87 protein-coding genes, 1 tRNA gene, 2 pseudogenes and 1 riboswitch (1 of these 91 running past the window's edge) are annotated in these 115,343 nt (G+C 57.5%); of the genes and pseudogenes, 36 read left to right on the top strand and 54 right to left on the bottom strand.

All coding sequences use genetic code 11. The features are described 5' to 3' along the window. Positions 1 to 203: 203 nt before the first annotated feature. The 3 genes from hprK to ACFQZG_RS11620 form a co-directional block, all read right to left on the bottom strand. Entirely contained in the window at positions 204 to 1,133 is a 930-nt protein-coding gene (hprK, locus tag ACFQZG_RS11610; RefSeq protein ID WP_378152581.1) for an HPr(Ser) kinase/phosphatase, read from the bottom strand. Between the two features lie 73 nt (positions 1,134 to 1,206). Next, positions 1,207 to 2,013 carry a hypothetical protein gene (locus ACFQZG_RS11615; protein ID WP_378152583.1) on the bottom strand — a complete coding sequence of 269 codons (807 nt, stop codon included), beginning with the start codon at positions 2,011 to 2,013 and terminating at the stop codon, positions 1,207 to 1,209. 27 nt (positions 2,014 to 2,040) lie between these two features. Next, positions 2,041 to 2,616, bottom strand: coding sequence for a ribonuclease H-like YkuK family protein (locus ACFQZG_RS11620; protein ID WP_378152584.1), 576 nt, complete (start codon positions 2,614 to 2,616; stop codon positions 2,041 to 2,043). 190 nt (positions 2,617 to 2,806) lie between these two features. On the opposite strand from ACFQZG_RS11620, the gene ACFQZG_RS11625 reads away from it, so the two are divergent. The 3 genes from ACFQZG_RS11625 (at position 2,807) to ACFQZG_RS11635 (ending at position 6,990) form a co-directional block, all read left to right on the top strand. Then, the gene (locus ACFQZG_RS11625; protein ID WP_378152586.1) at positions 2,807 to 5,371 is read left to right on the top strand and encodes a beta-propeller domain-containing protein; all 2,565 of its coding nucleotides are present in this window, start codon (positions 2,807 to 2,809) and stop codon (positions 5,369 to 5,371) included. Positions 5,372 to 5,488: 117 nt separating this feature from the next. Beyond that, positions 5,489 to 6,151 (top strand): futalosine hydrolase, encoded by a 663-nt coding sequence (locus ACFQZG_RS11630; protein ID WP_378152587.1) that lies wholly within the window; start codon positions 5,489 to 5,491, stop codon positions 6,149 to 6,151. After that, positions 6,148 to 6,990: a 1,4-dihydroxy-6-naphtoate synthase gene (locus tag ACFQZG_RS11635; protein WP_378152589.1), complete on the top strand. Its 843-nt coding sequence runs from the start codon at positions 6,148 to 6,150 to the stop codon at positions 6,988 to 6,990. Before ACFQZG_RS11630 ends, ACFQZG_RS11635 begins: the two co-directional genes overlap by 4 nt. Before the next feature lie 100 nt (positions 6,991 to 7,090). Here ACFQZG_RS11635 and ACFQZG_RS11640 read toward each other — a convergent pair whose 3' ends face one another. After that, entirely contained in the window at positions 7,091 to 7,810 is a 720-nt protein-coding gene (locus tag ACFQZG_RS11640; protein WP_378152591.1) for a hypothetical protein, read from the bottom strand. Positions 7,811 to 8,593: 783 nt separating this feature from the next. Here ACFQZG_RS11640 and ACFQZG_RS11645 point away from each other — a divergent pair. Beyond that, entirely contained in the window at positions 8,594 to 11,476 is a 2,883-nt protein-coding gene (locus ACFQZG_RS11645) for a 2-oxoglutarate dehydrogenase E1 component (protein WP_378152592.1), read from the top strand. A gap of 6 nt (positions 11,477 to 11,482) precedes the next feature. Beyond that, entirely contained in the window at positions 11,483 to 12,739 is a 1,257-nt protein-coding gene (gene odhB, locus ACFQZG_RS11650; protein WP_378152594.1) for a 2-oxoglutarate dehydrogenase complex dihydrolipoyllysine-residue succinyltransferase, read from the top strand. A gap of 57 nt (positions 12,740 to 12,796) precedes the next feature. Here odhB and ACFQZG_RS11655 read toward each other — a convergent pair whose 3' ends face one another. Then, entirely contained in the window at positions 12,797 to 13,681 is an 885-nt protein-coding gene (locus ACFQZG_RS11655; RefSeq protein ID WP_378152595.1) for an aminoglycoside phosphotransferase family protein, read from the bottom strand. Positions 13,682 to 13,686: 5 nt separating this feature from the next. Beyond that, positions 13,687 to 13,866, bottom strand: coding sequence for a hypothetical protein (locus ACFQZG_RS11660; protein ID WP_378152596.1), 180 nt, complete (start codon positions 13,864 to 13,866; stop codon positions 13,687 to 13,689). Between the two features lie 159 nt (positions 13,867 to 14,025). Between ACFQZG_RS11660 and ACFQZG_RS11665 the strand changes: the two genes are divergently transcribed. The 4 genes from ACFQZG_RS11665 to hisC all read left to right on the top strand — a co-directional run bounded on the left by ACFQZG_RS11665 (position 14,026) and on the right by hisC (position 18,778). Further along, positions 14,026 to 14,403, top strand: coding sequence for a hypothetical protein (locus ACFQZG_RS11665; RefSeq protein ID WP_378152598.1), 378 nt, complete (start codon positions 14,026 to 14,028; stop codon positions 14,401 to 14,403). Then, positions 14,400 to 15,941 carry a sensor histidine kinase gene (locus tag ACFQZG_RS11670; protein WP_378152600.1) on the top strand — a complete coding sequence of 514 codons (1,542 nt, stop codon included), beginning with the start codon at positions 14,400 to 14,402 and terminating at the stop codon, positions 15,939 to 15,941. Before ACFQZG_RS11665 ends, ACFQZG_RS11670 begins: the two co-directional genes overlap by 4 nt. A gap of 3 nt (positions 15,942 to 15,944) precedes the next feature. After that, the gene (locus tag ACFQZG_RS11675; RefSeq protein ID WP_378152602.1) at positions 15,945 to 17,495 is read left to right on the top strand and encodes a DUF3369 domain-containing protein; all 1,551 of its coding nucleotides are present in this window, start codon (positions 15,945 to 15,947) and stop codon (positions 17,493 to 17,495) included. 161 nt (positions 17,496 to 17,656) lie between these two features. Continuing rightward, entirely contained in the window at positions 17,657 to 18,778 is a 1,122-nt protein-coding gene (hisC, locus tag ACFQZG_RS11680) for a histidinol-phosphate transaminase (RefSeq protein ID WP_378152604.1), read from the top strand. A gap of 49 nt (positions 18,779 to 18,827) precedes the next feature. On the opposite strand, the gene ACFQZG_RS11685 is transcribed toward hisC, so the two are convergent. The 5 genes from ACFQZG_RS11685 to ACFQZG_RS11705 all read right to left on the bottom strand — a co-directional run bounded on the left by ACFQZG_RS11685 (position 18,828) and on the right by ACFQZG_RS11705 (position 25,623). Further along, a complete protein-coding gene (locus tag ACFQZG_RS11685; RefSeq protein WP_378152606.1) occupies positions 18,828 to 19,748 on the bottom strand; it encodes a hypothetical protein in 921 nt (306 codons plus the stop codon). A gap of 22 nt (positions 19,749 to 19,770) precedes the next feature. Beyond that, a complete protein-coding gene (htpG, locus tag ACFQZG_RS11690) occupies positions 19,771 to 21,645 on the bottom strand; it encodes a molecular chaperone HtpG (RefSeq protein WP_378152607.1) in 1,875 nt (624 codons plus the stop codon). Between the two features lie 165 nt (positions 21,646 to 21,810). Beyond that, positions 21,811 to 22,914, bottom strand: a complete 1,104-nt coding sequence (locus tag ACFQZG_RS11695; RefSeq protein WP_378152609.1) for a GerAB/ArcD/ProY family transporter — start codon at positions 22,912 to 22,914, stop codon at positions 21,811 to 21,813. Continuing rightward, positions 22,911 to 24,104, bottom strand: coding sequence for a Ger(x)C family spore germination protein (locus tag ACFQZG_RS11700; protein WP_378152611.1), 1,194 nt, complete (start codon positions 24,102 to 24,104; stop codon positions 22,911 to 22,913). The genes ACFQZG_RS11695 and ACFQZG_RS11700 overlap by 4 nt, the downstream gene beginning before the upstream one ends. Continuing rightward, positions 24,097 to 25,623: a spore germination protein gene (locus ACFQZG_RS11705; protein ID WP_378152613.1), complete on the bottom strand. Its 1,527-nt coding sequence runs from the start codon at positions 25,621 to 25,623 to the stop codon at positions 24,097 to 24,099. Before ACFQZG_RS11705 ends, ACFQZG_RS11700 begins: the two co-directional genes overlap by 8 nt. Positions 25,624 to 25,723: 100 nt before the next feature. Between ACFQZG_RS11705 and ACFQZG_RS11710 the strand changes: the two genes are divergently transcribed. Continuing rightward, positions 25,724 to 25,897, top strand: a complete 174-nt coding sequence (locus ACFQZG_RS11710; protein WP_378152615.1) for a hypothetical protein — start codon at positions 25,724 to 25,726, stop codon at positions 25,895 to 25,897. Positions 25,898 to 26,026: 129 nt separating this feature from the next. On the opposite strand, the gene ACFQZG_RS11715 is transcribed toward ACFQZG_RS11710, so the two are convergent. Next, a tRNA-Lys gene (locus ACFQZG_RS11715) sits at positions 26,027 to 26,101 on the bottom strand. A 71-nt stretch (positions 26,102 to 26,172) separates the two neighbouring features. After that, a complete protein-coding gene (locus ACFQZG_RS11720) occupies positions 26,173 to 26,772 on the bottom strand; it encodes a DUF2087 domain-containing protein (RefSeq protein WP_378152617.1) in 600 nt (199 codons plus the stop codon). 234 nt (positions 26,773 to 27,006) lie between these two features. Between ACFQZG_RS11720 and ACFQZG_RS11725 the strand changes: the two genes are divergently transcribed. Then, a complete protein-coding gene (locus tag ACFQZG_RS11725) occupies positions 27,007 to 27,705 on the top strand; it encodes a class I SAM-dependent methyltransferase (protein ID WP_378152619.1) in 699 nt (232 codons plus the stop codon). Between the two features lie 28 nt (positions 27,706 to 27,733). Next, positions 27,734 to 28,573 carry a glycosyltransferase family 2 protein gene (locus tag ACFQZG_RS11730; protein WP_378152621.1) on the top strand — a complete coding sequence of 280 codons (840 nt, stop codon included), beginning with the start codon at positions 27,734 to 27,736 and terminating at the stop codon, positions 28,571 to 28,573. Positions 28,574 to 28,624: 51 nt separating this feature from the next. Here the strand turns inward: ACFQZG_RS11730 and ACFQZG_RS11735 are convergent, their stop codons facing one another. The 5 genes from ACFQZG_RS11735 to ACFQZG_RS11755 all read right to left on the bottom strand — a co-directional run bounded on the left by ACFQZG_RS11735 (position 28,625) and on the right by ACFQZG_RS11755 (position 32,245). Next, complete coding sequence (locus ACFQZG_RS11735; protein ID WP_378152623.1) at positions 28,625 to 29,716, bottom strand: vWA domain-containing protein; 1,092 nt, start codon at positions 29,714 to 29,716, stop codon at positions 28,625 to 28,627. Between the two features lie 2 nt (positions 29,717 to 29,718). Then, positions 29,719 to 30,720 carry an AAA family ATPase gene (locus ACFQZG_RS11740; RefSeq protein WP_378152625.1) on the bottom strand — a complete coding sequence of 334 codons (1,002 nt, stop codon included), beginning with the start codon at positions 30,718 to 30,720 and terminating at the stop codon, positions 29,719 to 29,721. Between the two features lie 137 nt (positions 30,721 to 30,857). Then, complete coding sequence (locus tag ACFQZG_RS11745) at positions 30,858 to 31,424, bottom strand: dihydrofolate reductase family protein (RefSeq protein ID WP_378152627.1); 567 nt, start codon at positions 31,422 to 31,424, stop codon at positions 30,858 to 30,860. A 90-nt stretch (positions 31,425 to 31,514) separates the two neighbouring features. Continuing rightward, positions 31,515 to 31,901: an iron chaperone gene (locus ACFQZG_RS11750; RefSeq protein WP_378152629.1), complete on the bottom strand. Its 387-nt coding sequence runs from the start codon at positions 31,899 to 31,901 to the stop codon at positions 31,515 to 31,517. A gap of 26 nt (positions 31,902 to 31,927) precedes the next feature. After that, entirely contained in the window at positions 31,928 to 32,245 is a 318-nt protein-coding gene (locus tag ACFQZG_RS11755) for a winged helix-turn-helix transcriptional regulator (RefSeq protein WP_378152631.1), read from the bottom strand. Positions 32,246 to 32,429: 184 nt separating this feature from the next. Between ACFQZG_RS11755 and ACFQZG_RS11760 the strand changes: the two genes are divergently transcribed. Beyond that, the gene (locus ACFQZG_RS11760; protein WP_378152633.1) at positions 32,430 to 33,641 is read left to right on the top strand and encodes an MFS transporter; all 1,212 of its coding nucleotides are present in this window, start codon (positions 32,430 to 32,432) and stop codon (positions 33,639 to 33,641) included. A 26-nt stretch (positions 33,642 to 33,667) separates the two neighbouring features. After that, positions 33,668 to 34,510, top strand: a complete 843-nt coding sequence (locus ACFQZG_RS11765) for an aldo/keto reductase (RefSeq protein WP_378152635.1) — start codon at positions 33,668 to 33,670, stop codon at positions 34,508 to 34,510. Positions 34,511 to 34,582: 72 nt separating this feature from the next. Here ACFQZG_RS11765 and ACFQZG_RS11770 read toward each other — a convergent pair whose 3' ends face one another. The 7 genes from ACFQZG_RS11770 to ACFQZG_RS11800 form a co-directional block, all read right to left on the bottom strand. Then, complete coding sequence (locus tag ACFQZG_RS11770) at positions 34,583 to 35,404, bottom strand: AAC(3) family N-acetyltransferase (protein ID WP_378152637.1); 822 nt, start codon at positions 35,402 to 35,404, stop codon at positions 34,583 to 34,585. Further along, positions 35,401 to 37,026: a glycosyl hydrolase family 18 protein gene (locus tag ACFQZG_RS11775; RefSeq protein ID WP_378152639.1), complete on the bottom strand. Its 1,626-nt coding sequence runs from the start codon at positions 37,024 to 37,026 to the stop codon at positions 35,401 to 35,403. Before ACFQZG_RS11775 ends, ACFQZG_RS11770 begins: the two co-directional genes overlap by 4 nt. Before the next feature lie 98 nt (positions 37,027 to 37,124). Beyond that, complete coding sequence (locus ACFQZG_RS11780; RefSeq protein WP_378152641.1) at positions 37,125 to 37,871, bottom strand: SDR family NAD(P)-dependent oxidoreductase; 747 nt, start codon at positions 37,869 to 37,871, stop codon at positions 37,125 to 37,127. A 123-nt stretch (positions 37,872 to 37,994) separates the two neighbouring features. Then, positions 37,995 to 38,282: a hypothetical protein gene (locus ACFQZG_RS11785; RefSeq protein WP_378153332.1), complete on the bottom strand. Its 288-nt coding sequence runs from the start codon at positions 38,280 to 38,282 to the stop codon at positions 37,995 to 37,997. A 53-nt stretch (positions 38,283 to 38,335) separates the two neighbouring features. Next, a complete protein-coding gene (locus ACFQZG_RS11790) occupies positions 38,336 to 38,779 on the bottom strand; it encodes a HEAT repeat domain-containing protein (RefSeq protein ID WP_378152642.1) in 444 nt (147 codons plus the stop codon). Positions 38,780 to 39,020: 241 nt separating this feature from the next. Continuing rightward, positions 39,021 to 42,650 (bottom strand): glycosyl hydrolase family 18 protein, encoded by a 3,630-nt coding sequence (locus tag ACFQZG_RS11795; protein ID WP_378152644.1) that lies wholly within the window; start codon positions 42,648 to 42,650, stop codon positions 39,021 to 39,023. A 300-nt stretch (positions 42,651 to 42,950) separates the two neighbouring features. Beyond that, positions 42,951 to 43,376 carry an SRPBCC family protein gene (locus ACFQZG_RS11800; protein ID WP_378152646.1) on the bottom strand — a complete coding sequence of 142 codons (426 nt, stop codon included), beginning with the start codon at positions 43,374 to 43,376 and terminating at the stop codon, positions 42,951 to 42,953. A 246-nt stretch (positions 43,377 to 43,622) separates the two neighbouring features. Here ACFQZG_RS11800 and ACFQZG_RS11805 point away from each other — a divergent pair, with 246 nt between their 5' ends. From ACFQZG_RS11805 to ACFQZG_RS11815, 3 genes are read left to right on the top strand one after another with little or no spacing between them, the layout of a single operon-like run. Then, on the top strand, positions 43,623 to 44,729 hold the full coding sequence (locus ACFQZG_RS11805; RefSeq protein ID WP_378152648.1) for a glycosyltransferase family 2 protein: 1,107 nt from the start codon (positions 43,623 to 43,625) through the stop codon (positions 44,727 to 44,729). Then, positions 44,726 to 45,331, top strand: a complete 606-nt coding sequence (locus tag ACFQZG_RS11810; RefSeq protein ID WP_378152650.1) for a glycerol-3-phosphate acyltransferase — start codon at positions 44,726 to 44,728, stop codon at positions 45,329 to 45,331. Before ACFQZG_RS11805 ends, ACFQZG_RS11810 begins: the two co-directional genes overlap by 4 nt. Positions 45,332 to 45,391: 60 nt before the next feature. Next, a complete protein-coding gene (locus ACFQZG_RS11815; protein ID WP_378152652.1) occupies positions 45,392 to 46,159 on the top strand; it encodes a YheC/YheD family protein in 768 nt (255 codons plus the stop codon). A gap of 228 nt (positions 46,160 to 46,387) precedes the next feature. Here ACFQZG_RS11815 and ACFQZG_RS11820 read toward each other — a convergent pair. Continuing rightward, positions 46,388 to 48,289 (bottom strand): annotated as a pseudogene (locus tag ACFQZG_RS11820) (collagen-like protein); the annotation flags it as partial. 568 nt (positions 48,290 to 48,857) lie between these two features. Between ACFQZG_RS11820 and ACFQZG_RS11825 the strand changes: the two are divergent. After that, entirely contained in the window at positions 48,858 to 50,633 is a 1,776-nt protein-coding gene (locus tag ACFQZG_RS11825) for an ABC transporter ATP-binding protein (protein ID WP_378152656.1), read from the top strand. Then, the gene (locus tag ACFQZG_RS11830; protein ID WP_378152658.1) at positions 50,620 to 52,395 is read left to right on the top strand and encodes an ABC transporter ATP-binding protein; all 1,776 of its coding nucleotides are present in this window, start codon (positions 50,620 to 50,622) and stop codon (positions 52,393 to 52,395) included. The genes ACFQZG_RS11825 and ACFQZG_RS11830 overlap by 14 nt, the downstream gene beginning before the upstream one ends. A gap of 322 nt (positions 52,396 to 52,717) precedes the next feature. On the opposite strand, the gene ACFQZG_RS11835 is transcribed toward ACFQZG_RS11830, so the two are convergent. Beyond that, positions 52,718 to 53,545, bottom strand: a complete 828-nt coding sequence (locus ACFQZG_RS11835) for a helix-turn-helix domain-containing protein (protein WP_378152660.1) — start codon at positions 53,543 to 53,545, stop codon at positions 52,718 to 52,720. 181 nt (positions 53,546 to 53,726) lie between these two features. Here ACFQZG_RS11835 and ACFQZG_RS11840 point away from each other — a divergent pair, with 181 nt between their 5' ends. Continuing rightward, positions 53,727 to 54,824 carry an FG-GAP repeat domain-containing protein gene (locus tag ACFQZG_RS11840; protein ID WP_378152662.1) on the top strand — a complete coding sequence of 366 codons (1,098 nt, stop codon included), beginning with the start codon at positions 53,727 to 53,729 and terminating at the stop codon, positions 54,822 to 54,824. Further along, positions 54,817 to 55,875 carry a Gfo/Idh/MocA family protein gene (locus tag ACFQZG_RS11845; protein WP_378152664.1) on the top strand — a complete coding sequence of 353 codons (1,059 nt, stop codon included), beginning with the start codon at positions 54,817 to 54,819 and terminating at the stop codon, positions 55,873 to 55,875. Before ACFQZG_RS11840 ends, ACFQZG_RS11845 begins: the two co-directional genes overlap by 8 nt. A 63-nt stretch (positions 55,876 to 55,938) precedes the next feature. On the opposite strand, the gene ACFQZG_RS11850 is transcribed toward ACFQZG_RS11845, so the two are convergent. Both ACFQZG_RS11850 and ACFQZG_RS11855 read right to left on the bottom strand, forming a co-directional pair. Further along, on the bottom strand, positions 55,939 to 56,946 hold the full coding sequence (locus ACFQZG_RS11850) for a phytanoyl-CoA dioxygenase family protein (protein WP_378152666.1): 1,008 nt from the start codon (positions 56,944 to 56,946) through the stop codon (positions 55,939 to 55,941). A gap of 100 nt (positions 56,947 to 57,046) precedes the next feature. Then, entirely contained in the window at positions 57,047 to 57,937 is an 891-nt protein-coding gene (locus ACFQZG_RS11855; RefSeq protein WP_378152668.1) for an AraC family transcriptional regulator, read from the bottom strand. 88 nt (positions 57,938 to 58,025) lie between these two features. On the opposite strand from ACFQZG_RS11855, the gene ACFQZG_RS11860 reads away from it, so the two are divergent. Beyond that, positions 58,026 to 58,589, top strand: coding sequence for a YdeI/OmpD-associated family protein (locus ACFQZG_RS11860; RefSeq protein ID WP_378152670.1), 564 nt, complete (start codon positions 58,026 to 58,028; stop codon positions 58,587 to 58,589). On the opposite strand, the gene ACFQZG_RS11865 is transcribed toward ACFQZG_RS11860, so the two are convergent. After that, on the bottom strand, positions 58,584 to 60,098 hold the full coding sequence (locus tag ACFQZG_RS11865; RefSeq protein WP_378152671.1) for a stalk domain-containing protein: 1,515 nt from the start codon (positions 60,096 to 60,098) through the stop codon (positions 58,584 to 58,586). The two genes, ACFQZG_RS11860 and ACFQZG_RS11865, sit on opposite strands and share 6 nt — an antisense overlap. 119 nt (positions 60,099 to 60,217) lie before the next feature. After that, entirely contained in the window at positions 60,218 to 60,925 is a 708-nt protein-coding gene (locus ACFQZG_RS11870; protein WP_378152673.1) for a DNA alkylation repair protein, read from the bottom strand. Positions 60,926 to 61,037: 112 nt separating this feature from the next. Here ACFQZG_RS11870 and ACFQZG_RS11875 point away from each other — a divergent pair, with 112 nt between their 5' ends. Beyond that, positions 61,038 to 62,267: an aminopeptidase gene (locus ACFQZG_RS11875; protein ID WP_378152675.1), complete on the top strand. Its 1,230-nt coding sequence runs from the start codon at positions 61,038 to 61,040 to the stop codon at positions 62,265 to 62,267. Positions 62,268 to 62,562: 295 nt separating this feature from the next. On the opposite strand, the gene ACFQZG_RS11880 is transcribed toward ACFQZG_RS11875, so the two are convergent. Next, positions 62,563 to 64,218 carry a putative bifunctional diguanylate cyclase/phosphodiesterase gene (locus tag ACFQZG_RS11880; protein WP_378152677.1) on the bottom strand — a complete coding sequence of 552 codons (1,656 nt, stop codon included), beginning with the start codon at positions 64,216 to 64,218 and terminating at the stop codon, positions 62,563 to 62,565. Between the two features lie 283 nt (positions 64,219 to 64,501). Between ACFQZG_RS11880 and ACFQZG_RS11885 the strand changes: the two genes are divergently transcribed. Together ACFQZG_RS11885 and ACFQZG_RS11890 are read left to right on the top strand one after the other, a co-directional pair. Beyond that, positions 64,502 to 65,554, top strand: a complete 1,053-nt coding sequence (locus ACFQZG_RS11885; protein WP_378152679.1) for a hypothetical protein — start codon at positions 64,502 to 64,504, stop codon at positions 65,552 to 65,554. 30 nt (positions 65,555 to 65,584) lie between these two features. Beyond that, positions 65,585 to 65,905, top strand: coding sequence for a Spo0E family sporulation regulatory protein-aspartic acid phosphatase (locus ACFQZG_RS11890; protein WP_378152681.1), 321 nt, complete (start codon positions 65,585 to 65,587; stop codon positions 65,903 to 65,905). Between the two features lie 166 nt (positions 65,906 to 66,071). Here ACFQZG_RS11890 and ACFQZG_RS11895 read toward each other — a convergent pair whose 3' ends face one another. The 6 genes from ACFQZG_RS11895 to ACFQZG_RS11920 form a co-directional block, all read right to left on the bottom strand. Beyond that, positions 66,072 to 67,112: an HD-GYP domain-containing protein gene (locus ACFQZG_RS11895; RefSeq protein WP_378152683.1), complete on the bottom strand. Its 1,041-nt coding sequence runs from the start codon at positions 67,110 to 67,112 to the stop codon at positions 66,072 to 66,074. Further along, on the bottom strand, positions 67,109 to 67,492 hold the full coding sequence (locus tag ACFQZG_RS11900; protein WP_378152684.1) for a response regulator: 384 nt from the start codon (positions 67,490 to 67,492) through the stop codon (positions 67,109 to 67,111). Before ACFQZG_RS11900 ends, ACFQZG_RS11895 begins: the two co-directional genes overlap by 4 nt. Then, positions 67,489 to 69,855 carry a hybrid sensor histidine kinase/response regulator gene (locus tag ACFQZG_RS11905; RefSeq protein ID WP_378152686.1) on the bottom strand — a complete coding sequence of 789 codons (2,367 nt, stop codon included), beginning with the start codon at positions 69,853 to 69,855 and terminating at the stop codon, positions 67,489 to 67,491. Before ACFQZG_RS11905 ends, ACFQZG_RS11900 begins: the two co-directional genes overlap by 4 nt. 159 nt (positions 69,856 to 70,014) lie before the next feature. Then, on the bottom strand, positions 70,015 to 71,094 hold the full coding sequence (locus ACFQZG_RS11910; RefSeq protein ID WP_378152687.1) for an AI-2E family transporter: 1,080 nt from the start codon (positions 71,092 to 71,094) through the stop codon (positions 70,015 to 70,017). A gap of 152 nt (positions 71,095 to 71,246) precedes the next feature. Further along, positions 71,247 to 72,107 carry a formylglycine-generating enzyme family protein gene (locus ACFQZG_RS11915; RefSeq protein WP_378152689.1) on the bottom strand — a complete coding sequence of 287 codons (861 nt, stop codon included), beginning with the start codon at positions 72,105 to 72,107 and terminating at the stop codon, positions 71,247 to 71,249. A 135-nt stretch (positions 72,108 to 72,242) separates the two neighbouring features. Further along, positions 72,243 to 72,878 carry a glycoside hydrolase family 11 protein gene (locus ACFQZG_RS11920; RefSeq protein ID WP_378152691.1) on the bottom strand — a complete coding sequence of 212 codons (636 nt, stop codon included), beginning with the start codon at positions 72,876 to 72,878 and terminating at the stop codon, positions 72,243 to 72,245. A gap of 388 nt (positions 72,879 to 73,266) precedes the next feature. Here ACFQZG_RS11920 and ACFQZG_RS11925 point away from each other — a divergent pair, with 388 nt between their 5' ends. Continuing rightward, entirely contained in the window at positions 73,267 to 73,590 is a 324-nt protein-coding gene (locus tag ACFQZG_RS11925; RefSeq protein WP_378152692.1) for a hypothetical protein, read from the top strand. A 70-nt stretch (positions 73,591 to 73,660) separates the two neighbouring features. Here ACFQZG_RS11925 and ACFQZG_RS11930 read toward each other — a convergent pair whose 3' ends face one another. Next, a complete protein-coding gene (locus tag ACFQZG_RS11930) occupies positions 73,661 to 74,395 on the bottom strand; it encodes a C40 family peptidase (protein WP_378152694.1) in 735 nt (244 codons plus the stop codon). A 154-nt stretch (positions 74,396 to 74,549) separates the two neighbouring features. Continuing rightward, entirely contained in the window at positions 74,550 to 75,113 is a 564-nt protein-coding gene (locus tag ACFQZG_RS11935) for a cysteine hydrolase family protein (RefSeq protein ID WP_378152696.1), read from the bottom strand. A 148-nt stretch (positions 75,114 to 75,261) separates the two neighbouring features. Next, a riboswitch (guanidine-I (ykkC/yxkD leader) is annotated at positions 75,262 to 75,361 on the top strand. Positions 75,362 to 75,425: 64 nt separating this feature from the next. On the opposite strand from ACFQZG_RS11935, the gene ACFQZG_RS11940 reads away from it, so the two are divergent. From ACFQZG_RS11940 to ACFQZG_RS11950, 3 genes are all read left to right on the top strand, one after another. Continuing rightward, complete coding sequence (locus ACFQZG_RS11940) at positions 75,426 to 76,412, top strand: ABC transporter substrate-binding protein (RefSeq protein WP_378152698.1); 987 nt, start codon at positions 75,426 to 75,428, stop codon at positions 76,410 to 76,412. 19 nt (positions 76,413 to 76,431) lie between these two features. Further along, positions 76,432 to 77,268 (top strand): MBL fold metallo-hydrolase, encoded by an 837-nt coding sequence (locus ACFQZG_RS11945; RefSeq protein WP_378152700.1) that lies wholly within the window; start codon positions 76,432 to 76,434, stop codon positions 77,266 to 77,268. Positions 77,269 to 77,392: 124 nt separating this feature from the next. Next, entirely contained in the window at positions 77,393 to 77,509 is a 117-nt protein-coding gene (locus ACFQZG_RS11950; protein WP_378152702.1) for an LPXTG cell wall anchor domain-containing protein, read from the top strand. Here the strand turns inward: ACFQZG_RS11950 and ACFQZG_RS11955 are convergent. Next, positions 77,506 to 79,368, bottom strand: coding sequence for a heparinase II/III family protein (locus ACFQZG_RS11955; RefSeq protein WP_378152704.1), 1,863 nt, complete (start codon positions 79,366 to 79,368; stop codon positions 77,506 to 77,508). The genes ACFQZG_RS11950 and ACFQZG_RS11955 overlap by 4 nt on opposite strands. A 187-nt stretch (positions 79,369 to 79,555) precedes the next feature. Here ACFQZG_RS11955 and ACFQZG_RS11960 point away from each other — a divergent pair, with 187 nt between their 5' ends. Then, positions 79,556 to 80,425 carry an AraC family transcriptional regulator gene (locus tag ACFQZG_RS11960; protein ID WP_378152706.1) on the top strand — a complete coding sequence of 290 codons (870 nt, stop codon included), beginning with the start codon at positions 79,556 to 79,558 and terminating at the stop codon, positions 80,423 to 80,425. Here the strand turns inward: ACFQZG_RS11960 and ACFQZG_RS11965 are convergent. From ACFQZG_RS11965 to ACFQZG_RS11975, 3 genes are all read right to left on the bottom strand, one after another. Beyond that, complete coding sequence (locus ACFQZG_RS11965; RefSeq protein ID WP_378152708.1) at positions 80,401 to 81,204, bottom strand: sugar phosphate isomerase/epimerase family protein; 804 nt, start codon at positions 81,202 to 81,204, stop codon at positions 80,401 to 80,403. The two genes, ACFQZG_RS11960 and ACFQZG_RS11965, sit on opposite strands and share 25 nt — an antisense overlap. 1 nt (position 81,205) lies before the next feature. Further along, positions 81,206 to 82,285 carry a Gfo/Idh/MocA family protein gene (locus ACFQZG_RS11970; protein ID WP_378152710.1) on the bottom strand — a complete coding sequence of 360 codons (1,080 nt, stop codon included), beginning with the start codon at positions 82,283 to 82,285 and terminating at the stop codon, positions 81,206 to 81,208. A 263-nt stretch (positions 82,286 to 82,548) separates the two neighbouring features. After that, the gene (locus ACFQZG_RS11975; RefSeq protein WP_378152712.1) at positions 82,549 to 83,508 is read right to left on the bottom strand and encodes a hypothetical protein; all 960 of its coding nucleotides are present in this window, start codon (positions 83,506 to 83,508) and stop codon (positions 82,549 to 82,551) included. A gap of 675 nt (positions 83,509 to 84,183) precedes the next feature. Between ACFQZG_RS11975 and ACFQZG_RS11980 the strand changes: the two genes are divergently transcribed. Continuing rightward, a complete protein-coding gene (locus tag ACFQZG_RS11980) occupies positions 84,184 to 84,267 on the top strand; it encodes an IS3 family transposase (RefSeq protein WP_378153334.1) in 84 nt (27 codons plus the stop codon). 60 nt (positions 84,268 to 84,327) lie between these two features. On the opposite strand, the gene ACFQZG_RS11985 is transcribed toward ACFQZG_RS11980, so the two are convergent. From ACFQZG_RS11985 to ACFQZG_RS11995, 3 genes are all read right to left on the bottom strand, one after another. Next, the gene (locus ACFQZG_RS11985) at positions 84,328 to 89,169 is read right to left on the bottom strand and encodes a cadherin domain-containing protein (protein WP_378152714.1); all 4,842 of its coding nucleotides are present in this window, start codon (positions 89,167 to 89,169) and stop codon (positions 84,328 to 84,330) included. Between the two features lie 423 nt (positions 89,170 to 89,592). After that, on the bottom strand, positions 89,593 to 95,046 hold the full coding sequence (locus ACFQZG_RS11990) for an S-layer homology domain-containing protein (RefSeq protein WP_378152716.1): 5,454 nt from the start codon (positions 95,044 to 95,046) through the stop codon (positions 89,593 to 89,595). 175 nt (positions 95,047 to 95,221) lie between these two features. Further along, positions 95,222 to 97,222 (bottom strand): sensor histidine kinase, encoded by a 2,001-nt coding sequence (locus ACFQZG_RS11995; RefSeq protein ID WP_378152718.1) that lies wholly within the window; start codon positions 97,220 to 97,222, stop codon positions 95,222 to 95,224. An 86-nt stretch (positions 97,223 to 97,308) separates the two neighbouring features. Between ACFQZG_RS11995 and ACFQZG_RS12000 the strand changes: the two genes are divergently transcribed. From ACFQZG_RS12000 to ACFQZG_RS12015, 4 genes are all read left to right on the top strand, one after another. After that, positions 97,309 to 98,007 carry a response regulator transcription factor gene (locus tag ACFQZG_RS12000; RefSeq protein WP_378152720.1) on the top strand — a complete coding sequence of 233 codons (699 nt, stop codon included), beginning with the start codon at positions 97,309 to 97,311 and terminating at the stop codon, positions 98,005 to 98,007. Between the two features lie 211 nt (positions 98,008 to 98,218). Beyond that, positions 98,219 to 99,904 carry a chitobiase/beta-hexosaminidase C-terminal domain-containing protein gene (locus ACFQZG_RS12005; protein ID WP_378152722.1) on the top strand — a complete coding sequence of 562 codons (1,686 nt, stop codon included), beginning with the start codon at positions 98,219 to 98,221 and terminating at the stop codon, positions 99,902 to 99,904. Positions 99,905 to 100,041: 137 nt separating this feature from the next. Continuing rightward, entirely contained in the window at positions 100,042 to 102,180 is a 2,139-nt protein-coding gene (locus ACFQZG_RS12010; protein WP_378152724.1) for a sensor histidine kinase, read from the top strand. A gap of 4 nt (positions 102,181 to 102,184) precedes the next feature. Beyond that, entirely contained in the window at positions 102,185 to 102,889 is a 705-nt protein-coding gene (locus ACFQZG_RS12015) for a response regulator transcription factor (protein ID WP_378152726.1), read from the top strand. Between the two features lie 123 nt (positions 102,890 to 103,012). Here ACFQZG_RS12015 and ACFQZG_RS12020 read toward each other — a convergent pair whose 3' ends face one another. From ACFQZG_RS12020 to ACFQZG_RS12050, 7 genes and pseudogenes are all read right to left on the bottom strand, one after another. Next, positions 103,013 to 106,822 (bottom strand): S-layer homology domain-containing protein, encoded by a 3,810-nt coding sequence (locus tag ACFQZG_RS12020; protein ID WP_378152728.1) that lies wholly within the window; start codon positions 106,820 to 106,822, stop codon positions 103,013 to 103,015. 250 nt (positions 106,823 to 107,072) lie between these two features. Continuing rightward, positions 107,073 to 108,215, bottom strand: a complete 1,143-nt coding sequence (locus ACFQZG_RS12025; protein ID WP_378152730.1) for a glycoside hydrolase family 172 protein — start codon at positions 108,213 to 108,215, stop codon at positions 107,073 to 107,075. Positions 108,216 to 108,285: 70 nt separating this feature from the next. Beyond that, entirely contained in the window at positions 108,286 to 110,313 is a 2,028-nt protein-coding gene (locus ACFQZG_RS12030) for a beta-galactosidase (RefSeq protein WP_378152732.1), read from the bottom strand. A 549-nt stretch (positions 110,314 to 110,862) separates the two neighbouring features. Further along, on the bottom strand, positions 110,863 to 112,239 hold the full coding sequence (locus ACFQZG_RS12035) for a DUF4236 domain-containing protein (RefSeq protein ID WP_378152734.1): 1,377 nt from the start codon (positions 112,237 to 112,239) through the stop codon (positions 110,863 to 110,865). Positions 112,240 to 112,497: 258 nt separating this feature from the next. Further along, positions 112,498 to 112,833: a MazG-like family protein gene (locus ACFQZG_RS12040; protein WP_378152736.1), complete on the bottom strand. Its 336-nt coding sequence runs from the start codon at positions 112,831 to 112,833 to the stop codon at positions 112,498 to 112,500. 32 nt (positions 112,834 to 112,865) lie between these two features. After that, a complete protein-coding gene (mutT, locus tag ACFQZG_RS12045; RefSeq protein ID WP_378152738.1) occupies positions 112,866 to 113,252 on the bottom strand; it encodes an 8-oxo-dGTP diphosphatase MutT in 387 nt (128 codons plus the stop codon). Positions 113,253 to 113,264: 12 nt separating this feature from the next. Beyond that, a pseudogene (locus ACFQZG_RS12050) lies at positions 113,265 to 114,728 on the bottom strand (DUF3427 domain-containing protein); the annotation flags it as partial. A gap of 153 nt (positions 114,729 to 114,881) precedes the next feature. Here ACFQZG_RS12050 and dndB point away from each other — a divergent pair. Then, a protein-coding gene (dndB, locus tag ACFQZG_RS12055) for a DNA sulfur modification protein DndB (protein WP_378152740.1) crosses the window boundary here: on the top strand, positions 114,882 to 115,343 show its 5' portion. Its footprint extends 630 nt past the window's final position; only the first 462 of its 1,092 coding nucleotides appear in the window; the start codon lies at positions 114,882 to 114,884; the stop codon falls past the right edge of the window.

Here is a 115,343-nt window from a genome sequence, read left to right on the forward strand (position 1 = left end):
TCTGGGGTTGAAACATGGTCTTCATCCTTCCGACGTAATGCTTTCATTATATCAAGAAAAAGGTACAGTCCCTCAAAATAAAGAGAGTCTGTACCTTTTCATTCACTTGGACTTTTTCAGTGGCCTCAGCATCGCTTCGACTCTTTTTTCTCTATTTTCAACTCTCCATATCGCGTAGGGACGAGGTACCAGCCGTCATTCCGTCAACCGCCGCTGCCCATCTCGTCTTCCAGCCGCTTCATGAATTCTTCCGCCGCGCTGTACCCTTGCTGCTTCAAGTACCAGTTGTTCGCCGCCGCTTCGATCATGCCGGCGACGTCCCGCCCCGGCTGCAGCTGAATCTCGATATACGGAATTTTGACGCCCATATATTCCGAGAATTTCTGTTCCAGCTCCAGGTCGTTGTTCAAAGCGTTGTCCTGCCAATGCGTCAGCTCGATATCGAGCACGATCCGCGACTCGTCTTGGAACGCCTTGCGCCCGTATAGCCGGACGACGTTCACCAATCCGATGCTGCGCAGCGCCAAGAACTCCCGCGTCGTTTCGTTATGCGAACCGAGCAGCGTCTGAGGGCTCAGCTTCCGAAGCACGACGATGTCGTCCGCGACGAGACGGTGGCCCCGCCGGATGAGCGTATGCGCGGTTTCGCTCTTGCCGATGCCGGACTTGCCCCGCAGCAGTACGCCGATGCCCGACACGTTGACGCAGACGCCGTGGATGGCGATCTCCGGGGCGAGCGCCTTCATCAGGAACGAGTCCAGCTTCCCGATGAATTCCGTCGTCGTATCCTTCGTCCGAAGCAGCGGAATGCCTTCCTGCTCGCAATAGATCGTTAAGTATTTAAGCCCTTCCTGGTTCGACGTCACGATGAAGCAAGGCGGGTGATACTTCACGACGTTGCCGATATGCAGATTACGCTCGTCCTCGGTCAGCTTATGCAAATAGTTGATTTCCTTGCGTCCCAGCACCTGAACCCGTTCCATCGGGAAGAAGTCGAAATACCCGACGAATTCGAGCCCCGGCCGATGCGCCTTCGCCTTCGTAATCTCGCGATCGAGCCGCTCCCCGCCGGACAGCACCTCCAGCTTGAACTTCTGCTGCAGGCTTCGTACCGTGATCGATTTGTCCTTCATCTATAATCCCCCGCGTTCGTAAGCTGTTGGAATAGGTTTAATAGTTCCACGCCGAGCCGCCGTTCTCCTGCCGTCAGTCCACTCCGATCATCTGGAGCACGGGACGCCCGTCGCCCGCCAGCTTCGCTTCGCGCGATAGCAGTTGCGAGGAACCGTCCCCGTCCAGGAAAATACCGTCGATGAGCCGCCTCGGTTCCGCGTTGCCGTATTCGCGAATCGCGTCTCTGAATTGTTCGGCCGTGCACCGGGTGTCCGTAACGATCAAGTAGACTTCGCCGTCGTCGTAAGCCATCCCGCTGCGCAGCCGGTACTCGTCCGGCACGGGAATCGCTTCAAGCTCGGCCTGCTCGCGCCATCCGGCGTCGTCCCGCAAGCTTAAGCTGATTCCTCCCTGCGCCCAATAACGGGAGTCGTCCGATAGGACAAGCTCGCTCGCGTCGCTAACGACCTGCACCGACAGATTGCCGGAGGTTCGGTCGTAGACGAGCGTGCCCCGAGCGTATTTGGCGTTGAACCAGCCCGAGCCGCGAGCTCCCGGCTGGCCGCCGACCGGCACGCCGTCTTCCACCGCCACGCTGAGAAGCTGCTTCTCCCAGAAGAAACCGCCGTTCACGCCGACGACGCCGGACGCGGTCACGTTGTTGTCGATTTTGTTCAATCGGATATGGTCCGGCAACGTTCTTAAAATATGCAGCGAAACGCCTTCGTTCGATACGAAGCTATCGTAATCGTAATTCGTGCTCGTCGGCTCGGGCCGCGCCGTATCCGGAATCGATAGACGGGATAAGAGCGCGATGGCGATCGCGACGATCGCGCAGGCGATATACAGGATTCGGAACCGATTCAGATGTCGCAGGATGCGAATGGCCGTCGTATGCAAATCGATACCCCTTGCTTCATGTAATGTTCAGGAAATGGTCGAGATCGGTTTCTTCGTATACCGGTTCGCATAGGAGGACGCGGCATAAGCGAACGGCTTCACCCGAGGCGCGTATCGGCCCGTTTCGACGACCCGGTCGGCCATCTCTTGCACGTACGGAGAAGTCTTGTTCACGTGCGTCACCGTGCCGGCGTCGATATCGATATACGCTTGCAGCGTCGGGCACCGCTTCGCGCCGGCGACCGGCTGCCGCAGCAATTCGCGCAGCGCTTCAGGATCGAACCGGGCGGCGACGCGCTGCGATAATACCGTCTCTAGCATCAGCTTTTCGCGAATCGTTGTCAATTCCCTCGGGACGGCGAACTGCCGGTAACATGCCCATACTCCCTTGCCGATCCGATGGACGACGACTCCCGTCGCGAACTTCGTATGGCCGCGGTGCACTTGGCTGTCCGTGCCGACGATGAAGTCGTAATCGTCCGCGGGAGCGTCCGATACGAACCGCGCGACCCGCTCGAGCACGTCGTCCAGTCCGAGTCCGCGCTCGGATTGGTTCTGGAACGGTACCCGGTCGAACGCGGACAAGCCGTGAAGCATTGTCATGCGAATCACCTCCTCGCTAAGCGGATCAGGCACGTATGGTTCTATTGTATGACGGAGGGTGCTCGGCACATTTTTTAAATCTTCTTCTGCAACCAAATCCAACCAATTCGCGTCTATGGATGTAAGGTACGCGGCTTCTTCGGAACCGCGTAAACAGACGACTACTTTTATTTCCTAGGGGGAAATAACGATGGGTAACAAAATCTTTCTTACGGCGCTCTTGGCCAGCGTCATGCTGGCTACGACGTCCGTAGCCGCGCCCGCGAAGCCGCCTTCGACGGCGGCTCCGGCCAGCGGCAGCATAATGGTGAACGGCGCCGCGTTGAAACTGAACAAATCGGCCTACGTCGTCAAGAACATGACGATGGTGCCTCTGCGACAGATCGCCGAGGCGCTCGGCGCCGCCGTCGATTGGGGAACGGACGCGCAAGGCCGAACCTTCGCCAAGCTGACGCGGGGCGCACGCTCCGCGACGATCACGGCGGGAGTCGCGTCCATTGTCGCGGACGGCCGCGCGGTCAAGCTCGGCGTCGCGCCGGAACTCCGTTCGGGCACGATCATGGTTCCGCTGCGGGCGATCTCCGAAGCGCTCGGCACGATCGTCGCTTGGGACGGCGTCGGCAAAGTCATCCGCATCGACGATCCGAAGCAGCTCCCCGTCATCGGCACGCAGAAGAAGCTCGACGAGCTGTTGAAGCAGATGCAGCAGCAGACCGGGGTCATGTACACGCTGGAAGGCGGCACCGTCGTATCCAAGGATTCCAGCGACGGCGCGTCCGCGCCGCAAGCCGCTCCCGCCGCCGAGTCGGCCGCGGAATCCTCGGCGGGTTCCGGCGGCGCGGACCACTCGGAGACGAACGTGCAGGTACAAGGCGTCGACGAGGCGGACTGGGCCAAGACGGACGGCAAGTTCGTCTATCAGATCAGCGGGAGCCGGATCTTCATCTCGGATATATCGGAGCCTTCTTCGCCGAAACTAGCGGCTACGCTGGAATACAAGGCCGAAGACAACTTCTCTCCGCTCGAAATGTACGTGGACGAAGGCCGGTTGGTCGTCATCGGCCAGCGCAATTCATGGGTGCCGACGATGATCGTCGATCCGCCGCCGATCGAGGCGACAACGCCGAGCTCCGGCGCGGGAGCGAGCGGCAGCTCGAGCGCTTCGGGCGCGGCAAGCTCGCCCGAAGCGCCCGCTCCCGACGAGAAGATGAGCATCATGCCCGTCGTCCCGGTCGTTCCGGCGATCAGCACCGTGCAGACGAAAGTGTATGCGATCGACGATAACGGCCAGCCGACGCTCACCCGTACGACCGAGCTCGAAGGCAACTACGTGTCGTCCCGGAAGATCGACGGCGCGCTCTACGTTATCTCGAACAAGTACAATTACTACAACTATTATCCGATGATGGAGAAGCGCGCTGAATCGGACGGCAACGCCGCAGCGTCGGATTCGCCGGCGAACGCGTTCGAACCCGCTTTTTCCGACTCGGCCACGTCCAAGGAATTGAAGAGACTGTCGCTCAGCGACGTTCGGTACTTCCCGAACGCGATCGAGAACAGCACGATGCTGATCGGCGCGCTCGACCTCGACCGGCCGGAGCAAGCGTTCCAGGTGTCCGCTTATCTCGGCTCGGGACAGACGATCTACGCCTCTTCCAAGCATCTGTACGTCGCGATCGCGCGGACGGTGCCTGACGGCGCCGACAAGTACAAGAACGAGACGCACGTCTATAAATTCCGCCTCGATCAAGGCAACGTCGTGTACGTCGGCGAAGGCAGCGTGCCGGGCAACGTCCTGAACCAGTTCTCAATGGATGAGCACAACGGCTACTTCCGCATCGCGACGACGAACGGGAACATGTGGGACTCCGGCGCGAACCGTTCGACCAACGACCTGTACGTGCTCGACGAGCAACTGAAGACGATCGGCACGCTCGCGAACCTCGCGCCGGGCGAGCGTATCTACTCGGTACGATTCATGGGGAACAGGGCGTACATGGTCACGTTCCGCAACGTCGATCCGCTGTTCGTCATCGATCTTCTCAGCCCGACGAAGCCGGCCGTGCTCGGCCAGCTCAAGATTCCAGGTTACAGCGATTACTTGCATCCTTACGACGACAACCATCTCATCGGCTTCGGCAAGGAGACGGTCGAGTTGCCGTCGAAGGGCATGGGCCAAGACGCGACGATGGCGTTCTACCAAGGCATAAAGATCGCGATGTTCGACGTCACCGACGTCGCGAATCCGAAGGAATTGTTCAAGGAAGTCATCGGCGACCGCGGCACCGGCTCCGAGCTACTCTACAACCATAAGGCGCTCCTCTTCGACAAGTCGAAAGGCTTGATGGCGTTCCCGGTCGAGCTTATGGAGGTCAAGAACAAGGAACCGATCGAGCAAGGCGGCTTCCCTGCTTACGGCCAATTCGTCTACCAAGGCGCATACGTATACGGCGTCGATCTGGACGACGGCTTCACGCTGCGGGGACGGATTACCCACCTGTCGCAGGACGATCTCGCGAAGAGCGGCCAGTACGGCTTCGATTACGGCAAGTCGGTGCGGCGCATCCTGTACGCCAACGATACGCTGTACACGTTGTCGGAGCGCATGCTCAAGGCGAACGCTCTCGGCAGCTTAAGCGATCAAGGCTCGATCTCGTATCCGGCGCCTCCGGAAGGCCAATATTACCCGTACGGAGGACCGGCGATCAACGTCATGCCGATGCCCGCCGTCAGCGGTCCGGCGGTAGCCGAATAATAGCAAGGGTCGATGGATGACTTTATCCGTCGGCCCTTTCCATTTGTACTCTCCTATTGCAAGGGACTATAATGAAGTAAGTCTTAGGGACGGCAATCGAAGGAGAAGGTATAATCGATGACAAATAAAATATTGGTCATGACGGCCGTCGCGGCGGAACGGGATGCCGTGCTGCGCGGACTGTCGGGCGGCCATGCGCGCTTCGACGTGAAGCTGGCCGGCGTCGGACCGGTCTCGGCGGCCGTCAACGCGACGGCTGCATTAATAGAAGGAAGCGGAGAATACGGACTTGTGATCAGCGCCGGCATCGCGGGCGGCTTCCAAGGCCGGGCGGACATCGGCGACGTCGTCGTCTCGACCGCGATGATCGCCGCGGACCTCGGCGTAGAGACGCCGGACGGATTCAGCAGCGTGGACGAGCTCGGCTTCGGCACTTCGCGCGTCGAAGCGGACTCGGCTATCGTCGATCGGATCGTCGCCGCGATCGCCGCCGGCGACGGCTTGCGCGTCGTCCGCGGCTCGGTCGTCACCGTCAGCACGGCGACGGGCACGGCGGCAACCGAGGCGCGGAACGCGGCTCGCGTTCCCGGCGTCGCGGCCGAAGGAATGGAAGGCTACGGCGTCGCGGCCGCCGCGGAAGCGCGCGGCGTGCCGGTCATCGAACTTCGCGCGATCTCCAATCGCGTAGGGCCTCGCGACCGCGACGCCTGGCGCATCGGGGATGCGCTCGCGTCGCTTGAGCTCGCATTCGCACGACTATCGGAGGGATTGCCATCATGAGAATCGCGTACTCGCCTTGCCCGAACGACACGTTCGTTTTCCATGCCTGGGCGCATGGATTCATTCCGGGAGCTCCGGAACTGGACGTTACTTATGCCGATATCGATATTACGAACAACTTGGCGATTAAGGGCGAAGGCCCCGAAGTGATGAAAATCTCGTACGCCGCGCTGCCTTGGGTATTGGACAACTACGAGCTGCTGCCGTGCGGCGGCGCGCTAGGCAGAGGCTGCGGTCCGCTCGTTCTGACGTCGGGAGCCGCCGCGGATCCGAAGGATCCCGCGCAGTTGTCCGGAGCGACCGTCGCCGTGCCGAGCGAACGCTCCACCGCCTATATGCTGTTCCGGTTGTGGGCAGCGAAGAACGTGCCGGGAGGCGTCGGCAACATCGTCGTCATGCCGTTCCACGAGATCATGCCCGCCGTGCGGGACGGCCGCGTGGACGCCGGGCTCGTCATCCACGAAGCCCGTTTCACCTACGGCTCGTACGGCTTGTCGATGCTCGAGGACATGGGCAGTTGGTGGGAATCCGATACCGGCCTGCCGATCCCGCTCGGCGCAATCATCGCGCGGCGAGGCTTGGATACGAAGGCGATCGCCGGCTGGATTCGCGCGTCGGTCGACTATGCGTGGACGCATCCCGAGGCTTCCCGCGATTATGTAAGGGAGCACGCGCAGGAGATGGATCCCGCGGTCGCGAAGCAGCACATCGAGCTGTACGTGAATTCGTTCACCGCGGATCTCGGCGACGCCGGCTATGCGGCGATCGAGACGCTGCTGCGCCGGGCGATGGAATCGGGCGTCGTGCCGACGTTCGATCTCGCGAAGCTGCGCGCATAAGCGAATACGAATACGCGAATACAAGTATCGAGAACGAAGACACCTTCCCATATCGCCGCCGAGACGGCGATATGGGAAGGTGTTGTCGTTAAGGGAGCGGCTAGCCGATCGCGTTCACTAAGAGTCCCTTCAGCGGCAGGAGCAGATACGTTTGCTTCGTCGCTCTATATGCCGTGCATGACTGCAGCTCGTTCGTCTGCGTATGGAGCAGTCGAATCGATGGCTCGTCGAGCAATCGCTCGCCAGCTTTGCCGATCTGGGTGGCGAACCCGGCCAGCGTGACGAACGAGATGTTGATCGGCTCGTCGTGAGCTTGCAGACAATCGCGAAGGAGGCTTTCATTTACCGCGAGGCTGCCGTCCTCCGCGGGCCGGATCCCAAGCCAATCGTAGATCGAGACGTCCATCAAGCGATCGAACGTCTGGCGAAGCTTCGGAAGCAGCGCCTCTCCCGCCGCCTCGAACCTCAGTTGGAGATCGTTATAGGCGTCGACGAGCAATCGGGTATTCGCGACGATGTCGGCCGACATCTCGGAGACGATCGACGACAGTTGCGATGCCGTCGCCCCGAACGGGCGGGACGCGAAGCGGATGTCCGCGAGCAGTCGTCCGGCTTCCCCAACCGCGGTGCGGGCTGCCGTTAGCAAGCTTTCGATGCGCTTAGCCGCGAACGCGGCCTCTCGGTCTTGCGGAAGCTTCGGAACCGGCAGCCGGTTCGGCTTCGCCGGCAGTTGCCTTCTCGGACGCTGAATGTACTCGCGCTGCGCGACCGTCCACGGTACAGGCAATATGGCATTCGCGTACATCGTCGATGGGACCATCGTAACGCCACCCTCCGGGTTAATGTTACGATAAGTATACACCATGGTTACACTTTGTATCAATGTAAATGTTACATTTTGTTGCATATTTGCTACAGTCAAAGTTTTTAACAAACCTTTATTGCGGCGCGGTTAAGCATGTTCGAGCAATAGCGTTATGACATAGCGTTATTTGGGTGCGGACGCGAAAGTTCGAGCAATAGCGTTATGACATAGCGTTATTTGGGTGCGGCGCGCTCGAAAAATACTCCAACGGTACGAGACACCGCTACAGCAACTCATCCACCGAATCCCGCGCTCCAACGGTACGAGACACCGCTACAGCAACTCATCCGCCGAATCCCGCGCTCCAACGGCACGAGACACAGCTACAGCAACTCATTCGCCGATTCCCACGCTCTAACGGCACGAGACACCGCTACAGCAACTCATCCGCCGAATCCCGCGCTCCAACGGCACGAGACACCGCTAGAGCGTAGCCTTTTTCCCCGCGCCCCTACAGTAACCCGCCCATTTTTCTCAACCTATCGCAACTCGCCCCTCATGAGGGCAATCGCCTGAAAGATGAGCAACCCCGAGATAGAGAATCGGATTTTGAAGCATAATGTAGAAAGTCATTTCCATCGGCTCGGCCATTTCGGCGATTAATCTACATATTAGATCGTTATCATGTTTAATCATCATTTTTATATCTGACTCGAAAGCGTTAAAATAGATGCTGAACAATGCATCGAACAAGATGCGTCACTAGGTAATCCAACATGAACATAGAGGGATGCGCTGATGTCAGAATTGAAAGCAAGCCCGCAAGGACAATGGCAGCAATTTTACGGTCCCAACCTGGGATACATCCAGGAGCAGTACGAACTGTACGCGCAAGATCCGAACGCGGTGAGCCAAGCTTACCGCGACTTGTTCGCGACTTGGGGCGCTCCGCCGCGCTCGGAAGCGCTGGCCGAAGCGGCCGAAGCCCGGCTGACGTCCGGAGCGGGCGCCGCGCCGCTCGATACGGTCACTTTGAAGAAAGCGATCGCCGCGGGGCAACTCGCCTATAACATCCGCGCGTTCGGCCATCTGGCCGCCGACATCGATCCGCTCGAACTGAACTTCAAAGCGAGCGCGAGAATGATCGAGCCGGCGACGTACAACCTGTCCGAAGCGGATCTCGCGAACCTTCCGCCCGAGTGCGTCTGGGAAGACGCGCCGTACGCGCTCAAGAACAGCCTGGAAGCCTACAAGAAGCTGCTCGAGGTGTACACCGGTCCGATCGCGTTCGAATTCGGCCACGTGCACAACGAGGAAGAGATCAAGTGGCTGAACAAGCAAGCCGAATCCGTCATTCCGTCCGGCAAGCTGCTCGCGTCCGAACGCGAAGCGCTGCTGCGCAAGCTGCTGGAAGCGGAGCAATTCGAAGATTTCCTGCAACGCACGTTCGTCGGCCAGAAGCGCTTCTCGGTCGAAGGCAACGAGGCGCTTATTCCGTTGCTCGACGAGATCGTGCACGAACTCATTAACGACGGCGCGCGCAACATCGCAATGGGCATGGCGCACCGCGGACGCTTGAACGTGCTCGCGCACGTATTAGGCAAGCCTTACGGCAATATTTTCTCCGAATTCCATCATTCGCCGAACAAGAACCTGATCCCGTCCGAGGGCTCGATCGGCATCAACTACGGCTGGACCGGCGACGTCAAGTACCATCTCGGCGCGAACCGCTCCATCCAATCCGGCGAGACGGCGGAAACCCGCTTGACGATGGCGAACAACCCGAGCCACTTGGAATACGTCAATCCGGTCGTGGCCGGCTTCGCCCGCGCGGCGCAAGACGATCGCTCGAACCCGGGTTACCCGCAGCAGAACTTCGATTCCGCGGCGTCCATCATCATGCACGGCGACGCCGCGTTCTCCGGGGAAGGCATCGTCGCCGAGACGCTGAACTTCAACAACCTTCGCGGGTATTCGAACGGCGGCACGGTGCACATCATCGTCAACAACCGGATCGGCTTCACGACTGAGAGCTTCGACTCCCGTTCCACGCACTACTCGAGCGACGTCGCCAAAGGCTACGAGATTCCGATCGTTCACGTGAACGCCGACGAACCGGAAGCGGTTATCGCGGTCGCCCGCATGGCGAGCGAATACCGGACCCTGTTCAAGAAAGACTTCCTCATCGACTTGATCGGCTATCGCCGTTACGGCCATAACGAGACGGACGATCCGGAAACGACGCAGCCGTTGATCTATAAGAAGGTCAAAGCCCACAAGCCGGTCGCGCGCCTGTACGCCGACAAGCTCGTCAACGAAGGCACGCTGACGGCCGAAGCCGCGGAAGCGATCAAGCAAGACGTGCTTCGCAAGCTGAAGGCCGCGTACGACCAAGTGAAAGCGCAAGAGCACAAGGATCCGGTTCACCAATCGATGCCGCAAGCGAACGCGCTCGCCGCGAAGCCGGTTACCGCCGTGGCCGCCGACAAGCTTCAAGGCATCAACAAAGGCTTGCTCAGCTTCCCGAGCAGCTTCAACGTCTATCCGAAGCTGCAGCGCATTCTGGAGCGCCGCCTCGACGCGCTCAACGACGGCGAGAAGGTAGACTGGGGCCATGCGGAGACGCTCGCGTTCGCTTCTATTCTCGCGGACGGCACGCCGATCCGCCTGAGCGGCCAAGACGTGGAACGCGCGACGTTCGCGCATCGGAACCTCGTCCTGCACGATCCTTCGACCGGCGACACGTTCTGCCCGCTGCACGAGCTGCCGGAAGCGAAAGCATCGTTCGCGATCCATAACAGCCCGTTGTCCGAGGCAGGAGTGCTCGGCTTCGAATACGGCTACAACGTATACTCGCCGGAGACGCTCACGATCTGGGAAGCGCAATACGGCGACTTCGTCAACGTGGCGCAGGTGCTGATCGACCAATTCATCTCCGCTGGACGCTCGAAGTGGCAGCAGCGTTCCGGCTTGGTCATGCTCCTCCCGCACGGCTACGAAGGCCAAGGACCGGAGCATTCCAGCGCGCGCATGGAACGGTTCCTGCAACTCTGCGGCGAAGAGAACTGGACGGTCGCTTACTTGTCGAGCGCGGCGCAATACTTCCACTTGCTCCGCCACCAAGCGGCCATCACGAACACCGAAGCGGCGCGTCCGCTCATCCTGATGGCGCCGAAGAGCTTGATCCGCAATCCGCACGTCGCATCGCCGGCCTCCGCCCTCAGCGACGGCTCGTTCCAGCCGGTGCTGGAGCAGCCGGGACTCGGCCAGCAAGCGAAGCGCGTCGAGCGCCTCGTGCTGTGCACGGGCAAAGTCGCGATCGACCTTGCGGACGAGATCTCCAAGACGCCGGACGCGAACCGCGACTGGCTGCATATCGCGCGCGTCGAACGGCTGTATCCGTTCCCGAAAGAAGAAATTCAAGCGATCGTCGATCGCTATCCCGAACTGAACGAGATCGTATGGGTTCAGGAAGAACCGAAGAACATGGGCGCATGGAGTTACATGGAGCCGCGCATCCGCGAAGTCGCTCCTTCCGAAGCGGCCGTCAGCTACATCGGACGTCCGGAGCGCTCCAGCCCCGCGAGCGGCTTCCAGCAAGTGCACGTCCTCGAGCAGCAGTACATCGTTACGCAGACGCTGCAGAACAAAAAGAAATCGGCTGTTAAATCCGGGAGGTAACTTCGAATGTATGACATTATCGTACCAGCGATGGGCGAATCCATTACGGAAGGCACGATTTCCAAGTGGATCGTCAAAGTAGGAGACGCCGTTAAACAAGGCGACTTGCTGCTCGAGCTGGAAACCGACAAAGTAAACTTGGAAATCAGCGCCGAGCACGACGGCGTCGTTACGGCTATTCTCGCGAACGAAGGCGACACGGTGAAAATCGGCGAAGCCGTCGGCACGCTCGGAGCGGCAGGCGCCGCTCCGGCTCCTGCTGCAGCGCCAGCGCCAGCGGCGGCACCTGCTGCTCCGGCTCCTATCGCGGCTGCAGCGGCGCCAGCAGCTCCCGCACCCGCACCTGCACCTGCGGCGGCATCGGCCGCAACGGCTGCCGGCACGCTCGCTTCCCCTGCCGCGCGCAAGCTGGCGCGCGAGCAAGGCATCGACCTGAACGCCGTGCTCGGCCGCGTCTCTTCCGCCGACGTGAAATCCGCGGGCAGCGCCCCTGCCGCGGCTCCCGCTCCGGCGGCAGCTCCTAGCCCGGCATCGGACAAGACCCCCGTCGCGAACTTCGCGAAGCCGGAAGAGCGCAAGAAGATGTCCCGCCGCCGCATCACGATCGCGAAGCGCCTCGTCGAAGCGCAGCAAACCGCGGCCATGCTGACGACGTTCAACGAAGTCGACATGACGAAGATCATGGAAATCCGCAAGCGCCGCAAAGACTCGTTCAAAGAGAAGCACGACGTCGGCCTCGGGTTCATGTCCTTCTTCACGAAAGCGGTCGTCGGCGCGCTGAAAGCTTTCCCGCACTTGAACGCGGAAATCAGCGGCGATGACATTATCGTCAAGAAGTACTACGACATCGGCATCGCGGTATCCGCGAAAGAAGGCTTGGTCGTACCGGTCGTTCGCGAAGCGGACCGCCTGAGCTTCGCCGAAATCGAGCGTTCCATCGTGAATCTCGCCGGCAAAGCGCGCACCAACACGCTCGAGCTGTCCGAGCTGCAAGGCGGCACGTTCACGATCACGAACGGCGGCACCTTCGGTTCCCTGCTCTCGACGCCGATTCTGAACGCGCCGCAAGTCGGCATTCTCGGCATGCATAAGATCCAGCTCCGTCCGGTCGCGATCGACGCGGAACGCATGGAGAACCGTCCGATGATGTACATCGCCCTCTCCTACGACCATCGAATCGTCGACGGCGCGGAAGCGGTACAGTTCCTCGTCAAGATCAAGGACATGCTCGAAGATCCGGAGACGCTCCTGATCGAAGGCTAATCCCTTTCGTACGCTTCTGCTTCGCACAACACAAAAAACCTGTTCCCTCGCCGCGCATCAAGCGCGGACGGGAAACAGGTTTTTGTTCGTTAATAACGGATTATTCGAGATCATGGCGGCGATTCTCTTCTTCGTCTTCGCGTCGACAGGCAACGCGCCCTGCCGATGGAGCAGCAGCCATCTCGCGAACGCGATCGCTTCGAACGCGCGAAGCTCGGCCTCCGGGTACGCGATCAGCGCCGAATAAGCCTGGAGCAGCCCGTCCGCATGCCGGTCCGAGACGTACAGCCTCGTGATGACGACCATCCACATGAGATCGTACCTCGGATCGCCTAGCTGACCGTTCGTCCAATCGATGGCCGTATAGCGCCCGTCCGCCTCGACCAGGTTGCCGAGATGCAGATCGCCGTGTATGACCGCGTCTTGCCGAATGCCGACTTCGCCGATCCACTCGAGCAGCGCCTGCCGAAGATCCTGCTGCTCCGCGATGCCGGGATAGAAGTACGAGACGAAATCATGCTTGTCGACGCGCAAGTCCCCCGCGGGATCGTACGGAAACCGATGCACGTCCGCCATTAAGCCCGCTATACTCGCGTGAGCGCGCTTATCGAGCTTCGTCAGGGGCGCTCCGTCGTCCGACGTGAGCAACGCGCCGTTGCCGTCTTCCGTCAGGCCGAAGCCCAGCGGCTTGGATACGGGAATTCCATGCTCGGATAGCGCGAGCAGCAGCCGGTATTGATACGCGATATCGGGCTTCGAATGCTTGTCCCATACCTTGAGCACGTAGCTTCCGCCGTCTAGCATGACCTTATGGACTGTAGCTTCCAATCCGGCCTGCATCGCGTCCACGGTAACCGATTCCGCTCGGCTCAGCAAGTCGTCCAACCAATCTTGCTTGATCGTCCAGCTCGTCCGCGCCAGCAGCTTCCCCGCGTCCGCCATCCGCGCTACACGCCCGTTCTTTTCTTCTGATTGTTCGGCTTCTTCTTGATCTGGCTCGACATCGCCTTCACGTCCGTCGAGTAGTGGCCCTGCGGATTGCCCGCTTGGCGCTGTGCCTGCTTCTTCTTCTCGAGCATGGCCTTCATCGCGTCGCCGAGACTGACTTTCTTCGGTTGTTCATCCATCGCATTCGTTCACCTTTCGTCGCTGATTGCCCCTAGTATACCATAGCGGAACTTTCCTTTTCATGCCGGCTTCGGAACCGGAAAATGGAAGGAATTCCGACGCTCCGCATCGAATTGCTATATATCGATCTTTTTCAACATAGTTAGCGAGGTGTCGACATGAAAAAAGGGGTTATCGCGATCATTTGCTGTCTTCTGCTGGCGGCATGCGGGAATAACGCGTCGAGTTCGGATAAGAATCACGGAAAAGGCTATAAGCCGAGCCTGGACGTGTCGCTGAAGATCGAAGGGAACAGCGCGACGGTTACCGTCGAGACCGACATGACCGTCTCCCCCGAGCATTACGGGATGGCCCGGGAGTCGGGCGAAGGTCATATTCACATGTACCTCGACGACCAAGACAAGATCGGCGTGAAGGAAAGGGTATACGCGTTTCCCGATCTCGAGGCAGGCCCTCATAAGCTGAAGGTCAGCTTGCACAACAACGACCATACGCCGTACGACGTTACCCAGACGGTGGAATTCGAGATCAAATGACGACGGACACGCGCCAACGCTCCATGCCCCGCCGTCTTAGCCTGCAACTCCGGCTGCTCTTGCTTGTTTCCGTCGTGACCGTCGCCCTGATGTCGATTATCGTCTGGTTCGACACTTACACCTTGCGCAAATCCGTCGAGGAGACGTACGTGAGCCAGCTCGACGGCATGACGACCGCCATTAACGGACGGTACGAGGAATCGCACTCCATCGAGGACGTGCAGCAAATTTTCGATTACATCCAGTATAAGAATCCGAACGTGCTCCAGCTGACGCTGTTCGGCGAAACCGAAGTGCAAGCTTCCACCGACCGCGAGCGGATCGGCGCGCCGTCCCCTCAAGGCCTGCTGGCCTTGCTCGAGGGCGATCGCACGCTCGTCGATCATCTGAGCGACGAATCCGACGGCATCCCGAAAGACCGGCTGACCGCCCCCCTCAAGGAAGACGGAACGACGATCGGCGCCATCGAGCTCCTTATCGATACGTCGGACAGCAAAGAGCTCATCCGGACCCGCGTGCAAATCATTATCGTCGTCGGCCTTGCCATAACCGTTCTGCTTCTCGTCGCGCTGTCGTATATCATTCGCAGGCTGCTCTTGCGCCCGCTCCTCACGATACGCGCCGCGGCCGTGTCCGTGAAGCAAGGACTGCCCTACCAAGAAATCGCGCTCGATTCGAGCCAAGAAGTTACCGAGGTGGCTTCCGCCTTCAACGAGATGGTAGCCGACCTCGAAGGGCGGTATAGCGAACTTAAGCATGCGATGGACATCGTGAAGCAGACGCAGAAGCAGTTGGTCGAGTCCGAGAAGATGGTCGCGCTCGGCAATCTCGTCGCCGGCGTGTCCCACGAGATCAATACGCCGATCGGCATCGGCGTCACCGCCGTGACCTACATGGACGAGAAATCGAAGGAATTCCAAGCGTTATACGCCTCCGGAGCGATGAAGCGTTCCGATCTCGAGGAGTATATCCGCCTCATACAAGAAACGACCGGCATGATTCAATCGAATCTCGTCCGCGCCTCGGAGCTCATCCGCAGCTTCAAGCAAGTCGCGGTCGACCGCAGCGCCCAGACGAAACGGCGGTTCCGGCTGAAGCCGTACGTCGAAGAGGTGCTCGTCAGCCTGCAACCGAATTTGAAGAAGACCAAGATCCGGGTGACGGTGACAGGTTCGGAAGCGATCGAGCTGCATACCGATCCCGGCGCGATCTCGCAGCTGCTCACGAACCTGATCATGAACTCGTTGATCCATGCGTTCCAAGCGGACGAGGAAGGCCGCATCGATATCGAACTATCGGAGCGCAACGGCAACGTCAAGCTCCGCTATGCCGACGACGGCAAAGGAATGCCTCCCGAAGTCGTCGCGCAGATTTTCAACCCGTTCTTCACGACGAATCGCGGAGGCGGGGGAACGGGACTCGGCATGCACATCGTATATAATCTCGTCCAATCGCTCGGCGGCACGATCGCGTGCGAGAGCAGCCCGGGGCACGGCACGAGCTTCACGATTCAGATGCCGCTTAAGGAAGGGGAGTAAACCATGATCAGCAACCATGAAGACGATCTGCTCGTGTTCGCGGACGAAGTACAGGACACGGCGCGGACCGAACCCGTCCGGCAAGACCGATGGAAGGTCGTCATCGTTGACGACGAGCAGGAAGTTCACCATTTGACGAAGCTGGTGCTCGGCGATTTCGCCTTCGATGGCAAACCGCTCGAATTCATTAGCGCCTATAACGAGACGACCGCGCTATCGCTCATCGAGAAGCATGAGGACGCGGCCGTTATTCTGCTCGACGTCGTCATGGACGCCGACGATACCGGACTGAGAATCGTCAAGCATATCCGGGAGAACCTGAAGCGGACGTCCGTCAGAATCATTCTCCGTACGGGTCAGCCGGGTCAAGCACCCGAGCGGCTCGTCATTACGAATTACGACATCAACGATTACAAGGAGAAGACCGAGCTTACTTCGCAGAAGCTGTTCACGACGATGATGGCTGCGCTTCGCTCTTACCGCGACATCATGATCATCGAGAACAACAAGATCGGCCTGGAGAAAATCATCGGCGCGTCGTCCGACCTGTTCGAGGTAAAGTCGATGCGCAAGTTCGCTTCCGGCGTTCTGACGCAGCTCACGTCGATTCTCAACTTGAACAAGAACGCCTTGCACTGCAACAGCTTCGCGGCCGCCAAAGGACAAGAGGAGATCTACATCCTGGCGTCCTCCGGCGATTATTCGTTCCAAGGCAACGAGCGCATCGAGGACGTCGTCCCCCCGCACGTCTACCGGGTTATCGAGCAGACGTTCCGGAACAAGACGAGCGAGTTCAGCGACCGATACTTCGCCTGCTACTTCCGAAGCAAGACCGACAAGGAGAACGTCATCTACTTCGAAGGCGCCAGCGAGCTGAACGAATGGAACCGCTACTTGATCGAGATCTATTGCTCCAACGTCTCGGTCGCGTTCGAGAGCCTCTACTTGAACGAAGAGGTCGAGCATACGCAGAAGGAAATCATTTTCACGCTCGGCGAGATCGCGGAGACGCGCTCCAAGGAGACGGGACAGCACGTTAAGCGCGTCGCCGAGTATTCCAAGCTGCTCGCGCTCAAGTATGGCATCTCCGAAGACGAAGCGGAGATCGTCAGGCTCGCCTCTTCGATGCACGACGTCGGCAAAGTCGCCGTTCCGGACGCGATTCTGAACAAACCCGGCAAGCTGACGGCGGAAGAGTTCGACATCATCAAGAACCATACGAACCACGGCTACGCGATGCTGAACCATTCGAAGCGCGACATTATCCAGACCGCCGCGATCATCGCCTATCAGCACCACGAGAAGTTCGACGGAACCGGCTATCCGAACGGGCTGGCGGGCAAGGACATTCACATCTACGGCAGAATCGCCGCCATCGCCGATGTATTCGACGCGCTTGGCAGCGACAGGGTATACAAGAAGGCTTGGCCTCTCGAGCAGATTCTCGACTATTTCAAGGAAGAGAGCGGACGGCACTTCGATCCGACGCTCGTGGACATCTTCTTCGAGAACCTGGAGGGGATGCTGGAGATTCGGGAACAGTACGCGGACTAGCCAACCTTATGCGAGCATTGAACAGCATACGTAATCGTGAACAAGCCGGCGATCACCTTCGCCGGTTCTTTTTTTTGTAATTATTACTTTACTACATTAACGCGTTATTGTATTATTACATTAATGTATAGAAATAATTCTAAAAGAGAAGGTGAATCTAAGTGTCCTCAACGAAGTCTGACGTTCGAACACGGAATATACTGAAACGCATGAAGCCTTATTCGCCGGGCAAACCGATATGGGAGGTACGGCGCGAGCATGGAATCGATCGCGTCGTCAAGCTTGCCTCCAATGAGAACCCGCTCGGTCCTTCGCCGAAAGCAGTGGAAGCGATACAGGGCTTGCTGGTCGATCTTCATCGGTACCCTGACGCGCAGGCTGTGGATTTACGCGCAACGATAGCCGGGAGATACGGGCTTGCATCCGAGCAGATCATCGTCACCAACGGCGGAGATGAATTGATTACGCTCGTATCCGAGGCTTTCATCGAAGCGGGGGACGAGATCATCGTACCGGGTCCTTCGTTCAGCGAATATGAATTCGGGGGCCAATTGATGGGGGCCGTCATTCGGACGGTCGCTTTGACGGAAGACTACCGATACGATATTCCCGCCATACTCGAAGCCGTAAATGAACGCACCAAGGTCCTCTATCTATGCTCTCCCAATAACCCTACCGGAACGATCCTGCCCAAATCGGCGCTAACGGAGTTGCTGAATCGCTTACCTTCGTACGTGCTTGTTATGCTCGATTCCGCCTACAGTCACTTCGTAACCGAAGACGATTATTCGGACGGCATCGAGTTCGTGAAAGCAGGTTATCCCGTCATCGTTCTTCAAACTTTCTCCAAGGTTTATGGATTAGCGGGGATCCGGGTAGGCTTCGGGGTCGCTTCGCCTTCGATTATTAGATCGGTACTTCAAGTCAAGGAACCGTTCAACGTGAATGCTCTTGCTCAAGCAGCGGCTGCGGCGGCGATTGCAGACGACGATCATGTCCGAGAATCCAGCCGGCTGGTGAAGGAAGAACGTCTGCGGATGTATCGCGGATTCGAGGAGCTCGGCTTGAATTATACGTCGAGCATGAGTAATTTCATTCTCGTTAAGCTTGGCGAGAACGCGGAGCAGCATTACGTCGAGCTGATGCGGAAAGGGGTTATCGTGCGATACGGAGGCGCTTGGGGGTTGCCGCAGCATGTACGGATCTCCATCGGCACGCCGGAGGAGAATAATGTACTCCTTCGAGCGCTCCGACTGATCCTGGCTTTACCCGGAATGGAATAAAAGAAGGTCCCCGCGGATGCGGGAACCTTCAATCTTATACGCGATCGCATTACCCTCGGAAAAACTCGTAAGCCCTGTTCCAACGAAGCGTCTCGCCCGGCTGCGCGTCGATATCGATGAACATCTCCGGGCTCGCCACGTGCGTCTGTCCCCAGACGGCCAGCCGCAACAGCGGACGATCGAGCGTCTCCGTCATGCCCGCCCCGCTCGGCTTGTGCACGAGCGTCCAGGACGGACGGTCGGCGCCGATCGGCTCGAACTCGCGCGCCAGGGCGTAGAACGACTCGCCCGCTTCCGGCGTTCTGAGCCAACGAAGCTTGTTGCCTTCCTGCGCCACGATCGGACGTTCCTCCGGCTTCGTGTAGTCGAACGCGGACGCGATCGGCAGCGTAAGCTCGTAATCCGGGCCGATGTCCGCGCCGTTAATCCGGACGAAGTTGTGGTTGTATTCGCTCGTCCGGATCGGCTTGTCGCCGACGTTGCGCAACTCGTACGCGACGTTCAGCCGGTTGCCGTCCACGCTGACCTTCTTCACGATGTCCGCCGCATAGCCGTTGCACGGCTTCGCCGCCGTGCGGAACCGGACGGAGCGACCGTCCGCGGACATCTCGTACGTCGTCTCGAACGGCTCCAGCTCGAACGCGCGGAAGAAATCGTAACGACCGTCGTCCGGTCTCGTCAACAGCCCGACGCCGAGCTTCGGGAACCGCTCGCCTACGCCGCACTCGGCATACCCGATCGGTTCGCCGTTGCCGTATTCGTTGCACAGGCCGCCGCCTCCCGTGCCTTCGCCCGGGACGAGCGATTCGTCCACGCAGAACGTCGACTCCCCGTCGAGCGTCACTTGCTGGATCCAACCGGTCCAATCGAACCGCGTCCTCCGGTAATTCGCGCCGGGAACCGCGATCTCTACCGCAAGCCTATCCGTCTTGAGCGCGATGAACGCTCCGTTCGTCTCCGCCTGGCTCATGTCCGCAGGACTCCTCTCGGTTTTACACCATCACTTTGCAAATATCGTTCGTGAACGCGACCGGATCCTCGATCGGCAACCCTTCGATCAATAGCGCTTGATGATAGAGCAGCGTCGTGTATAGGTCGAGCTTCGTCTTATCGCCCGCGAACGCGTCCTCGAGCGACTTGAACACCGGATGGTTGACGTTGATCTCGAGCACCTTGTCGGCTTTGATGTCGCCGCCGTTCGGCATCGCCTTCAGAACCTTCTCCATCTCGATCGTCAGCTCGCCTTCGGTGGAGAAGCAGACCGGATGGGACTTCAGACGCTTCGAAGCGCGCACGTTCTTGACTTTGCCCGCGAGCAGCGACTGCATCGCTTCGAACAAGTCTTTATGCTGCGCCGCATCCTCTTCCGTCTCTTTCTCGTCCGCTTCGATGCCGAGATCGCCGCTGGAGACGGACTTGAACTCCTTATCCTTGTACTTGCCGATCATCTTGATCGCGAACTCGTCGATGTCGTCGGTGAAGTACAGAATTTCGTAGCCTTTGTCCGCGACCATCTCCGTCTGAGGCAGCTTCTCGATCCGTTCGACCGATTCGCCGGACGCGTAGTAGATGAACTTCTGGTCTTCCGGCATTCTCGCGATATACTCGTCGAGCGATACTTGCTTCTTCTCCTTGGAGGAGACGAACAGGAGCAGGTCCTGCAGCACGTCCTTGTGCGCGCCGTAGTCGTTGTACACGCCGAACTTCAGCTGGCGGCCGAACGCCTTGTAGAACTCCTCGTACTTGTCGCGCTCGTCCTTGAGCAAGCTCTGCAGCTGGCTCTTGATCTTGCTCTGGATGTTCTTCGCGATCAGCTTCAGCTGGCGGTCGTGCTGCAGCATCTCGCGGGAGATGTTCAGCGACAGGTCCTCGGAATCGACGAGTCCCTTCACGAAGCTGAAGTAGTCCGGCAGCAGGTCGCCGCACTTGTTCATGATAAGCACGCCGCTGGAGTAGAGCTCGAGTCCCTTCTCGAACTCCTTCGTGTAGTAGTCGAAAGGCGTGGAGCCCGGGATGTACAGAATCGCGTTGTAACGGACCGCGCCGTCGACGCTGATGTGAATATGCTTGATCGGCTTGTCGAAGCCGTAATGCTTCTCGTTGTAGAAGCTGTCGTAATCTTCCGTCGTCAGCTCGCTCTTGTTCTTCTTCCAGATCGGCACGAGGCTGTTGACCGTCTGCTCTTCCGTGTAATCCTCGTACTCGTTCTCCTCGCCTTCCTTCTTGCGGCTGCGGGAGACGTCCATCTTGATCGGGTAGCGGATGAAGTCGGAATACTTCTTGATGATCGCGCGCAAACGGTATTCTTCCAGGAATTCGTCGTAGCTGTCGTCCTCGGTGTTCTCCTTGATCTTCAGGATCACTTCGGTACCGACCTCTGCCTTGTCGCAAGGCTCGATCGTATAACCTTCCGCGCCTTCCGACTCCCACTTAAACGCCTGATCGCTATCCAGCGCGCGGCTGATCACCGTCACTTGATCGGCGACCATGAACGCGGAGTAGAAGCCGACGCCGAATTGGCCGATGATGTCGTGGCCGTCTTTGGATTCGTTCTCCTTCTTGAACGCGAGCGAGCCGCTCTTGGCGATGACGCCGAGATTGTTCTCGAGCTCCTCGCGGGACATCCCGATGCCGGTATCGCGAATGACGAGCGTGCGGGCGGCTTTATCGGCGGTTACTTTAACGTAGTAGTTGTCCTTCTCGAACGCGATCTTATCGTCGGTCAGCGCCCGATAGTAAATCTTGTCGATGGCGTCGCTCGCGTTGGAGATCAGTTCCCGGAGGAAAATCTCGCGCTGCGTGTAGATCGAGTTGATCATCATTTCCAGCAGCCGCTTCGACTCGGCTTTGAATTGTTGCTTGGACATTGCGATTACCCCTTTGCGACGTGAGTTAGCACTCTTCACTCTCGAGTGCCAATACTTATTTTTGTATCATTATCGCCATCCTCTGTCAATACGAACGAACGACATTAACCCCGAAGCGTCCGCTTCGGGGCTTATGCGCAGCGATCGTCCGGCGCTCGTTCGCCTCTATCTCGCCCGCTTCAGCCGCTTCCCGAACAGAAGCTGCAAGACGAGGAGCACTACCGGCAGCCCGAACGCGATCGACACGCCGATCTTCGGCCATGCGTTCTCGAGATAATCCAACGCGAAGAAGTGATCCTTGATGACCCAATAGCTGAACACGCCGATGATCAGCGCCGCAGGCAGTATCGTCCACCGGTCGTTCTTCAAGCCGAACAGCGCCGACGCGCAGCGGGACGTTCCGTATATGCAGAACATGATTTCGAACAGGATCGGAACGGAATACAGCGCGATCATGATCATTTCGTAGCGCTGCAGGAACATGCCGATATGGGCGTTGCGCGCCAGCTTCATGCAGGAGACGGTGTATTGCGCGGTCACTTCGGCCGACAATACGGCTCCTTGCAGGAACGACCAGATGAGGATGATCAACCCGCTCGCCGCGACGCCCAGCATCCCGAGCTTGCCTCCTCGCCGCTTGACGTCCTTGAGATGAGGCATGACGAGCGCTGCCATCATGATCGCCAGCGCGCAATCCGCGTCGTATTGCAGGCTTGCTCCGGCCACCTTCGAAAATCCGGATTCCAGGATCGGCAGCAGGTTACGGATGTCGAACTCCTGCGTCGAGCCGACGATGATCAACACGTTAAGCATGAAGATGAACAGCAACCCCAGCAGCGCCAACCGGGCCATGACCTCCAGCCCGTAGTAGCAGCCCAGCGCACCGACGATCAGCGCGGAGACGAGGAATAGCGTGAGGGGCGCCTCAGGCAGGAAGTAATCCCGCAAATGGTACACGAAGGTAAGCATGATCGGCCCCGACGCCGCGAGGAAGAAGCCGAACATGGTGACGGCCACGATCTTGCCGAACCACTTCCCGAGCAGCTTCTCGCCCATTCCGATGAAATCGAGGTTCGGCTTCCGACGGATGACGAGGTAAGTGACGTACATCATGACGATGCCCTGCAGCGTGCCGAGCAGCGTGGCGAGCCACATATCCTGGCCGACGATGCGCGCGAGCGTCCCTTGCGTGACGCCGATCGACTTGACGAAAGCTAGATTCACGATCATCGCGACGAACATTCCGTTGCCGATTATAGTCTTGTTCATTGGATTCTTCCCACCGCCTTCACTACGGCGCTCTTGATCTTGGCTTCGACCGTGACGGTCACTTCCGCTTCGGAGAACGCCGCGTTCCAATCTTGGCCGAGCGTCCGCCACTCGGCCGGGAACCGATTGCGGAACACGTCTCCGAGCTTCAGGAAGTCGGTATGATACCGTTGCTGCGCTTTGCCGACGACGCCGACGATCTTCTCCTTCAACTTCTCCTCCAGCGCCCGCTCGACATCCTCGCGTATGTTCGCCAGGTTCGTCCCGCAGGCGGACTCCACGATGTCCGCTTGCGTCTTCAGACCGACGGCGAACGCCGGACGTTGATTCGCGTAGGAGGCCTTCACCTTCAGTTTCGCGTCGCGAAATTCCAGCGAGATGTTCTTGCCTACGTTCGGGCACGACAAGACTTCGATGCCGCTCTCCAGCCTTTCGGTGAAGAACAACAGCCCCCGCGCCTCCATTGGAGTTAGCCACCCCACCATAATATCGCCCTTGAACGCGGCGGCTCCCGCTAGTTCGACCTGCATGAGCGAGCCATGCTCCTCCGGCTTCTTGTTCGAGATGCCTCTGGGCTTAAGCTGCAATCTGGCGATCGCCGGATCGAACGATCGGCTCAAGACCGCCTCCTCCAAGTTCCTCATGTTGCTTCCCGTCGCTTGTCCGACGACCGAGTTATCCCGGAACAGGCTGTCGATCCCCTCTCCCGGCACGACTTCGAGTCCCGTAATGGTCGAGATGAGCTCCGCCGGGACGTCCGAAGTAACCGCAACCCACGTGTCCATGCGCAATTCGTGATTCCGGGTGAAAAAATCGACCATGTCGCCGATCCCGTTCTTGGCGTAATCCTCGTGCATGACGATCAGGAAATTGTGAGCCCAGTACACTCTTCGGGAGACGAACCGTCCGAGATTGCGAATGGCGGCGAAGATGGATTCGCCTTCCGCCTCCGCGGAATAGATCGGCTGGCCGGTGCCGCCCGACGGCGCCCCGGTCTGCCCGCGCGCGTCCGACGGGCGAATGATCTGGACCGATACTTTGACGGTGTTCGGCTTCTCCCCCATTTGCAGGCCGACGGCCGTCACGATCGCGAGCTCGTTGATCTGCCGTTGTCCGATGCAGGAGACGCACATCGTCAGCAACGCGAACGAGACGAACAGCCGCAGAACCGCGCTCACCCGGCTACTCATGTCGCCCCTCCTTCGGAGGGCGCGGTTTCTGGTCGTCGCCCATGCGCGCCTGATCCTGCGCGAAGCTCGGCCGCTCGTCCTGCATCCACATCGGCAGCCTCAGCATCAGATCCCCCTGTTCGGAATGGACGTAAGGGCTTACCGGAGCGAGGTACGGCTCTCCGAACGAGCGGATGGAGAGCGCGTGGAGCAGAAGCGCGAAGAACGTCGTCGCGAAGCCCAACAAGCCGAACAGGCCGGAAGCGATCAGGATCGGGAACCGGCACAGGCGGATCGCCAGCGAAGACGTGTAGCTTGGAATCGCGAACGAAGCGATACCCGTGATCGCCACGACGATAACCATGAACGTCGACACGAGTCCCGCCTGCACGGCCGCTTGGCCGATGATGAGCGAACCGACGATGCTGACCGCTTGGCCGATCGGCTTGGGCATGCGCAAGCCCGCTTCGCGCATCAGCTCGAAGGCCAGCTCCATGAGCAACGCCTCGAGCAGCACGGGAAACGGCACGACCTCCCTGCCTGATGCGATCGTCAGCGCCAGCGACGTCGGGATCATCTCGTGGTGGAACGACACGAGCATGACGTAGATCGACGGCAGCAGCAGACTGATCATGAAGGCGATGTACCGGATGAACCGGAAGAAGCTTCCGACCCAATAGCGTTCGTAATAGTCGTCCGGCGCTTGGATGAATTGCCAGAACGACGTCGGCACGACGAGAACGACCGGCGTGTTGTCGACGAAGATGGCCACCCGTCCTTCCAGCAGCGCGGAGGCGACCTTGTCCGGACGCTCCGTGCTCTGAATCGTATTGAACGGGGACAACGGCGCGTCTTCGATCAGCTCCTCGATGTTGCCGCTCTCCAAGATCGCGTCGATCTTGATCCGGCCCAGTCGCTGTTTCACTTCGTCGACGAGGCCTTCCTTCACGAGATCCTTCACGTAGGCGATATTAATGTCCGTCTTCGTCCTCGCGCCGATGATCATGGAATCGATTCGCAGCATCGGATCCTTGACTCGTCTGCGAATATGCGTCGTATTCGTTCGAATGCTCTCGGTGAAGCCGTCTCTCGGACCGCGCACGTTGTTCTCCGTGGACGGCTCCTCGATGCCCCGGTCCTTCCAGCCCCTCGTGCTGACGAGAATCGCTTCTTCGACTCCGTCGATCGCGACCAGGGTGTCTCCGCTCACGATTCCCGCTATGCCGTCGCCGACCTTGTCGATGACCTTAGCGGAAGCATTGAAGAGCAGCCGCGTTCGAATCGCATCGGCGTCCTTCAACGTCGCCGGATCCAGACGCAGCTCGCCGCCGGCGACGACCAGCGCCCTGAGAATCGATTCGACGACCGTCGCGTCCGCCATCCCGTCGAGGAAGAAGCATTCGCCGGGATGCTCCGGATGACCGCACAGCGCGAAATCCCTCTTCTGCACGTCGACGCTATTCCCGAGAATGCCTTCGACGGCGGCGGTCTTGTCGGACAATGCCGGCTTGAACGGCTCCTTCAGCTTGTCTATGTTCATGGGCATCGTCAGCTCCTTATTCGTCGGCGGAATAGCCATTCGGCGATTGATCTACACTAGCAACGTCAGATTACCTATCCGAATGCAAGGAGCGCTTGCCATGGATGTCTATCACGCTTGGATCTACGTGCACATGCTGAATACCGAATGGTTCATGTGGACGCTCGTCTTATCTGCGCTCGGCACGAACGTCGCCGCGCCTTTCCTCCTCTGGTACTACCTCAACAAACGGAATAAGAAGAACAAGAAGCCCCCGGCTCAAGGCCAGCACTGAGCAGCCTCGATAATGGCACGGAATGGCATCCCGTAGTTTCCCTCTGATTCCCATCCGTTATTCCGCTGGGAACGACAAAAAAGGCGTTCGCAAGGGAAATCCCTTCGAACGCCTAAGCGCGCTTCATTATGGTGGGCCCGGTGGGGGTCGAACCCACAACCTACCGGTTAAGAGCCGGTTGCTCTGCCATTGAGCTACAGACCCGTCCAATGCCATTATAGTAACATATCCGATGACGAAAGACCAGCGCGTAATCAAGGCGAATTCGTGAACGGCTACGACAGCTTCTCCCACTTCGTCCACAATTCCCTCGGATTCAATTCGTAGACTTCATTGTCTCTGAACATATACTGGTGCATGATGAATTCTCTTCGCAACGTCGCGTAATCGTCGTGATAGCCTTTGATGAACGCGTTGATCTCCGGCTCGGCGTATTTCCGCCCCTTCTCCAGCTTGGAGACGAGATGCTCGAGAACGATCAACTTCTTCTTCAATTGGGCGGGAACGCTCTTCAGCTTACCCGCGGACGTGAAGAAATTTTTCAATACGGCTTCCCGCAATCTCTCGTGCTTGTCTTCCATCGGTTGCTCTCCTCCCTCGGCCGAGCGGTAGACGAGATCGACGACCGCGTTGGCGTTGTTCCGAATGAAGTAATGATTCAGGGAGAAGTAGATCGTGTTCTTGTCCCGGCGCTCGTTCACGAGGCTCGCTCCCCGCAGCTTGGCCGCGTGGTGGGTCACCGTCGCGGGCGTCACCCCCAGCTTGTCGGCCAGCGCTTGTCCGTTCAGCTCTCCGGCGGCAAGCAGGATGAGCATGCGGATTCTGGTCGGATCGGCGAGCGCCTTATGGTAATTGACGACTTTATCGAGCTGCATCTCATTCCTTCCTTCCTTCGCGCATCAATTTAACGAACATCTAATTAGTTATTTGTTAAAATAGATGATAATCGATCGTCCTCGGAATGTCAATCGGAGAGCCCGACGGGACAATCGGGTTATTTTTGTACGCGAGAAATAGACGAATGCGCCGTTGGATTTCCCCATGCTTGGCATACGATATACAATCCGATTTCCGATCCGGGATCGAGTTACGTAGACGAGGAGAATCGTATGCACCGTTTTTGGGACAAAGTCATTAGGCCGATCTTAATCGCCGCGCAGCCTCGGACGATCGTCGAGATCGGTTCGCTCAGCGGACTGAACACGTTCAAGCTGCTAGACTACTGCAAGCTGTGCGACGCCGAATGCACGGTCATCGATCCGGGACCCCAGTACAATATCGAGTTGCTCGAAGCCTATTACGAACGCCACGTGCGCGTGCTGCGGCAATTCAGCCTCGACGCGCTTCCGACCCTTCGGCAGTACGATCTGATTCTGATCGACGGCGACCATAACTGGTACACGGTCTATTACGAGCTGAAGGAAGTCGAGCGGATGGCCGAGAGTACCGGCCGGTTCCCGACCGTGCTGTTCCACGATACGGGATGGCCGTACGGGCGCAGGGATATGTACTACTTCCCCGAATCGATTCCCGAGAGCTATCGCCAGCCTTACGAACGCAAAGGCATGGAGCCGGGCAAGTCCGAGCTGCTCGAGACGGGCGGCTTCAACAGCATCGCGCTGAACGCCGTTCACGAGCACGGGGAGCGCAACGGCGTGCTGACGGCCATAGAGGACTTCGCGAAGCAATGTTCGTTCGAACTGGACTACTTCGAGCTGAAGTCGAACAACGGTCTTGGCGTTCTCATCCCTCGGGATTCCGAGCTGCATCGCACGCTGCCCTACATTCTAGCTTCGTCGGGATTGTAAAATAGAGGATTAAGGAGAAATCATGCGCATGACCTTCACTTCCATCGTCATCGCGACGTACAACGGAATCGAATGGACGCGGCGCTGCGTGGACAGCGTCATCCGCCATACGAGCGAGCCTTACGAATTCGTCTTCGTAGACAACGGCTCCTCCGACGGCACGCAGCAATACTTGGAGGAGATCCCCGGCGCGACCGTCATTCGGAACGAATCGAACCGAGGGTTCGCCGCGGCGTGCAATCAGGGGATGACGGCAGCTTCGGGCACCCATATCGTCCTGCTGAACAACGATACGATCGTGACGCCCGCCTGGTTGAAGACTCTCCTGGCCTGCATGGACCGCGATCCGTCGATCGGCATCGTCGGACCGGTCTCGAACAACGTCGCTCCGATCCAACGCGTCCATGCGCCCGTTACTCCGGCAACGCTGGACCCGTTCGCCGAGCAATGGCGCATGATTCACGCGAACGCCGGGTTCTACGCGCACCGCCTGATCGGTTACTGCATGCTGTTCCGCCGCGAGCTGCTGGACGCGATCGGCGGCATGGACGAACGCTTCTTCCCGGGCAATTACGAAGACGACGACTTCAGCATCCGCGCCAGAATAAGCGGCAAGCGGTTATGGGTGGCCAGAGACGCGTTCATCTATCATGAAGGAAGCGGCACTTTCAAGGCGAACGGGCTCGAGTCCCGCATACAATCGGTTCGCAACGCGGAGAAGTTCAGAGCCAAGTGGAGCATCGCGGCTTCTCCTTTCGAGATCGATCAGCTAGGCTACAACCCGTCCGACGTCGTCTCGCGGGAACCGTTCTTCATGCCGGATCGCCACTATATTCCGCTGGCTAACGAGAAGAAAGCGTCCGATTAACGGACGCTTTCTTCTCGTTCTTGCATGAATCGGCAGCGCCCCGGCCTTACGCTACAGATAGCGGGCGATGACCCGTACAAGCTGGGCTGGCAGCGTCTCCAAGTCCGTAATGTCCAGAAACCGCTCCTTGCCGTAGATGCCGCCGATCACTTCCTTGTCTTGACCGATCGCGGCCGCCAGGAACGCCACGCCCTTCCGCTCGTAATCCGCGATCGTCCGTCGCATATCCTCTATCGCAGTCGGCCCCGCATAATCGTCCATCGCCTTGGGCTGGCCGTCCCCGATGCTGATGAGTAGCTTCTTCGCCTGCGGCGCGCGCGCTAGCCGGTCCGCGATGACCCGCAGCGCCATGCCGTCGCGATTGTTGCTGCGCGCGCCGATGTTCATAAGCCGGTACTTATCGCTCGGATCCGCGCGGTCGAAGTCGGCGTAGGCGTACATCGACATCCGCTCGAGCTTGGAGACGTCCGCCGTATCCCCGTAGATCAGTACCGGAACGTCGCACAGCCGGCATAGTTCGTATACCGCGATCGCCGCTCGCCGCGCCGCTTCCAATCTGCCGTAGGCCGCCATAGACGCCGATTCGTCGATTCGCAAGCCGACGGCGAGCGCCGGGGCATCGTTCGGAGGCGGCTTCTTGGCGAACACCCGATAGTCTCTTCGAGCGACGGCGTCCGCTTGGAACTTGCCTCCGTAGGAACGATTGCGCGACCATTCGGCCGATGCTTCGCGGGCGAGCAGCGGCAGCGTCTTCCGCGCCGTTTCACGCACGAGCGGCAACAGCTCACGGCCGAGCTTCTCGTATTCGTCCGCTTGCGCTTCGTCGAACGCCGGGCGGTGCACGATCAGCTTCACCTTCCGGTGAATGGAGTCGGCCACCGCCTCCCTCGCCTCATCGTTAAGCCGCTTGCGGAACTCCCGCTCCCTTCGCCGTTCCTCTTCCGGCATCGGTTCCGGATTCCCGCCGTGATAGCTTGGGGAGCCGTCTTCGCCGGTATGCTCGCTCCTCGTCTCGTCGGTATCGGGTTCGTCGGAGCGAACCGAACGACCGTCCTCGCTGTCGGCGGATTTCTTGAGCGGAATTCCGTCTCCCTCTTCTTCGCGGCCGTAGTCGTACGCCGAATCGTCGATCCGACCCCACATTTTTATCTCGACCGCGCCGTCATGGCTTTTTTTTTTACGTTCTCGTCGATAGTGCCCAACGTTTCGAGAAGGCCATGCCGCGCCAACGCCTCTTCCAGCAGCTTGATCTCCTCTTCGTCGGTCGTGATCTTGTAGATAACCTTGTGATAGAGAGACTGCTTGGCGGGTGCGCCGCAAGCGACCGCGTCCACCCAATAGAAGTAGGAGCGCATGCCGGCCACGCCCTTGATCGCGTTCGCTCTTGCTGCCCGATCGAGCGCGATAATGATATCCGCCATCGGGTTCAGCGCGTCGATATCGCCGTATCCGGTCTTCGCGATCGCCCGCTCGACCATCGCTTGCTTCGTCGGCAAGTCCATCTTCTCCGTATGCTGCACGCGATCGCGCAACGATTCGTTCAGCGGCCTGACGCCAGCATACCCTCGGTTCGTCGTAATGACCGCGATGAAGTCGGGATGTCTGCGCACGATTTCCGTCGGCAGGTTGATGCTGCCGTCCGGCTCGAGCGCGGAGTTGAGCGCCATGAGCACGGCCGCGTCCCGAATGACGGTCGGTTCTTGGATCTCGAGCAAATACCCGTTGCGGTAAGCGTTCACGATCTCCGACGGGTAATAGCGATATTCGACCGCTTCTTCCTCGTCTCCGTCCTTGTCGCCCTGCTCGGTCTTGATAACCGGCAGGATCGCGCCCAGAACGTCCGACTTATCCATATCGGCGAAGCAGGTAATCTTCGTATAGGGCAAGCCAAATTCCGTGGACAGCGCCTTGGCGAGCTGCGTTTTGCCGGAGCCTGCGTCTCCCTCTAGCAGGACGTTGGCAATCTTCATCTCCCCGCGCTCCCAATTGCGCTTCACTTCCTGGCAGATCCGGAGCTCTTCTTCGCTCTCCCGATGAGACTCGGGCTTCTTCCATACGAGCGCTTGCTCTTCCTCGGTCAGCCGTCTGTTCGGCGATAGAAGATATCGATGCGGCGCAGGGTCGCGTTGTCGTCCGTATTGTTCCATGTCCATCCTCTCGCTTGTTCGATATTTACTAAATTACTAATTTAGTAATTAACTAATATCATGATCGGATGCCCCATGTCAATCGGCAAAATAAAACGACGCGGCCGATGGCCGCGTCGTGCATGATTAACTTTCGACTATTTCGCCAACTCGTATCGGGTCGCGATAACGCCCGACTTGAACGTTCGGCTGGACAGCAAGTTGAGCTTGATGGGCTCGCCGCCGTCGAATGCCGATTTTCCGCTGCCTAGGTAGACCGGACAAATCGTCAGCAAGAATTCGTCGATCAGACCGAGCTCAAGCAACGTCTTCGAGACTCCCGGACTGCCGAAAATAACGAGATTATTGCCCGGCTGCTCCTTAAGCGCCTTGATTTCCTCCGCGATATTGTCCTTGATCAGCACCGTATTGTTCCATTCCGCCTTGTCCATCGTGCCGGAAATGACGATCTTCTTCACGTCCTGCACCCATCTCGCATGCTTCATCGCGTGACTCGGCGCATTCGGATCATCCAGCACCGTGGGCCAGTAACTCTCCATCATCCGATACGTCGTGCGTCCGTATACGGGAGAGCCGACCTCGGCCACGACCTCCTCGGCGTATTGCTGCAATTCCTCGTTGTACGGAATCCAACCCAATCCTCCGTTAGAATCCGACGCATACCCGTCCAGCGACACATGCATGAACAACACGAGTTTTCTCATATCCAGTTCTCCCCCGATTCGAAAGTATTGAAGTGGAACTTAACTTCTTCACCATAAATCATTACGTTACGTAAGGTTCAAGGGGGAAATTTAGCCGCCGGATTTCCGTTCCGCGGACTCCTTGTTCTGCGCCGCCCGGAACGCGACGATTCTCCTCAGCATGTCGTACGGAATCGGCTTGCCGTAAGGAAATTGCAGCGTGCCCCTGCCGCTTCGGTACGGCGCGACTTCGGCAACCAGTTCGTCGCTCAGTCCGGAGGACGCCGGGTAGAACCCGATATGCTTCTTGAACGCGGCGAAATACACCAAGCTGCCGTGCAGCGCGAAGCCGGGCATGTCGTAAGCGATCCTCTCCGTCGCCTCGGGCGCCGCCTCGCGGATCAATCGTCTGATCGATTGCAAGATGTCCTGAACTTCCGGCGTGAATCGGGAGATGTAGTCGTCTATCGAGGAATACGGGATTGTACCGGATGGCATCGATCTTCTCCGCCTCTCTTATAGGATCAAGCTTCGCCCTGCTGCTCCACGTGCTTCTCGCCCCAAGCGCACATCGCGTCCAGAATCGGCTTGAACGACCAGCCGTATTCGGTGAGCGAGTAGACGACCTTCGGCGGCACCTGCTCGTAGATCGTCCGCTTGACCATGCCGTCTTGCTCCAGCTCCCGCAGCTGCTGCGTCAGCATCTTCTGCGTAATGTCGGGAATCAGCTTCTTCAGCTCGCTCGTTCGCTTGTCGCCCTTGTCCAGATGGCACAAGATGACGACCTTCCACTTGCCTCCGATGACGTCCAGCGTCGCTTCTACCGGAATGTTATAAGCCATCGCTCTTGCCTCCTTCATAGGCACTTGGAAGTACCTATCGTACTGAAAAGTATCTATATTACCCGAATGTATCTATATCACTTCGGAGTGCGTACTTACGCATCCGATCCGTTCGACTTATACTAGCATTCATGCAGCGTCGCACGCAACAAGATACGCACCCATGAAGGAGGATACGATTGCGATGAATACCGCATCGATACAACATAAGGTCCGGGCGCCGGACAGGCGCGGAACGGGTACGCTGGCTTTGCTGGCGCTTGCCGTCAGCGCGTTCGGCATCGGCACGACGGAATTCGTGCCCGTCGGATTGCTCCGGGAAATCTCGAACGATATGCATATCGGCATCACGGTGGCAGGCTTGCTTATCTCCGGATACGCGATCGGCGTTGCCATAGGGGCTCCGCTGTTGACCGCTCTCACGAACCGCGTGCCGCGCAGAACGTTGCTCATCGGCCTCATGGTCGTGTTCATCGTCGGCAACGCCGCGGCGGCGATATCGTCTTCGTTCGGCATGCTGCTGGTCGCCCGTTTCATTACGGCGTTCTCGCACGGCGTCTTCTTCTCCATCGGTTCCACGATCGCCGTCCAGCTCGTGCCGAAGGAGAAGCAAGCCAGCGCGATCGCGCTCATGTTCACGGGGCTGACCGTCGCGACCGTTACCGGCGTGCCGCTCGGCACGTATATCGGCCAAGCGTTCGGTTGGCGAGCGACGTTCTGGGGCGTCGCCGTCCTCGGCGTCGTCGGCATCGCCGCGATCGCGAGGCTCGTCCCGAGCGACCTGAAGCAAGCCGCGCCGGCCAAGCTGAACGACATGCTGCGGATCGCGGCGAACGGGCGGCTGCTGTCGGGATTCGCGATTACGGCGCTCGGCTACGGCGGCACCTTCGTCGCGTTCACGTACTTGACGCCGATGCTGCAAGACGTCATGGGACTGAGTCCGCATACGGTGGGGCTCGTGTTGCTCGGCTACGGCGTCGCCGTCGCGATCGGCAACGAGATCGGAGGCAGATGGGCGAACCGGAACCCGCTCCGCGCGCTGCTTCGCATGTTCATCCTGCATGCCGCCGTCATGTTCGCGATGTCGTTCATGATCCCGTACCGGACGGCCGGGCTCATCTCAATCGCGCTCATGGGCTTGTTCGCCTTCATGAACGTGCCCGGCTTGCAGCTTAACATCGTGAAGCTTGCAGAGCGTCACGTACCGTCCGCGGTCGACGTCGCTTCCGCGCTCAATATCGCGGCGTTCAACGTCGGCATCGCGATCGGTTCGATCGCCGGCGGTCTCGTCGTCGATCATATGGGGCTTCGTCATACGCCGTGGGTCGGCGGCATCTTGGTCGCGATCGCGGCCGTATGGACAGGGATAGCCTCCCGGTCCGAACGATCATACTAACGAACATAATCAGGAGGCGTAATACGATGACACACTCATTGCACGGCACGACGACGCTGGCTAACGGCGTCAAGATGCCCTGGCTCGGCCTGGGCGTATTCAAGGTGGAGGAAGGAGCCGAGCTGGTGGACGCGATACGCGCCGCGGTCCGGTTCGGTTACCGCAGCATCGATACGGCCGCCATCTACGGCAACGAAGCGAGCGTAGGGGAAGGCATTCGGCAAGCGTTGAAGGACAACGGCTTGTCGCGGGAAGATCTGTTCGTCACGTCCAAAGCGTGGAATTCCGATCTCGGCTACGAATCGACGTTGGCCGCATACGAGACGAGCCTGGCCAAGCTCGGCCTCGAGTACTTGGACTTGTACCTCATCCATTGGCCCGTCGCCGGCAAATACAAGGAAGCGTGGCGCGCGCTGGAGAAGCTGTACAACGACGGACGCGTTCGTGCGATCGGCGTCAGCAACTTCCATGTGCATCATCTGAAGGATCTGATGGGCGGGGCGGAGATCAAGCCGATGGTCGATCAGGTCGAATTCCATCCGCTGCTGGCGCAGCGGGAATTGCTCGCCTATACGCGGGAGCAAGGCATTCAGTTCGAGGCATGGTCGCCGCTCATGCAGGGCGAATTGTTGAACGATCCGACGCTCCAAGCGATCGCGGACCGTCACGGCAAGTCGGTCGCGCAAGTGATTCTGCGCTGGGATCTTCAGCACGGCGTCGTCACGATTCCGAAGTCGACGAAGGAAGCGCGGATCATCGAGAACGGCTCGCTCTTCGACTTCGAGCTGACGCAAGCCGAGATGGGCGAGATCGACGCGATGAACCGCGATCGGCGCGTCGGTCCCGATCCGGACAACTTCGACTTCTAATCGGCGTAACGGAGTGACGTAACCTCTTCATGCAACAAGCAGCCCCTCGCGAACGCGAAGGGCTGCTTGTCGTTATTCTATTGTTAATCGCCGATTGTCGCTTAACCAGCGTCTCGCGTAATCGACCACGTCGCGCGCGCGAAGGAGCTTGCAGTCCGCTTCGCCGACTTTCCCGGAGCGGACGACGTTGCCCTCGGATTCGAATGCCGAGCCGAGTGCTTCGAAATCGTCCGAGTCGTAGGCGTAGTCCTCGAACCGCTTCCATACGCGACGGCCGTCTTCGGCGATCGCGGCTCCCATGCTTTTCTCCGGCATGCCCGCCAGCGAAGCTTCCGCCAGATGGAACGTCGTGCACGAATCGTACCCGACGCCGAGCAGCGCGATCTTCGCGTCCATCTCGTACAACTTGCCGAGCGGAGAGCTCTCGCCGAACTGCGGAGTAAGCGGATGCTCCGCGACGATCGTCGCCGCATGCTTCCCTTGAGCGCAGAAAGACACTTGCGGATGATTCGACCGCAACGTTCCGGGGAACGCGCGGAACGTCTCCGCGATCTGCCCCATCCCCCACGTCGGCGTCAGTGCCGGGTCGAACGCGGGCATCTCTTCGTAGATCGTATCGACCCACGCTGCGGGAACGGGCGGGTTAGCCCACCCGGCGGGATCGCTCCAGTTGCCGGAATGCGCGGGCATGACCAGCGTCCCTTCCGGGCCGACCGCCCGCAGCAGCGCCTGCACGACCGCTTGCGCGCCTCCGCACACCCAACCGAGACGCGACAACGACGAATGGACGATGACGGTGTCCCCTTCGTTCAGGCCCAGACTGCCGAGATCCCTCAGCAGACTGCCGACGGTGACCGGCAGGAGGGTTCGTTCGATGACTTCCTTCTCGCTCATGGCGCTTGCCTCCCTCTTGCCGATTGTTGCCCGACCAGCTCCCAATCCGCCGCGGTGAAGTTGCCCATGAACCATAGCGAGACGCCCTTCAGTTCATAGAACTTCGCCAGCCAGAGCTTCTTGGCGATGCTCGCCGTATCCTCGTAATACAGCACGTTGCTGCCGAGCTCGCTGACGTACGTCGCTTTTCCGAGGAAGTAAGGCATCTCCCGCGTCTTCGCGACGCCGGGCATCGCCAGTCTACGTTCCACGGCCGCGATCTCGGGCGACAGCGCCGGACCGGTCGCCCCGCCGGCCGTAATCCACTGGTTCGCTTGCTTCGAGATTCCGAGAACCAGCTTCTCCTTCGGTATCGCTTGGAGTGCCTCGAGTACCGTCTCGTTGACGAGAGGCAACGGCGCGGAAGGCAGCTTGCCGACGTCATGCGTGAAGTCGTAAGCCATCAGAACGACCGTATCGGCCAGCTTGCCGATCGCCGCCAGATCATAGCCCTTATAGTAGTCGGTCGGCGGTACGGCAACGGACAGAGACAGCGTGCCGAGCCGCTCCTTCAACGCTTGAAGAAAACGAATGTAGTCGGGCGCGCTAGCCGCTTCCCTCAGCCCTTCGAAATCGATGCTGACACCAATGAAGTCATAGGCCGGATCGTTCAACGTCGTCAGCAACGAATCGACGAACGCTTGTTGCGCGTGCTGATCCTTCAGGAAGTCTTTCAAGTCGCTCTTCTCGTAGAAGACCATGAGCTCCTTCGGAATCCCTGCCGCATCGGCGGCCGCCGTCACTTCCTCGTACCCGGGAGGAACGTAATGCACAGGCGTGCTTACGTCCAGCTTGGCGGTTCCGGACCCGCTATAGGCCAATCGGGACCACCCTAAGATCACGTTGGACAGCTTGTCTATCTGATGAAGCGCCGGATAAGATTCTATGGCGTAATAACCGGTGAAATCGACGCTCTCCTCGGACACGAGCTTGTCGATCATGCGGTAGACGACCGCCGCCGCTTGCTTGCGTATGAGCGGCTCCTTCGGCTTGAAGCCGGTCTGATCGCCTTCCATGATGCCGCGGCGCGCCGCATAGTATACATACGGTTGCATCGCCGCGTCGATCGATGAGCCATCCTTGAACGCTCTCTCGTCCCGCTCCTTCTTCCATTCCGCTTCCAACCATTGCTTGCGCGCTTCCGCGCTCTCTTGATCGAGCAGCGACCTGCCGACGAGCATCGCGACTTCCTGTCTCGTAATCGTTCGCGCCGGAAGGAACTGCCCCTTCTTGTCTAGCAAGCTATCGATCCAATGTCTCTCGAATGCGGCAGCTATATAAGGCGCGGACCAGCGCGTCGCCGCGACGTCCGTCGGCGTCTTCGCCCGCGCCGTCCCCGTATCGATACGGCTCGCCATGACGAGCAGCTTCACGAATGCTTCCCGCGACAAGTCTATGTTCGGACGATACGTCCGGTCCTCGTAACCGTCGATGATGCCGAGCGCGGACAACGTATAGATCGGTTCCCGCGAATAATCGTTCTGCTCGTCCTTGAACGGCTGAAGCTGGGCGTCGTACGCGTACGCGCGGCCCGTCATCAGCACCGTCAAGGCGCAGCCTATCAAGCTTGCCTTCTTCCACATGCCGGTACTTCCTTCCCCGTGACTGCGTTAATAGAATAGAATCGTAGAACGACCCTATTAATAACGCAGCCGGGAGGAAATAGTTCCTCTCCGGCTTCCTATTCCTCGTAGATCATTCGCCGGGTCATGCCGCCATCCACGACGAGATTGACGCCGGTCACGAAGTCGTTCGCAGGATCGGTCAAGTACATGCAAGCCCTGGCGATGTCGTCCGTCTTGCCTACGCGCATCGCCGGATGTTGCTCGTGATCGATCAGCCGGAGCGCCTCGTAATCCCCGGTCTCGATCCATCCCGGACTGATCGCGTTCACGCGAATCCGATCCGGACCGAGCGATACGGCCATCGCGTGCGTCAACGCGACGATGCCTCCCTTCGAAGCGGCGTACGCCTCCGAATTCGGCTCAGACATGAGCGCCCTCGTCGAAGCCATGTTCACGATAGCTCCGCCGCCGGTCTCGCGCATTCGCTTCGCGGCTTCCCGCGAGCACAGGAACGTGCCCCTTAAGTTCGTATCGATCACGAAATCCCATTCGTCGGCTTCCAGGTCGAGCGGGGATTTCCATACGGACAATCCGGCGTTGTTGACGAGAATATCGATGCGGCCGAATCGGTCCCGAATCGAATCGAAAGCGGCCGAGATCTGCTCCGGCAACCGTAGATCCGCGGTCAGAGCGATCGCGCTTCCTCCCGTTCGCGCGATGCCTTCCGCGACTTGCAGGACGGACGGCTCGTCCCGGTCGATCGCCGCGACCGATGCCCCTTCGGCCGCGTAGGCCGCGGCGAGCGCCGCTCCGATGCCTTTGCCCGCCCCTGTAACGACTACCGTCTTGCCCGTATATTTCATTATCGACATCTCCTCCGTCCGTCTCTTCCCCGCACGCGGGTCCGTATGCGCAAAAATGACGCTCGGCATCCCTATCCCGGCGTCATCTTACGTTCGATTATTCATCCGTCTATCCGTCCGTGCTTACTTGCTCTTATACTCCGCGTTCGCCGTCTCCAGCATCGTCTTCCAATCGGCGAACTTCGTTTCCCTCGCGACGTGGCGATCGAACAGCTCATCCGGAATGTTCGCGACGTCTTCTTGGACTTGGACTTGGAAGTTGCCTTTCTGAAGAAACTCTGCGAAACTCTTAACGTTCGAATGCTTGCTCATGAAGTCGTCGTTGAACAACTCTTCCAACGCGACATGATTCGGATCTTTTTGGATCGTTTTTTGTCCTTGCAACTCCAGCAGCAAGTCGTCGAAAGACATCGGTTTATTTCTTCTCAATACATCCACCTCGGGTTTCGTAATTTAGGTCCAATCTACCTGATCGATAACGATTGCCATTTGTCCGTAAGCCACTTGTCGAAGTCCGCGCCCATTTCGCCTTCGTAGGCATCGTAGATATCGAGCCTCATCTTATGCAATTTCTCTTTGAACGCGTCGATCGAGTGATCCTTCGGCAAGCTCTTCTTGATTCTCACCAACGTCTTGGTCAGTCCGTCGATCAGATCGCCCGCTTTCCTCGTCGGCGCTTCAACGGCTTCGCCCAACTGCTCGAGCTTGCGGAACGCGGCCTCCCTGACTTGAAACACGGTGTCGTTATTCATTCTATGCGTGAGCACGTCGATCGTCTTCTTCTGTTTCCACCGTCCCAGCTCTTCCACCGCCGCCAGGCGTTCTCTCCAGCTCGAAGTCCGGTTCGCCGCTGCCTTCAACCGCTCGTAGTCCGCAGGCAATCCGGTCGTTTCTTCCTTGTTATTCAAGCGATCCCATCCCGTTCTTCATTTCGGTTTCGTTGATTTATATAATTGCCGAAAAAAGCAACTTTAACCAATTCGTCCGCTCCTCGCCGGTTCCCGTTGCGTAACGGCATCGTTGTTCAATATACCATAAATAGCCTCGCGATGCTTGAAAATAAAAACAAAGACGACTTCCATTCCGGATTCGGCGGAATAGAAATCGTCTCTTGCTCCGTTCATCTCGTGCCCCATCGAAACGTCGTCGTTAATTCGATAATCCGGCTTCCTTCAACAGCCTCATGACAAGTACGACCGCTTGCGACTTGGAGACGTTCGCTTGCGGAGCGAGCCGATCGGCCGATACGCCGGACAAGATGCCGCGTTCGACCAGGAGCGCAAACGATGCCCTTGCGTATTCTGACACCGCAGCGTTATCCGAGTAGCGATCCAACGCGGCAACATTCGCCTGCTTCGTCTCGCCCGCATAGGCGAGCGCCTTAGCCAGAATGACGGCGAATTCCTGCCGGCTGACGAACGCGTCCGGATCGAAAATGCCGTCCCCTCTGCCGTTCACGAGTCCCGCCTTCTTCGCCGCCGCGATGTCGCCGGCATGCGCGGAATCGGCTTCGACGTCGGCGAACGCGGAACCTGCCGCCGACGGCTCGGGCAAGATGCCGAACGCCCTGACGATCAGGGACGCGACTTCCGCCCGGGTCAGCTCGCGGGAGCCTCCGAACGTGCCGTCTTGTTCCGGCTCCGCGATCAGCTTCGCGGCCGCGAGCTCGACGAGCGTCTTCGCCCAGTCCGGCAAAGCGTCGCCGAAGGAGGCGCTCGTCTTCACGAGACCATAGACGCTATTGCCCTTCCGCATCAACTTGGCGGTCACCGTTCCGTCGCCGTTATCCGCGAACGTCGCGGGAACGGGTCTCAGCTCGTTCGATTCCCGCACGTATACGACGCCCGCCGTATGGCCCTTATCGACATCCGAAGATTTAAGCTTGAACGACCGCGTCAGGAAGCGGTCTCCGACATCTTCGACTTCCGCGTACGTACCGTCCGCTTGCTTGCTCTCCAGCTTGAAGTCGAGCGGGAATACGATCGGCGCGAAGCCCCCGGCTTCCGTCAGCTTCTTCCAAGCGTCAGAAGCATCCTGTCCCGGCACCCCGACGGATATGCGTACGTCCGCGCCGGCCGGCAACGCCGCGGCGGGAATCTCGAACGCGATGCCGTTCCATCGGACGACGAGCGTCGCGGCGCGATCCTTGCCCGAGTTGCCCGAGACGGCCGCCGCGACTTCCTTCGGCACGACGATCTCGATCTGGGACGCTTCGCCTTCCACGACGATCTCGATGGCCGTCGACGAGGAAGCCGCGATCGCCTTCAAGGCCGGATCCGTCGGTATATCGACGGTCAGCTTATCTCCTTGCTTCGCGGTTCGCGTCTCCAGCCCGGCCTTCGCCGGCGACGCAGGCGGCAAGTACGGCACGTACGGAGTCGGCGTAGGGTCCGTCTTGACGGCCAGCGCGTTGCCGAACGCCGATACGTTGCGAAGCGTCTCGCCTTCCCGCTCGACCGCGAGCACTTCGACGACGTAGTTCGTATCCGGCGCGAGTCCGGTTAGGGTAAATCGCGTATCGGACGTCGTTCCCGCCAGCGTCTTCCCGATATACACTTCATAGCCGGTCGCCCGCGCGGACGCGTTCCATCGCGCTTCGATGGCGCTAACGCCGGTAGATACGACTTGCAAGCCCGACGGCGCCGCGAGCGCCGAGGCGTTAGGCGTTCCTCCGATCGGCAAGTCGTTCGCCAGCCGCGTCGTTAGCGTCCTGTTGCGATCGCCGCTAATCTCCCAGCTCATCGCGCCCGACAGATCGAGAGACTTCACGAGGGAGGCGATGTACATCATCGACCGCTCATCGTTATACGTAATGAATACCCCGGTGTCGGGATTATACAGATAGGCGGCCTTGGATGCGTTGTTCCAATGCGACGCGTACCCGCCCTGATTCACATAATGGTCCTTTATGTCGGCGTAATCGAATACCCCGTTCTCCCACGTGCCGAACGCCGCGCTCGGGCACGCTTGATACTGGCCGTCCGCCGCGCAGCCGGTCCAGCCCTTGCCGTAGAACGGAATGCCTATATTGATCTTGTAGCCCGGCACGCCGCCGTTCAATTCTCCCATGACGCCTCCGAGCGCGTGATTCCGCGGCGCCGTCGCCTGCGGATGGTTCTTGTCGTAGTAGAGCGGAGAGTTGTGATGCGCCAGCGCCTCCCAACTGCCGCTGTAATCGTAGGTCATAATATTAATGAAGTCGAGAGCCTTCGAAGACTCCGCCAAGTTCGCGTTCGCGACGAAGTTATCCCCCTGCGACGAAGCGATCGTCTGCAAATAGTACTTGCCGTCCACCGAACCCGCTGCATCCAGCGCTTCCCTGACGGCGTTCGTCAGCAGCACGAAGTTGTCCCGGTCTTCCGGGCCGCGCGAGTTATCTTCCTCCCCGCCTTCCACCGGGTATTCCCAGTCGATGTCGATGCCGTCCAATTCGTACGCCCGCAGGAATTCGACGACGGAATTCGCGAACGCGCGCCTCGTCTCCTCGGTTCTCGCCATATGCGAGAAGTTGTTGGACCAAGACCAACCGCCGACGGAGACGAGCAGCTTCAAGTGCGGATTCGCGTCGCGAATCGCCGCCCATTGCGAGAAGAGCGCCAAGTCGGCCGTCGGATCGCCTACGATCATCTCGCCGTCGAAGACGTAGTCTTGCTGTAACGGAACCGCGGCGTTCTGGCACGCCGCCGCGCCCGATCCGAACCCTCTCCAGCACAGATCGGAGAATGCGAGATTAATATGCGTCACTTGAGAAACGTCCACGTCCGACGGCTTGAAGTCGCGTCCGGTCTCGCTGGCCGACCAGAGCGCGTAGTAGGTCACGAGGCTATAGTCGGCCCCCGGCGTAACCGTCGCGGACGCGCTGTCCGCGGATCGCCAGAGCGCGTTCTTCGCGACGACCTTGAACGCGTAGGCATGCCCTTCCTGCAGCCCCGTCGCGACATACCGATTCGCCGCGCTGGACCCGAGCAGCGCGCCGTCCGCGTAGACGTCGTACCCCGTCGCTCCCGGCGTCTCCGCCCAGCCGAGCGACACTGCCGTCCGGGTCGCGGTAATCGCCTGCACGTCTCGCGGCGCGGCGAGCTCGCCCCATGTGATCGTAACGGCGTTGCTGCTCGCCGACGTCTTCGGCAAGTTCTGCGCCGCTACCTCGAACTTATAGACGGCGCCCGTGACGCTCGCGTCTTCCGGCAACGCGTACGTTACGGTGTTCGAGCCGTCCCATATGCCCCCCTTCCATCCTCCGTTGACATACAGGTCGTAACCGTTCGCCCCCGGCGTTCCCGACCAAGCGAGCGTGATGCCGGATTCGGTTACGGCCGTCGTGCGCAGATGGCCGGGCGGCACGAGCGGGGGCTCCGGGTATGCGCTCGTATCCGCCTTCGTCGTGAATTCCAGCACGTTGCTCTTATAGGCGAGCGACGGCCGATCCGCGAACCAAGTAAGATAGACGCGGTAAGTCGTCTCCGGCGTCAATCCGCCGATCGTCTGCTTGCCGCGGTCTCCCCAGGTCATCCACGCGTTCGTGTCCGCGTTCCAGATGTCGATGTCGTTGTTGTTCGTCTCGTCGCCGATCAGATCCCATGCGATCTTGACCGTGTTGTGCGTGATCTGGTCTACGCCGTTCTCGTCCTGCGCGATGCGCAAATTCGCCGGCCCCGTTCGAACGGGCTCGTCGTCGGCGCTTGCGCCGGACGCGAATCCGAATAGACCGGTTAGCAGGGCAAGCACGAGATAGACCGGAAGCGACGAGGCGTATTTCTTCATTAACGATAAGTTCAATAGCTTCACCTCTTTCGATAGAATGGGGCTAGCGAGTAACGTTCGATCATCCTCCACGCGCCATCGCGCATCGATCACCACCGTGCTATTTTTAATGGCATAAAATGTATAAAACGCTTTCAAACATTATAATGGGTCATATCGGACGAAACGGTAAGGTAGAAGATTCGATTCGGAGGGATAAAATAGAATTGCCGAATTATGGTAATTATTGTCGACCGGGTAAACAGCGGCATATAAAAAAGCGCATGCCCTCGCGGCATGCGCTTCTTCTATTAATCGACTATGGATCGAACCTCGTTATACCGACTCCGCGTACCTCTTGAAATTGTTCAAGATCGCCTGCCAACCGGCTTGCTGCATCTCGGCGGAATGCGTGGCATCCGCGTCGAACGATTCGACCACCTTCGTGTCGTTGCCTTGGGAGGCGAATACGATCTTCACCTTTCGGCCGTCTCCGAGCGTATACGTAATCAGCTCGTTCTCGACGACCTCGTCGTAGATGCCGCCGAAGTCGAAGCCGAAGCTGCCGTCCTTCGCTTCCATTCTCGTCGTGAACGCGCCGCCCGGTCTCAGGTCGTTCTCGGCGCGGGGCGCATGCCAATCGTCGGAAGCTTGGTTCCACTTCGTGATGTGCTGCGGCTCCGTCCAGATCCTCCATACTTTGTCCGCCGGTGCGTGAATGAGCGCTTCGATCGTAATCGTTGCCGGTTTGTTCGTTTCCATAATAATACCTCCTTTTAGACGCTACCTATCAATCTCAAATGTTACCATTTTCGCGCGAGACAGTCGAGAGTCCTGGCCCGGGTCCCGAACGGTCCGGTCGGCTTAGAGGGATTCGTCCTCCCGCGGTCGAACTTGTTGCATATCCCCGATTCCAGCCTCTCCCGCTACGCGAAAATCATCACGATCCTCAGCTTGTTTGCGCATTCCCGTCATATATATAGCCATACAAGCAAAGGAGCGATTGATATGGGAATCGTCATCCTGATCGTCGTCGTCTGCGGCTGCCTATGCGGCTTCCTGCTGTTCCGGAACAAGACGTTGCCCCCGGCTTCCCCCTCGCCCGGTTCGGAGGCGCGAACGCTGACGGTCATCGTTCCGGCTCGGAACGAGGAAGTCAATCTGCCCCATCTGCTGGAATCGCTGGCCGCGCAGACGCTTCGGCCGACCGAGGTCATCGTCGTCGACGATTGCTCCGAGGACCGGACGAGACAAATCGCCGAGCGTTACGGCGCGACGGTTATCGCGGGCAGTCCCCCTCCGCCCGATTGGACGGGCAAGAACTGGGCCGTGTGGAACGGCTACGCCGCGTCGACGGGAGACGTTCTCGTGTTCCTCGATGCCGACGTCCGGCTCGAGCCGGGCGCGCTAGCTTCGCTCGTACGGGCAAGGGACGCCTGCCATGGCGTCGTCTCGGTCGTCCCCTATCATCGCCCGGTTCGGTTCTACGAGAAGCTCTCTATGATCACGAACGTGCTCGGCGCGTTCGCGTTCACTTCCCCGTTCGAGCGGACGAACGCCCGCAAGGGGCTCTACGGCGCATGCATCGTCGCGTCCCGAGCCGACTACGACAACGTGAACGGGCACGCGAGCGTCAAGTCCGAGGTGCTCGACGATCTGTTCCTCGGCTCGCGGTTCATGGAAGCCGGCGTTCCCGTATCCAATTATCTCGGCGGCGGACTCGTCTCGTTCCGCATGTACCCGCACGGCATTCGCAGCGAGGTGGAAGGCTTCAGCAAGGGAGCCGCTCTAAGCACGTCGACCCTTAGCCCATGGACGGTGCTGCCGACGGCGGTCTGGACGGTCGGCCTGCTCGCAAGCGAGTTCGCCCTCTTCGCGCTCGCTTACGCATGGTCGTGGCCGCTATTCGCCGCTTACGCGCTCTGCACGCTGCAGCTTGCTTATTTCGCCCGCTCCGTCGGCAGGTTCGGTCTCGCCATCCCCCTGCTGCACGCGCTATCCTCGCTGTTCTTCGTCGCCGTCATGCTCGTCTCGTTATTCCAAGTGCTCGTGCTGAGGCGCGTCGTCTGGAAAGGAAGGCACATCGAGGTAGGAGGAGGCAACCGAGAGCGATGATCGTCGCCTTGTACGCCGCCGGAGCGTTCCTGAGCGGCTCCTTCATGTTCTCCTATTGGATCGGCCGGCTGCTTCGCCGCAACATTACGTCCGTCGGAGACGGCAACCCCGGGGCGATCAACCTGTGGAAGACGTCCGGGATGAAGTTCGGCTTGCTCGGCATCGCGCTCGATTTCCTGAAGGGCTACGTCCCCGTCCTGCTCGCCCTCCAAGACGTCGACGGGTACGCGCTCGCGCCGATCGCGCTGGCGGCGATCGCGGGACACGCGTTCTCGCCTTTCCTGAAGGGCAAGGGAGGCAAGGCGATCGCGGTCTCCTTCGGCGTCTGGAGCGCGCTCACCTCGTTCGAGGCTTCCCTCGCCTACGCCATCGTGATGGCCGCCATGACGCTCTCGCGCCGGGTTGCGAGCAGCCGATGGCGTTCGTCCGCGCGAACGGACGCGCTGCAGGTCGTCTTCGGCATGCTCCTCGTCGGGGGCTACTTGGCGCTGCGCGGGTTCGCGGAGCCCGTGCTATGGACGTGGGCCGGAAGCTTCGCGTTGCTTGCCTATACGCACCGGGCCGAGCTGACCGGGCTAGCGTCCAAATCCGCGTCAGGCTAGACGATCGCACGAGCGGGCCGCGATCCCCGGCAATAATCTAGCGATGAGGGGGAATCGCGGATGCCGAACACGAAGTACAAGAGCACTTCGGTCAAGAGCAAGTGGACCAAAACCAAGTGGTTGCTCCGTAACGCCTATACGAGCAAGTTCGTACCGCGGACGAAGCTATTCACGCGGAGCAATCTGCGGACGATGCTGAACCGCTATTCCACCGTTTTCTTCAAGCCGACCGGGGGATCCGGCGGATTCCGCATCTATCGCATCAAGACGCTCGCGGACGGCGGCTATCAGCTCCGTCACAACGCGACCAAGTCGTATTACGGGAGCTTCGACTCGCTATACGCTCGGCTCGGCAATCGCGCAGGCGGCCGCTCCTACTTGCTCCAGAAGGGCATCCGTCTGGCCAAGACGGGAGGCCGGCCTTTCGATATTCGCGTCATGGTGCAGAAGTCGAACGAGGGAGATTGGGTTAGCACCGCGATGTTCGCGAAGATCGGCCGGCCGGGCAAGATCGCGACGAACTATAACCAAGGCGGCAAGATCGGGCGTCTCCGTTCGACGCTTCGGGGCGCGGGTTACGGCAACGGGCGCATCGACAAGAAGGAAGCCGAGCTGAAGCGGCTCGGCAGATCGGTCGGCCGGCTGTTCGACCGGCGCATCTCCGGCTTCAAGGAGCTCGGCCTCGACGTCGCGCTGGACGGAACGGGCCGATCGTGGATTCTCGAGGTGAACACCAGACCCCAATACTATCCGCTGAGGCGACTAGGCTATCGGAGCCTGTATAAGCGAATCTCGCGTTATTCGAAGCAATACGGAAGGAAGAGATAAGGCGGAGCCCGCGGCTCCGCTTTCTCTTCAACCGATTCGATCAACCCGGCTCCGTCAACGCGGGCGGCATCCTTGCCGCGGCGACGTCCGGGTTGGCCGTGATCAGCCGATCGCGAGCGCGCCGCTTAGAATAATCAAGTTAACGGCTTAATCTTATCGCCTATAGAAGTACGAAAAACTCAAGTCGCGCGCGACTTGAGTTTTCCTATTTAATCCATGGGTTCTATGCTAGTTTAATTTTTTGATAACGATAGAAGCGTTAACGTTTGCTTGCGTGCCGCCGGCAAGAGTCTGAAGAGTAACCGCGGCCGCCGAAGAATGGTTAACCAAAGTAAGCGCATCGCCCGCCGCCAAGGTAATTATCGCTTGCCCGTTGTTCTGCTGCGTGCCGGCGCCTGAACCGTATACGGTATTGGTTATCGGAGCGCCGTTCAAAAATAACGTAAATTGGCTAGGTTCCACGCCGGAAACGGAGAAAGTAACCTCATAATCGCCCGCATCGGTAACCGAAATCGTTGAGCTACCTGGAGCATGGGTGATTCCGGTTGTAGCTACACCCGTTGAATCAAATAAGATAGGAGCCTCTATCGCTACGACTTGGGCGCTTAAATTGTAAATGTAACCGTATTGGGCTAGCCCCCCGCCTGTTGCTCCCGTGGCTCCCGTTGCGCCTGTGGCACCTGCATCACCGGTTGCTCCCGTGGCTCCCGCGTCACCGGTTGCACCTGTCGCGCCTGTAGCTCCTGTTGCACCCGTGTCACCGGTTGCGCCTGTTGCTCCCGTTGCGCCTGTGGCACCTGCATCACCGGTTGCTCCCGTGGCTCCCGTTGCTCCCGTGGCACCCGCGTCACCGGTTGCGCCTGTCGCGCCTGTAGCTCCTGTTGCACCCGTGTCACCGGTTGCGCCTGTTGCTCCCGTTGCGCCTGTGGCACCTGCATCACCGGTTGCTCCCGTGGCACCCGTGGCACCGGTTGCGCCCGTTGCTCCTGTGGCACCCGCGTCACCGGTTGCGCCCGTTGCTCCCGTGGCTCCCGTGGCACCCGCGTCACCGGTTGCTCCCGTTGCTCCCGTTGCGCCTGTGGCACCCGTGTCACCGGTTGCTCCCGTTGCTCCCGTTGCGCCTGTGGCACCTGCATCACCGGTTGCTCCCGTTGCTCCCGTTGCGCCTGTGGCACCCGTGTCACCGGTTGCGCCTGTTGCTCCCGTTGCTCCCGTTGCGCCTGTGGCACCCGTGTCACCGGTTGCGCCCGTTGCTCCCGTGGCTCCCGTGGCACCCGTGGCACCCGTGTCACCGGTTGCGCCCGTTGCTCCCGTGGCACCCGCGTCACCGGTTGCGCCTGTTGCTCCCGTGGCTCCCGTGGCACCCGCGTCACCGGTTGCTCCCGTTGCTCCCGTTGCGCCTGTAGCACCCGTGTCACCGGTTGCGCCCGTTGCTCCCGTTGCGCCTGTGGCACCCGTGTCACCGGTTGCGCCTGTTGCTCCCGTTGCTCCCGTTGCGCCTGTGGCACCCGTGTCACCGGTTGCTCCCGTTGCTCCCGTGGCTCCCGTGGCACCCGTGGCACCCGTGGCACCCGCGTCACCGGTTGCTCCCGTTGCTCCCGTTGCGCCTGTGGCACCCGTGTCACCGGTTGCGCCTGTTGCTCCCGTTGCTCCCGTTGCGCCTGTGGCACCTGCATCACCGGTTTCTCCCGTTGCGCCTGTGGCACCCGCGTCACCGGTTGCGCCCGTCGCGCCAGTAGCTCCTGTAGCTCCTGTAGCTCCTGTAGCACCCGTAACACCAGTACCCGTTGCACCAGTCGCGCCTGTTACGCCCGTTACGCCCGTTACGCCTGTTACGCCTGTTACGCCTGTTACGCCTGTTACGCCTGTTACGCCTGTTGCACCCGTATCGCCAGCACCCGTTGCTCCCGTTACACCCGTTGCTCCCGTTGCGCCCGCATCGCCGGCTAAGCCCGTTGCGCCTGTCGCGCCCGTGCCGCCAGTTGTACCCGCAGCTCCAGGCGCGCCGGTTGCGCCTCTGGCTCCCGTCGCACCTTGCTTGCCTCTTTTGCCTCTTTCTCCTCTCTTACCCTTTGCGCCTTTGGCTCCCTTCGGACCGGTTTTTCCGGTAGCGCCTCGTTCTGATTTCACGATGACTTCAATGCACTTGCAAGGCTTCTCCTTACAATGAGAGCATCGTTCTTTATCGCATTTGCATTGCTCATCATGACAATGAGCGCATCGTTCTTTTCCGCATTTGCATTGCTCTTCATGACAATGAACGCATCGCTTTTTTTCGCATTCGCAATGTTTACCGTCACAATGAACGCATCGTACTTTTACGCAGATGCAATGCTTTCCGCCGCAATGAGAACATGCACTCTTATCGCATTCGCAATGCCTATCCTTGCAACTAGCACATCGCTTGTTTTCAGCTTTTTTCCCCATCGTTTGTCCCTCCTCTTGCACCATATGGAAAATAAGGGACATAGAAACGGCTAATATATGCCGTCTATTCACACATATTTCTTATCTTCCAGCAAACACAGAGGGGAAATAAATAAACGACAGCGCCTAAGATGGTCGTCCTTGCTCTGAAAGGAGCGAAAGATTGGATTATAAAATGACAAGAACCACACTAGTTTTCAAATTCATAAGTGTTATAATTTCCATAGTTTTTACCCTACGTATCTAGAAACCTACAGAAGCCGGTGATTACATGTTTCAACTGAAGTGGTTATGGCACAATCTGCTCGGAGACCGTACGCGATACGTCGTCGCGTTGTTCCTGTCCGTCGTAGGCTCCGCGCTTACGATCATCAACCCGTACATCAGCCAGCGCATCGTCGATACGTTCATCGCGGGCGACGACGCGATCGGCAATCTGAAGGAAGAGAAGTCGCTGTTGATCCTCCTATGCATCGGCATGCTCGGCTTTACCTTGCTGCGGACGGGGCTCGCTTACTTCACGACCCTGATGTACGAACGCGCTTCGCAGAACTTGCTGTTCCGCGTGCGGATTTACCTGTACAACAAGATTCAAGGCCAAGACATGAGGTACTACGACCGCAACCGGACCGGGGATCTGATGACCAAGATGACCGGCGACTTGGACATGGTGCGGCACTCCCTCGCGTGGATCATCAAAACGATCATCGAGTCGCTCACCGTATTCGCGGCGGCGGTCGCGTACTTCTTCTATATCGACGTCGAGCTGACGCTATGGCTGCTCATACTGGCGCCTCCCATATTCATCGTCGCGTTCGTATTCGCCCGGCGCGTTCGCCCGATGTACATCGACCTCCGGGAACGGCTCTCGCAGTTGAACACGACGACGCAGGAGAACATCGCGGGCAATCGCGTCGTCAAGGCGTTCGCGCGCGAAGAGTTCGAAGTTCGGAAGTTCACCGAGAAGAACGTCAATTACGCGCAGGCGAACAAGAGGGCCGCGCTCGTATGGCTCGACTACTTCCCGTATCTGGAGACGTTCTCCCAAGCGTTCAGCGTCATCCTCATGCTGGCGGGCGGCTTGCTCGTCATGGACGGGCAGATCACGTTCGGGGAATTCTCCGCGTTCTCCGCGCTCGTCTGGGGCTTGGCGAACCCGATGCGCAACATCGGCATCATCGTCAACGACCTGCAGCGGTTTTTCGCGAGCTTGAACAAGATCATCGAAGTCTATTACTCGCAGCCCGATATCGCCAACAAACATCAAATGGTCGCTAAACGGCGTTACGACGGACGCATCCGGTTCGAGAACGTGAGCTTCAAGTACGACAACGCAATGGTGCTCCACGATATCGACTTCTCCATCGCTCCCGGGGAAACGATCGCCATCATGGGCGCGACCGGCTCGGGCAAGACTTCGCTCATCAACTTGATTCCGCGCTTCTACGACGTGGCGAAAGGCCGCGTGCTCGTCGACGGCACCGACGTGCGGAAGCTGGAGCTCGACGAGCTCCGCGGCAATATCGGCATCGCGACGCAGGACGTGCTGCTGTTCTCCGACACGATCGACGGCAACATCGCCTACGGCGATCCGGACATGCCGGAAGAAGACGTCGTGAAGCACGCCAAGAAGGCGGCCGCGCACGACTTCATCCGCAAGATGCCGGACGGCTACGACACGATCGTGGGCGAACGCGGCGTCGGCCTGTCCGGAGGGCAGAAGCAGCGCATCGCGCTCGCCCGCGCCATGGCCGTGCAGCCGCCGATTCTCATCCTCGACGATACGACGTCCGCCGTCGACCTCGAGACGGAAGAGCACATCCAGCGCAGCTTGAACGAGCTCGATTACCCATGTACGAAGATCATTATCGCCCAGCGCGTATCGACGACGGCGAATGCCGACCGCATTCTTATCCTCGAGGGCGGCCGCATTATCGAACAAGGCACCCATGCCGAGCTGTTAGCCGCGCGCGGCTACTATTACGACGTATTCATGCTGCAGAACGAAGGCATCGGAAGGCAGGCGACCGCGCATGGCAAGGAATAAATTCGACATCGACGAGAGTTTGGAAGCCCCCTTCGACATCCGGCATTTCAAACGCGCTCTCGTATACATCAAGCGGCAGAAGACGCCGATGATCGTCGCGCTCGTGCTGAGCGCCCTGTCGGCGGGCATCGGGCTCTCCGCTCCGCTCATCCTGGCGCACGTCATCGACGTGACCATTCCGGCCAAGGACAAGACGGCGCTCGTCTGGTGGTCCGCGCTTACGCTCGCGACCATCGTCGTCAGCGTCGTGCTGGCCACGATCCGCTCGCGCATCATGACGCGGGTCGGCCAGGACATTATTTTCGAAATTCGGACGGATCTGTTCAAGCACTTGCAAGAGCTGCCGTTCCAATATTACGACGACCGCCCGCAGGGCAAGATTCTGATCCGCGTCGTCAACTACGTCAACTCCGTGTCGGACGTGCTGTCCAACGGCATCATCAACTTCATCTTGGAAATTCTGAACCTGGTGTTCATCGCGATCTTCATGTTCGCGGTCAACGTGCAGCTGTCGCTCGTCATTCTCGCGGGGCTGCCGGTGTTCATCGCCATCATGCTGCTCATCAAGAACAAACAGCGCCGGGCATGGCAGACGGTGTCCAACAAGAGCTCCAACCTGAACGCGTACACGCAGGAGAGCATCAGCGGCATTCGCGTCACGCAGATCTTCACCCGCGAGCAGCATAACGAAGCGACGTTCACGCGCCTCGCGACGAACTACCGCAAGGAATGGATGAGGACGATGTACCTCAACTTCCTCGTCCCGTTCACCGTCGACAACCTGGCGACGGTCGTCGCGACGGCGATCTATCTCGTCGGCCTGCTGACGCTCGAGCCGGGCGCGGCGACCTTCGGCGTCATTCTCGCCATGGGCGGTTACGCTTGGCGCTTCTGGCAGCCGATCCTGAACCTGTCGAACATCTACAACAGCTTCATTAACGCCGTCGCCTACCTGGAGCGCATCTTCGAGACGCTCGACGAGCCGGTGACCGTCAGCGACGCGCCGAACGCGCGCGAGCTGCCGCCGATCAAGGGCAGGGTGACGTTCGATAACGTCACGTTCGCCTACGATCCCGGCGTGAACATTCTCGAGAACCTGAGCTTCGACATCCGGCCGGGAGAGAGCGTCGCCCTCGTCGGTCCGACGGGCGCCGGCAAGACGACGGTCGTCAATCTGATCTCGCGCTTTTACAATATTACCGGGGGCAAGCTGCTGATCGACGGTCACGACATCGGCGAGGTCAAGCTGAAGTCGCTGCGCAGCCAGATGGGCATCATGCTGCAGGACAGCTTCATCTTCTCCGGCACGATCATGGACAATATCCGCTACGGCAAGCTCGACGCGACCGAGGAAGAGATCATCGCGGCCGCCAAGACGGTGTGCGCGGACGACTTCATCCGCGAGTTCGAGAAGGGCTACCTGACCGAGGTCAACGAGCGCGGCTCGAAGCTGTCCCAAGGGCAGCGGCAGCTCATCTCGTTCGCCCGCACGCTGCTCGCCGACCCGCGCATCTTGATCTTGGACGAAGCCACTTCATCCATCGACGCGCAGACGGAGCGGCTGCTGCAGAAGGGCTTGAACGAGCTGCTGAAAGGCCGCACCTCGTTCATCATCGCCCACCGCCTGTCGACGGTGAAGAACTGCGACCGCATCATGTACGTCGCGGACAAGGGCATCGCCGAGAGCGGCTCGCACGACGAGCTCATGGCGCGCCGCGGTCGGTATTACAAGCTGCATTCGGCTCAGAAGATGGAGGCGTAAGCCTTCGGTATAGAACAAGCCTCCATTCCGGCTAAGGATTGGAGGCTTGTTCTTTTCGCGCAACATCTGTGCGTAGCAGCTGTGCGCAGCAGCTGTGCGTGCAACATGCGCATATATTCGATTATTCGAATAGAATTCGCCGGTAATCGAGCTATTGGTCCAATGTGCTTGATTAATCATATATATTTCTCATAATCCGTAAGCGCACGCTTAATAAATTCGAATTTTCATATAGAATGCCTTAATAATCCGAATCTCGGCTAAATATATGTGATATTTCATGTATAAGTGAGTTTCTTTAAGCGAGTTTCGATCCGTACCGTTAACGCGATTCGTCCCCGCCCTCCCGATACTGCCTCGGCGTCATGCCCACCGCCTTGCGGAAGGCGTGGAAGAACGACGGCTCGCTCTGGTAGCCGACCGCCTCCGCGATCGCGGCGATCGGACGGTCCGTCTCCCGGAGGTAGTGGCAGGCGACTTCCATCCGGTAGCGGATGAGGAACTGGATCGGACTCTGGCCGAGCCGCTCCTTGAACGAATGCGCCAAGTGGTATTTGTTCACGAACGCGACTTCGGCGAGCCGCTCGAGCGTGATGGGGTCGCGGTAATGCTCCTCCATGTGCCTGCGGGCGACGAGCACCGCGTCCCCGATCGCGCGGCTCGGCGGTGCGCTTGACCCTGCGTAATGGACGATACGCGCGAGCTTGGCGAACAGAATGCCTAGCAGATGGTCGGCGATCGTGCGCGCTTCCGGCTCCGGGCCGTAGAAGGCGTCGACGCATTCCCTCATCGAAGCGCGAATCGCCGGATAGTGCTCGCCAAGCCTCAGAGCGGTGACCGCGCCTTCTATGAAGAAGCGGTCTTCCCCCAGCCCTTGAACGCGCAGCCGGTCGAAGCTGATATAGAGCGCCTGGAACGGATGCTTCACCGACTTTTCCTTGTGCCAAGTCCCCTTCTCGTAGAACAGCAGCGTCCCCTCGGAAGCCTCGACCGCCGTTCCCCCGATGTCGAAGACGCCCGCTCCCTTCTCCACGAGCAGCAGCTCGCCGAACAGATCGTGCCGGTGCATGTCGAACCTGAACGGTTCGCTCTCCGTCCGATGGAACGCCTGTCCCCCCGTCATGCGCGGTGCCCCGATGAATACCGTCATCCGATTCTCTCCCCGCAATTCCGCAATAATCGATAATGAGATGCGCAATCGGCATTATTGTTGCAACCGTATCCATGGAATAAATTTAAGGAAATCGCACGCTTTGATCTTTGTTCTAACTGTACTAGGGATCGGAGCTAGATTGCAAGACTCAATAAGGAATACGGGGAGAGGGATACGAATGACGCGGTTCGCGAGAAGGAAGCTGTCCGACGAACGCTACGAGGCTTGCGCGGTGTTCGACGTGAACGGGGACGGCGTTCCCGATATCGTAAGCGGGGCGTATTGGTACGAGGGGCCGGATTACGCGACTAAGCATGACGTCTGCGACGTCATGGCCATCGACGGGTACCACGACGACTTCTCGGATTATCCGATCGACGTCGACGGCGACGGCCGGCTGGATATCGTCACCGGCGCATGGTGGGGAGCGACGCTCCGTTGGCGGAAGAACCCCGGCAAGGAAGGCGTGCCTTGGGAGACGTTCGACATCGACGAATGCGGCGCGATCGAGACGATCCGGTTCCTCGACATCGACGGGTGCGGCGTTCCGGAGATCTTCCCGAACACGCCCGGCGCGCCGCAAGCGTTCTACAAGCTGATTCGTGATGCGGAAGGACGGGGGACGGCGACGTTCCGGAAGATCGTCATCGGCGAGGAGAACAGCGGGCACGGCATGGGCTTCGCGGACGTGAACGGCAACGGGCGCATGGACGTCGTTCTGTCTGGCGGCTGGCTCGAGCAGCCGGAGGATCCGTTCGAAGGACCGTGGACGTTCCACCGCGAATGGTCGCTCGGATCGGCCAGCGTGCCGGTGCTCGGCTTCGACGTGACCGGCAACGGCCTTACCGATCTGATCGTCGGCCAGGCGCACGATTACGGCTTGCACTGGTACGAGCAGCGCATCGCCGAGGACGGCACGCGAAGCTGGATTAAGCACCTGATTGACGGCAGCGGCTCGCAGTTCCACGACTTATGGCTCGCGGACCTGGACGGCGACGGCGAAGCCGAGCTCGTGACCGGCAAGCGCTACCGCGCCCATAACGACGGCGATCCCGGCGCCCACGACCCGATCGGCTTGTACTATTACAAAATCCGCGGAGGCGCGTTCGAGAAGCACGTTATCGACTACGGCGCCGCCGGCGAAGCTTCCGGCGCGGGCATCTACTTCTGGGTGCAGGACTTGAACGGGAACGGGTTCCCGGACATCGTCGCCCCGGGCAAGGACGGCTTGTATCTGTTCGAGAATCTAGGACCGGAGGAGAATAGACATGGCTAAGCTTAGAATCGGATTCGTAGGCGTCGGCGGCATGGGCCAGATCGCGCACTTGAGCAATTACGCGACGCTCGGCGACGCATGCGAGGTCGTCGCCTTGGCGGAGCCCCGCCCTCGCATGGCCCGGCTCGTCGCCGACCGGTACGGCGTGCCGGAAGTGTACGGCTCCCACTCGGAGTTATTGGAACGGGCGAAGATCGACGCGATCGTCGCTCCCCAGCAATACCGCAATCACATGGCGATCATTCCCGATATTCTGCGCGCGGGCGTTCCCGTCTTCACCGAGAAGCCGCTGACGCTCACCGTCGAAGCCGGTCGGGAGCTCGTGCGGATCGGCGAAGAGAACGGCTCGCTGCACATGGTCGGCTACCATAAGCGCTCGGATCCGGCGATGGAATACGCGAAGCGGATCGTCGACGAATGGAAAGCTTCCGGACAGTTCGGGGAGCTTCGCTATATTCGGATGACGATGCCTCCGGGAGATTGGTGGAACGACGCGGACCGGCCGATCTCGACGGACGAACCGGTACCGCCGATCGAACGGGAAGCCGGACCGGCCGACTACTCGGAAGCGCGGACGCAGGAGCTCGATACGTTCGTCAACTATTACATCCATCAAGTGAACGCGATCCGGTTCTTCCTCGGAGACGGCTTCCGCGTGACGTACGCGGACCGTGCCGGCGTGCTGCTCGCCGGCGAGAGCGACGGCGGCGTCACCGTCGCTCTGGAGATGGCGCCGTATCATAATACGTTCGATTGGCAAGAGAGCATACTCGTCGCCTTCGCGCACGGCTTCGTGCGCGTCGACCTCCCGCCTCCGCTCGCGCGCCAGCGCGCCGGCGTAGTGACAGTCGCGAAGGACGCCAACGATATCGAGCAGCCTTCGACGTTCTCCCCGTCGTTGCCGAACGTGTCCGCAATGCGCAACCAGGCGCGGAACTTCCTCGCGGCCGTTCGCGGAGACCGTCCTGCGCCGAGCGACGCGAAGGACGCGTTGCAGGACTTGATCATCGCGAGGCAGTATATCGATTACCGGATTCGCGCTTATTCGTAATTCGAGATACAGACGCGCGACAGGGCAGTCCCGCCGGGACTGCCCTGTTCTGCTGCCTGCCTGTTATCCCTTCTTCTGCGCGACCGGCATCATCATGCCGTTGTCCATGCCCATCATGCTAACGCTGTCCGCCGCGCTCTCGTCCCCGTCGTGCAAGTACACCTTCGTGCCGAACACCGGCTCCGCGTAGGGCTGATGGGTGCGGCCGCGCGCGAGAATCTGGCGATAGTTGCCCGAATCTCCTTCATAGCCGTCATGATCCCAAGGCACCCATGATCTGGCGTTGCAATAATGGAGCACGTACGATCGGCGGTGCCGGTCCTGCGTCCGGTTCGGATACGAACGATGGAACAGGTGCGAGTGGAAGAACAGGACGTCTCCCGGGCTGAGCGGCACCGAGATCGGCGGCGGATAGTTGGCCACCACCTTGGACAGCGTGTTCACTTCGTCGTCGATATGGCTGACGTTATGCACGTCGTGCAGGTCGGCGAACGCCTCCACCGCGTGCACGTTGCCCCCGCCGTTACCGAACTCCGCCGGCGGGTATACCGGCTCGTGGTTAGAGCCCGGCGCGACCCAGAGGCAGCCGTTCTCCTCGTCGACTTCCTCGAGCGCGACCCAGGCGCCGATCAGGGTATCCGGATGCGTCTTGATATAGCAAGCATCCTGGTGCCAGCCTTGTCCGCCTCGGCCCGGCGGGTTCAGGAACATCATCGACTGCAGGGCGTATACGTCCGGTCCGACCAGCGCCTCGACGACGTCGAGGATGCGAGGGTTCAGTAAGCCCCGCTCGGCCGACTCGTTGATCCGGGACAGCATGTGGACGCGCGTGGCGGCGGCGAACTCTTCCTTCAGCACGTTCGCATCGTCGGCCTCGCTCTTCGCCTTGGCTTTATTCAGCACGTCGAGCCGTGTCTCCTCCGCCAGCGCATAGAGAGACGCGATGTCTTCTTTTGATACCAATCCTCTGACGATGAGGTACCCATCGCGATGATAGTGCGCGTATTCCTTCACGCTGACCAGATATTTGTCTTCCCGGTGCGTGGACTTCGGACGATATGCGATCTGCATTCGAGCGTTCCCTCCGTCGGTTGTTATACTCCCATTGTGAACGGAACGACGCGGGAGCTCAATGGAACGAACCCTTCATCCGATGTGTTTTTTTGATCTGTTAATTCACGACGATATACCAATTAAGCGGGTAAGGGGTGTCCGGGTCCGCCGCGGCCGGCGCCGTATGGCGGAAGAGCGGGTCCTTGCACCGGGCGATGTATTCGGTGGCGGTCATTCCTCTGACGTTCTTGTACATTTTCGAAAAATGATGTTCGTCCCCGAACCCGACCTTGTACGCGATCTGCTTCAACGTCCAAGCGCCGGTCATCATGAGCTGCTCGGCCTTGCGCAGTCTGCGGTCTAGCAGCGCCCGCTTCGGCGACAGGCCGACGCAGGACACGAACAGCCGGGTGAAATGCTCATGGGACCAACCGGATTGACGGGCGATCTCCTCGATCGTAATCGGCTCCGCGAGATGGTCCTCCATGTACGCGATCGCGCGCGTAATCTGGGCGGGCATGATCCGGTACGGCTCCCCCGCCGTGCCGTCCGCGGCCGCCTGCAGCTCCTCGATCGCCGCGAGCAGCAGCGCGGTCATCCGTTCCTTCCACCGGGGGCCTTGCGCGCTGGCGATTCGGAGCATTTGCTTCATCAAGCCCGGGACGAGCTGGCTCGTTCCGACGGGCAGCCAATCTCCTTGCGCAAGCAGAGCGCGGTACGGACCATCCGGATCGTCGAACGCCGCGAAGTCGAAGTGCGCGAACAGATGGCGGACGTTCTTCGCGGGATCGAACAGGTAGCGGTGCTCCTCGTTCGGACGCGTGAGCAGGAAGCCGGGCTTGTCGAGCACGATCGGGCTCCCTTCCAGCTCGTACACCGTTCCCGTCCCTTCCGGAAAAAAGACGAGCTCGTAATCCGGTATTCGTCTCGGTCCAAGCTCGGCGCCCGTCTGCATGAGCATGTCTCCGACGATGTGGATGACGGGTTGAACGTTCTCTAGTGCCCCCATGCCGGCTGCCTCCGTTGGAATGCTGACATGCTGTTGTCAGCGAAAGTAGGTTACAATGCTTTTATGAAAGAAAGGACCGGTGAACCGCATGATTATCGATCGAACGATAGAGACGCCGACAAGGCAGCAATGGCGCGACTGGCTAAGCGACAACCACGCGACCGAGAAATATGTATGGCTGATCTCGAGCAAGGAGCAGCCCGAAAGCTACGTGGACTTCGTAGAGGAAGCGCTCTGCTTCGGCTGGGTCGACAGCACTCGCAAGCGGACGGACGACGGGCGGTCGGCCCAACGCTACTCTCCGCGAAGCAAGAAGAGCAATTGGACGGAGCTGAACAAGGAGCGCGTCCGCCGGATGGAGCGACTCGGTCTCATGACGGAAGCCGGCCGAAAGGCGCTGCCCGACATGCGTCCCGAAGCTTTCGTCGTCGACGAAGATATCATGGCGGAGCTGCGTCGGGACGAAGCGCTCTATCGCCATTACGAGGCGTTGCCGCCGCTCTATGTCAGAATCCGGATCGACAATATTCAGTCCGTGCGCGGCGATGCGGCGCTGTTCCGTTCCCGGTTGGACAAGTTCATCGAGAATACCCGCGAAGGCAAGCTATACGGGCAATGGCACGACGACGGCCGATTGCTGGAGGACTTATAGACCGAACAGGCGTCTGACTTCGTCTAAGTCCAGTTCGACTTTCCCCGATTGAATAGGCAACTTGAAATAACCCGAACAAGATTGATCGGACGACGTATAAGTCAGCGTTCCGTACGCGAACCCTCCGATGACTTGGCCCGTGTAAGTAGCGGACTCGTGCGTAAGCCAATCCTCGTTTCCTTCGGAGTACCGGTTCAGTTCCAATCGATAATCCGATGCCTTGCCCGGTACGGCATAGCCGGTCAGGGAGTGGAATGCCTCCGAGCCGGGTTGTCCGCTCGACAACTCTTCCACCGCATTCCCGTGCTCATCTCTGATCTCGTTATGGAAATCGTAGCTCGAAGAATACATCCGATAGTTCGGGAAGTCGCCCTCGACCGTTTTGTCCGTAAACCAGCTAATGAAGTCGAAAGGGATCATCACGGTTTTATCGACGACCCGTACGTTCGGAACGAAGTAATTAATGTTGATCTCCTCGCCGAAGCTCGTAATCAACGTATTTTTTCCGACGTTCAGTTCGTAGGTATTGACCGAATCTCCCGTCACTTTGTATCTTTTGCCCGCTTCGACTTCCTCTACCCGATAACCTATTTGTTGCGCGCCTTCCAATAGCGGCAACAATAGATGGTCGGATTCCATGATCAATTTCTTATGGAATGAAATCGGCTTATCGTTGACGGAAATGGACGCGGGATTCGTACGGTACAGTTTAAGCGCCTGGTCGATGTTGAAATCGACTTTACCGTTCTTGTACGGTAGCGTTAACGCCATGCGGGGCGTGTATAGCTCATCTTGTTTGGTTTTCTGGTCGCGAACCGTGATATGGTAGGTACCGATCGCTTGACCTTGGACGATGCTTCCCTGGAAGGTGACTTGCGCGTTCTTCAACGCGCCGTTCTGCTTCATGACCCGGGAGCTGGTTAGTTCGTAGAATGGAAAACGGTAATCCAGCGTAAATCCCGTCAGCCTCTGCTTGAACGTCATGTACTCGGTTGCGGCCATCTTCTTGATCTTGGCTTCGGTAAGCGCTTTGCCTTTCAGATCCGTATAATAGACCTTCTCCTCGGCCTCGCGATAGGTAGATAACGAATAGTTCGAATAACCGTAACTTGTCTCGATGGCGGGAATAACGCTGACGAACGACTGGATCGGTACATACGCAACGCCGTCGATGAGCTGCGCGGGCTCCAACATTTTTGCTTTATATCGGGCTGTGACCAGCGTAACGCTGCCGATCGTATACGTGCCGCTCTGTTGCGCGTTTCTAACGACCTTATATACGCTCGCCTTTTTCACTTCCGTAACTTTAGCCCCGACGGCCTCGTATAGTTCCCTCAATGGAACAAGTAGCGTACCTCTGACCAATACGGGGGGATGCAGGAAGTTGATCTTCTTGTTGTCGACCACGACTAGCGGTTCGGCTTCGCTTAATTCCGCCGAGACGGTCGCTACGGGGAATAGCAGCGATAACATGAACAAGACGGACAATACTCTTCTATAGATCCTCATCAATCGTTCTCCTCTGTCATGACGTAGCCGGCTTCATTTTATTTCCACGTTTCGACAGTAAAATCCTCTGAAAACAGGAAAACCCTCGCGATTTCTATTCGCGAAGGTCCTCAGATAAGTTAACACCGGACGTGCTTGCGCTTGAACCCGATTTTGCCGCGCTCGATTTCCTTCTCGATCGTCTCCAGAGCGTTCAAGAGCTTCGGCTTCCGGTCCTTGCCGACCACCTCGACCGGGCCGATCGCCTTCGCGATCTCGATCGCCCGCTCGTGAAGCGGAACGTAGGAGATGCCCACCGTGTAGACGAATTGGTTCATCGCGATCTTCGCGCGCTTCGGCGCGTCGTGAATCGTGTTCTTCGCAAACTCCAGCAAGCCCTCCAGCTTGTCCTTGTCGAATTCGTTATCCTTGCGGTTGCCGAGCAGCCAGCAGTAGCAATTCCAACCTGCCGACCTTCTCAGCTCGTCGTCGCCGGCGATCCACTTGTCGGCCACCTGCTGCGCGATATCCGCCTCCGCCAACGTTACCGAGACGATGAAATCGGATACCATATAGAAGTAAGCTCCATCGATCCAGCGCTCGAAGTCCGACTCGGTCATCGCCTTCGGCTCCGCGATGACGCCCGCGAAGTACATCGCGTCGTAGTTGCCCGTGGCGTACAGCTCTTCCGCCAGCTTCTGGTTCAGCTTCGTCTTCTTGAGGATCGGCTTCATCTCGCCGGTCGCCACGCCGAATAGCGGCTCTTGCGCTCCGTTGGCCATGTACATCTTCTTCAGTCGATCCTTGCCCATCGACTCGAGCTCTTGCATGACCTCTGTCACGTTCATGTCGGATTCGCTCCTTCTACCGAGATCTGTGTCCTCATACTATTCACTATAGCATACTTGGATTCGACTCTCCTCCAGTGTTACACTCGGCATAGAACAGGAGGAATATCCGATGCCATCGACAATCGATCTGACGAAATACGCGGACCTGATCGTCCGCACGGCGGTACATATCCGGCCCGGGCAGGAGCTATGGATCAACGCCCCCGTTCATCTTCCGGAGCTCGTGCGTCTCGTCGTGAAGCGCGCTTACGAAGAGGGAGCGAAGCAAGTCCACGTCGAGTGGCGGGACGAGGAAGTAACGAAGCTGACTTACGGCCTCGCGCCGGACGAAGCGTTCGCCCGTTACCCCGCTTGGCGGGCGCAAGCGATGACCGAGCTGGCGGAGCAAGGCGGCGCCTATCTGCTCATCAAGTCCGACGATCCCGAGCTGTTGAAGGGAATCGACCCGAAGCGAATCGCGGACTACTCGCGCGTCTCCTCGGCCGCGTTAACCACGTTCCGCAAGTACATGTCTTCGAAAAGAATGACCTGGTCCATCGTCGCGGCGCCATCGGACGGCTGGGCGAAGCTCGTGTTCCCGGACCTGGACGCGCCGGCCGCCGTCGAAGCGTTATGGGAAGCGATCTTCCGCGCCGTACGCGTCCAAGAGGACGATCCCGTGCGAGCTTGGGAAGCGCACAACAACGCCTTGCTGGAGAAGCGCGCCTATCTGGACGGCAAGCAATACAAGCAACTGCATTACCGGGGACCGGGAACGGACCTCGTCATCGCGTTGCCGGACGATCACCTGTGGAACGGCGGCATCTCCCATAACGAGTCGGGCAATACGTTCAATCCGAACATCCCGACCGAAGAGGTGTACACGGCGCCCCATCGGGAAGGCACGAAGGGCGTCGTGCGCAGCACGAAGCCGCTCAGTTACCAAGGGAACGTGATCGAGAACTTCAGCCTGACGTTCGAGAACGGACGCGTCGTCGACTTCTCCGCCGAGCGGGGCTACGACTCCTTGAAGGAGATGCTCGATCTGGACGATACGTCGCGATACCTCGGCGAAGCCGCGCTCGTGCCGCACCGGTCGCCGATCTCCGATTCGAATCTCGTCTTCTTCAACACGCTGTTCGACGAGAATGCCTCCAATCACCTCGCGCTCGGCAACGCTTATCCGACCTGCGTGAAGGGCGGAACGGCCATGTCCCGCGAGGAGCTGGTCCAAGCCGGCCTGAACCAGAGCATCCTGCACGTCGACTTCATGATCGGCTCCGCCGAGATGGATATCGACGGCATCGCGAAGGACGGCCGGGTCGAGCCGGTGTTCCGGGGCGGCAATTGGGCGTTCTAGGTTATAACGAACTGGCGGCCTCGGGGTGTACCCAGGGCCGCCATCGTTTTGTTTATCGCCGTTATCTTTCGCGGTAGTTTGACGCTGGCTCTTGCATGTATACGATATTTTGAATAGATTTAAGCAGTTTTGCTGCTGTGAGGCAATTGTATTTGATTATTCAAATACCATTCTCCAAATAAACGGGATGGGGGTCTAATATAAGCGATATTTCGATTAAAATAACCCATTCGCTCCAATCAGCGCTATATAAACATGAATTATCGAGTTTAACACATCTCCGCCTAAGCACGAATCATGAATACGGAGACAGTCTCTCCCGCCAATCTCGGCGCTCTATCGTCGCCGCGATCTGCTCGTGCCCTAGCGGCATGCTGATGTAGTACCCTTGAAGCCCCCAGCAGTTCATGCTGGACAGCATCCGGAATTGAGACTCGTCCTCCACGCCTTCCACGATGACTTCGAGCTTGAGCGCGTTAGCCATCATGAGAATCGACGTAATGAACGGCACGTTCGAATCCCGAATGAACGACTTGTCGATCTTCAGCTTGTCGAGCGGAAGCGACGTCAGCATGTTCAAGGAGGAATAACCCGTTCCGAAATCGTCGAGCGCCACCGTGAACCCCGCTTTTCTCAATCTCCCCAGCGTCTGCCGAACGGACGCCACGTTGTGAATGACGGTTCTCTCCGTAATCTCCAGTTCGAACACGCGAGGCGATATCCCTTCGCGCTTCAGTATCAGCAACAGATTATCGACGAAATCCGCATCGTTCAATTGAACGCTCGAGATATTGATCGAGAGCTTGAACGGCTCCCCGAACGAGCTTCCGAATCGTTGCCAGAACTTGCATGCTTCGTGAATGACCCAGTAACCGATCGGGATGATCAACCCGGTCTCCTCCGCGATCGGGATGAAGTCCGCGGGCGGGATGAAATCCGCGCCGCCGCGATTCCACCGCAGCAACGCCTCCGTACCGATGATTCTCTTGAATTGATAATTATAGATCGGCTGATAGACAAGGCCGAGTTCCCCGCGTTCGAGCGCGTTCGATAGCTCCAGTTCGTGAATGAAGTTCTCGACGTGCTCGTACTTCATATCGAGCTCGTAGACGTGGTGCGTCTTCCTGCCGTTGCCTTTCGCCCGGTAGAGCGCGATGTCCGCTTGCTTAAGCAGCGTATAGGCATCCTCGTCCCTGCGGCGAAGCGCGACGCCGATGCTTGCGCTCAGCTTCACTTGCCGGTCGTGCACCCGGAACGTGTCGTCGAACATCCCCTTGATTCTCGCGACGACTTCCTCCGGCGTAAGCTCGCCTCCCGACTTGGCGACAACGAATTCGTCTCCTCCGAGCCTGACGAGCAGATGGTCGCGTTCGAACGCGCGCTCCATGCGCGAGGCGACCTCGACCAACACTGCGTCCCCGGCGCCATGGCCGAACGTATCGTTGATCTTCTTGAAGTAATCCAGATCGAATAGATAGATCGATTCCAGATTGGCTATGTTCTCGAATAAGTACCTTCGATTATATAACTGCGTTAGATCGTCGCGATACGCGAAATGCAGCAATTTATCCTCGTAACCCCGTCGCTCGGTCGTGTCCCTCGTAATGCAGACGACGTATTGCACTTCCCCGTCGTCTCCGTAGATCGGATTCAGTATGCTCTCGCCGCTGACGATTCCGTTCGGGAGAACCACGCCGTCCTCGAACCGGATCGTCCGTCGTTCTTGCACGACTCGCGTGTATTTCGGTTGCAGATAGGCAGCCATCTCGGGCGTATTCGCTTCGAAGAACGTTTTGCCGGCGGCGTCCATCGCGATTCCGCTCAACCGGGTCGCCGCCCGATTAACGAAGACGTAGCGGAACTGCCCGCGATCCGCTTCCATGATATAGATCGAGTCTTCCATCTCGTTGGTCATCCCTGGAAGCAAGTCCATCAAACGAGAAGCATCCATCTTCCGTTAACCTCGCTTCGAGTTCGCTAGTTGTCTTTCTCTTGATCCACTTCCCTAGTATAGTTTCTCCGCCCTGTTCCATTGAAAATCATCGCTGTCGAATTCCCGGCGCGAATGTTGTCGCTATAGGCTCATTCGCCCGATTTCGTAGGCATTTTGGCTTTTTTTGCCTCTTACCTTAGGACATCTCGTCGACAGTCCTCTATAATAGTCCACATCTATTCGTCAGCAGGCTTCACTCTGCCCGTCGTAGTCCGACTCAACGGGAAAGGGGGTGACAATAATGAAGCTCGGGATCGGAACGTTGGGCATTGGCGCCCTCTTCTGCATCGCCCTGTTCTGCGGCGGCGACAGAGCGGAAGCCGGATTGCCGCCGGACTTGCCGACCGAGAGAACGACGAGCGGTCTCTTCGACCTCGCGGGCACGGTCGTTACCCTGCTCGATCAAACCGTAAGGACGACGGTCGAAGCGCCGAGCAATCTCGTTAACGGCGTTACGGAACTTCTGACCGTGGACGAGGCGTTGCTGTCGGCGGAAGGCGTAGCGACTAGATTGGATATCGTCGCGAATACGTTGGACGGCACGCTCTCCCCGGTAACGGAAGCGGTAGGTACCGTAGTCGGCGGAACGTCGGACATTGCCGAGCAAGTCGTCGACTTAGCGGAGACGACGATCGAAGATGTAACGCGATCGTTACCGCTGCCGGAGCTGCCGGTTCTGCCGGTGCCACCTCCGCCGTTGCCGCCGACTCCGGCGCCGACGCTGCCGCAGCCATCGCCGCCATTGCCGACTACGCCTTCGCAGCCGGCAAGCGAGCCGGCAACGGAGCCGACGCCAAGTCCGCAAGCGGAGCAGACGGCATCCGAGCAGCCTCAGGAACGGGCGCTCGAACCCGATTCGCCCGCAGCCGGGCTGCTCGTAGCGGAGAGCGACAATAAGCCCGTCATTCCAACGGGTACGCTCGCCGACTCGGCGCCCGCCAAGGCTCCGTTCGCGAAGCAAGTTCGAAAGAAGTGCGACGCCATCGCTAACGACGACGCAAGTCCGAAGCACGCGCGGAAGTCGTTACGAACGACCCGCGACGAACAGGCGCCGCGGGCGAGCGACGTCATCCTCGAGGTCGCGTCTCCCGCCGCGCCGAATCCGCAGCCTCCGGCGGCGGGACATAGCGGCGGCGCTACGTACGCCAAGCATTCGGACGCGATCGTCGCCGAGAGCGCCGCGATTCGGTTGATCGGCAGGAAAACGTACGCGAAGAACACGCGGCAACTGATCTCGAAGCGCGGGAACGAACCGCCGACGCCTCCGCCTAGGCATCCCTTTTCTCATACTTAACGCAGCATATGAGAAAAGGGAGTGTGGCGCTTGCTAAGAAAGATCGAACGGTTGCGCAGGGCGATGCATCGGTTGGCCGAACGACACGGCATCCAGGATCCTCTCGTCATTCGCGTCTCGCAGCGACTGGACAATCTAATCGTCGAATACATGAACGGCTCGCCTCACCGGCGTCCGATATCCCCGGAGGAAGCTTCTCAAGAAGAGGCACGCCGGTTGCTCGATTCGATCGTAAGACTGCACGAAGAGGTCGAGGGACAGCCGGAACGGCTATTCGCCGAGACCGACCCGGCCACGTCGAACAAATTCCGCGAGCTGGACAAATTGATCGTGGCGTTCCTTCGCCAATGATCTCTTATCCCGGGGACTCCGTAACGAACAATGGCGACGCAAGGATAATCTCCTTGACGTCGCCATTGTTCGTTACATTAACTTTGAACCTAGTAACCGTTAACGACGGGGATCTCCTCCTTCTGCGCACCCCTGCGGGGCGAGATCCAGGGTTTGGACGGCTACTCTATCCCACCCGCCCGAACGACTCCAGCAGCGCGTCCACCACGCGCGGATCGAAGTGCGCGCCGCGCTGGCGCCGAATCTCGTCCAACGTCTCTTCTTGCGTCCAAGCCCGCTTGTACGGACGCTCGTGCGTCAGCGCGTCGTAGAAGTCGGCGAGCGCCACGATGCGCGCCTCGAGCGGAATCTCGTCTCCCCGCAGCCCGTGCGGATAGCCGGTTCCGTCCCACTTCTCGTGGTGCGAACGGGCGATAATGCCCGCCAGCATCAGCACGTCGAACGAGCTGTCGGCGAGCATGTCCGCCCCGATCGTCGTGTGCGTCTTCATCCGCTCGAATTCCTCCGGCTCGAACCGGCCGGGCTTGAGCAGGATGTCGTCCGGCACGCCGATCTTCCCGATATCGTGGAGCGGCGCCGCCAGCCGGATCCGCTGCACTTGGTGCGAAGAGAGGCCGAGCCGTTCCGCGATGACGCCGGCCAGCTCTCCCACGCGAAGCGTATGCTGCCCGGTCATGTCGTCCCGATACTCGGAAGCCCTGCCCAGCAGCCGCAGAATCTCGTGCTTCGATTGCTCGAGCTCCGCCGTCCGTATGCGTACTTTCTCTTCCAGCGTGTTGTTGTGCTGTTGAAGCTGCAAATGCAAGAATCGCGTCTTCAGCAGATTGTTCATCCGCAGCACGACTTCCGTCCGGTCGTACGGCTTCGTCAGGAAGTCGTTGGCCCCCGCTTGCAGCCCCCGCTGCCTCGCGTCGGACGTCGTATCCGCCGTCAGCATGAGCACGGGCAAATAATTGTCCGCGCCCGCATGCTCCCGAATCTTCTTCAGCACCTCGAGCCCGTCCATGCCGGGCATGTGCATGTCGAGCAGCACGATGTCCGGATCGTGCTCCGCCAAGAGCGCGTCGACCTGCAGCGGGTCCATCGTGCTGTGCACCCTGGCGAATCCCGCGCGCTGCAAGATTCTAGCAAGCAAGCTAATATTGTATTCCTGGTCGTCGACAATCAATATGCAAGCGTCCGTTGTCGATAATCTGTCCACTGTCATTCCCCATTCTGCCGGATTCGTCCGGCAATCGCCTCGATCTTGCCCAACAATCGCTCCAAGTCGACCGGCTTCGTATCGAAGTCGTCGCACCCGGCCTCTAGCGCCTTGGCTCTATCCGCATCCATCGCGTGCGCCGTCAGCGCGATGATCGGAATGCCGTTCGTCTCCGGCGCCCGCTTGAGCCGGCGCGTCGCCTCCCAGCCGTCGATGACCGGCAAGCTCATGTCCATCAGGACGACGTCCGGACGCAGCCGCGTCGCCAGCTCGATGCCTTGCTCTCCGTCCTCCGCCGTCGCCACTTCGTAGCCGCGGCGGGAGAGCCGGCGCGACAGCATGTCCCGATTCAGTTCGTTATCTTCCACGAGCAAGACGACGGTCATCCCGGCCGGCCTCCTTCAACGTTCACGAATTTGCGGATTTCCTGCAGCAGCGCCCGATGGTCGAACTCGCCTTTGCGAAGAATGCCCTTCACGTAACCGTTCAGCTTGATCCGGTCTTCCGGCGTTACCGTCTTCGCCGACACGACGACGATCGGAATGTCGTCCCAGATCTCCCGCTTGCGCAGCTCGGCGACGAACTGGAAGCCGTCCATCTCCGGCATCATCAGATCGAGCAGAATGAGCCGCGGCGTCCGCTTCTCCATGCAGGCCAACGCTTCCAGCCCGTTCCCCGCGCGGAGCACGGCGTAGCCTTCCTTCTGCAGCAGCCGCGCCATGAGCTCGCTCGTCGCGCTATCGTCCTCGATGACCAATACCGCTTGGTCGGAGCGGCTCGTCACGTACTTGTCCATCATCCCGAGCAAGCGGTTGCGGTCGATCGGCTTCATGAGGAATTCCGACGCCCCGAGCGCGTACCCCATCGACTTGTCCCCGGTCATCGACCAGATGACGACCGGCGTATCCTGCAGCTCGGGATCGCTCTTGATCGCTTGCAAGACGCTCCACCCATCCATGCCCGGCATCAGGATGTCGAGGCAGATGACCTTCGGGCGCAGTTCCTTCGCGAGCCGGAGTCCTTCCTGCCCGCTGCTCGCGAACGCCAGCGTCCAGCCTTCCTTGTCCAAGTATCGTTTCATCAGTTGCCCGTTCAACGGTTCGTCGTCGATCAGCAGCACGCTGACTTGACTCGGCTCAGTCGACGGCATGCCGACGGCAGAAGAAGATTCCTCTTGTCCTTCCGTCCCCGCCGGCAGCCAGCAGGTGAACGTGCTGCCCGCGCCCGGTTCGCTGCGGACTTCGATATCGCCGCCCAGCATGAGGCAGAAGCTACGCGTAATCGCCAGGCCAAGTCCGGTGCCTCCGAATTTGCGCGTCGTCGAGGCGTCCGCCTGCATGAACGGCTGGAACAGCTTGTCCGCCTGCTCGGCGCTCATGCCGATGCCCGTATCCCGAATCGTGAACCGATACCCGTCCTGCCGGTTCCTGTTCTCGCCGGCTACCTCGAGCACCACGCTGCCGTCCTTGGTGAACTTGCTGGCATTGCTGAGCAGGTTGAACAGAATTTGCCTGAGCTTCGTCATGTCGGTCGAGATCTCGCCCCGCGACACTTCGTATTCGAACCGGTTGCCTCCGGCAGCCATCAACGGCTTCACCGTCTCGACCACGTCCCGCACGAGATCGGCGATTTCGAACGTCTCGACGTACACTTCCATTTTGCCGGCCTCGATCTTCGAGATGTCCAGAATGTCGTTAATGAGCGCCAGCAGATGCTTGCCCGACTTGCTGATCTTGCCCAGGTCGTCGACGAACATCGGCTCGCCGAGCTCCGCGGCTTCCTCTCCGAGCATCTCGCTGTACCCGATGATCGCGTTAAGCGGCGTGCGCAATTCGTGGCTCATGTTCGCGAGGAACTGGCTCTTGATCATGTTCGCCCGGACCGCCTCGTCCCGCGCTTGCTCGAACTGCGCGGTGCGCTCCGCCACCAGATCTTCCAGACGGTCGTTCATCAGCCGCAATTCGAGGTTCATCTTATGGATCTCGTTCGTCTTGGACAGAATCTCCGAGTCCTTGTTCGAGAATTTCTTCGAGATGAACATGCCCAGAATGCTAAGTCCGAGCGTGTACAGCGTGCCTCCCGAGATCAAGTACGCGAGCCACCTCTGATCGAGCTCGACGCCCGAATCGGTCAGCACCTTCGCGCCGACGTGGAAGTTCGCCGCGGCCATCCCGGTATAATGCATGCCGACGATCGCCCCGCCCATGATGAGCCCGCTGCCGATCTTCATCCAACCGGCGCCGGTCTTCCCGCCCCTTCGGAAGTATAGCGATAGCCACAGCGCCGATACCGAGGCGACGAACGCGATGACGACCGATAAGGTAAAATAGAGCGGGTCGTACGTAATATCGATTACCATGGCCGCCATCCCGATGTAGTGCATCGCGCAGATGCCGACGGCCAGCATGACGCCGCCCCCGATGAGACGCCGCGCGTTCAACGCGCCCGCGCTCACGATCCAGAGCGCGGCGAACGAGCCGGCGACCGCCGCGACGATAGACAGCAGCACCGTTCCGAGCTCGTACTTGACGGTCACCGGCAACGTGAACGCCAGCATGCCGACGAAGTGCATCGACCAGATGCCCATCCCCATCGCCACCGCTCCGAACGTCAGCCACGTCCATTTTCTCCATCCGTCCGTAGCGATGATTCTCTCTACCAAATCCAACACCGTATATGAAGCGACGACCGCGACCACGTACGAGAACACGATCAGCAACGTATCGTAAGAGCCATGAATGTGATGCAAGAAGCTTCCCTCCCCAATCTCGGAATCTGTCGAATGCTGTCCTATAATTACCAGTATACAACAGGGTACGGAAGCGCATCAAAATAAAAAAACGCCGAGCCCGCGAAAGATCGGGGCTCGGCGAAGGATGGCGCATCGTCGACGGTTACGAGGAAGCCGTTATACGATTCGATTCAGCTTATATAGCTTATACGCCCGGACCGCGACGATCTTGACGATCGCGTACACCGGAACGACGATGATCATGCCGACGGGGCCGATGATCGCGCTGGCGCCGATGACGAGCAGCATGACGGTGAGCGGATGCACCTTCATCTGCTTGCCGATAATGCGCGGACCGATCACGTTCGATTCGATCTGGTTCGAGACGACGAGCACGACGCCGACCAATAGGACGGCCGTCGGAGAGACGGTGAGCGCGACGACCGCCGTCGGAATGAAGGCGATCAGCGGTCCGATGTACGGAATGAAGTTCGTGATCGCGGCGATTAGACCGAGCAGCAGCGGATAAGGGATATCGATCAGCACGTAACCGATGAAAGTCAGCATGCCGATGACCAGAGAAGTGAGCACCTTGCTCAGGATGAACGACCCGATCGACGCGTCGATCTCCTTGAGCGCCCCTCTCATCTCGCCGTGATAGCGATCCGGCAGCATGCGCAGGACGAGATTCGGGAACTTATCCCCTTCGCTCAGCAAGTAGTAGATCATGAACGGCACGAGGCCGAGCAGGAAGAAGAAGTTCATGATTACGTTGAACATGCCGCGTACGCTGCCCACGACGGAATTGAGTATCTCGTCGAGCGACCCGGTCAGCTTGGACGTGAGATTCTCGGTGGAGAGCGCGTCTTTCTGCCCGATCTCCTGCAGCCACTGATGCTGTTGCGCGGATTCGAGCCACGACCGGACCGATTCGACGATCGTCGGGAAGTTGTCCACGAGGTTGATCGACTGTTCCCGGATCGGCGGCCAGATCATGAGGAAGAACAAGTAGCAGACGCCGATGGCGCCGATGTATACGATCACGATAGCGAACGTCTTCGGCAGCTTGATCGATAGCACTCTCACGAACGGCCGGAACAGATAATAGAACATGCCCGAGATCAACAGCGGTACGAACAACGCGGCCAGCACCTTGCCGATCGGATCGAATACGTAGTCGACCTTCGAAGCCAAGTAGGCGATCAACAGGACGACGATGATGCCATAACCGATGCGAAACCACTTGCCTTGCGGCATACGACACGACTCCCTTGCGACGTTAATGGACTGCCTATCCTTAACATTAACGCATTGACGGCGCGAATACGCACGAATCGTGCAAAATTTAATGAAACGCGAAGGCCGCCCTTCGTTAAGGACGGCCTCGGGGTTCGTATTCAACTTGCGTTCTACCCGTCGCGCACGATTCGCAACCCCTGATCGGGGCCTACGCCGTTCGCCTCGAAATCGCTTAAGTACGACAGCACGCCGGCTTCGCCCATCCAGCTCCCGCCCTTCACGATCCGGGTCGAGTTGCTGCTGTCCTCCGACGGCCCGTACCCGTTCCAGCACCACTCCCTTACGTTGCCCGACATATCGTACAGTCCGAGCTCGTTCGGCAGCTTGGTACCGATCGGCTTCGTCCGGTTCCGATTGTTCTCTACCAGGGGCCAATTCCAATCTCCCGATAGCGGCTTGTCCCCGGCGTTCTTCCAATACCACGCGACCTCGTCGACGTCATCGCTCCCGCTGTAGGCGTAGCTCTTGCTCTTCTGCCCGCCGCCGGCCGCGTACTGCCACTCCGCTTCGGTAGGCAGCCGATAACCGTTAGCGCCTTCGTTGATCGTAACCGTCCATTTGAGCGTATCGAATTCGCTTCGGTTCAATGGATCGATTCGATTCTTGTCTATCGCGTAATACGGCCGCAAGCCCTCTTGCTCGCTGCGCTTATTGCAGTACGCCACGGCTTCGTACCAACTCACCTTCTCTACCGGCAAGTCGTCACCTTGGAACGAAGAAGGGTTGCTCCCCATGACTTCGGTCCACTCTCGTTGGGTGACCTCGTACTTGCCGATATAGAAGCTATTCAAGGCTACCCGCTGTCCATAATAGTTGGACTTCGCGTTCGCGAAAGGCCCGCCTTCGACGTATACGAAGCGATCGGATATCGCTATCGCCTCGGGCTCGCCTGTCTTCTCGGGCCGCTCTTGCGAACAAGCGCTGACGATAACCATCGCGGAGACGATCAGCACAACCCATCGTATCGTCATGATTGCATTCTCCCTTGCATGGACTGCCGGATCGGACGATTCCGCCAAGATAATAGGCAAGTAGCAGGTAGGCGGCAGCGTTAATCGAACGCTAGCGCAATGCTTCCGATGCTTAGGCGGTCATAAGGCGCCTTATTACCACACCGTTACGTTGGATTTGCCGCTGCTCTGGTAGCCTTCCGTCGCGAGCACTTGGTAAGACCAGCTCGAGCCCAGGTTCATGCCCTTGCTCTTCCACGCGTTCACGTGATTGCCGAACGTGATCGCGACGTTGCTGCCGGTCGGCCTCTTCGACTGACGCACGCTCCAGAACTGGGTGAACGTCTTCGTACCGTCGATGGACGGCGCGTTGACGCGCTGCGTCGTGTAGATGTCGTACGTGCCGCCGTCGCTGGACACCGTGCCCTTGTGGGATCCGGTAGGACGATACGTCCCCCAGCTGTCGACGACGTAATATTCGATGAGCGAATTTCTCGTCCATCCGTAAAGCGTCAAGTAGCCGTTGCCGGACGGCTGCCAGATGCCCGCATTGTAGTTGACGACTCGATTGGCCGAACCGGTATTCCAGCCTTTGCCGACGACGAAGTTGCCGGTGTTCGTCCACGTCACACTGTAATTGCCGCCGGATCCGTTGACCGCGTTCACCGTGCCGCCGCCGTCGGTCCAGTTCTGCCAGTAATCCGTCGCCGCGCTCGAGGTCGCCGCGAAGACGCCGAAGCCCATTGCCGCCGCAAGACATACCGATACGATCTTCTTATTGAACGTAAACATCATCTACCTCCCGAAAATGTGAGATTGGAATATCGTCGCTGCTCGCCTACCCGCTACTTGCCTATTCCCTTTGACTCTCGCCCGTTCGCTCTTCCGACGATCACCTCCTTCATGAGTAGATTATAAGAGGTAAGCGCATACATCTCACTGCGGGAATTAAAGACGAATCCCTGTATTTTACATATCTTAGACTGGAAAATACATGTAAAACGGTTTCTATCTAGGCGACGAATGAGACGGAGGCACCAAGAACATTTCCATTGAGGGCGAACGCAAGTTCCTGTATAATCGCCTTAGGAACAGAAGTTTCACGTCGATCCGCCAGCTATCGACCTCTGGAACAATCCGGCGGAACGTTATCCTATACTCTGGTCGGAGGGAACGAACGATGAGCGAACAAGCATTGCAACGGATTATGGATGGGATTCAAGGATTGCACGATCGTTTCGGGAAAGTGGAAGAGGATATCGGAAGATTGAACGCGGGACAAGCCGAGCTGTATCAGATCACCGCCGCGTTGAAGCACGGGCAGGAGCTGACGCACGCGAAGCTCGAGGCGCTTACGCTGGATGTCCGGCGCTTGGAAGGCACCGTCGCCAGAAGCGCGATCGAACGGGAAGCGGAGACTACGGAGCTGCGCGGGGATATCCGATTTCTGAATCAGCGAATCGCCAACGTGGAGATGGAAGTCGACCGGCTGAAGAACCGCTAATCTCATATAAAGCAAAGAACGAAGGCCCAGGGCCTTCGTTCTTTTTGGTTATCGCCGTATGCAAGACCGCTTACAACACGCGGCGAGCCGTCACGTAATGCTGCGACCAATAGCCGGAAGTGATCGAATTGGTCGTCACTCCGTTCTTGGACGGCGTGTTGTGGACCATCTGGCCGTTGCCCATGTAGATGCCGACGTGGTTGATGACGCCGTTGTTGCTGCCCACCGTATCGAAGAAGACGAGGTCGCCCGCGCGAAGGCTGCTCTTGCTTGCGAAGGAGCCCGCTTTCTTCTGCGCGCCCGTGCCCCACTTCAAGTCCACGCCGACTTTGGCGAAGACGAACTCCGTGAACGACGAGCAATCGAAGATGAGCTTGGACGGATTGCGAACCCCGAACGCGTAGTCGACGCGCCCCTTATAGCTCTTGGCGATCGAGACGACCTGGGCCCCCTTCGAGCTGCTCGGTGCGGAACCGCCGCCGCTAGGACCGGCGTAGTTCGTATATTTGTCGGCGGAAGATATGTAACCGCTATTGCCGTACTTATCGAATACGTGCAGCCAGTTGCTGTTCGCTTGACCGACGACGTGTACCTTCTCTCCGGTCTTGATCATGCGAATGACGCCCGTGCTCGCGCTCGGTCCGACGCGCAGGTTGACGCCCAGCGTAACCTTCGTCTCCAAAGTCGTCGCCGCGGAAGCCGTCGGCGCCAGCTGGGCTTGTCCGATGCCGATGGCTCCGAACCCGATCGCGGCGCAGAGGCCCAGCGTCGTCAGTTGTCTGAATATAGGCTTAGGTGCAAACATTGTTAATCCCTCCATGGTTAGCTAATGCGCAATCCAACGATAGCACAAATGTTGCAGCCTAAACTTTACCATGGAGAGGAAAAACGCCGCCATGACAGGAAAAATTGCCGTTCATTAGAAAAGTTTGAGAAAATTCTAATCCGCGAATACGCTCTCAATCTCTCAGCGCGCCAACGATGTCGTCCACGGATACGAGCGCTTCCGCCTGAAGGTACCGGACCGCGTTCAGCGACGCTTCATGCGCTTCGCGCGAAGATCCGCTGACGGCGTCTCGCGCGAGCTTCACGCGATAATCGTGCTGATGGGCGTCCGCGCACGTGTAGTGCACGCATACGTCGGTTAGAAATCCGCACACGATCAGGGTACTGACGTTCAGCCCCCGAAGCAGCAGATCGAGATCGGTCGCGAAGAAGCAGCTGTACCGGCGCTTGATAATGGAATACTCCCCGTCGATCGGCCGAAGCTCGTCGACGATGTCGACGTCTGGAGTACCCTCGAGGCAATGAATGCCCTCGGAGCCGTCAAGCTCCCGTCCGAAGTCGACTCCCTCCTTACGATGCATCTCCTGCGATTGAATGACCGGTATGCCCGCTTCCCGTGCGGCGGCGAGCAGCCGGGAGATGCGAGCCACCGTGGCGTCCGCGTCGAACACGGTCGGCATGAAGCCCTTCTGCGCGTCGATGATGAGCAGCGCGGCTTTCCCTTGAATCGAGGTCATAAGGGGTTCTCCTTTGCGTTAACGTTGTAGCGACATCCTATCACCTTCGAAAATTATATGTCAATAAACATTACACATAATTCACGCAAAAATGAATTTTTAAAGAAACATATTGCCAATCTCAAAACTTACGTGTAATAATACATGACATAAAGTTCTCTAGGGTTCCGCCCGCCTGGCGGGGACTGGACCGAGAGAGGACGGCCGATGACGCATCGGCTACACGGAGGGATAAAAACCCGGGAGAGAAGCTTACACTTCCTCTCTCGGGTTTTTTATTTTTTTCGCCCATAGACAAAGGAGGCAACAAGGATGAAGTGGAGAAAACAACTGTCGCTAACGTTGGTCGCCGTCATGAGCACGATCGCTATTACCGCTTGCTCGTCCTCGGGCAAAGACGATGAGGAGGTATCGCTGAAAGTCGGTTACAACCTCTGGGTGGGCTCGGCCGGGTTATACATCGCAGACGCCAAAGGCTACTTCAAGGAAGCCGGACTTAACGTGAAGCTCTCCGAATTCGCGAGCCCGACGGAGTCGGCGCAAGCGCTCCTCACCGGCAACGTCGACATCGCCTCGACGACGTTCGATACGGCCGTCATGGTCAAGAGCAGCGAGCAGGAAGGGCAAGACTTGAAGTTCTTCCGCATCTCCGACCAATCGGCCGGCGCCGACGGCCTCGTCGCCAAGGACGGCATCGCTTCGATCGCCGATCTGAAGGGCAAGACGGTCGCGGTTACGATCGGGGCGGTCAATCACTTCCTGCTTAGCCACGCCTTGCAAACCGTAGGTCTCACCGACGCCGACGTCAATCTGACGAGCACGGGACCCGAGCAGACCGGTCCGTTGTTCCTCACCGGCAAAGTAGACGCGGCCGTCACTTGGGAGCCGTATCTATCGGAAGCCGGCGCTGCCGGCGGCAACATCCTGTACTCGACCAAGGACGCGCCGGACCTCATCATCGACGGCGATATGACGTCCGCCAAGCTGATCGAAGAACACCCCGACGCGCTTCGCAAGTACGCCGAGGCGATCGAGAAGGGCACGCAATTCTACCTTACCAATCCGGACGAAGCCGCGCAGATCGTCGCGGAGAAGCTGTCGGCGACCAAGGAAGACGTCATCGCGATGATGGACGGAGTCAAGCTGACGTCGGAAGAAGAAGGCCGCGCTTGGCTGACCGACAAGCAAGACGAGCTCGCGAAGCGGACGGCGGAATTCTCCGACTTCTTCCTGCAGCGCGATCTGATCAAGACGCCGGTCGACGGCGCTTCCCTGCTCGACGGCTTCTTATATCGGTAAGTAGAGGAGGAGGCTGCACATGATCCAAGAGCTGTATCCCGGCGTCTACGTCCGGTCCAGCCACATCCAGAAGATGATGAGCGTCATTATCCAAGGCGAGAACGCCTTATACGTATTCGACCCGTGCTACTTCGACAGCGAGGTCGCCGAGATCCGGGAGTTCGCGCGGCGGCTCGAAGCGCCCGATCAAGAGCGCTACCTCATTCTGACTCACTCGGATTGGGACCATATTGCCGGCGTGCATGACTTCGAAGGGTACAAGATCATTGCGTCGAAGTCGTGGGACGAAGCGAACGAGCTGCGGATGATCGATAAGGTATACGTATTCGACAGCGAGTTCTACGTCGATCGCCCGTGGACCGGCCTCATGCCGCGCGTACCTATCGACAACAAGGTTACCGACGGGGATACGATCGCGGGCTTAACGTTCTTCGAGGCCAAGGGTCACACCGATGACGGCATCGTGTCCGTCTACGGAGACGTCGCGATCGTCGGCGACTATCTGTCCGACGTCGAGTTCCCGTTCATCTTCACCTCTTCGCGAACGTACGAGCAGACGCTGGCCAAGTTCGAAGACATGATCGGCCGCTACGGCATCTCGAAGGTCGTTACCCAGCACGGCCCCGCCGCCGACGGACCGGACGAAATCCGCAGGCGCATCGCCGTATCGTACGATTATATCGCCCGGATCCGGACGCTCGCGAACGAAGGCATCCGCCAAGGGCTGTCCCTCGAACGGATCGTGGAGGCCGGCCGGGACTTCGTGTACGAAGGCAAGCCCGTGGAGATCGGAATTCGGAACTTCCATGACGACAACATTAGATTGATCTACAAGGAAATAACGAAGGCGCTCTAACTTAGCGTGTAATGAACAAGGGTATTCCCGGTTGTCGCGGGAATACCCTTATTGCTTGCATAATCCCCTCGCCGGCGTTCCATCCTATTGGTTAAATCATCCTCATCGGCGAGGAGGCCATGCTATGAGCGAACGCTTCGTCCATATGTCTTATATTATCGCGCTCGGCGGCTTGCTGGCGCTGCTGCTAATCGGATTAGGCTGGTTCGTGTACCATCGGAGAAAACGCGGGGCCCGTTAAGCCGTCGGTTCGAATTGAAACGCGAACCGCAGCGTTCGCTCCGATTCGCCCGTCGCGCGTACCCTCATGTCCAACGCATAGTACGGCTTCTCCAAGCCAAAATGGTTCACGAACGTCAGCGGCTCCACGACCGGCTCCATCAGCGCTTCGTCATAGCTCATTACGAGCTTGAACGCGTTGCCCGCCAGCTCGATCCGACCGGCTCCCGCAGCCTTAGGCTGCACCTTGCAAATGAAACGCTCGGTTATCTCGGCGCCGGCCCGATCCGAGAACACGTATCGATCCTCCAGCTCCAACCTAGGCATAGTGCCGCTCTTCCGCCAAGTCCAGCTTCGCCGCAGCTTTTCCAGTCCCTCGATCTTCTCATAGGCATCCTGCAGCTCCACGACGAACGAATCGACGTCTGCCGTAATCTCGGCCTGCCTCACCGTCGCACGATAAGCCTTCCCAGCCTGCTGGCTAGCCCCGTCCACGATAGGGACCGAGTGCCCCAAGGCGCTGTTGCAGATGAAGGAATACCTCGTAGCCGGCGCGAAGTACGGCTTCGTATACAACCCGGCGCCCATATCGGCCAGGAACGTCTCTTCCCCGGCCATGACGATGAAATGCCCGACGTCGTTATGATTATGGGGCTCGTCGTTGTAACCTCCCTTGGCGGCGAAGCAGAACTTCCCTTCCGCTTTTCCGACACGCGACACCATCCACTGAGCATCCGCCAGATAGATCGACTCTTCCTTCCAACCCGCCCCCCGCGACCTCGGCTCGTACCAGATCAGATTGCGGAACGCGGGCGCCCATCTGCCGCAATGGTCGTAGACCGGCTTATCTTCGAACGTATATTCCGGGAGTTGCGCTTCCGGGAACCGCCGCGCCATCTCATGGGTTAACCCGATGTATACGTCGGCTTCCTCGGGCGAATCGGAGAAGTTAACGACCTTGCGGCCTTGAAGGAAGCATCGTTGCTGGAACAGGGCGACCTGCTTCACCTTGGGAACGGCGAGCAGATCTACCGCCCCATCTGTTCTCCGGCAGAGAAGCTCCGCGAAATACGTATAGAATCCGAAGCCGTACCCCCAATACATATACCCTTCCAAGCAAGCGCCGTCTTCTCCGTAGCCTTCGAGGAACAATTCGACCGTCGGCAGCGCCTTGTCCAACACGAGAGCCAATTCCCGCTTGTCCTCGATCAAGTAGATGGCCGCAGCGCCGATCGAACCCGCGCACACCGCCGCCCAGTTATTGCGCACGTGCTCCCAGAAGTACCCGTTCGTTAAGAAAGGCGCGAACACGCGGCGGTTCGCCTCTCTATGCACGCGATCGCGTATCGTCTGCGGCCAACGATGACCCGTCAGCATCATCGCTTCGGCCAGCGCGAACGCGGTCTCCGACGCGAACAGCTCGATAGCGATTCCGAAGTCCGGCGCGTCCGGCTCATGCACGGAGTAACGAACGTCTCCGCGTACGGGCGGGCTGTCGAAAGTAACCGGTATGCACCAGGAGAACTCTCCGCAGATCGCCCATACCGTATCCAGCAGTCCGTCCAGGTAATCGGTGCGATCGGGCTGCAGCCAGCTTAATATGCCGAACGTCGTGAGCCGCTGTCTTCTGGAGAAGTAGACGGGCTCATAGGTTTTGCGGAAGCCGTCCTCCCACACCCGGCGGAATAGCGTCCAGGGTAATTCCGCAATCGGCTGCCCGAGGAACCGTTCTCCGTCCGCGGCCAATCGTTCGAGGATCGGCTCGAATTCGGGCTCCGACAGAATTCGGCCGCGTACGGCTTCCCGATCTTCGCGAAAGAGCCAATGGCCGAATTCGGGGATGCCGTCGGCCAGTCGCTCGTATATCGAAGGATGAGTCATTGTCTCCGATGCCTCCCGGTTTCGTAAAAGCGATGAGTACGCATGGTATACCCCTCAACTATAGTTCAGCGCACCGGATCGCTCTATCGGAGGACGTGATTCGATTCTTGATTTTATGATATTTTCTATATAAACGTCTTCTCGTCTGGTACATTGAAAATGCGCGGATAGACGGAGGTGGCTGCATATGAAAGGGATCGAGCATCTGGACTTATTGGGGCGGCCGCTGCAGTTCCATTATCGACTATCGTCGGATACTAGCTTCGAGGCGTTCCATGCCCATGCGGGACTCGAGATCTTGTACGTGCATAACGGGGAAGGAATGCTGGAGGTCGACGGGCATACGTTCGAGCTGAATCAGGGGATGATCTCGATCTTCCAACCCCTTCGATTGCACCATATCCGGATGAAGGCTTCGTCCGAGTCGCCTTACGTTCGAACGGTTCTGGTTCTGGACCCGGGGGTGCTGGAGCCTTATTGGAGCATGTATCCCGAGCTGCGCTCCTTCTTCAGAAGCTTGCTGGATCATGATCATCGCCCGTTGGCGTTGGCCGGTTCGGAGCGCTTCAATCGCAGTCTGGAGCTCCTGTTCGAGCAGTGGTCGGAACAAAGACGGACGCATTCGTCCTTCGATCGACAAGCGCCCGCCGAATCCTCCTTTATCTATCTCATGTACCTGCTGCAGCACCTGAAGACGATCATTCCTTTGTCCGAACGCGATCAGGAGACAATACGGCCCGGCAATCACGCGGAGCGAATCCGGGAATGGTTGGACGAGCACTATCATGCGGCATTCCGATTGGAACGGCTGGCGGACGCGCTCCACTTATCGCCTTACTATGTATCCCGCGTGTTCAAGGAAGCATCCGGCGTAACGATCACCGAATACGTGTTGGCCCAACGAATGCGCATGGCGGGCTTGCTGCTGCGATCCTCGTCCCTAGGCATACAAGAAATCGCCCGGAAGACGGGCTATCCGAGCGAATCCTACTTCGTCCGTACGTTCAAGAGATATTACGGCAAGACACCGCTTCAATTCCGCCGTTCCGATTCGTAGGCCCGCATCGCGCCGATCTCCCTGGGGAGATGAATGTCGGCCGGCTCCCAATCGAGCCATTCCCCGCTGAGGAAGCCTTCGTATTGTTGGTCTGCTAGAATCCGGACGACCGCCCGGTGATCGATCTCTCCGGACCCTATCGGAAGGAACGTCAACCTCGACTCGTCAAGCAGCCCGTCATGGATATGGACATGACGAAGCCAAGGCTTCAGCGCCCGGTAAGCTTCTTCCATCGAGGCGCGTCCGGTTCTAAGCGTGTGCATGACGTCCCATACGACGCCTACGGCAGGATGGTCAACGGCGCTCATGATCGCGGACATCTCTTGCGGATCCGACCAGTCATCGTGGGTCTCGACGGCGATAATCACGCCTGCCTCCTCGGCCGCGGGCGCCAAACTCTTCAGAGCGCCGACGATTCGCTCTCTGGCTTCCGCGCGGCTCGATTCGAGAGGGATGATACCGCAGAAGACTCGGACGTACGGTACGCCCAGATCGCGAGCCAGCTCCAAGTAGGCCGTCGTCTCGGAGATATGGTTCCGGACGGTTTCCGCGTTGGAGAAGTCGCAGGACACGCCGATACAGACCAATTCGATTCCGTTTGCTTCGATGGCATGCTTGACGGAGCTTCTCTCCTCCGGCGCGAGCGACAATTCGATGCCGTGCCGCTGCTCCCTGCCGCAGCGAACCTCGATGCCGGCATAGCCATACCGGCGAGCCATGCGCAGAACCTCGTCCAAGCCGGCATCCGGACAGGAGAACGTCGTGAATGCATATTTCATGCTAGACCGCCTCCCTTTCCTCTTGAATAGCAACCGGGCCGCCCGTTGCCGCGGATCGATAGAACGCGTCCATGATTCGTTGGATGACCAGCGCTTCCTTCAACCCCGTTGCGGGAGGGCGGTTGTCCAGAATGGCTCCGGCGAAGTCGAAGACGGGTCCGCTATGAATCAAGGCGTCATCCTCCGTACCTTCCCAGATCGTGCGCGTTACGGCTCCGCCATCCGGATCAAGCGTCGTGCCCACGATGATTTTCTCGCTAGGCCACGTCATCTTGAGCGTAACGGAACCCGCGCTTCCGATAATCTGCCACGACTCTTCGCGAGGAGCCGCCATATACTCTCCACGTTCATACGCGAGGACTGCACCGGACTCGCATTGGATATACATGGCTCCGTGGCTTTCCGAATCCGCGCCAGCCGGCCAATAATCCGCGATCGATTCCGATATCCCCCATGCATTGCCAAGCACGTAACGGGGCTTCAACGTCCAGCCGGTCAGACCGAGCAGATAGTCCAGATCGTAGGTCCCCCAATTGGCCACGATGCCCCCGCCGTTAATGGATCGGTGCACCCTCCAGGTCGGAAGCGGCGCTTCCGGCTTCCGTCCCGCGGGTTGGTTCACCCTGCAGCGGACGAGACGGATGTCCCCGAGATGGCCTTCTTCGATCCACCTCGCGGCTGCCGCGGCATGCTCCAGGAACCGGAACCGAGACGAGCAGAAGGCGATCGTTCGATTCCCTTGCGCGGCCGCCAGCCGGTGCAGCTCCTCTTCCTTCATGGCGACGGGCTTCTCTACCAAGATGTCCTTGCCGCAGCGTAACGCATGCAAAGCCAACGCCAGACGGACATTCGTAGGCACCGCCAGGACCACCGCGTCAATGCCCGGGTCTTCGATTAATTGCTCCGGCGTACCGTACACCTTATCCGCGCCGTAATGCTCGGCTGCAAGCCTCGCCGTCTCTAAGTCGAGATCCGTTACGCCCGCCAGCTCAACCCGGTCCGCTTCCCGAGCCGCTTGCATATGATGCTTGCCGATGACCCCGCATCCGATGACTCCTAATCTAACTTTCGGTTCGCTCAATCTGGTTCGCCCTTCCTTGGAGACCCATGTGATAAGGTAAGTCTACCAAGGGAGCCGTGCCTTCTCTTGCGGGAAAATGGCATTCTGTTGGGGTGCGTTCTGTTTCATATAAAAAGAAAGCGGACCCTATTCAACGAATAGAGCCCACTAATTGGTTTAGTTCAAATATTTAAAAGCGGTATATCCAATTCCTTCCGGACGAAGGTCATGTCGGTATCTCTTTGCAATCGCAATATTCGTATCGAAGAGATACCCTTTACTCATCAGTTCCAGTCCTCGCGAGATCTGTTTACTTCATTAAGAAGTTCTTTCCCTCTTTCAGGAGTTAATGTTCCGGCTGCCTCCAATAGATCGTCAATCGAATAGTCTTCTTCTTGCGCCTTTACTGTTTGTTTTTCAAGGTCAATCAAAACGCGCGAATTATTAATGTTGAGGTTTTGTAAGATAAACTTTATTTCGCTGGCTGCTTGTTGGTCCATTTTTTTAGGGATCATTTTATCCCTCTTGTCACGCTCGATTGATAGCGCTATGTTCCTTGCAAGCAGAATCCCGTTAAACCGAATAAGCATTCTTAGGATTTCATTCCTCTCTACAAGCCACTTGGATTCGCAGGATTGCATTCCGGGAATCAACGGTTTGATGTTAACCTGCGTAATCTCTCCGGCGAAAAACATACACAACTTCTCTGATGTCACCCAGTCCCTTACCCCATCGTCATTCGTAAAATAGGGGCTGAATCTTCCGCCTTCGAAGCATTCATGAAGCGTTCTCGGCATTTGATCGAAGTAATACACGCCGCGGCTTTGCATTCGTCTCTTCGGCAACCGCATCACGTTCGCTCTTGTCGATGCTAGTTCGGCGAATCGATAGAGCTCTTTTACTAACGGATCCGCGCGCGGCAAATAGCTGTTTATGTTGGCTATGATATCGTCATAGTGCTCCTGTGTTTTCGCGGGGATGCCTCTATTCCCTTTGCGGATAAAGACATCGCCCGCTACGCATTGCAAGCACATCTTCAACGGCATCCACAGAGAGAAGATCGTATCTGCATGCAAGTCATGCGGGTCTCCGCGTAACCAGACGACGTCTAGTTCATTCTCTCTTCGCCAATCATCGCGGTGAGTCGGTTTTCCGAACGCATTGCTCCAATACTTCAAATAATTGACGATCGGGTTGTCGGTATACGAATCGCCGATGATGGCTTGCATCTTATTCTCAGACATTCACGGAGCTCCTTCTATGAATCGTACTGGCGTAAAATAAATAATTCTAGCGTTGCCCCGCCCATCCCTCTATGGATTCGCTCGCATGTTGGAGCAGATACGCGAACACTTTATACTCTCCGTAGACCGACACCGCCAATCTGATCTAGCAATATATCAAGTGTCCTTCATGGAGAGTGGACGGGGAATTGATATAGTCGAAATCACAAAATAAAGCCGCCACCCTGCGATGAAGTGCACCCCTTAGAATGGACATTACCGAACATTTTAAAGCCGACGCGCCGAATCGAAAATGGGTTACAGATATTACACAATATAGCGTTGCGGACACTTGGCTCTAACTCTCGACCATTAAAGACCTATTCAATAACGAGATCATCGCCCACCACATGGACGTACTCAACGACAATTAACTCGTCCTGAGCACCTTCGAGAAGGCCTTTGAAAAGCATAAAGACGTGTCTGGGTTGATCGTTCACAGCGATCAAGGATCCCAATACACGTCCCTTACCACGACACGCTGCCACAGGTTGGCGCCCAAATCAGCATGTCACGCCGAGGCAATTGTTATGACAACGCCTCAATGGAGAGCTTCTTCTCGCATCTCAAAACGGAAGGGCTCTACTTGTATGATATACGAAGTATTGTTGAGCATAAAGGAGAATTGAGATATACATCAAGTTCTACAACGAGTCTAGACCGCAACAAAAACTCAAAAAAATGACGCCGGTTGAGTACCGGCGCCAGCTTGTAGCCTAGGTATTTTTTCATTGTCCCTTAAATGGGGGCTTGACCAGCGAAAAGTGACAGTATTTTTTTCTAAATCAAATCAGACTTTTCTAACAAACGCTCGACGATCACCGCGACTTCGGCTCGGGTTATATTCGCTTTCGGCGAGAGCTTGTTGCCGCTTCTTCCCGTCACGACGCCGGCTTGAACGCTCTTCGAGGTACTGATCGCCGCCCATGCAGCAACATCGTCGGCATCGCGATAGGAGTGAAGCATGACATCTGCAGGTTGACCCTGAACTCGATCGCTTAGGCCTGTAAGGTTCATGGCATTGGCGACGATCTGCATCGCCTGTTCGCGAGTAATCTTGTCATTCGGACGGAACGTACCATCTTCGAATCCGTTAATTAACCGGTACTCGTACGCCGTCTGAACTGCGCTGCCATACCAGTCAGACTGCTTTACATCCTCGAAGCTGATTGGCCCTTTTTCCAGCCGCAAACCTAAACCTTTCACAACGATCGCCGCAAACTCGGCGCGGGTAATATCTCGGTCGGGGTTGAACATTCCATCGCCGGCACCTTGCACGACCATCCGCGAGCCCATGTTATTCACTGCATCACTCGCCCAGTGATTCGCCATGTCCGCGAATGCCAGCGGATGCCATACCACGGAATAGGTACTATTCGTCAGACTGTTAATCTTCGCATAGTACATGCCGTCGATCTGAACGACTTTCGTCGGGACGTGACGTACTGTTCCATCAGGTTCGACGACGACGCCTGTCGTTATGCGATTCGGATCGATGCCTTCGGGAATTGCCACCATCCGTTCCACGTAGGCAGTAAACTTGGAAATCTCTTCGGTGCGATCGCCATATACTGAGCTTACCTTGAAGTTGAGCGGTGGAACGACCAGCGTTAAGCCGTTAACGTTGGCAGCGTCCTCGACCACTCGAATCGTATCGCTAACCGGCTCGGAAATTTCAATCTTCACCTTGATGTCCTGCAAGGCGAGATTTGTCCCGTATCGATCGGAGATGGCATCGATGTTAATTTGGCCCGCAGGCAATATATAGGATGCTTTCGCGGTGCGGATCTCTACGATCGCTTGCTGGTCCTCCATGTTTTTAACCATGCGACCGTTCAATTCGCCGATAACCACTTGATTGCCCGTCGAGACAGGTATCGTAATCGTTGCGCCATTGCCTTCTGCCTGAAGTCGTTGTTGCAATTTATTCTCGTCCACCGCAATAGTGATCACCTGTTGCCCGTTCACTTCACCCTTCGTTGCCGTTCCTGCGCTCTCGATCTTGCCGTTGACAAGGACGTCTACTCCCGTATCCACTGGTGTTGTCACAGGGGGAAAGCCTGAGCCGATGTTTTCGTTCACGTCCGTCACGCTGATCGTGAACGCTTCTTCGTAAGTCAGCCCCGGCGTACCGTTGTCCGTCACCCGAATCCGGACGCTATAGCTGTTCTTCGTCTCGTAATCGAACGCATCCGACGCGCGCAGCGCATTGCCGCTGATATTGAAGCTCGCGTTGTCGTCAGAGCCGGTGCCGCTCACCAGCGAATACGTGAACGTGCTGGAGCTGTTCGGATCCGTCGCGGTCAAGGTGCCGACCGTCGTATTCGCCGATGCATTCTCAGCGATGCTGTTCGAGCTCAGCACGATATCCGTTGGCGCCTCATTCACCCCGGTCACGCTGATCGTGAACACTTCTTCATAAGTCAGCCCCGGCGTGCCGTTGTCCGTCACCCGAATCCGGACGCTATAGCTGTTCTTCGTCTCGTAATCGAACGCATTTGTCGCGCGCAGCTCATTGCCGCTGATATTGAAGCTCGCGTTGTCATCCGAACCTGTGCCGCTCACCAGCGAATACGTAAACGTGCTGCTAGCATCTACATCGGTCGCGCTTAAGGTGCCGACCATCGTATTCGCTGCCGCATCCTCAGCGATGCTGCTCGAGCTCAGCGCGATATCCGATGGAGCTTCATTCACGTCCGTCACGCCAATCGTGAACGCTTCTTCATAAGTCAGCCCCGGCGTGCCGTTATCCGTCACCCGAATCCGGACGCTATAGCTGTTCTTCGTCTCGTAATCGAACGCGCTCGTCGCGCGCAGCGCATTGCCGATGATATTGAAGCTCGCGTTGTCGTCAGAGCCGGTGCCGCTCACCAGCGAATACGTGAACGTGCTGCTCGCATCTGCATCGGTCGCGCTTAAGGTGCCGACAGTCGTATTCGCTGCCGCATCCTCAGCGATGCTGTTCGAGCTCAGCGCGATATCCGTTGGCGCTTCATTCACGTCCGTCACGCTGATCGTGAACGCTTCTTCGTAGGTCAGCCCCGGCGTGCCGTTGTCCGTTACCCGAATTCGGACGCTGTAGCTGTTCTTCATCTCGTAATCGAACGCATTCGTCGCGCGCAGCGCGTTACCGCTGATGTTAAAGCTCGAGTTGTCATCTGAACCTGTGCCGCTTACCAGCGAATACGTGAACGTGCTGGAGCTGTTCGGATCCGTCGCGGTCAAGGTGCCGACCGTCGTATTCGCCGATGCATTCTCAGCGATGCTGTTCGAGCTCAGCACGATATCCGTTGGCGCCTCATTCACCCCGGTCACGCTGATCGTGAACGCTTCTTCATAGGTCAGCCCCGGCGTGCCGTTGTCCGTCACCCGAATCCGGACGCTATAGCTGTTCTTCGTCTCGTAATCGAACGCATTTGTCGCGCGCAGCTCATTGCCGCTGATATTGAAGCTCGCGTTGTCATCCGAACCTGTGCCGCTCACCAGCGAATACGTAAACGTGCTGCTAGCATCTACATCGGTCGCGCTTAAGGTGCCGACCATCGTATTCGCTGCCGCATCCTCAGCGATGCTGCTCGAGCTCAGCGCGATATCCGATGGAGCTTCATTCACGTCCGTCACGCCAATCGTGAACGCTTCTTCATAAGTCAGCCCCGGCGTGCCGTTATCCGTCACCCGAATCCGGACGCTATAGCTGTTCTTCGTCTCGTAATCGAACGCGCTCGTCGCGCGCAGCGCATTGCCGCTGATGTTAAAGCTCGCGTTGTCGTCAGAGCCCGTGCCGCTCACTAACTCGTACGTGAACGTGCTGCTAGCATCTACATCGCTCGCGCTTAAGGTGCCGACAGTCGTATTCGCAGCCGAATTCTCCGCGATGCTGTTCGAGCTCAGCGCGATATCCGTTGGCGCTTCATTCACGTTCGTCACGTTGATCGTGAACGCTTCTTCATAGGTCAGCCCCGGCGTTCCGTTGTCCGTTACACGAATCCGGACGCTATAGCTGTTCTTCGTCTCGTAATCGAACGCGCTCGTCGCGCGCAGCGCATTGCCGTTGATGTTGAAGCTCGCGTTGTCGTCCGAACCGGTGCCGCTCACCAGCGAATACGTGAACGTGCTGGAGCTGTTCGGATCCGTCGCGGTCAAGGTGCCGACAGTCGTATTCGCCGATGCATTCTCAGCGATGCTGTTCGAGCTCAGCACGATATCCGTTGGCGCTTCATTATCGGACGATTCTATTACCGGCTCGCCGATTTCAATATCGTTAAAGGAGCCATAAGACCCCGATCTCGCATAATCCGGATCTGCATTGGACATTCTGATCTCGTCAACATTCTGGAAAATCGAAGCTGTAAGTCCATTCGAATTCGTAAAAGTCTCCATATAGTTTGTCCGGTTGATATCTAGGATTACGGACCCCGTCGATACGCCATCACGGAAGCCCTCGAATTTAATCTTCGACTCACCGGCTTGGTAGTCATATACATAGATAGATTTAAAACTGAATGAACTCCCGTCGTTGCTTGTAATAATCGTATAATCCGGCGGGTTAGAGATTGTAGTCGTTGCAGGAGGAGATTCAGACATGGGAACGACTACCGATTGATCGCCCGGGTGATTAGCATACAGGTCTTTCACATATACGAAGCTTCCTGTAGGCGTACCCGGAGCAGCCGAAGTCGCATTAAAGATATCTAGCAGAATTCCGACGATGTCAGTCGAACCGTAGTCTCCGTCGTGGATAACTTGTCCGATATTAATCGTAGTATCGTCGCCTGTGAAAGTGACAGTGCCCGGCACAATGCCGGGTTCCGCAGCCACCACTGCCGTCGTCTGCCCGAACTTCACGACTTGGCCAGCCGTATCGACTTCCGAAACCGCAATCTTATCACCGTTGGAAGCGGAGATTATACCATCGACGGGTAAATCCGCATAGCCCGCCAACGTATTGCCGACATTCGGTACAATTACGGAGCTTCCCGCAAAATTCTTGTATACGAATTTGTTTCCCGCTCCTACGGTTTCAACAACGCTGATCTCTGTCTTGCCATCCGTTCCGGCTCCCGTTACATCGCTTGCAGAGACCGTTAGATCGCTACCGCCGCTGGCCGCCGGCGACGCAACAATATTGTCCAGCCCCAGCCCGGCCGCTCCGACATACTCGAATTTGACCTCATCAATATTGTTAAATTCTCCTCCGAAGTCGAACGACCCGCCATAGCGGTTAGCAATATCATGAACAACGTTGGAATAGTCTACATTCCCCTGAACGGAGGCAATCGATAGATTAAAGGTTTCTTCTGCCACTTTACTGCTATCGAGCCATCCGGAAATCGTAAGTGCAATAGAAGAACCTCCGAATAAATTTTCTAAATCGAAGGACGATAGATCGAATGCCGAACCATCGAATGTACGCATCGAATAAGTTTGAACGTTTTCTTCTCCCAAGTAATTTACGATTAAAGTCCTTCCGCTGGTCACATTGAAAAAGGTGGTAAAATCTAGGGAGTCCGCCATTGCGAAGGTTGTCGCTACATCAGAACCAAATACCCAGTCGTCAACGGTATAGCTAGTTCCCCCTACTAGAACGTTCAGAGATCGTGAATCGAAATTCTCATTACTCACTGCAGCCTCCGCGACCTTCGGAGCAATCATTGGACTTACCATACATAACACAAGGATTAGCAGCATTAACCTTGATTGAATCGTACGCCTAAGCGAAAACCGCATGATCGAATCACTGCCTTTCATTTCTAGTTGGTTGCATATGCAGGATATAAATGGATTGTTTTATCATCATATCAAACTAGTCATAAAGTTTCATTTGAAAAATATGAATACTGTAGAACTTTGTCGTTGCCAGAACTTCTGATATTTCGATAGGTATAAAGTTCACACTACTCTAGACCTAGATAGTTATAGTGAAGTGGCTACCTCAAAGAATAATATTGACGTATAAATACAAAAAATGGAGCTGCCCCAAACGTCATCGAAGTAGATGACTAAGGAACGGCTCCTAATTTTTGTTTAAGAAGCTCTATACTTTTATTACCGCCGAATATCGATGACGTACGTTCCAAGCACGCTTGGCGTCGATACCGAGGTTACCGTAATCGTAGCCGTGCGAGCAGTCAGATTCTCGTAGATGAAGAAGTCGTAGAAGTTAGGTCGAGTTCCGCCGAAGGAAGCATCCTCCAATCGATCGTTGGGCGTGGGGCTAACGTGGCTCCACGTTATGCCTTCCGTCGTCATATCCACGCCGAACTGGTCCTTCACCGCCGCACCGAACGTAAGGTGGTAGAATCCTCCCGTGATGCTCGACAGGAAGAACGGGTTGCTTCCGGAGTACAGCGTGATGACGATGCTCGTGACGACCCTCAAGACCAAGTTATCCAGCGCGGCATTCAGGGCAATGCCCTTGGCCGCCTTCTCCGACAGCGTCGTATCCGGAAGAGCCAACGCGGCCTGCAGATCCGTCCAGCTCGCCGCTGTGTATTGAACTTGTACGCGCGCGTTCGCATCATCGAGCGCTTCCGCCAGCGCGACGACGATATCCAGCGAGCCCTGCGCATTGTCGATTAGAGCTTGCGCGACGGTCAATCGATCCTCCAAGTCCGTCTTCGCCGTGCTGCCAGGCAGAGCCGCGACTAAACCCGATGCCGTATTCTGGGCCGCCTGCGCCGCGTCGATGACACCCTGCGCGTCGGTGCCGTCCCCGATCAGCGCTGTCGCTCCCGCTTCAGCGTCCGCGACGGAAGCCGTAGCAGCGATGACGGCGGTCAGATTCGCTTCCGCCTCTTCGAGCGTCAATCGTACGGCCGTTAATCTAGCTTCCAACGCCGTCTTCGCCGTGCTGCCAGGTAGCGTCAGCACCAAGACCGTCGCGTTGCCACGGTCGACATGCGCCGCATCGATGGCAGCCTGCGTATCGGTACCGTCGCCCGCGAGCAAGCCCGCCGTCGACTCGGCGATCGTTACCTTCGCGGCGGCCGCGGCTACGAGATCCAAGGCGTCCTGCGCGCCGTCGATGTTCGGCTGCACCGCCGCCAATCTTCCTTGCAGCGCTGTCTTGGTCGTGCTGCCCGGCAAAGCCGTCGTCAGGCCCGATGCCGTATTCTTAGCCACTTGCGCCGCGTCGATGGCGCCTTGCGAATCGCTGCCGTCTCTCAGCAATCCGGCTGCTGCAGCTTCGGCGGTTACGACCGATGCCGTCGCCGCGATGACGGCGTCCAGATCCGACTGAGCGTCATCTATCGTCGACTGGACGGTAGCCAGTCTCGCTTCCAACGCCGTCTTCGCCGTGCTGCCCGGCAATGCCGCGACGAGGCCCGAAGCCGTGTCGTGACTCCCTTGAACCGAATCGATAGCGCCCTGCGCGTCCGTTCCGTCTCCAGCCAGTCCGCTTGCCGACGTCTCTGCGGTCGCGACCGCCGCGGTCGCCGCAATGACGTCATCCAGATCGGATTGGGCGTCGTCGATCGACGCCTGAACGGTCGCCAGCCTGCCTGCCAAAGCCGTCTTCGCCGTGCTGCCCGGCAATGCCGTCATGAGCGCCGATGTATCGTCATGATCGGCTTGCGCCGCATCGATATCGTCTTGCTCGTCGGTTCCGTCGCTTGCCAATCCGCCCGACGCCGTCTCGGCGCCGACTACGGCAGCCGTTGCGGCGACGACGAGATCCACGACAGCCTGGGCGTCGTCGATCGTCGATTCGGCGGCTGCCAATCTGGCCTGCAACGCCGTCTTTGTCGCGCTGGCCGGAAGCGCCGCCGCCAGACTCGATGCCGTATCGTGCTTCGCTTGGGCCGTATCGACCGCGCTCTGCGCGTCGCTTCCGTCTCCCAGCAATCCGTCCGCGCTCGTCTCCGCCGCGACGACGGCCGCCGTCGCCGCGATGACGTCGTCCAGATCCGTCTGCGCATCATCGATCGCGGCTTGCACGGCCGACAATCTCGCCGCCAACGCGGTCTTCGCCGCGCTGTTCGTCAACGCCGTCACTAAGTCGGATGCCTCGTCGTGAGCATCTTGCGCCGTATCGATGGCGCTCTCCGTATCGGTACCGTCGCCTGCCAAGCCGGCTGCCGCCGTCTCGGCGGCCACGACCGGCGCCGTCGCCGCGATGACGTCGTCCAGCTTGGACTGCGCGCCGTCGATCGTCGCCTGAACGATCGTCAATCTGATTGCCAATGCCGTCTTCTCCGTGCTGCCCGGCAGCGCCGCTACGAGGCTGAATGCCGTATCATGCTTCGCTTGTGCCGTATCGATATCGCCTTGCGTATCCGTTCCGTCGCCCGCCAGACCGCCTGCCGTCGTCTCGGCGACGACTATCGATGCCGTTGCCGCGATAACGTCATCCAGATCGGACTGCGCGTCGTCGATCTTCGCCAGCACGGCGGTCAGTCTTCCCGCCAATGTCGTCTTCGCCGCGCTGCCCGGCAGCGCCGTGACTAAGCCCGACGCCGTAGCGTAATCCGCTTGCGCCGCATCGATATCGTCTTGCTCATCGGTTCCGTCGCCTGCCAACCCGCCCGCGGTCGTCTCCGCGACTGCTACGGACGCCGTCGCGTCTATAACGTCGTCCGCTCCGTTCTGGGCGCCGTCGATGGCGTCAAGAACATCCGCCAATCTCCCCGCCAACGCCGTCTTCGCCGTGCTGCTCGGCAACGCCGTCACCAAGGCCGATGCCGCATCGAGATTGACTTGCGCTTCGTCGATGTCGCCTTGCGCGTCGGTTCCGTCTCCCGCCAATCCGGCTATCGTCGTCTCCGCAACGACTACAGATGCGGTTGCCGCAACGACGTCATCGACGACATCCTGGGCCGCGTCGATTGCACCCTGTACCGTGGCGAGTCTTGCCGCCAGCGCCGTCTTCAGCCCGCTTGCCGGCAATGCCGTCACCAAGTCGGATGCCGTATCATGGTCCTCCTGTGCCGAATCGACGGAAGCTTGCGCGTCGGATCCGTCGCCAGCCAATCCGGTTGCCGCCGCCTCGGCGGCGACTACCGATGCCGTTGCCGCGGTTACGTCATCCAGGTCGGACTGCGCGTCGTCGATCGTGGCCAACACGGCGGTCAATCTCGTCGTCAATGCCGCTTTCGCCGTACTACCCGGCAACGCCGTCACGAAGCCCGATGCCGTAGCGTAATCCGCCCGTGCCTCATCGATGTCGTCTTGCTCGTCCGTTCCGTCGCCCGCCAGTCCGTCTGCCGACGTCTCCGCGGCAGATACCGAATCGGCAGCCGCGATTACTGCATCCAGATTCGACTGCGCTTCGTCGATCATCCCTTGAACGGCCGTCAATCTCGTCGCCAAAGCCGTCTTCGTCGCGCCGTCCGTCAACACCGTCACCAAGTCCGATGCCGTATCGAGATCGCCTTGTGCCTCGTCGATGTCGTCTTGCTCGTCGGTACCGTCTCCCGCCAATCCGTCCGCCGCCGTTTCGGAAGCGACGACCGACGCCGACGCCGTCGCGAAGGTATCAACCACGGCTTGCGCATCGTCGATCAAGTCTTGAACGGGCGCCAATCTGGCTGCCAGCGCCGTCTTCGCCGTGCTGCCCGGCAGCGCCGTTACGAGGCCGGATGCCGTATCATGCTTCGCTTGCGACGTATCGATATCGCCTTGCGAGTCCGTTCCGTCGCCCGCCAGACCGCCTGCCGCCGTCTCGGCGGCGACTATCGCTGCCGTTGCCGCGATTACGTCATCCAGGTCGGACTGCGCGTCGTCGATCGTGGCCTGCACGACGGTCAATCTCGTCAACAACGCCGTCTTCGCCGTGCTGCTAGTCAGCTCCGTCACCAGATCCGACGCCGTATCGTAATCCGCTTGCGCCGCATCGATGTCGTCTTGCTCGTCGGTACCGTCGCTCGCCAGTCCGGCCGCCGCCGTCTCTACGGCCGTTACCGACGCCGTTGCCGCCGCGACGGCGTTCAAGTCGGTCTGCGCATCGTCGATCTTGGCTTGCGCGGCGTTCAGCCTGCTGGTCAACGACGTCTTCACCGTGCCGCTCGTCAACGCCGTCACCAAGTCCGATGCCGCGTCGTAATCAGACTGAGCCGCATCGATGGCGCCTTGCGTATCCGTTCCGTCCCCTGCCAGTCCGGCTACAGTCGACTCCGCATCGGCTACGGCGGCCGTTGCCGCCGTCTCCTCCGCGGTCAGCGGCGGCGCAGTCGGACCCGTCGGCACCACGATCGACGGCACGGAACCGACTTTCTCTCCGCCTACGGTCGCGACTACGCCGTCCTTGATCTCGATCGTGATCGGTTTCTTCGCCAATTCGGAGCCGTCCGCGTTAACGGTCGCCTTGTCGACTTGACCTTCTCCCGCCACCTTCGTAATCGCGTCCAGGATCAACGCGACGATATTCGCGCCCTTGCCGAGATCCACGTTCGTGTTCGACGCGGACGGCGCAACGTTCATCTGCTGCACCGATCCCTCCGGAACAGAGACGTTCGTCCCGGGGGACAGAATATTGACGACATCGAACGTACCTACGAGAATGACGCTGCTATTCTCCGGCAACGCTTCCGACAGCGTGACGGTCCGAATACCGGTGCCGTCCGCTCCCTTATACTCCAGCTTCGCGCCGGATTGCAGGACGATCTCCCGAACCGTCGTCGTACCGTCTTCCACGACGATACGTACGGTACCGGTCTTCTTGTCGACGATAACCTTCGCCAGCACCGAGTTCTCGACGTGGACGCTGTTCGCGCCTCCGCCTTCTACGGTCGTCGTGCCATGGACGGTTACGCCTTGCAGGTACGCTTCTCCCTCGCCGATGCCGGCTGCCAGCAACAGATCTCCCTTGATCGTCACATTGCGCAGGATGACGCCGGGAACGGTGATCGCTACGTTCCCTTCGATGACTTCATTGCCTTGCGCGGGCCCGTAAGTACCCGCCTTATCATAGGTCGCGACAACTTTCCCGCTAAGCTTCAGCGCCTTGTCCAGAATGGAGATGACCTCCGCTCGGGTCGCGAGCTTCAGGGGCCGGAACGTCCGATCCGGGAATCCGCTCATCACTTTCGCGTCGATGACCGCCCCAATGCCGCCCTTGCTCCAGTCCGGGCTGCTCTTCGTATCATCGAAGCTCTTGTAGGATTCCGAAGCAGGCAGCTTCAACAGCTTCGCCGTAATGACGGCCAGCTCTTGGCGGCTTACCTTCGCGTTCGGCTTGAAGGTTCCGTCCTTATAGCCCGACAGATAACCTGCTGCCGCGGCGGCTACCACGTCTTTATAGAACCAATCGGCCGATCGTACGTCCGTGAATGCCGAAGACGATCCGCCCTTGATCCCGAAGGCGCGGTTGATTAACGCCACGACCTCCGCGCGGGTAATCGTCCGGTCCGGCTTGAAGCTGCCGTCCGCGTACCCGTTAACCAATCCTCTCTCCATCCACGAAGTGATGGCTTCCTTCGCCCAGCTATTCTCGATGTCCGATGGCGCCTTCGCAAGCACGAACCCCGATGCGCCGAACAAGCAAGCAATAGATAACAACATAGCGATTACAACCTGTAAAGATTTCTTCAACTTGGCACTTCCTTTGTATTGGTCTATAAATGCCGACATTCGTTCGAGTACATCCTAATCGCCTCAGGTAAAATCGCGGTAAAACGACGGCATGATTCGATAAAAAGAGACCGAAAGTCCTAAGGACTTTCGGTCTCGCGCAAGTTTATTTCCCTTCCCCGACGACTGGCAACGTGAAATAAAACCGACTTCCCATACCCAGCTCGCTCTCCACCCAAATCTCCCCGCCATGACGTTCGACGATCTCCTTGGCAATCGCAAGGCCAAGCCCGCTTCCCCTGGCGTCGCCATCCTTGTAGTGCCGTCGGAAAATGTGCGTCGCCTGCTCGGCCCCGATTCCGTAACCGGAATCTCCTACCATGATCCGGACCGAATTGTTCTCAAGCGAAGCCTGCAGGGTGACCGTGCCGTCCGGCAGCGTGAACTTGCAAGCGTTGTCGACCAGATTGGATAGCACGCGTTTGATGAGGAACGGGTCCATCCAGACATCCGCATCCGCTCCGAACGGCGCAATGTTCAGCGTACATCGCCGTCCGGTATATTCGACGTCTGCCGCCAGCTCCTTGCCGATCTCCTCGAACCAATCATAGAAGATAACCATCTGCAGATCGGCGCTTCCCGCAGCCACCTCGCTGCGGCTTAAAGCCAAGTAATCGTCGATGAACCGGTTGATATCCAGAACTTTATCATGAACGTTTCGCAATATGCGCTCCTGATGCTCCGGTCTCGTTTCGAACTTATGAATGAGCGCTTCGATGCCGCTCTGGACATAAGTGAGAGGACTGCGAACGTCATGCGAAATATTTTGCAGCGTTTGCGAACGGAACGTTTCCGATGCCGTCAGTTCGTCGTTCGCGCGCTTTAAGCTTTCCGTCCGCTCGTCCACCGTCTTCTTCAAATTCACGTTCCAATCGGAGAGCGTCTGCACCAGCTCTTGCTGCGCGTTTTCTTCCTTTTTGCGCATTTGATTCATGAGCGCATACATCAAGATCGCGATGAATACGAAGTCGCCGAGCAATCCGAATTGCGAAGCGAACCGCGTGAACACATTGTTGGGCAGAATGCCGTAGAGCAGCAGCGCTTTCGGCACGATCGCGAATGCAACGACCGGAATTTTCGGAATCGCTAGATATATAGCTATACGGTCCCCTCGTCTCGCGCAGAGAACGATAACGACTAACGCCAACACTAAGCTGACATACTTGAACCAGAACAACAATTGCGCCATGCCCAGCGGATAGAACAATAGGATTCCGATAGCAAGGATCGGACAAGCCGCGTTCATCGCGCGGCATATCCACTTCGCCGTTGGCGAGTCATTGCGGGGGAACAACATTTTGGCCAGGAACAAGGTCCCGAACCAGCGTCCGAGCACGTAGAAGAAATCGTAGACGGCGGACGGACTATGCCATATTCCCGCTCCCAGCCCCTGACCCGTCAATCGACCCGTTCCGAACAAGGGCAGCGTAAACCCGTTCCAGATTAACAACACCGCGCAGAAGACCGCCACGTTCAGCATGTAGTACAAGTAAGCGCTACTGCGAGTATACAAGTAGAGCACGGCCAGGAACATCGCAATAACCGTAATCATCCCGTAGTAGATGCCATAGAACAGCATTTCATTGGATGTCGTGTCATACAAAGCCGATTGCGCCGTTAACCGAAGCGGAATGATCATCGAACCGTACGTCTCGAAGCGCATGTAGATCGTCGTTTGTTGCCCTTGCGGCAAGTTGATCTCATAGGAGGGATATAGCCGGTTGTTCGTGATCAGCGGTTGCGGAGGATAGATATCGATCGTATCCATCAGCGAATTCATGACGGTGAGTTCCCATTGATCGTTGGAGGATTCGTTGTTAAGAGTGACGCGGACCCAATACGCGGATAACGAATAGCCGAAGGAAGACTTCCCTCCCGCCGGTTGGAACTGCTCCTGCATCGCGGGAGATTGCACATCCCTCATCGTCCATATTCGCCCGGCGTCTTCCAACACTTCCATTCGCGCGTTGATCGAATAATTGCTTGCGTTATCCGTTAAGGATAGCTCGGCTCCTTCCGCGGTTCCCATGGCGCTAACGGCGGGAGAGAGCGCTAACGCCCAGATACCGCAGATCATGAGCATGATCGTCAGGAGCCGCATCGTCATTTTCCCTCTTTCTTCTTTTATTCGGACATAATTGATATGATAGGAGGCATAACCTATCCCTATTGCAGAGAGGGACGTCCATAGCCATGACGGCAACTATTCTAACCGTTGACGACGATATTCCAGTACAAGAGATGCTGCATCTCATTCTGACCCATGCGGGCTTCCAGGTGTTGCAAGCTTATAACGGCGAACAATGCCTCGCGCATCTGGGGAATACGCAACCGGATCTGATTCTACTGGACATTCAGATGCCGGACCTGGACGGCATCACGTTATGCCGCCGCATCAGAAGCCAGTATCGGCTTCCGATCTTGTTCCTGACCGGGAAGCGGCGGATGGAAGATAAGCTGAACTCCCTGCAGTCCGGGGGCGACGATTATATGACCAAGCCGTTCGAACCTCTGGAATTGATCGCTAGAGTCAACTCCCATCTGCGCTGGGGGATGCTTCTCTCCGATACGAGGGCACCCGGCCGCAAGCTGATCTTCGCCGGACTCGAGATCGATATGGACCGAATGACGGTTATCGCGAACGATCAACCCGTCGTTCTGCTAGCCAAGGAGATGCATCTGCTGCTCACGCTCGCGCAGAACCAGAGAAGGGTGTATCATCCAAGGCAGCTCTACGAGTTAATCTGGATCGATCCGGCCGGGTATTCGTCCGATATTATCAAAGTTCATATTAATCGCTTGCGCAAAAAAATAGAAGTCGATCCGATGAACCCGAGATTCATCCATACGGTCAGAGGTTTCGGTTATAAGTTCGAGGCGGGCAAATCGTAAGTCACCATAGCACAACATTCTCCGTAAAGCTCCGCAATCCTTCAACATCTTTCGCCAAAAACCGGCTTGGATAGCCTTCACGGCCCTCCAAGCTGGTTTTCTGCATTTTATCTTAAAGTTTTCTTTAGGTTTCCTAGATGGACGAATCTACCATGCTAAAATCGAAAGTAGGAAAATCGATAGCTATCATCATGCTTCAGGAGGACGAACGATGAGAAAAAAAGTGGTCGGATTAGGGATGGCGGCGTTACTGTGCTTTCAACTTTCCGTCGGCTTTGCGGCAGGCGCAACGAAGACCTCGACCGACTTTACGGACTTGAAGGATCTGGATGCCGCAACGAAAGCCAAATTCGATGCCTTGATCTCCGCCGGCGTATTCGACGGCGTTAGCGAAAGCAAATTCGGTATCGGGGAAGAGATGAACCGGGCGCAATTCTCTAAGGTTGCTGCGTTGATCTACGGTTTGGAGGTGAACAAGGACTTACAAACCTCTTCGTTCAAAGACGTCAAAGCCGACGATCCTGCGAACGGATACGCGTTGCCGTACATCGAGGCGGTGAAAGCGGCAGGGATCACGGATGGCATGGGCGAGGGGAAATTCGATCCTGCCGGCAAGGTGACGAAGGAGCAGCTCGCGACGTTCCTCGTTCGCGGACTCGGCAAGAACGAGGAAGCCAAGACAACGCCGGGCGTGAACGATTCTACGGTTTCTGACTGGGCGAAGGGGTATGTCGCCTTGGCATTGAATCTCAAGTTGGTGGACAACGGAGCGGATGGAAAGTTCGGCGGTCAAACGAACGCAACGCGCGATCTGCTCGTTACGGGCGCATTCGAAGCCAAGGAGCAATACGTAGCGCAGGAAGAACAGAAGAAGAAAGAGGAAGAAGAGAAGAAGCAGGAAGAGGCGGCATGGTATCCAACTCCGCAGCCGGTACAGGCTACCGTCGAGACGCCTGCCGCGCTTCCCGCGGGCGGCGCCGTGACTTCGGGAACGCAAGTTACTTTGACTTCGGCGACCGTATCCGCGGCGGTCTACTATACGACGGATCTCAGCGAGCCGACTACGTCAAGCACGCCGTATACGGGACCGATCATCATTACGAGCAGTACGACGATCAAAGCCATCGCCGTTAAGCCCGGCTCGACGAATAGCTCGGTTGCGAGCTTCGAATATACGGTCGCGTTGCCGATCGTACTGCCAAGCTCGATTGCGCCGTTGACCGAGGGACAGCCCTATACCGGCAGCGTAGCGAAGATATCCGGAGGAACAGGCGTCGTTACCTACGCGGTGACGAACGGAACACTGCCTTCGGGGCTGACCTTACATCCAAGCACGGGAGCGATTACCGGGACTCCAAGCGCGAGCGGTTCTTATAGCTTCACGATCGGCGCGACGGATTCGGCAACGCCTCCGGCAACGGCATCCATGCCATACACGGGTACGATCACGCCCGTAATAACCGCAACACCGTTGGATTTGATCAATGAAGCGTCGGCTTCGGGCGACTGGGACGATGTCGATGCAACGACTTTCGCCGATGCGGGCGTTACGGATGTCACGTCGGATAACCTGTCCGCCGTCCAATACTACTTGGAAACCGGCGCAACGCCGCTTCCGAGAACGTTGGCTCAAGTTCAAGCGATTGTCGACGAGTCTATTCAAGCCTTTACGGTAGATGCGATCTATGCCTATTTGAATCCTTTCGGCGGAGGATCCGCCCCTACCGTAGAAGTATTCGCTCTTGCCGGTATCACCGGCGTGACGGCTTCGAACTTAAGCGATATCATAAATGCCCTTGTATTTACCTATCAAGATTCCAGGAACGATCCTTTCGGAACGCCGATGTCTACGAAACAAGACATTCAGGACGTTGTCGACCTTTACTTGATCCAATAATGATCAGGACAAGCATTGTCGAACGTCATCTGCGCGATAAAAATAGTGGCTTGGGGAGTTACTCCCTGAGCCACTATTTTGCTATCATGAAGGAATCGACAGGTTCGTAGCGCATCTTGTAGATTGGGGTCGACTTCATGATGAGGGGCATTCTTCGATTCGGTTCCCGTATTATCGCCGCCGCCTTGGTTGTCGGTTTGGCGGCAAGCTATGCCGTCATCTCCGCGCCGTTCTCCCCGAAGTTCAAGAGCGAAGAAGGCGTTCTCGATGTAACGCAGGTTCATGTCGGCGAGAATCCGGTGAAGCTGAACGGGGAGTGGGCGTTCTACTGGCAAGAGCTGCTGACGCCCGAGGACATACGGACTCGTTCCGCCACGGACGGCAATCACGACCGATGGATCACCATCCCCAGCTCCTGGCTTGGCTATTTATTAGATGGTCGGCAGTTGGATGGTACGGGCTTCGCAACCTTTCGGATGGTCGTCGAGCTTAGCGAGCAGGATCGGAACGAGCGGCTTGCTTTGCGTATCCCCACCATTTTCCATGCGTATAAGTTATGGGTGAACGGCGAGCTGCTGGCCGAAGTCGGCGCGGTCGGTCCGGACAAGAGCGACGCGACGCCGCATCTGGCAACGAAGCTCGTATTCTTCCAGCCTGAAGACACGACGGTAGAGCTGGTTATGCAGGTAGCGAACTTCCATCATCATCGTGGCGGCATCACCAAATCTATCGAGCTTGGCGGCAGCGAAGCGTTGACGGTCAAGACCCATCTTAGCGTTGCCTCGGAGATGTTCATCACGGCAAGCCTGCTCGTAATCGGCATCTATAATCTGCTCTTGTTCTTGCAGCGACGCAAGGATAGGGCGCCGTTGTACTTCGGTCTGTTCGCCGTGTTGTTCGGTATCCGAACCTTGCTGGTCGGCGAGCTCCTGTTAACGCAGTTGTTCTCTCATTTTCCGTGGGAATTGCAGTTCAAGATCGAGTATCTGATCCTCTGCGTCAGCGGTTACGTCATCACGAAGTATTACGATTGCATATTCCCGAATTACGTGTCGCGATGGTTCCGACTGGGCACCCGGATCGCAACCGGCGCGCTCTGTCTCGTCGTTCTGGTAACCCCTGCCATTATCTATTCGAAAATGTTATTGATCATCGGCGTGATCGTCGTTCTGCAAATGGTGTATCTGATGGTCGGTCTGGTCCAAGCGGCCGCGAGGCGCGAAGAAGGAGCGCTGACCTTCCTCTCGGTGTCGATCATTACTCTGGTTACGGTTATCAACGACTTCATGTATTACAACGAATGGTCGCCGATCGGGAATACCGCTCCGCTTGGTCTGTTGGTATTCACGATCGCGCAGATGATGCTGCTCTCTTCCAGATTCACGAGGGCGGCATCGAACGAAGAGAGAATCGCGCGCGAGCTGCAGGACGCTAACGACAAGCTGACCGGAATGAATATGAACTTGGAACGGACCGTGCAAGAACGCACGCGAGCGTTATCCGCGGCTCACGACGATCTCCGCGCCTCGTATGACCGGTTGCTTCGCTCCGAGCAAGGGAGGAAGAAGCTCCTCGCCTATATTACGCATGATCTGCGAATGCCGCTGTCCAGCATGCTCGGTTATGTTGAAGCCGTGCAGGACAGGGTCAGGCCGGAACGCAGCGAGCAGTACCTGAAGTATATCCGGGATAACACGGTTCGGATTAACCGCATGATCGAGGAGTTGTCTTTCTTATCTCATCTGGAGACGGGGCAAGTCTCGTACCGAATGGAGCCGGTTCAGGCGATTCGCTTCCTGCGCGGTTTCTATGAACAATACGAGCTGGTCGTGCGCGACGCGGGGTTGGACTTCAAGCTGGATATCGGAGACGCGGAAGATCCAAGTCCCGACCTGCCCGTCGTCGAGATGGATGCGCAGAGAATGGAGCAGGCGTTGTTCAATCTCGTGTCGAACGCGATGAAGTTCACCTCGTCCGGCGGAATGGTGCGCATTGCGTTATCCGTGGACGAGGCGAACGATACCCGCCATGCGATCATAAGCGTACAAGATTCCGGCATGGGTATTCCTCCGGAACAGCTCGAACAAATCTTCGATCGCAATTACAGGTATGAACGGCCGGACGCGGAGACGGGCGTAGAAGGCAGCGGGCTCGGGCTCGCGATTTGCAGGGAAATCGTACAAGCGCACGGAGGGACGGTACGGGCGGAGAGCGACGGCAAGACGGGGTCGATCTTCTACGTATCGCTTCCTTGTATCGCGAATGAAAGAAGGTGAAGGCGTGGCGGACGCTCGCAAAATCATGATCGTAGACGACGACCCCCATATCTGCGAGATTGTTCAGGCGTATTGCGAGAGGGAAGGGTTCCAATCCGTCTACAGTCATAACGGGACGGAAGCCATGAAGCTGCTTGCGTCCTTCGAGCCGGACTTGATCGTGCTGGATGTCCTGCTGGCTAACGAGAACGGCATCGACTGGTGCAGGAACGCGCGCGGCTACACGAATGCGCCGATCGTGTTTCTGAGCAGCCGCGAGGAAGACGAAGTGAAGATCAGCGCGCTCTCCTACGGCGGCGACGATTACGTGACGAAGCCGTTCAGTCCGGGAGTGCTCATGGCCAAGATCAAGGCTCATCTTCGCAGGGTCTCGACGGGCAGAAGGGAACAACTGCTGGAGCTGCCGGGGCTGACGCTGGATTACTACGCTCAGTCCGTCAACATGGGCAGCGATACCGTCTTCCTATCGAAGAAAGAGTTCAGTCTCCTGTCCTACATGGCGCAACACGCGAATCGCGTCGTCAGCGTCGATGCGTTGTTCCAGCTCGTCTGGGGAATGGAGAGTCTGGAGGATACGAGAACGGTCGCCGTACACGTCAGTAATCTGCGCAAAAAAATCGAGGTCGACCCCGCCAATCCCGAGAAAATCGTTACGATCCGGGGGGCCGGCTATATGCTGGTTGCCAGCACGCGCGAACATAGCGATTAGGTTGGTAGTGCTCACGAATGCCGCTTTACGAAAGACCATTCCGATGTCGATCATTTGAAAGGGATACCACTAAAGCCGTCTGTTCACCGGCTTCAGGGTATCCCTCCATTTTTGTTAACCTATTTAGTTAAGCCGCTCCAAGATTCTCAACAGTACGGTAACGGCTTCCGCCCTGTTCGTTGTTGCATCGGATTTGAATGTATTCGCTCCTGCACCTTGCATAATTCCGATCTTCTCCATTGCCGCTACTGCGCCTCTCGCCCATGACGGGATGGTCTCGTCGTCCGCGAAGCCGGTTACGACATTCTCATCGATGGATAGTTTGAGTGTTCTTGTAACCATGACTGCCATTTCACTGCGAGTAATCGTTGCTCCCGGACGGAAGGTACCATCGACATTGCCTGTAATGATGCCTAATTGGACGGCTTGCGCGATCGCCTTCTTGGCCCAATCTCCGATCTTAGCCGCATCGGTGAACGTCAATGCCGCTCCATCTAAGGCAGGCTTTAACGAATTCATCAGCATGACCGCGAACTCCGCACGAGTCACGGCGACATCCGGCTTAAACGTGCCATCCGCATAACCCGTAACGATTCCGCTACTTACCGCTTGCTTGATGTTCGCCTCAGCCCAGTGTCCCTTAATATCATTCAAGTTAACGATCTCTTCGACTGGCCCGCCCGCCGCCATGACGGCGAACTTCGTAAAGTGATCAATCTCTACGGAAATATGATTGCCCTCGGCGACTCCTCCGACTTCCACCCATACTCTCTTCGTTTCGTCGTAGTAGAACACCGCCGGCTTTTGATCCTTTGTTAAGGTTGCCGGATCGAAAGCGAAGGTCAACGTTACCGACTTGTTGAAATTGCCCGTTACGTTTTTCAGAATCTCAAAGATCGAGCTAGCCAGAACTTCATCTTTCGTTAGCAACGCCTTCGTATCCAGCAATTTGGTAATCGTTACTTGCAGTTCTTGATTGGTTGCGCCTGCCGGAATGGAGACGTTCACTTCATCCTCCAGACTAACCTCGCCTTGCGTTCCGATTGGAAGCGTCAATGTACCGTCCGTGGAGGTGGAGGTTATAGGCGTTGGGATCGTCGGATTGCTTCCGCCGCCCGACGGCCCAGCCGGTACTGCATTTACGGTAATCGTTGCCGATCCGGATTTGCTTGTATCGAAGGTTGATGTTGCCGTAACGGCATAGTTGCCTGGCGCTGCATCTGCGGCTACATTCACTAATCCATCTGCATTGACGGTTACTTTGGGACTGCTGCTTGTCCAAGTTACGGTTCCCGGTGCTCCGCCCACGACGGATACGGTAGCCGTCAGTTGTCGATTGGCCCCCTGAACGACCGTAGCTGTTGCCGGAATTACCGTTACGCTTGTCACTGATCCCACATTCAACTTCGTCGTTGCCAAAGAAGCCAGAGCACTTGTCGTTGCCGCTGTTCGAACTTGCAGATTGTCATTCGGAAATACCGATACGTCTATCGTTGCCGTTCCTGCCGCGATCATGGACGTCACGGCTTGCCAAGTTGCGCCGCCATCTCTGCTGTATTCCATCGTTAGGTTAGCGCCTACAAGCTTCACGGCAACTTGCCCGCCGGACACATTCGCCGATACGCCGCTCGGCGCTCCCGCAGCAGTCGCTACGTGAATCGCCGTCGTGGCCGCGCTTGCCAATTCGCCGGCGGTCGCTTTCACGCGTACTCGTACCGCTTCTCCGCCAACAAAAACGTGCGACGTATGAGGTGCCGTTGCACTCGCCCAGATTGCGCCGTTGTCCGTACTATATTCTTGCAGTGCTGTCGTTCCCGTTATTCGGTTAGCCGACACGTCGACTCCTATGCCGCTCGGCGCGCCTGCGCTAGCGATCGACGCCACGAGGCGAACATTCGTGGGCTCACCCGCTTCGCGAACATATATTTGTCCAGCCTCGAACGTTACGGCTGTACTCGTATCGCTTGCGCTCAACCACGTCCCATCCGTTCCGTCAGTCGAGTCCAAGCTATATTCCATGGCCGCCGACGTACCGGTTATTTTTCCGCCTAATACGTCAATGCCTACTCCGGATAAGTTAAGCGTGACCTTGACCGTTGCCGTTCCTATTATACTCGTATCCGCGGTTGAAGTTGCCGTTAAGGTGTAGTCGCCTGTCGCTGCATTCGAGGCAACCGTCACCAATCCGTTCGCGTCGACGGTTACGTTCGCGTTATCGCTGCTTGTCCAGGTTACCGTCTGAGCCGCTCCGCCCGTCGTTAACGATACGGCAGTCAACTGCTTCGTTGCTCCCGCAGCCACGATCGATGTTGCCGGACTTACGCTTACGCTAATAACTGCTGACGGTACCGATGCCTTAAGGTATGGCATGCCGTTATTATAAGCAGGATCGATTCCCCATGCCCCGACGCCGTTCGAAAAATCAAATCCTCCATACGTAGATTGAAGCTTCATAGCTTCGGTTGTTAACACGTACGTACCAAGACCATTGTCAACAGGGATATCGTAATAGCTGTTGCTGATCAATCCTCCGGATTGGGCGCCTACTAAGCCGCCCATCCCCCAGCCATCCGCTACGCTCCCCGTTGCATAGCTGGTGAAGATATAGCCCTGACTCATTCCGACCAAACCGCCGATCGTGTCGTTTCCGCTCCCGCTTCCCGTTGCGTAGCTGTCACGAATGAACCCATTCCCATAGTTCCAGCCAACCAAGCCCCCGAGGTAACTGCCCCCCGACACGTTTCCCTGAGCGTGGCTGCTGCTAATTCTTCCATCGTTCGAACCCGCGAGTCCGCCGGCACCGCGCGTGCTGGCTCCAACATCGGCTGCGGCATAGCTGTTGCTGATCGGCGCGTAATTGAAATTAGTACCGACCAATCCGCCTACGTTATTGACGCCGTTAACGCTACCCGTAACGCTGCTGTTGCTAATGGCGCCTTCGTTAAATCCAACCAATCCGCCTACATAGGCATCTCCGTTAATCGAGACGTCTTCAAGTTTCATATGGGTAATAACGGCAGACGTGCCGGTTTGACCGAATAAACCGACGGCAATGCGGCTGGTATTGTTAATTGTCAAATTTCTGATCGTATAGCCGTTCCCGTCCATAGAACCTTCGAACACGAGCGCATTAGGATCGCCGATCGGCATCCAGCCCTCTCCCGAGGAGTAACCGCTCAGATCAATATCATTCGTCAGCTTATAATGAACGCCGACTCCCCTATCGTCCCTGATCTTAAAAAGCTGTTCCGCGGTTGCAATCTCATATGGACTGATCTCCGTCCCTTCTCCGAACCGGATACTATCGATCACCAGCATCTGATCGTATAGATCCCCGGAGCTATCTTCGAATGCCTCGGCATCGATTCGGATGAAGTTATCCGATCCGACTAACGCTTGCTCGAATTGAATGGAGAACGTGCTTGACGAAGCTGCAGGCGTTACGTTCGAGACGGTATCGTTCATGCCCAGCGGCGAGTAGGTTGCCTCCCCCGTCTTCCGCACGGTAATCTTGCTTCTCAAATCCTCTATCGTGCCCGCTTGTACCGCATATACGCTCAACGTAACCGTAACGGTCCGATGATCTCCGCTCCCGTTCGCGGTCACCCCGCTATCCAGTTGCAAATCGCGAATATCGCAGGTTTTCAGGGTATTGACCGCGGGATCATTTACGGCCAATCCCGTCGTTGAACAAGTGACGTCGCCGGTAATGATTTTCGTCACATATCGGGTATCCGCTCCGAATCGCAACTCTTTCGTTCCCGAAGGGGAGCACGTCCCTCCTTCATCCGCGCAGTGCGTCCAATCGTTGTCTGCGTCTGCCGACGCAGGCAAAGCAAATGAAGAAGAAAACAATGAAAATAACATCAATCCCAATAGGATTCGAACCGTAAATCCCTTTATCAGCATTTGCGTAGAACCGGGTAATCTCATCATAAAAACCCCTTTCCAAATAGATAGATTTATTATAAAGACCACCAATGAAAGAATAATAAAAGAAAGCGACGCAAAAAAATCGAGGTCGACCCCGCCAATCCCGAGAGAATCGTGACGGTTCGGGGGGCCGGCTATATGCTGGTTGCGGGAAGCGCGAACATATCCCAAAAAAAATGAAGAAGAGCATGAATAAATTCATGCTCTTCAGCGATTGTATGCTTCTCTATTCCTTAACGGAGCCGATCAACTATTGGCCATCCTCGTTCTTGTATTCCTTCGGTTCATTGCCCCACAGCTTCTTGCCGCCGCCGAGCGCCTGCCGCCATTCGTGGCGCCAGAGGTGGACGTCCTTCGCCGTAATCTCCGGCATGTTCTGGCGCTTCTCCTTCGCCGGGAACGCCGGGAAAGGCTTATGAGGCTCCACCTGGTACCAGTACGAGACGGTGCTCAGATCCAGCGTCAGGTTGTTGTCGTGTCCGTGCTCGATGCTCGCGCGCAGCGACTTGTCGAAGTAGACCGGCTCCTCCAGCAAGAACCGGTAGCAGTGCGTCCGGCCCATCCAGCCCAGCTTGTCCGGCACGCGGGCGTAGCCGAAGTACGGATGCAAGTACACTTCGTTCGGGCACCAGGAGCTGTTGAAGAAGTCTTCCGTCCCCGTGCCGTGCAGCGAGCCCGGCCAGTCTTCGCCGTCGACGAGCCACATGTCGTCGCCTTCGCCGTACCACATCGGGCCCGGGCTATCCACGTAATAATTAACCCCGACGAAATGACCTTTGCCTTCGATATCGGCGAACAAGTAGTTGTTCGCATCGCTCGTGTTCTTGCCTTCCGGCGCAAGGACGCTCCATTCGTTCTCCCCGGCTTCCGGATGCGACTCGGTCAGCTCGCGGTTCCACCAGGCGTGGAAGCGGCCCATCGAAGCCGGAACCTCGGGGTGCTCTTCATAGTCGATGTAATAATAGAACGACCGGATCGGTTCGTCGGACTCGTTGTGCAGCGTAATCCGCGCGCCGCTGCCGAACGGCATCGGGAAGTAGCAGTTCAACGCTTTCCCTTTGGCAGGCGCCGCAGCTAGCGGCAGCGAGATGAAGTTGTACTCCTCGCCCCAGCCTTGACCGAAGAAGTCGCCGAGAGGCGCCTCTACGCTCGGCTCGGTTTCTCCGTCCCAGTACATGCGCAGCACCGCATTGCGGCGAATCATCTTATCGAGCGTGTTGACCGTGATCCAAATATGCTTGATGATGCCCGCGCCGGGAATGTCCGCCAGCACGGCCGTCTCGCCGGCCTGAATCGTCACATAGTCCGCATTGCCTCCCGTGCGGTCGTAGCTCGATACCCGTTTGGTGCGAATGCCGTCCTTAATGTTGTAGATATCGTTAAGCAGGCTCATTCTTAATCGCTCTCCCTTTGTCCCGTTGTCGTGACTATTGGTATAATGCTCTCCCCGTCCATCGTTCCGGTCAATCCTTGCCCAGCACCCTGACGCCGCCTGGCTCCAGCGAGAACCGTTCCGGCGACGGCTGGCCTTCCAGCAGATCGATGCAGCCGGACGGCGGTTCGATCGTAACGGAAGCTGCCGAGTGATTGATCACGAAATAACGTTTGCTTCCGCCTTGTCTCCGGATGGCCACTTCCACTTCCGGATGCGCGGCTGTCCACTCCGGAACGGCCCCGCTCTCTTGGCAGAGCCGGTCTAGCAGGCGGTACAATGCCGGGCTATCAAGCTCCGTTCCCGTATAGTAGGCTTTGCCTTGGCCGTACGTCTTGCAGGTAACCGCGGGCGCTCCCGCAAAATAGTCGGATTCGAAGGTCGCCACGACTTCCGCCCCGCGGTTCTCGATGACGTCGAACCAGACTCGGGAGGCATACTCCGCATTGTCCGCATTGTCCGCATGGTCCGCCTGCCCTGCATCGTCCCCCGCGAACCGAATCCGCTGTTCTTCGCCGTCCGGGATGATGCCGTAGTCGTCGATCTCAATGCCGAGCAGCTCTCTGAACGGACCGGGCGTCACTTCGGAGCGCATCCGGTTGTCGGGCAGCTTCGTGCCGGAACGGAAGTCTAGCAACACGGTGCCGCCGTTCTCCACGAATCGGTAGATTCGATCGGTTAATCGCTCGTCCACGATCGCCAGGTGCGGCAGGATCAGCAACTTGTACGCACCGAAGTCGGCTACCGGCGAGATGATGTCGACGCCGTTATGCTTGTCGAAGAAGTAACGGTGATAGTTCTTCACCTGACGCATGTACTTGTAGCCCGGATTGTGCGGCTGGATCTCGAACGCCCATTCGTTCTGGAAGTCTCGCACGATGGCCGCTTCATGGCGTATTACGCTTCCTTCTAAGTAAGGAGCGAGTCGCGCCAGCTCTTCGCCGACCCGCTTCGCCTCCGCGTATTTGCGGCCGGGAACGCCGCTGTGCTGTAGAATGCCGTGCCAATACTGCTCGCTACCGAACACGGCCGTGCGCCAGCGGAAGTAGAGAAGCGCATCCGCGCCGTGCGCGACCGCCTGGTAGGACCATCTTCGCAGATCTCCCGGTCGGACAGGCGTCTTGAGAATATGAGCCCCCGGAGTTCCGGATTGGAATTCCAGCACCCAATAGTTGCTCCCCTTGAACCCGCGGGTGGCATCGTGATGGAGCGCTGGCGTGTAGGGGTTGACCGGCTCGCCTTCGGGAAAGTTCGGGTACACGTCGAGAGCGGACACGTCCAGCGTACTGGCCAGCTCGTAATAGTCGATCTCGTTGAAGATACCCATCATGTTATGCGTGATCTTCTGATGCGGCGCGATGCCGCGAATCAGATCGACTTGGATATTCATGAATTTGCGCACGGCGTCGGAGGAGAACCGCCGGTAATCGAGCTGGTATCCCGGATTGTGCAGCTGATAGACGGTCAGCTTCGGCGTCTCGATCTCTTCGAACGAGTTGTACTCGTTGTTCCAGACGACCGTGCCCCATGCTTCGTTCACCGCGTCCACCGTGCCGTATTTGTCCTTCAGCCAAGCTTGGAACGCCGCTTTGCACGTGTCGCAATAACACCACGTCGTATCCACGCAGCCGAACTCGTTATCGATCTGCCATCCGATCACGTTCGGATTGTCCTTATAACGTTCCGCCATGGCTCCGACCAGATTGCGTACGTACCGCGGATAATCCGCGTTGTTGAAGCAATAATGCATGCGCGTGCCGAATCCCCGGACATGGCCGTACATATCCCGTTTGTACATGTCGGGATGCCTGTCCATGATCCATTTCGGAGGACTGGCCGTCGGCGTTCCCAGTACGACCTGAATCCCGGCTTCGCCCAGCATGCCGATAATGCGGTCCATCCATTCGAAGGTGAACTTACCCTCCGTTCTCTCCGTGCGCGTCCAAGAGAATTCCCCGATGCGGAGCAGATTGAACCCCGCCTCGCGCATCAGCTTCACGTCCGTCTCCCAGCGTTCCTCCGGCCAATGCTCTGGATAATAGCAAGCTCCGAAATACATGGCGTTCTCCTCCTCGATGATCCTTCTATCCGATTATTCGGCTTGCACCGATCGATACCATTCGTTGACTTCCTGCGCGATCTAATCCTCCACTCTTAGAGTAAGCGAAGACATATAGGGAAAACAGATGATATTCTCAACATCGATAGCGTTTTTTTAACTTTTCGTACGAATGCCGAATAGTTTCTCTATATTCTTGGAGCGTCTTGCCGAAGAAGACGATACAAGTGTGTCGTCATAACAGCGATCGATTGGAAGGATCCTTTCGGTACGAATCAGGAGGGGAGCTTCTTGCAATATTATCTGAGTCGGTAGTGCTTCCATCCATGACAACATCGTCATCGGGGCGGCGAAGTGATGTTCAACTATAAGACTTATTCAGCTACCACGTATGTTCTGAATGAGAATAATTCCAGGATCACCGGCTAACTTCAGTTTGGGGCTTTTGGATAAATAGAACGGAACCATTCTTTAATGACATAGCAGAAGGCCGCCATTCGGCAGCCTTCTGCTATGTCATTTCCGCTCCGCACGGTCTGGACTCTCTTCCTAATCATCCGATTCAGGCTGATTAACGATCTGACCGCGAAGGAGCGCCCATTCCTTACGGCTCAGCAAGATTTTTCTTGGCAGTTCGCCTTCATAGGGGCCGACCAACCCTTGCCCTTCCATCTGATCAATCATTCTCGCTGCTCTTGTATATCCGATCCGTAAGCTACGTTGTAAGCTCGACACGCTGGCTTGACGCCTATTAAGAACAACCTCAATAGCTTCGAAATACATTTCCCAGTCCATTTCATCGAGACTCACGATCAGTGAATATCTCGACAAATCCGCTTCTTTTTCGTCCTCTTCATCCAGCTTAACAAGCGAAGGAGCCATTTCTTGCAGAACTTGATTCTCTTCAAGTTGAACCTCGTGCGCGAAATTGCTCAAGCTATTTTGCAGTAAATAACCGGCTCTATAACGCGAGAACTGCAACACCACGTTCAATCCACTTGGACTTTGGAAACAAACCTCAGCGTACAGGACGATCGGTATTTTGCGATTATTGGAGAATCTTCGATCAGGTCCGCCTTTGGCATTTACGAACTTCCATGTATGATCGACCACACGAGCATCCGATGGAACATGACCTTCTTCGATGAATCTGGAGTCTCGGCAATAGACCTCCAAGTTGCTGTAGTCCACGGCGCCAACGCTTCGTCTCTGGAAGATCAACACTTGATCTGGGAAAAAATAAAGTTTTTGATCTCCCGCTTGTATCATCGGCACTTTGACGTTCGTTTTTATGTATCGAGGAGTTCCATACTTAACTTTCGTTGCTATTCTCTTAATGAATTGACTTGCGCCGGCATTTCTCTTCCAATCGGTGACTTTACTAGTCGCTTGTATGTGCCATTTCCTCTTTGCTGACATAATCTCATTCATAGAATCGTAAAACTCCTGAATGGATTGCTCCTTATCCCGGTCGATGTCATAGAACAGCAACGACGTTTTTCTCTTGTAATCGATAACGGCAAGAACCGGTACTAAAGTCACCAGTCCGATCGCCCAGACTGAAGAAATTGCGGATAAAGCCAAGAAACAGAATACACCGATAAGCCAGAAAGAGACTTTCTTCCGTTGCTTCGTTAGTTCATTAACAAGCTCTTCAGAGGATGAATCCACGATTCGTGCTGCATCAGCGCTTTCAATTTGAATATACTGCGGTTGCTCGGTTTCACGCTGGCGAGGTTGACTGGCCGTCTTCTTCGTAAGCATTGTCTTATAATACAAACCGCCGCGTCCCATATGGATATAACTACCGCGTGGACTAATGCCATAGCGGAATCCCTTAACGCCTACGGATACCCCTATCCCCGATTTTGAGAGATTAAACCGAACAGGACCAAAAGACACGGACTTTCTGATATAAAACCCCATGGTGATGCCTACCTTTCTAACGTATGTTCGACTTATTGATTGACCAAAAAATTCGCCGTAAAGTACCGCATTCCTTCAAAATCTTTCAATAATGCCGAAAGAAGGCCCAGGACTACGGTCCTGGGCCTAGTGGATAATAGATGGCACAAACCGTTAATCGTCGTCAGTGTTCAAAAATTACAACATAATCGCTGTACTTTCTTCGGTCACATAGATTGGTGCTTAGGTCAATTCATATATGATCCATGCAATACTCACCTATTCATCCAAATCTCTGTACTTTTCCGAATTACCTTTGGACTTCTCTACCGGATACTTCGCTGCGTTCTTGATGATTTTCTGCAAGATTGCGTCCTTCACATCGATATTCAAATCATGGACGAGCGTCAGTGTATAGATAAGAATATCCGCAATCTCGTCTCGCATATTCGAATAGTTCTGTTCAATCGCTTGCTCACTGTTCTTCCATTGGAACAACTCCAATAGCTCGCTCGATTCCAGTGAAATAGATAGAGCCAGATCTTTAGGATCGTGGAATTGCTTCCAGTTTCTCACGTCGCGAAAATGTATGATTCGTTCGATTAATTCTTCCATGTATGCCTCCGTCATGTATGATTCTCATACGATCACAAGCCCTTACCGAGCATATCAACGAACTTGATATCGGCTGGAGCGAACGCATACTCCTTCAGCTGGTTGCAACTGATCCAGCGAACCTCGTCATGATCGACCAGCTGTATCTCCCCGCCTAACCATTTCGCTCTATATGCCAACAGTTTTATGCATACAGTGTCGTATACATGATTGTTCTCTCCGAAGTAAGCGTAGGGTTCGATCTCGATCGCCATCTCTTCGCGCAACTCTCTCCTCAGACAATCTTCAACGGACTCGCCTGCTTCTATCTTACCGCCGGGGAACTCCCACAAGCCTCCCTGGGATTTACCCGGACTACGCCTAGCAATCAGGATTCGTCCTTGCTCATTCTCGATAATCGCTGCAGCTACTCGGATCATCTCTTACCTACCTTATACTATGACTTTGTTCGCAGCTGGGACAAGCGCCGGCGGCATCTCATTCTTCAAGCGCCACACGAAGCTCATCGGCTTATTTCCCTCATGCTTTACATATTCTGCTTCTCCGAGAAAAACGAACGGAGACGTAAAGTTATTTTCGTCTTTGTATTCGCGAACGAACAAGGCGATCCGATTGCCCCTCTGGCGATGGTGAATGTATCTCTGGGCTGTGTTCGACTCTTCGCTCGTACGACTCTGTGTCTGCCAATGAAACAGCCGTTCATTAATAGCGAAGTCCTCGTATAACGTGGACGGCGAGAAGTCTTTGTCAGACTTGTTCAAAGTAATGAAGAAGATATCCGTCTGCTTGTCTTCGAAATATTTGACGCCCTCCCGAAATGCAGGAGCCTTCTCTGCGTTCCAGTATCCGAATGCGGCTAATATTTGATCCATCGAATACTTACAATGGATGTCCAGCGGACATGGAAATGGGAAGCTATTCTCCATGTCGACAAAATCAATATGCGAGTCGTTATACTTCAAGATTTGAATCACTTCGTCACGGAACTCTGGACAAGCGAGAGCTGCCTGTACACCTTGATGTATACTATCGAACCCCTGTTTGACAGGTTCGGATCGGTAGAACGTATAGTACAACAAGTTCAGATTGAGAAGCTCCTCTTCCGAGGTTGGCAATTGACCGTCTTCTACATAAGAGATAAGGAACCGTAATAGGCGGCGTGAATTCAAGCCCAACAATGCGGGAATACGCTTGGTTAAATACTCTCCGTTCTCGAATTTGAATGGCGCAATCAATTCTGCTTCGGCCATTAAGCCATAGAACGATCGATTGCCTGTTCGGCCACCATATAATTCGTACAGACTAAATCCATGATACCCGACGAAATTTTCTAGCGTGAGCGGTAGCCCCGTATCCTCCTCAAAATATTTCATTTTTCCAATCAAGCTTCTACGATTAATCGTGGCTTGCTTCAAGCTCCTAAGGATATAAGCCTTCGACTGCTTCTCCAATTGAATGAAGCTGCCGCGCGGCAACGTCGAGAAGCCATTCTCTACATAGTGCTGGATCGAATGCTTCGTCTTGCCGATCAATGCTCGGAACTTGTCCGAGAAGTTGTAATCCTGATTAGCCTGCCCGATGAAGTCAAGGACAGTCAAGCATTCCTTGCCCTCTGCCAATCGCAATCCACGGCCGAGCTGTTGAAGGAACACCGTCAGACTCTCAGTAGGTCGCAAGAATAGTATCGTATTCACTTTAGGAATATCCACGCCTTCATTGTACAGATCGACGACGAAGATCATTCGAATCTCTCTGACTACGAGTCTATGTCGAGCATGCTCGCGATCCGAATCACTCGATTGCCCATGAAGAGCGATCGAGGGAATGCCAGACTCGTTGAACACTTTCGCCATGTAGATCGCATGCTCCACGCTTACGCAAGTTAATATCCCCTGGTGACAATCATCTATCAAATCAGACATTAAACTCCTTAATCCGATAAGCGCATGTCAATGTGCTTTCGACTAAAAGTAACGAAGAATAATTTGAATCAATCTAAAATCAATGTTATATTTATAATTATTACGTACGTAAAAAGGAGAGTTGTCATGAACTTTTCTTATAATTTCCCTGCTTTACGCGGTAAACAGGCAAATAAAGAATTTTATACTGTCATTTGTCCTTTACGCCTCATCCCAAAAATCTTCCTCTTTGATGAAGAAGAAATTCCCCCTGAGCACCGAGCTCAACGTTTAATGAATAAGAATAGAATTCCTGAGATTGCAAATTACATATTAGAAAATCCTAAAGAATATGTATTTTCTTCCTTAACCGCTTCCGTTGACGGTGAACTTACGTTTGTCCCCGTATCCGATGAGAATAAGGATATTGGCAATTTGACCGTCTCTCTTGACACCAAATTTGTAATAAACGATGGACAACACCGTCGCGCGGCGATTGAAGAAGCACTTAAGATCTCACCAGATCTAGGAAACGAATCGATATCCGTTGTTTTCTTCCACGACCGGGGATTAAAGCGCTCCCAGCAAATTTTTTCGGACTTGAATCGT

This window comes from Cohnella sp. GCM10027633, assembly GCF_042675445.1.
In the GTDB taxonomy this organism is placed as follows: domain Bacteria; phylum Bacillota; class Bacilli; order Paenibacillales; family Paenibacillaceae; genus Cohnella.

Excerpts from the sequence above, each read along its gene's own strand:
- ACFQZG_RS11935 (WP_378152696.1), bottom strand. The coding sequence starts at position 75,113 with ATGACCTCGATTCAAGGGAAAGCCGCGCTGCTCATCATCGACGCGCAG.
- ACFQZG_RS11995 (WP_378152718.1), bottom strand. The coding sequence starts at position 97,222 with ATGACGATGCGGCTCCTGACGATCATGCTCATGATCTGCGGTATCTGG.
- ACFQZG_RS11990 (WP_378152716.1), bottom strand. The coding sequence starts at position 95,046 with ATGTTGTTATCTATTGCTTGCTTGTTCGGCGCATCGGGGTTCGTGCTT.
- ACFQZG_RS11830 (WP_378152658.1), top strand. The coding sequence starts at position 50,620 with ATGGCAAGGAATAAATTCGACATCGACGAGAGTTTGGAAGCCCCCTTC.
- ACFQZG_RS12020 (WP_378152728.1), bottom strand. The coding sequence starts at position 106,822 with ATGAGATTACCCGGTTCTACGCAAATGCTGATAAAGGGATTTACGGTT.
- ACFQZG_RS11770 (WP_378152637.1), bottom strand. The coding sequence starts at position 35,404 with ATGAGCGAGAAGGAAGTCATCGAACGAACCCTCCTGCCGGTCACCGTC.
- ACFQZG_RS11910 (WP_378152687.1), bottom strand. The coding sequence starts at position 71,094 with ATGCCGCAAGGCAAGTGGTTTCGCATCGGTTATGGCATCATCGTCGTC.
- ACFQZG_RS11660 (WP_378152596.1), bottom strand. The coding sequence starts at position 13,866 with ATGGATGAACAACCGAAGAAAGTCAGTCTCGGCGACGCGATGAAGGCC.
- ACFQZG_RS11695 (WP_378152609.1), bottom strand. The coding sequence starts at position 22,914 with ATGAACAAGACTATAATCGGCAACGGAATGTTCGTCGCGATGATCGTG.
- ACFQZG_RS11640 (WP_378152591.1), bottom strand. The coding sequence starts at position 7,810 with ATGGTCCCATCGACGATGTACGCGAATGCCATATTGCCTGTACCGTGG.
- ACFQZG_RS11735 (WP_378152623.1), bottom strand. The coding sequence starts at position 29,716 with ATGTGGGGTCGGATCGACGATTCGGCGTACGACTACGGCCGCGAAGAA.
- ACFQZG_RS11850 (WP_378152666.1), bottom strand. The coding sequence starts at position 56,946 with ATGCAGATCGCATATCGTCCGAAGTCCACGCACCGGGAAGACAAATAT.
- ACFQZG_RS12000 (WP_378152720.1), top strand. The coding sequence starts at position 97,309 with ATGACGGCAACTATTCTAACCGTTGACGACGATATTCCAGTACAAGAG.
- ACFQZG_RS11880 (WP_378152677.1), bottom strand. The coding sequence starts at position 64,218 with ATGGATGCTTCTCGTTTGATGGACTTGCTTCCAGGGATGACCAACGAG.
- ACFQZG_RS11675 (WP_378152602.1), top strand. The coding sequence starts at position 15,945 with ATGATCAGCAACCATGAAGACGATCTGCTCGTGTTCGCGGACGAAGTA.
- ACFQZG_RS11815 (WP_378152652.1), top strand. The coding sequence starts at position 45,392 with ATGCCGAACACGAAGTACAAGAGCACTTCGGTCAAGAGCAAGTGGACC.
- ACFQZG_RS11635 (WP_378152589.1), top strand. The coding sequence starts at position 6,148 with ATGAGAATCGCGTACTCGCCTTGCCCGAACGACACGTTCGTTTTCCAT.
- ACFQZG_RS11745 (WP_378152627.1), bottom strand. The coding sequence starts at position 31,424 with ATGAGAAAACTCGTGTTGTTCATGCATGTGTCGCTGGACGGGTATGCG.
- ACFQZG_RS11835 (WP_378152660.1), bottom strand. The coding sequence starts at position 53,545 with ATGACGGTATTCATCGGGGCACCGCGCATGACGGGGGGACAGGCGTTC.
- ACFQZG_RS12005 (WP_378152722.1), top strand. The coding sequence starts at position 98,219 with ATGAGAAAAAAAGTGGTCGGATTAGGGATGGCGGCGTTACTGTGCTTT.
- hprK (WP_378152581.1), bottom strand. The coding sequence starts at position 1,133 with ATGAAGGACAAATCGATCACGGTACGAAGCCTGCAGCAGAAGTTCAAG.
- ACFQZG_RS11950 (WP_378152702.1), top strand. The coding sequence starts at position 77,393 with ATGAGCGAACGCTTCGTCCATATGTCTTATATTATCGCGCTCGGCGGC.
- ACFQZG_RS12040 (WP_378152736.1), bottom strand. The coding sequence starts at position 112,833 with ATGGAAGAATTAATCGAACGAATCATACATTTTCGCGACGTGAGAAAC.
- ACFQZG_RS11620 (WP_378152584.1), bottom strand. The coding sequence starts at position 2,616 with ATGACAATGCTTCACGGCTTGTCCGCGTTCGACCGGGTACCGTTCCAG.
- mutT (WP_378152738.1), bottom strand. The coding sequence starts at position 113,252 with ATGATCCGAGTAGCTGCAGCGATTATCGAGAATGAGCAAGGACGAATC.
- ACFQZG_RS11755 (WP_378152631.1), bottom strand. The coding sequence starts at position 32,245 with ATGGCTTATAACATTCCGGTAGAAGCGACGCTGGACGTCATCGGAGGC.
- ACFQZG_RS11710 (WP_378152615.1), top strand. The coding sequence starts at position 25,724 with ATGGATGTCTATCACGCTTGGATCTACGTGCACATGCTGAATACCGAA.
- ACFQZG_RS11805 (WP_378152648.1), top strand. The coding sequence starts at position 43,623 with ATGGGAATCGTCATCCTGATCGTCGTCGTCTGCGGCTGCCTATGCGGC.
- ACFQZG_RS11685 (WP_378152606.1), bottom strand. The coding sequence starts at position 19,748 with ATGAGCCAGGCGGAGACGAACGGAGCGTTCATCGCGCTCAAGACGGAT.
- ACFQZG_RS11730 (WP_378152621.1), top strand. The coding sequence starts at position 27,734 with ATGACCTTCACTTCCATCGTCATCGCGACGTACAACGGAATCGAATGG.
- ACFQZG_RS11840 (WP_378152662.1), top strand. The coding sequence starts at position 53,727 with ATGACGCGGTTCGCGAGAAGGAAGCTGTCCGACGAACGCTACGAGGCT.
- ACFQZG_RS11845 (WP_378152664.1), top strand. The coding sequence starts at position 54,817 with ATGGCTAAGCTTAGAATCGGATTCGTAGGCGTCGGCGGCATGGGCCAG.
- htpG (WP_378152607.1), bottom strand. The coding sequence starts at position 21,645 with ATGTCCAAGCAACAATTCAAAGCCGAGTCGAAGCGGCTGCTGGAAATG.
- ACFQZG_RS11785 (WP_378153332.1), bottom strand. The coding sequence starts at position 38,282 with ATGTCTTTCGACGACTTGCTGCTGGAGTTGCAAGGACAAAAAACGATC.
- ACFQZG_RS11870 (WP_378152673.1), bottom strand. The coding sequence starts at position 60,925 with ATGAACGTGACAGAGGTCATGCAAGAGCTCGAGTCGATGGGCAAGGAT.
- ACFQZG_RS11915 (WP_378152689.1), bottom strand. The coding sequence starts at position 72,107 with ATGACGATACGATGGGTTGTGCTGATCGTCTCCGCGATGGTTATCGTC.
- ACFQZG_RS11665 (WP_378152598.1), top strand. The coding sequence starts at position 14,026 with ATGAAAAAAGGGGTTATCGCGATCATTTGCTGTCTTCTGCTGGCGGCA.
- ACFQZG_RS11925 (WP_378152692.1), top strand. The coding sequence starts at position 73,267 with ATGAGCGAACAAGCATTGCAACGGATTATGGATGGGATTCAAGGATTG.
- ACFQZG_RS11895 (WP_378152683.1), bottom strand. The coding sequence starts at position 67,112 with ATGACAGTGGACAGATTATCGACAACGGACGCTTGCATATTGATTGTC.
- odhB (WP_378152594.1), top strand. The coding sequence starts at position 11,483 with ATGTATGACATTATCGTACCAGCGATGGGCGAATCCATTACGGAAGGC.
- ACFQZG_RS11975 (WP_378152712.1), bottom strand. The coding sequence starts at position 83,508 with ATGTCTGAGAATAAGATGCAAGCCATCATCGGCGATTCGTATACCGAC.
- ACFQZG_RS11920 (WP_378152691.1), bottom strand. The coding sequence starts at position 72,878 with ATGTTTACGTTCAATAAGAAGATCGTATCGGTATGTCTTGCGGCGGCA.
- ACFQZG_RS11750 (WP_378152629.1), bottom strand. The coding sequence starts at position 31,901 with ATGCCATCCGGTACAATCCCGTATTCCTCGATAGACGACTACATCTCC.
- ACFQZG_RS11775 (WP_378152639.1), bottom strand. The coding sequence starts at position 37,026 with ATGTGGAAGAAGGCAAGCTTGATAGGCTGCGCCTTGACGGTGCTGATG.
- ACFQZG_RS11780 (WP_378152641.1), bottom strand. The coding sequence starts at position 37,871 with ATGAAATATACGGGCAAGACGGTAGTCGTTACAGGGGCGGGCAAAGGC.
- ACFQZG_RS11765 (WP_378152635.1), top strand. The coding sequence starts at position 33,668 with ATGACACACTCATTGCACGGCACGACGACGCTGGCTAACGGCGTCAAG.
- ACFQZG_RS11965 (WP_378152708.1), bottom strand. The coding sequence starts at position 81,204 with ATGAAATATGCATTCACGACGTTCTCCTGTCCGGATGCCGGCTTGGAC.
- ACFQZG_RS12025 (WP_378152730.1), bottom strand. The coding sequence starts at position 108,215 with ATGAGCCTGCTTAACGATATCTACAACATTAAGGACGGCATTCGCACC.
- ACFQZG_RS11940 (WP_378152698.1), top strand. The coding sequence starts at position 75,426 with ATGAAGTGGAGAAAACAACTGTCGCTAACGTTGGTCGCCGTCATGAGC.
- ACFQZG_RS11930 (WP_378152694.1), bottom strand. The coding sequence starts at position 74,395 with ATGTTTGCACCTAAGCCTATATTCAGACAACTGACGACGCTGGGCCTC.
- ACFQZG_RS11860 (WP_378152670.1), top strand. The coding sequence starts at position 58,026 with ATGATTATCGATCGAACGATAGAGACGCCGACAAGGCAGCAATGGCGC.
- ACFQZG_RS12030 (WP_378152732.1), bottom strand. The coding sequence starts at position 110,313 with ATGTATTTCGGAGCTTGCTATTATCCAGAGCATTGGCCGGAGGAACGC.
- ACFQZG_RS11955 (WP_378152704.1), bottom strand. The coding sequence starts at position 79,368 with ATGACTCATCCTTCGATATACGAGCGACTGGCCGACGGCATCCCCGAA.
- ACFQZG_RS11645 (WP_378152592.1), top strand. The coding sequence starts at position 8,594 with ATGTCAGAATTGAAAGCAAGCCCGCAAGGACAATGGCAGCAATTTTAC.
- ACFQZG_RS11865 (WP_378152671.1), bottom strand. The coding sequence starts at position 60,098 with ATGAGGATCTATAGAAGAGTATTGTCCGTCTTGTTCATGTTATCGCTG.
- ACFQZG_RS11825 (WP_378152656.1), top strand. The coding sequence starts at position 48,858 with ATGTTTCAACTGAAGTGGTTATGGCACAATCTGCTCGGAGACCGTACG.
- ACFQZG_RS11705 (WP_378152613.1), bottom strand. The coding sequence starts at position 25,623 with ATGAACATAGACAAGCTGAAGGAGCCGTTCAAGCCGGCATTGTCCGAC.
- ACFQZG_RS11900 (WP_378152684.1), bottom strand. The coding sequence starts at position 67,492 with ATGACCGTCGTCTTGCTCGTGGAAGATAACGAACTGAATCGGGACATG.
- ACFQZG_RS11655 (WP_378152595.1), bottom strand. The coding sequence starts at position 13,681 with ATGGCGGACGCGGGGAAGCTGCTGGCGCGGACGAGCTGGACGATCAAG.
- ACFQZG_RS11800 (WP_378152646.1), bottom strand. The coding sequence starts at position 43,376 with ATGGAAACGAACAAACCGGCAACGATTACGATCGAAGCGCTCATTCAC.
- ACFQZG_RS11700 (WP_378152611.1), bottom strand. The coding sequence starts at position 24,104 with ATGAGTAGCCGGGTGAGCGCGGTTCTGCGGCTGTTCGTCTCGTTCGCG.
- ACFQZG_RS12010 (WP_378152724.1), top strand. The coding sequence starts at position 100,042 with ATGATGAGGGGCATTCTTCGATTCGGTTCCCGTATTATCGCCGCCGCC.
- ACFQZG_RS11670 (WP_378152600.1), top strand. The coding sequence starts at position 14,400 with ATGACGACGGACACGCGCCAACGCTCCATGCCCCGCCGTCTTAGCCTG.
- ACFQZG_RS11960 (WP_378152706.1), top strand. The coding sequence starts at position 79,556 with ATGAAAGGGATCGAGCATCTGGACTTATTGGGGCGGCCGCTGCAGTTC.
- ACFQZG_RS12035 (WP_378152734.1), bottom strand. The coding sequence starts at position 112,239 with ATGGGGTTTTATATCAGAAAGTCCGTGTCTTTTGGTCCTGTTCGGTTT.
- ACFQZG_RS11875 (WP_378152675.1), top strand. The coding sequence starts at position 61,038 with ATGCCATCGACAATCGATCTGACGAAATACGCGGACCTGATCGTCCGC.
- ACFQZG_RS11625 (WP_378152586.1), top strand. The coding sequence starts at position 2,807 with ATGGGTAACAAAATCTTTCTTACGGCGCTCTTGGCCAGCGTCATGCTG.
- ACFQZG_RS11630 (WP_378152587.1), top strand. The coding sequence starts at position 5,489 with ATGACAAATAAAATATTGGTCATGACGGCCGTCGCGGCGGAACGGGAT.
- ACFQZG_RS11720 (WP_378152617.1), bottom strand. The coding sequence starts at position 26,772 with ATGCAGCTCGATAAAGTCGTCAATTACCATAAGGCGCTCGCCGATCCG.
- ACFQZG_RS11885 (WP_378152679.1), top strand. The coding sequence starts at position 64,502 with ATGAAGCTCGGGATCGGAACGTTGGGCATTGGCGCCCTCTTCTGCATC.
- ACFQZG_RS11945 (WP_378152700.1), top strand. The coding sequence starts at position 76,432 with ATGATCCAAGAGCTGTATCCCGGCGTCTACGTCCGGTCCAGCCACATC.
- ACFQZG_RS11740 (WP_378152625.1), bottom strand. The coding sequence starts at position 30,720 with ATGGAACAATACGGACGACAACGCGACCCTGCGCCGCATCGATATCTT.
- ACFQZG_RS11810 (WP_378152650.1), top strand. The coding sequence starts at position 44,726 with ATGATCGTCGCCTTGTACGCCGCCGGAGCGTTCCTGAGCGGCTCCTTC.
- ACFQZG_RS11725 (WP_378152619.1), top strand. The coding sequence starts at position 27,007 with ATGCACCGTTTTTGGGACAAAGTCATTAGGCCGATCTTAATCGCCGCG.
- ACFQZG_RS11760 (WP_378152633.1), top strand. The coding sequence starts at position 32,430 with ATGAATACCGCATCGATACAACATAAGGTCCGGGCGCCGGACAGGCGC.
- ACFQZG_RS11855 (WP_378152668.1), bottom strand. The coding sequence starts at position 57,937 with ATGGGGGCACTAGAGAACGTTCAACCCGTCATCCACATCGTCGGAGAC.